Origin of the sequence: Acinetobacter sp. YH12106 (assembly GCF_013418995.1) — a bacterium.
In the GTDB taxonomy this organism is placed as follows: domain Bacteria; phylum Pseudomonadota; class Gammaproteobacteria; order Pseudomonadales; family Moraxellaceae; genus Acinetobacter; species Acinetobacter pseudolwoffii.
Map to the genome: position 1 here is coordinate 57,672 of NZ_VPAV01000004.1, position 115,343 is coordinate 173,014.

Here is a 115,343-nt window from a genome sequence, read left to right on the forward strand (position 1 = left end):
AACTTAATTTGGTCTCATCAATAATTGGCTGTTCCGGATGCAGGAACATTTGGCAATCGGTACGCCATTCCTGCTCCATCATCTTGGGAGTGCGATAAATCACCACATTTAAGAAACTACCAATGCAGAGACTAAAAAGCCCAACTGCGCTATACAGCGCTGTTGGGTTTTGAATGAAATATTGAATAAGATCTTGCATTAAACCACAGAACCCATTTGGAAGATTGGAAGGTACATGGCAATCACCAGACCACCGACAAGTACACCGAGAACAGCCATGATCAAGGGCTCCATCATGGAAGTGAGACCGTCTACGGCATTGTCGACTTCATTTTCATAATGGGTAGCAACTTTATCCAGCATGGCATCTAACGCACCGGATTCCTCACCAATGGCGACCATTTGCACGGCCATAGATGGAAACTTGTTGGTCACCCGCATGGCAAACTGTAATTGCTGACCAGTGGCAACATCTTCGCGGATTTTCATGACGGCATCTTCATACACCACGTTATTGGTTGCGCCAGCAGTGGATTCCAGTGCATCAATCAAGGGTACACCGGCTGCAAAAGTGGTGGCCAAGGTACGGCTATAACGGGCAATAATCGCTTTATACACCAGATCACCGAAAATCGGTGCTTTAAGTGCTGCTTTATCCAGAAAATCGCGGAATTTTTTACTGCGTTTTTTTGCTTCCAGAAAAGCCGTAATGATGGCCCCAATGGCAATAATGAGCAGGAACCAATATTTTTGCATCCATTCCGACATATTGACTACCATTTTGGTAAAAGCCGGTAAGTCAGCACCAAATGAAGAGAATAAATCCTGGAAAACCGGGACCACTTTTACCATTAGAATAATCGTGACAATCAGCGCGACCACGACCACCGCAGCCGGGTACTTCATGGCTTTTTTAATTTTTTGCTTGAGCAGTTCACTTTTTTCCTTGTAGATCGCGACCCGATCCAGCATGGTTTCTAGCGCACCGGATTGTTCACCCGATTCGACCAGTGAACAAAATAGTTTATCGAAGTATTGCGGGTATTTACGCAGTGCACCGGCAAAGGTATTACCACCTTCCACCTCACCTTTAATCCCCAGAACGACTTCACGCATGGCTGGATTCTCCAGACCCTCTGCAACAATTTCAAAGCCTTGTACTAAAGGTACGCCGGCTTTCATCATGGTCGCGAGCTGTCGGGTGAAAATCGTAATATCCAGTGTGCTGACACGTTTTTTCATTAAGCCTTCGAGAATGTTTTTTTTCTTTTCCCGAATGGTCTTGATACTGATGCCCTGTTTTCTGAGCGTCACTTTGGCCAGTGCCATGTTGCGCGCCGGCAATTCCCCCTTGATCTTTACCCCTTTACGATCAATTCCTTCATAGCTGAAGATCGGCATCATCTGGCCTTTCTTTACTGCTGCCATACCTTTATCCTTATTTTAGATCAGCGCACGATCATTCGCTGGTGACACGATTGACTTCCTGTAAAGAAGTCACCCCCTGCATCACCTTGATTAAACCTGATCGGCGTAAATTGTTAAAACCTGCACGGGCAGAAGCATCGGCAATTTCAAGTGCATTGCCATCTTCCATAATAATTCTAGAAATTTCAGGCGTCACTTTCATGACTTCATAAACACCTACACGACCCTTATAGCCTTCGCGACACTCATTGCAACCCACCGGCTCATAGATCTGGAACTCTGGTTGCTGGAGATCTGCTTCGGTAAAGCCCATTTCCAATAAACTCTGCTGTGGAATGTCGGCAGGTTTTTTACATTGTGAACACAGGCGACGTGCCAGTCGTTGTGCAATAACCAGATTCACTGAAGTGGCAATATTAAAAGACGGCACGCCCATATTGCGTAAACGGGTCAGGGTCTCAGGCGCACTGTTGGTATGCAGCGTTGACATCACCATATGACCGGTCTGTGCCGCTTTAATGGCAATTTCTGCAGTTTCCAGATCCCGGATCTCACCGACCATCACGATATCTGGATCTTGGCGTAAGAATGACTTCAAGGCAGCAGAGAAGGTCAGGCCGACTTTATTGTTGACGTTGACCTGGTTAATTCCTTGCAGGTTGATCTCGACCGGATCTTCCGCGGTGGAAATATTGGTATCTTCACGATTCAGGATGTTCAAACCGGTATAAAGTGAAACCGTTTTACCAGAACCCGTTGGCCCGGTAATCAGCAGCATGCCTTGCGGTTTATCCAGCGCCTGCATAAACAGTTCTTTTTGTTCCGGTTCATAACCGAGTGCATCGATCCCCAGCATCGCGCTAGATGGATCTAGAATACGCAGTACCAGTTTTTCGCCAAACAGGGTCGGTAATGAGTTGACACGGAAATCAATGGCTTTGTTCTTTGAGAGTTTCAGCTTGATACGGCCATCCTGAGGAACACGTTTTTCAGAAATGTCCATTTGCGACATGACTTTTAAACGTGAAGACAGGCGGGTTGCCAACTGCAGCGGCGGTGTTGCAATTTGGCGTAATACCCCATCGACCCGATAACGAACCCGGTAGATTTTTTCATAAGGTTCAAAATGCAGATCCGAAGCACCCATACGAATCGCATCGATTAATAATTTATTGATATATTTGACAATCGGTGCTTCTTCTTCACCTTTGTCTTTTTCATCTTCTTCTTTACTCGGATCAGATGAATCGAAATCTACATCCAGATCAAAGTCTTCATCAAACTCAAAAGTGCTTTCTTCGGTAAAATTCTGCTCGATCAGTTTTTCCAGTTTATTGTGTTCAACAATAATGGTTTCAATATTGAGCTTGGTTGAAAAGCGAACGGCATCAATCGCTTCAATATTGGTCGGATTACTGATAGCAATATATAAAATACTGGAATTTTTAAAAATTGGCAGGATGCGATGCTTGGTAATCAGCTTCTCATCAATGATATCCCGCAAAATTTGCGCAGGATCATAGGCACTGATATCAAACAGCGGCTCACCAAATTCGACTGAAATCGTTTCAGCAATAACGGTTGGGGAGAGCTGTTGCTGGTTAATCAGCTCCGCCACAATATCTATTTTTTCTTGCTTGGCATGTGCTAAAGCACTGCGCATATCTTCAGCCGAGATGACGCCTTCCTCGACCAAACGACGAATAAATCCGGTAAATCTTGGCGACCCCTGTAATGCTGTCATGCTATAAATGCCTATAAATCAAATTTTTTTAATTGCTATATTAAAATTATACGTTTGTTACGTAAAAATACCATAGCTAAGAGTGCTGCTACCTTCCTCATATCCAGTAAAACTTTGAACTGGTTAGAAGAAGTTCCCATTTTTTTAAGTGATAACAAAAAACAACCATTTTGAATAGTCTAAACCTAGAATAAGTGATAAGAAAACTATTCTTTAAATTTTCCAATTCCGTGTAGAATGTGCCCAATTCGAAATATGTAAATAAAATAGGTTAATTATGTCAGTTTCGACGATTACCCCTTGGGTAATAGGTAACTGGAAAATGAATCCGCTGCAGGCAGATGCATTAACACTGGTGCACGGTATTAAAAATTTACTGGAAACTGCACCAATCGCCGCAGATAAATGTCATATCGGTGTAGCCCCGATTGCTCTTGCCCTGACCCAGATTCAGGCGGAACTGTCATCTGCGACTCGTCCTGTTTACACTGTAGCACAAGATGTTTCACGCATTTCAGGAACGGGTGCTTATACCGGTGAAGTGAGCGCTGAATTATTGCAAGACAGCCAGATTCATTATGTACTGATTGGTCATTCTGAGCGTCGTGAAGTTTTCGCAGAAAACGCAGAAGTTCTGAATGCCAAAATCAAGCATGCATTAACTGCCGGTTTAACGGTGATTTACTGCGTGGGTGAAAGCCTGGAACAACGTGAAGCAGGGCAGGCTGAAGCGGTCGTATTGCAACAGATTTGTGATATTGCAGCGGTAGTGGACGCTGAGCAATGGAAAAATATCGTGATTGCTTATGAGCCGATCTGGGCAATTGGTACCGGTAAAACCGCCTCTCCTGAAGATGCACAAGCCATGCATGCACAAATCCGTCAAGGTTTGAGCCAGATCACCGGCTATGGTGCAACCATGGCGATTTTATATGGTGGTAGTGTCAAGCCGGAAAATGCAGTAGAGTTAGCAGCCTGCCCGGATATCAATGGAGCACTGGTCGGTGGTGCATCACTCAATGCTGAGTCGTTCCATAAAATTGCTCACGCATTTGCAAATACACAATAATTAGGAGTTCAGCATGCAAACTTTTGTGCTGGTAGTACATATTATCTTAGCTGTTTTGATGATTGTCTTGATTTTGGTTCAGCATGGTAAAGGTGCAGATGCTGGTGCCTCTTTCGGTGGCGGTGGTGCGGCGACAGTATTCGGGGCATCGGGTTCCGGCAATTTTATGACCCGTTTGACTGCTATTTTAACGGCGCTATTTTTTGTGACCAGTTTGACTCTGGCTGTTTTGGCCAAGAAAGACAGCACAAATGCCTATAGTTTGGGAACGGTTCAATCTGCGCCGACCATGCCTGTGCAATCGAATGAAACTTCACCAACTGCACCAGAAACGACCGAATAGTTTTAATTAGTCCTTTCTTTTTTCCAGTGATGCGACTAGAATGCGTCACAGCTGCGGTGGTGGTGGAATTGGTAGACACGCTACCTTGAGGTGGTAGTGCTTTCGGGCGTGGGGGTTCAAGTCCCCCCTTCCGCACCAACTTATAATCCAGAAATTTAAGTTGGTGTATGCAGCTGAAAAAACTTCTGTTGATGCGGGATGGAGCAGTCTGGTAGCTCGTCGGGCTCATAACCCGAAGGTCGTTGGTTCAAATCCAGCTCCCGCTACCAATCAATCCTTTTTAAAGACGCAAACTTTTAAGAGGCAGTTTAATAAGTTATTAAGCTGAGAAATATAATTTGCATGTTGTTGCGGGATGGAGCAGTCTGGTAGCTCGTCGGGCTCATAACCCGAAGGTCGTTGGTTCAAATCCAGCTCCCGCTACCAATCTTTTAAAGATGCAAACTTTAAAAGCAGTTTAAGTTTTTTTAAGCTGAATGTTATTTGTACGCTGATGCGGGATGGAGCAGTCTGGTAGCTCGTCGGGCTCATAACCCGAAGGTCGTTGGTTCAAATCCAGCTCCCGCTACCATTTAAATAGTTTGGTAAACGTTATTTATAGATTTAGTTGATTGCTTGTCGGGCTCAACTCTCTATAAGCTAGCGAAGGTCGTTGGTTCAAATCCAGCTCCCGCTACCATTTAAATGGTTTGGTAAACGTTATTTATAGATTTAGTTGATTGCTTGTCGGGCTCAACTCTCTATAAACTGGCGAAGGTTGTTGGTTTACATCCAGCACCCACTACCATTTTTTCAGTCACAAATGACAAATATGCAGAATGATGCAGTTTTGATTGAAAAGCTCTCATCTTTTGTATATAATTTTTGCACGTTGATGCGGGATGGAGCAGTCTGGTAGCTCGTCGGGCTCATAACCCGAAGGTCGTTGGTTCAAATCCAGCTCCCGCTACCAAGTTTCTAAAAAGAGGCTCACAACAAGGTGGGCCTTTTTGCACAGTGGGATTTGAAAAAAAATCGCTATTGTGCTTAATTGGGGCGATTTACGCCCTTTTTTATTGGCTATCGTGTAGTGTCGACATTATTTGGTCACGTCTCCATGTTTCACTACTACTATAGTTTGTATTGGTTTGTAGTGGTCAAATAGATCATAAAATCGCACCAGATGACGAGAGTAAATGAAGCTATCAAATAAAACTCAAGCACTTCAGGACTTGATTGCACCGGCAGTTGAAGCCTGTAATGTAAACCTTTGGGGGATTGAGTTCCTGCCACAGGGTAAACGTTCGTTATTACGTATCTACATCGACAAACCGGTCGATGCAAGCGCTGAACCGGCCGTTAATGAAGACGGTGAAGAGGAACAGGGGCGTGGTATTGGTGTTCAGGATTGTGTGCGTGTAACGCAGCAAGTCGGCGCCATGCTGGATGTTCATGATCCGATCTCGGGTGAATATTCACTTGAAGTGTCTTCTCCAGGCTGGGATCGTCCATTCTTCCAGCTCGAACAGATGTCAGGCTATATTGGTCATAGCGTAGCATTACGTCTGATTAGTGCAGTAGATAACCGTCGTAAATTCCAGGCCAAACTGGTTGCAGTCGACCTAGACAATGAAATGATTCAAGTTGAAGTAGAAAAGCAACAGGTATTGGAGATCGACAGTCACAATATCGATAAAGCAAATTTGGTCTTCCAAGATTAATTGAATAAATAAAAATTTAACGAATAGGTGACGTATGGCACGTGAAATTCTGACCGTCGTTGAAACGGTTAGTAACGAAAAGGGTGTACCTCGTGAAGCAATTTTCGAAGCGCTTGAGCAAGCTTTAGTTGCGGCGACCAAGAAAAAATTCTACGAAGGAACTCGCTCTGAAGAAGCACGTTTACGTGTGGAAATTGATCGCAAAACAGGTGACTACCGTACTTTTCGTCAGTGGGAAGTAGTCGCTGACGAAGATCATGAAATGCCAGCGTGTCAGGATGCGATTTCTGATCTTGATCCTGCACAATGGTCAATTGGTGATATTCGTGAACTCGAAGTAGAATCGATTGATTTCGGTCGTATTGCAGCACAAATTGCCAAGCAAGTGATTGTACAGAAGATCCGTGAAGCAGAACGCGCACTTGTGGCCGATGCTTACGAATCTAAAGTCGGCGAGCTGATCTATGGTGAAGTGAAGAAACAAACCAAAGATGGTTTTATCATTGACTTGGGTGATAATGCTGAAGCATACCTTGCACGTGAAGAAATGATTCCGAAAGAAATTCTTCGTCCGAAGCAACGTATGAATGCGATTCTGTTCAATGTGAACCGTGAAGGTCGTGGTGCGCAACTCCAGTTGTCACGTGCCAAGCCGGATATGCTGATCGCATTGATGAAGAAAGAGATCCCTGAGATTTCTGAAGAAATTATTGAAATTAAAGCAGCAGCTCGTCAACCAGGCGTGCGTGCTAAAATTGCAGTAAAAACAAATGATCACCGTATTGATCCGGTTGGTGCATGTATTGGTATGCGTGGTACACGTATCCAGGCTGTTCAACAAGAATTGAACGGTGAGCGTATCGATGTCGTGGTATGGTCTGACGACCCTGCCCAGTACATCGCCAGCGCACTGGAACCAGCAGATGTATCGAGTATTGTCATCGATGAAGATGCCCGTACTGCAGACATCATCTTTGCAACGAGTGATCAATTGGCTCGTGCGATTGGTTCACAAGGTCAGAACGTTCGTCTGGCATCAGAATTGACTGGCTACAAGCTGGACATGATGCTGGAAGAGGAATACTACGCCCGTCAACAAAACGAAGCGCAACAGTATCTGGACATGTTTGTAACACGTCTGGATATCGCGGAAGATTTGGCGATGGCACTGGTAGAAATGGGCTTCACCTCGCTTGAAGAAATTGCTTATGTCCCTGCAGAAACGTTTGATGAAATCGAACTTGATGCTGAACTGGTTGAATTATTGCAAAGCCGTGCGAAAGAAATTGCACTTGCTGATGCATTACAACAGCAAGAGAATATACAAGCGCCAAGTGAAGAACTTGTTGCAATGGAAGGCATGACAGCAGAGATCGCGCAAGCTCTAGCAGCTCGTGGTGTGGTAACAGTTGACGATTTGGCAGATCAGGCGACCGACGATATCGAAGATATTGAAGGTTTGGGTGCTGAGAAAGCCGGTCAACTCATTATGAAAGCGCGCGAATCATGGTTTAACTAGGAGGTAGTATATGACGGACAAGTCGATTAAAGAGTTAGCCCTCAGCGTGGGTCGTCCAGTTGAGAAGCTCCTAGAGCAGGTTCGTGAGGCAGGTTTACCACAGCGTAAAGCTGACGATATTATTACCACCGAACAACAAGATAGCTTGATGAGCCATGTGAAGAAATCACAAGGTTCAGAAAGCCAAGCAGGGCAAATCACGTTGAAACGTAAAACAACCAGTACTGCAAAAGTTGCGAGTACTTCAGGTAAGGCGAAAACGATTAATGTAGAAGTTCGCAAGAAGCATACATTTGTTAAGCCTGATCCAGAACAGATCAAAGCAGAAGCATTGGCGAAAGCCAAGGCTGAACAACAGGCCAAAGCTGCGCCTGAGCAGAATACAGCACAAGCTGCTTCTTCTGCTGAAGCTCCGAAAACTGGCGTAAATAACGCGAGTAAAGCTCTAGAAGCGATGCGTGCTGCTGCAAAACAAACCAGCGACAAGCAAGAAGTTTCTAAAGCGGCAGTCGTGGTAAAACGCAAATCGACCAACAAGCCGATTGTAAAACAGGTTGTTAAACAAACTGAAACGGCTGAACAGAAAAAAGCACGTGAAGCTCAGGCAGCGCAATTAAAAGCGACTGAAGAAGCAGCACGTCGTAAAGCGGCTGAAGAAGCGCAGCAACGTACGCTTGAACAAATGCGTCAGATGGCGTCTAAGTACACCGCTGAAGATACAACAGCAACGATTCGTGTCGTAGACGATTCTCCGCTTGCTGCCGGTCTGGTGGGTCAGGCATATGAAGACTCATTTGCCAAAGAAGACCGCGAGATTAAACGTGGTACCAATACCCCAGCTGCACGTGCACCGAAAAAAGGTGGACGTCGTGGTCAGGAAGAGCAGAGCTTCAGCAAACAGCCTAAACGCGGTTTGAAAACCAGCCAGGGCAACAAGCACGGCTTCGAAAAACCTGTGAAGAAACAGGTTTACGATGTTGAAATTGGTGAAACCATTGTTGTGGCTGATTTGGCTGCGAAAATGGCGATCAAGGTTCGTGAAGTTATTAAATCTCTCATGAAAATGGGTGAGCTGGTTACTCAGAACCAAGCCATTGATCAGGAAATTGCAGCATTAATCGTAGAAGAAATGGGTCATAACCCGGTATTGGTTTCTGATACGCAAGCTGAAGATAACCTGCTTGAAGCGGCTGAAGAAGCACGTGGTGCACAAACAACGCGCGCACCAGTGGTTACCATCATGGGCCATGTTGACCATGGTAAAACATCGCTTCTTGACCGTATCCGCCGTGCCAAAGTGGCGCAAGGCGAAGCAGGCGGTATTACCCAGCATATTGGTGCTTACCACGTTACAACCGACAAAGGTATTATTACCTTCCTTGATACTCCGGGACACGCAGCGTTTACTGCAATGCGTTCACGTGGTGCCAAAGCAACGGATATCGTGGTACTGGTTGTTGCAGCAGATGATGGTGTTATGCCACAAACTGCAGAAGCAATCGACCATGCACGTGCTGCAGGTACACCAATCATTGTTGCAATCAACAAGATGGATAAAGAATCTGCTGATCCAGATCGCGTATTGAACGAATTGACCACCAAACAGATCGTACCTGAACAATGGGGCGGTGATGTACCGGTTGCCATGGTTTCGGCGCATTCTGGTCAAGGTATCGATGAACTTCTAGACCTGATTTCGATCCAGGCTGAATTGCTTGAATTGAAAGCATCGGAAGAAGGTGCTGCACAAGGTGTGGTGATTGAAGCACGTGTAGACAACAGCCGTGGTGCGGTAACGTCTATTCTGGTTCAAAACGGTACATTGAAAGTAGGTGACCTGGTTCTTGCCGGTTCATCTTATGGTCGCGTTCGTGCGATGACGGATGAAAATGGTCAGCGTATTAAATCTGCAGGTCCTTCGATTCCAGTGGAAATTCTGGGTCTTCCAGAAGCGCCAATGGCTGGTGACGAAGTTCTTGTGGTGAGCGACGAGAAGAAAGCACGTGAAGTTGCCGATGCGCGTATGGATCGTGAACGTCAAAAACGTCTTGAGCGTCAATCTGCAATGCGTCTTGAAAACATCATGGCGTCTATGGGCAAGAAAGATGTACCTATCGTGAACGTGGTGCTGAAAACTGATGTACGCGGTACATTAGAAGCACTTCATGTGGCACTTGCTGAACTTGCAACTGACGAAGTGAAAGTACGTATTATTGGTTCTGGTGTCGGTGCAATCACTGAGTCAGACGTAACACTGGCTGAATCTTCAGAAGCAGTTCTTCTTGGCTTTAACGTACGTGCGGATACCGCAGCGCGCCAAAAAGCTGATGCAGACAGCATTGATATTCGTTACTACTCAATCATCTATCAATTGATTGACGATGTGAAAGCGGCAATGAGCGGTAAGCTTGAGCCAGAACATCGTGAAACAATTCTAGGTGTGGCGCAAGTACGTGAAGTCTTCCACTCAAGTAAATTCGGTGCTGCTGCAGGCTGTATGGTACTTGAAGGTGTATTGCATCGTAACAAACCGATTCGCGTACTCCGTGATGACGTGGTGGTGTTCCAAGGTGAACTTGAGTCTCTTCGTCGCTATAAAGAAGTGGTTGAAGAAGTTCGTGCCGGCATGGAATGTGGTCTTGCCGTGAAAGGTTACAAAGACATCAAAGCACTCGATAAGATCGAAGTGTACGATGTTAAACTCATTAAACGGAGTCTTTAATGGCGGGTAGTCAACGTCTAAAGCGTATGGCGGATACAGTACAACGTGAGTTGTCCGAACTGATCCGTCAAGAGCTGAAAGATCCACGCTTAGGTGGTCTGGTGACCATCTCTGCCGTGAAGGTGAGCCCGGACTTGGGATATGCGGAAGTTTATGTCACTGTTATGGGACGTGAGCTGGGCGATGAACAAAGTGAAGCGGCGAATAAAGAAACTTTAGAGGTGTTAAACAAAGCCTCTGGTTTCCTGCGTCACGAACTGAGCCGTCGTATCAAAACCCGTATTACACCTCGTCTACGTTTCCATTACGACAAGACCAATGCCTATGGTAACTATATGTTTGGTCTAATTGCTGAAGCTGTGAAGGATTTACCTGAAGCTGAAGCAAAAAAAGATGATGAATAAGTCTTAGGACAATAAAAAAGCCACCTTCGGGTGGCTTTTTTATAGCTGGCTTTATTGAAACTTTAAACATTAGAAGTGAATCGACCTATCTAAAAATAGTCCAAATCAAGTGAGATCATCATTTTTATGATTCATTTTTTTCTCATAAAAAGCACGGCGACGTGAACGTTGCCAAGGCAGGGGACGCTCCAGTGTTTCTGGAGCCTCACCACTTAGCGAGCGTAAACGTAAATGCAATGCTGCCTGCGCCATCAGATTGGCCGATACGGGTGCAGTGATAAAAGCAAACAGGGTAATCAGCACTTCAGCAAAACCGAAACGGCCGTACATGGCAGAAAAAATAATCGCGGCAATCAGAAAACTGCCCAAGCCCAAGGTACTGGATTTGGTCGGTGCATGCAGCCGCATAAACAGATCGGGCAGGCGCACCATCCCGATCCCACCGACCAGCATGAAGAAAGCACCAATCAATAAAAAAATCGAAACTAGTATTTCTAAAATTAACGGCATTTAAAAACTCCTAGTCGATGACATGGCCAGTGGTGAAATAACGCGCCAAGGCTGCTGTAGAGACAAAGCCGAGCATCGCCACCAGTAAAGCCTCTTCAAACAGAAAAGTGCTGCTCCAGTAAATTCCCAAAATGACAATCAGACAGGTGGCATTCAGGAACAGGGTATCGAGTGCCAGGAGGCGGTCAACGATAGAAGGGCCGGTAATGAGTCGGATCAGGCAGAGTAACATCGAGACAGTGACTGCACCCAGGCAAATCATTAATGCATAAGGCAGAATCGTCATATTTTTTCTCCTGTCTGTGCGCTGAAAATTTTAAGCAAGGGCTGTTCATAACGTTGTTTGATCAGCTCGATTTCAGCTGCTTCATCATCCGTGCTTAAAGCATGCACCAGAATATCACCACGATCCTGATCAATACCGGCAGTGACTGTGCCCGGTGTAGTGGTAATAATCATGGCCAGTAAGGTGTTGACTTCTTCATGCTCGGTTTCCAGAGGCACACGGAACCATTTGGGATGTAGGTTTTTGGTCGGACCCAAGACCAGTTTTGCAACTTTAAGATTGGCCACCACAATGTCCCAGACCACGACAAAGAACAGACGCAGCGCAGGCCGCCACTGGATATTCGGGGTATAGTCAATAAACGGCGCGACCATTTTGGGAATGACAATCGCAAGAAGCAGGGCCACCAGCAAGGTTCCGGCTTCTGTGCTATGTGACAGTAAAGTCCAGCTGAGCCCCACGATTACAGAAACCAACGGGTGCGGGAACCAACGTTGCAGGAATGATTCAGCCATTAAGGTCCCTCCGCCGGTTTAAGTTGATTATCATCATGTTGGGTTTGTTCAATATGCTGCTGGTCAATCTGACGTTGTTTGAATTCAGAAATATTTTCACCTTCCAAAGTGGCTTCTGAAATCATATAAGGAATCAGATGTGCATTTGGATCCACCACCTCGCCACCATATTTGGTTTCTGGCAAATAACTTGGATCAAAGGGTTGCACACTAATAAATTGACCTTCTGCATCACGTTTTAACAGGGCAGCTTCATAGACCGGATTGTTTTTAATCTGTTCTGCCGTCTGATAGTTATATTGATAGATCGGTCCAGCAAATACAACATAAGCTGTTAAGCCGGCAAGTAGCAAATAGATCGTGTGATCATTACGTGCAGGTGCCTTACTGGGTAAAGCTTCATATTTGTGGAAATCGTCAGAATTCAAATCATCTTCAGGTTTGGTCGAGCGCCAGAACAGCATAAAGCCGACTCGAGTAAAAGCCAGAATACTGAGGAAACTCACCAGCAGAATGGTCAGGATAATGATCATCTGATGCTCTGAATTGGCAGAAGCCTGCAAAATAAAGACTTTGCCAAAGAAGCCGCTGAACGGTGGCAGACCGGCCATCATCAAGGCAATGATGAAATAGATAATCGAAACCAGCTTGTTCTGTTTCATCAGCGGTGCGATTTTAAAATGATCTTTGAACTCACCGCGCTGTGAGGTAATCCAGCCAGACAGGATATAAAATGCTGCAGCAATCAGGGTACTGTGTACCATATAGTACAGGGCGCCGGCCCAGGCTGCAGTCGTATTCATGCCAATCGCCACCAGAATCGTGCCGACTGAAGACAGCACCATAAAGCCGACAAAACGGCGCAGGCGTTCTGTACCAATCGCACAAATGACACCATAAACTGAAGTAATCAGACCAATCACCAGTAGACAGTTCATTAGAATCTGATGGCTATACTCATCATCAAAAACAGTTCCATTGATTCGCAAAATCGCATAGATCCCGACTTTGGTCATGATGGTAAAGAGTGCGGCAACAGGGGTGGTGGCTACGGCATAGGTTTTGGGTAACCAGAAGCCCACCGGCAGCATTGCCGCCTTAATCCCGAAGACCACGAATAGCATGAGTCCACCGGCAACGGCCAGTTTATGCTGATCTGCTGCCAAGGTAGGCATTAAGCGCGCCACATCGGCCATGTTCAGACTGCCGACACTGCCATAAATCATGCCGAGTCCAATCAGGAACAGCGCAGAAGCCAGCAGGTTAATGGTGACGTAATGAATTCCCAGCTGGAAACGCGCCTTGCCCTGTCCATGTAATAGCAGCACATAGGATGCCATCAACAAGATTTCAAAGAATACGAACAGGTTGAATAAGTCACCGGTCAGGAAGGCGCCGGTCAGGCCCATCAGCAGGAAATGCACCATGGTATGGAAATAACGGCCACGGGTATCCCATTCTTTACTGGCATACCAGACCACCGGTACTGCCAGGGCATAGGTCAACACCAGCATCATGGCAGAGAGTTGGTCCAGCACCAGCACGATCCCAAAAGGTGCCGCCCATTCGCCCAGTGTATATACACTGACTTGACCCTGACTGCTGTCAATTAAATAACTGACCGCAATGATCAGACCCAAGATACCCGAGATATGGCTGATACCACGACGCCAAGGCTGACGCCAGTCTGTGGTCAGGGAGCCAGAACCCGGATTGCCTAAAAGTACCAGACTAAAAGCGGTAAGGGCCGGTAAAAGAATACTGAAAATTGGCGTATGTTGAGACCAGAAGTGAAGAAGATCAGTCATTAAGGCTCATCCTCACGTGGGTCAATCTGAGGTGTTTCTTCTTTTGAATCAACGTGGTCTGTTCCTGATTCATAACGGCTACGCAGTGCCAGCTGAACAATAAAGGCAGTGGTGGCAAAGCCAATCACGATGGCGGTCAGCACCAGTGCCTGCGGAAGGGGATCGGTGACTCTGGAGGCCTCGGTCAATACTGCAGGCGAATTCATCTGGATCCGCCCCATGGCAAATAAAAACAGGTTGACCGCATAACCAATCATGGCCAAGCCCAGCACCACCGGAAAAGTACGCGCACGCAGAATCAGATAGATTCCGGTGGCGGCGAGTAGACCAATGGCGGAGGCTAATAAAAACTCTAAACTCATCATTCTATTATCCTCTTGGTACTGGGCCAGTCATACTGGAGTGACGTGAATCGCCCAGCACAGAAATCATCAGCATGGTCGCACCGACTACAGTGACATAGACACCGACATCAAACAGCGCCGCCGAAGCCAGATGCATTTCTCCAATCACGGGTGGCGAGACATAGATATGCGCGCTGGTCAGGAATGGGCGTGACCAGAACCAGGCCGCAACCCCGGTCAAACCGGCAATAGTTAAACCCACGCCAATCCAGATTTCATACAAACGACCAGATTTGGCACCCAGCAACTGTTCAGTTTTATCCTGTCCCACTGCAATATATTGAATAATTAAGGCTAGTGAGGTGACTAATCCTGCAATGAATCCACCGCCCGGCAGGTTATGGCCACGCATAAAGATATACAGGCTGACTACCAGAGCTACAGGTAAAATCCATGATGCCGTGATACGTAACATCAAGGGGGAGGGATTAAATCGATAGGTCAAACCTTGGGTCATGGTGGTGCCATGCGCACGCATGCCATCCATCAGGCTAAGCACACCAATCGCGGCAATCCCGAGTACAGTAATTTCGCCGAAGGTATCGAAACCACGGAAGTCGACCAGAATCACATTGACCACATTGGTTCCGCCGCCGAGTGGAATTGACTGCTGCAGGAAGAACCATGAAATAGAATTATGATCACGGGTCATGATCAGCCAGGCGATGGTGGCAATACCGAGACCGCCGCCCAGCGCAATGATCGCATCACGCCAGCGCCGGGTTGGACTGGATTCATAAGGGGTTAGCTGCGGTAGCAGAGATAAACTCATTAATAACAAGACGGTGGTTACTACATCGACCGTAATTTGGGTCAATGCCAGGTCAGGTGCCGAGAAGCCAATAAAGACCATGGTCACCACCAGACCTACTGCACCACTGATCAGTACCGCTTTAATCCGTTCATGATGGAACCATAGCAGCATCCAGCAGGCAGAGAACAGCAACATCCACAAGACAATGGCCAGGGCAGGGGCATGGGTCAGCTCACGCGTACCGCTACCGATACCATTGGATAACAATGGGAAACCAACCAGGCCGATGGTAAAGATCACAATCCACAATAAATAGCTTTGTAATTTGCCAGTTTCAGTGGCACGGCGGAAACGACGTGAATTTAACAGCAGATTTTTCAGGAACAGGTCAAACAGGATCCGACCCTGTAAGCGGCCCAGTTTTGGATCCAGATCAATTTCACGTAAGGCACCACCTTTGGCCAGAGAAAAGTAAAACACTGCACCACCGGCCAAAGCAATCACACTCATTAATAATGGCAGATTAAACCCATGCCAGAGGGCCAGATGCGTACCTTCAAAAGCAAAATTTTGAGTCGTTGCCTGCGTGGTACTATTCACGATTTTTTCGACCAAAAGTGCGGGCAATAGACCCACTAAAATACATAGAAATGCCAGTAAAGTGGCGGGTGCGCGCATGCCAAATGGTGGCTCATGCGCATTTTTATTCGGGACTTGCTTGCCCAGTGGGCCGTCGAAAAATACCCCATGCACCAGACGAATCGAATAAGTGACTGCAAAAATTCCGGCCAATGTCGCCACAATGGCTGAACCGACCAGCACTGGCCCGCTTAAATTGGCCACCAGCTCAGTAAAGAACATCTCTTTGGAGAGGAAACCATTGGTCAATGGAACACCGGCCATAGAGGCCGCAGTGATCATGGTCAGCGTTGCAGTAAAGGGCAGCAGTTGCCATAGACCTGAAAGCTTACGTAAATCACGGGTGCCAGATTCATGATCGATAATACCGGCAATCATAAACAGGGCCGCTTTAAAGGTGGCATGGTTAATAATATGGAAAATTGCTGCTGCGACTGCCAGTGGAGAACCAATCCCGAGCAGACACATGATCAGACCCAGATGACTGATGGTTGAATAGGCCAACAGGCCTTTCAGATCTTCCTTAAAAATGGCAAAAAAGGCGGCCATGCACAGGGTAAACAGACCGACAAAGGTCACAATATTATGAAACAGTGCCGCGCCAGCAAAAATCGGGAGTAAACGTGCGACCAGAAACAGGCCGGCTTTGACCATGGTGGCCGAGTGTAAATAGGCAGAGACCGGTGTCGGTGCTGCCATGGCATTGGGTAACCAGAAATGGAAGGGGAACTGCGCACTTTTGGTAAAGGCACCGAGTAAAATCAGCAACAAAGTGGGAACAAATAGCGCATGTGACTGGATCTGTTCAGTCATCGTCAGGATTTGATCAATCTGATAAGTGCCGGTAATTTGACCCAGCAGGATGAAGCCACCAAGCATGGCCAAGCCACCCATGCCGGTAATGGTCAAGGCCATACGTGAGCCGCGCTGTGCGGCTTCGTAATTGCTCCAATAGCCCACCAGTAAAAATGATGAAATACTGGTAAGTTCCCAGAAAACCAGCAGGATCAGCAAGTTATTCGACAATGAAATTCCGAGCATGGCTGCCATAAACAGCATCAGCAAGAAATAAAGTTTGCTCAGCGAATTTTTAGGATTGAGATAATAATAGGCATAAATATAGATCAGGGTGCCTATGCCACTGATCAGCAAGGCAAACAGCAGGGCCAGAGAATCCAGACGGAAACTGAAATCGATCCCGAGCTGGGGCAGCCAGGACCAGGTCTGAATGATCACGACACCATCAAAGATGGCAGGCGCCTGACTCAATAATAATAAGAAACTGCTGAGGCTGACACCAATTGCCCCTAAAGCCGTTACCCCGCGCGAAAATTGCTTCAGCCACGAGACAAGGGTTGTGCCTAATACTAACGGTAACAATATAATAATCGGCAGCACACTCGTATCCATTGTCGTGATTTAGGTTGTGACCAACCTAGGGTGAATCTTCATCTTTCAAGGACTACAGGATTACAAGGAGCAACCCAAACTTCTCAATCTTGAAAGCCAAAAGAATATTCAAAAAGAATATAAAAACAGTTGTATTGCGCAACTTATAAACGATAGCAAATTCCGATTTTACAATGAAATTCGCAAATAAAACCGATCATATTACAGGATAACAACAACATCAACGTTTTTATGTCGAACTTATAAATTATACGCGAGCAGGCTTTTGGCGTGGGGTGGATGCTTAAACAGATCATCCAGAAGTGACCGAAAATTAAGATTAAATTGCAAGCATTGATTGTAAATATGACTAAATGCAGTTTTACAATTGCAAAAAGACAGCACTAAAATGGTCTGAATAAATCTCGATATTCATTGAAACGCTCATTACTGTTTTTCAACGTTACTTAGAGCGATTGCGGTAGCGTCGGCTGATCCTGAGCAAGTAAACGTAACAATTCCTGCTGCTGTTCAGGACTCAACTGTTGCTGAATCCGCTGTAATACAGCAAGCGGCGTAGCCGGTTCGGTGACGGCTTCTATTAGCGCTTCTTCGGCAGGAATTGCGTCTGGATCAGTATGTAGACCCATTTCGGCATAGATCTGATCAAACTGGGTTTTCATGCTTTCAAGATGAATTGGATGCAACTGTTTATTTTCGAGTCTTAAGCACTGAAAGGCCTGTGCCTGTTCCAGTAACTCAGGTCGGTTGCCGGTGGCAATAATTTGCAAGTTAGGAAATGCCTGATGCAGACGCGGCAGAATCTCTGCTGCCAGATCCTGATCCAGCTGATGATCAATGGCATCAATCAACAACACTCCTGTACCTTCCTGACATGGAAATAAACTGTTCGGATTGAGCAGACAAAGACGCCGTACAATATCGCCCACCAGCGCAATCCAGGTGCGGATGCTATTGGGAAGTTGCTGAAAAGTAAAACTCTTGTCCTGATAGGTCAGCATCAGTTGCAGCTTGGGCTGGTATTTTAACTCAATCTGGCTGATGTCAGGCAATACCTGCGACAAGGCATTTTTTAAGGCCGTTAAATGCGGGGTATGGAGCTGTGCTTGCGCTTTTTCAATCTGCCGCGCCAGTTCATCTCCCCGAATATCTTCAGGTTGCTGCAAGGCACGTGCTAAAATCTGATCCATGATCTTGGCGCTTTGCGCATTTTCAATATCACTGACTTCACGCAACCATTCAAAGAAACGGGCAAAGGTCGTAAACGGAATCGCGCTAATGTCGTAAGCATGCGCTGTATGGAAAATAGCCGGATTGTTTTTGCTGATCAGATTGACGTCATTGACAAAGCGGTCGGCAGGATAATAGGCAATCAGCGGCAAGCCGAGCAGAGGATCATTGAATCGGGCTTTCTGATAAAGGCCAAGCATGCTGTCCAGTTGCGCGGTTTCGGCTTTGCTAAAGCCGAGTCCTTGACTATTTAAAGTCTTATAGACTTGCCAGGAACAGCTCTGTTGCTGTGTAGCTTCAGTCTGGCTGGATTCTGTAAGCGCTGAAACCTCTTCGGGAAAGCCAACCCGGATATCAATTTTGGATTGCAGCCGGTGTTGCATGATGTCCTGATCTTGCATCACCAGACCGGCAGCCCGGCTATCGCGATAACGTGCTGCAAACCAGGTCAGCGCCTGATAAGCACAGCGTAACAAAGTGGTTTTGCCAGTACCCTGATTGCCCAAAATTAAGGTAAGCGGATATTGTGAATGATCAAGCTGAAGCTGAATCTCTGGAAAATGCAGGGTGTGTTTCAGTTGAAGCGCTTCGATGTGCATAGGTCACCTGTACCATGATTTTACATCCATACCTTAACCGACGGCTTGACGAAGCGACTGCGGCATCTTGATCTTCAGTTGTTGAATCAGGTCATAAATGTGATGAATATTTAAGCTTACTTTAGCACGTGTACAGGCCACGTAAAGTAAACGTAGCTCTTCATCACTAATTTTATGATCTTTTTCATTCAGCTTAAACTGATAGTCATCTTCAATATGCACCCGTTCCCACTCCAGACCTTTGGCCTTATGTGCAGTGGAAATAATATAGTCCGCCTGTCCAATCGGGGTGATTTTGGCCAAGGCTTTTTTCAATGGATCGGTGCCATGTTCATCGACTAGTTTAACCAGCGGTTTGATATCGCTGCCTTCATTGGTTTCACAGTATTCATGCACATCATGCCAAGAATTAAACCAGGCCAGTTCCGGCACATCAATCACCCGTTTGCCTTGTTTGAGCATGGCAGCCGCATCGACAAAACGATTCAGTTTGACATGATCGGCTTGCAGGCTGACTTTATCACCACGCACCAGTCCGGCAAGTAACAGTTCCATGGCCCGGGCATTGGTCCGGCACAGAATCGCATCACGCATTTTGGTATGCGGTTTATTCACGACTTTAGAATCTAACAACGGATTGCCAAGCAAAGGCACGGTTTCATTCAGTGCACCTAAAATGGCATTGGCATTTAACGCGATTTCAGGGCCAAAACGAAACGATGTGGTCAGGCGTGATTCGGGTAAAGGCAGTTGCTGCATGGCATTCACCGCACCGCGCCAAGCATAAATCTGCTGATGCGCATCACCGACATAAATCACCTGAGTATTCCGCTGTTTCAGCAAAATTCCGAGCATGAGTGGGTCGGCATCCTGCGCTTCATCAAACAGCACATAATCGGCCGGAATATTCGGTTCAGACAGCGCCCAGAGTTTCAGGTAAATATCATGGCCAATCCCGGCCTGATGATTGGGATCGATTGATTCTAGCCAGCGCCGTTCTACGGCCGGATAGAGTTTCTTTTGCAGAATTTCAATATCATCTGGATGCAACCAGCTCGGTGCCTGAATATGCCGCGGAGCAGGGTATTGCGAACTGGTCGAACAGAAATAGCCAACCGCATTGGCGACTAAACTCGCCAGACGCGAAGGCATCAAGACATATTTTTCATAACGCCCACCCATCATACGGCGCATGGTCATCGGTTCCAGATGGTATTCTTTGGCAATAAAGCTTGGGCTTAAACGGGGCAGACGCAGCTTGTCGGTGATTCCACGTGGAACACTGCGAAATGCCAGCGAGTGAAAAGTGCGGCAATCTACGCCGCGATGAAATTTGGCTTGCGCTTCACTGGCAATGGCTTTGTTGAAAGCCAGATACATGCCACGCCGTTCAGGCATGGCATCACTGATCATTTGTAGTGTGGTGGTTTTACCTGTGCCGGCATAGGCAATCACTTTAAAGGAATTACCCAGACGGGCATTATCGATGGCAGTGGCCTGCTCATAAGTGGCCTTGGGTTTTTGCAGATCAGACACAGGCATATTCATCATTTAATGCTGACGGCTGGCTTTTTCAACCAGACCGGATAAGCCCTGACGACGTGCCAGCTCATTCAAGACCAGTTGCGGTTCGATATCGAAATAACCCAGCATCACAATGGTATGGAACCACAGATCAGCAACTTCATAGATCAGATCATTTTTATTGTCTTCAGAGACCTGAGCGTTGAAATCTTTGGCAGCCAGCACAGTTTCAAAGCTTTCTTCACCGACTTTTTCTAAAATCTTGTTCAGGCCTTTGTGATAGAGCTTGGCCACATAAGAGGAATCCGGATCGGCCTGTTTGCGTTCTGCCATCATCTGGCCCAGATAGGACAAGACTTCGACCTGTTCAGACTGGGCGCTTGACGCTTCCATCGCCAGCGTATGCGGATTTGTGGATTTTTCACCATAAATTGCAGACGGGTGTTTCAGCTGTGCATCGACAATTTCCCAGCCATTTGGCGTGAGTTTACGATAGAAACATGATTCACGACCAGTATGACAAGCGATGCCGCCATGCTGTTCAATTTGCAGCACAATTACATCGGCATCACAGTCCAGACGGATTTCATGTACGGTTTGAAAATGTCCTGATTCTTCGCCCTTATGCCATAACTTGCTGCGTGAACGGGAGAAATACACGGCTTGGTTTTTCTCAGCCGTTAGTGCTAGCGCTTCACGGTTCATCCAGGCCACCATCAAGACACGACCAGTTTGATGATGCTGGGCAATGGCAGGGACTAATCCTTGTTCGTTAAATTTTACTTCATCGAGCCATCGCGCGTTGTTCATAAGGGTTTCCATCATTTCAATCAAAATATAAAAATACGGATAGGAAATATCCGCAGATAGTGTACGTGATCTCGCAGCATTTGCGGCAAAAATCTGTGTCGATAAAGACAGGCTATGTCGTGTGTGATCCAGATGAGCTTGCTTTCACCTAGAGATTTAAAACTGAGACATCAAAAAAGCCGCCCGGTCGGCGGCTCGTATTTTTAGGAAATTATCCCAGTAAAAATTACCAGTGTTCGCCCGGGAACAGCCGTGCATATGCTTTTTGCACCAAATTTAATTTTTGTGGTTGACCCACAGAGGCACTTGAACTTGGGAACAGGTTATAACCAATCGACATCAGAACATTGTTGATATCCGGAGCAATCGAATAAGTAATCGAGGCCAGACGACCCAAACCGGTCGCAACTTTCTTCGGACGTTTCACGATGGCATAGGCAATCAGGTCAGCTGCCTGTTCCGGAGAAAGTGTCGGGACGTATTTATAAATTTTGGTTGGTGCAATCATCGGAGTGCGTACCAAAGGCATATAGATCGAGGTGATGGCGATTTTATGCGAATGTACTTCTGCAGACAGGCAGCGACTAAAAGCATCCAGCGCAGCTTTTGAAGCAACATAGGCCGAAAAACGGGTGGCATTGGCCAGTACGCCAATCGAACTGATGTTAATGATATGACCCGCGCGACGAATCATCATTTGCGGCAGGATATTCATGACCAGACGCACGGCGCCGAAATAGTTCAGCTGCATGGTTCGTTCAAAATCATGGAAGCGGTCGACCGATTCATGCACGGCGCGACGAATCGAACGACCCGCATTATTGATCAGAATATCAATATGATCGACTGAGGCAATGATCTGTTTGGAGACCTCATCAATCGCCTCCATATTGTTTAAATCGCATGGAAAGATTGAGGCTTTGCCGCCTTTGGCTTCAATGTCTGCTTTTACTTGTTCTAGGGTTTCTTGAGTACGGGCCACCAGTAAAACATGCGCACCTGCATCGGCCAGTTGATGTGCCGTCGTTAACCCAATACCGCTGGATGCGCCGGTGATCAGGACGGTTTTACCTGCAACACGTTTTTCCAGTTGTTTGTGTAGTCTAGTTTTCACGTTTGTTATCCCTAATTTGAAGTCAGCGTTCAAATTATTTTTATTAAAGGTCTATGGCGCTCTAACAGAAGATGAGAGCGAAGGTGAGTCAAGATATGATAACCAATTCTTCAAGAAAATCTATAAATTAAACTATTGAAATTAAAATAAAAATTAGAGTAATTGCTCTATTTGTGTTCGCTATTTCATTTAACTTTTACCATGAAAATAAAAAGCAAAGCAAGTGGCTGTTTTAGAATATAAATAAAAAAACTCCACCAGAAAGGGTGGAGTTTTGAGTCAGATGAAACACGCCTTTAAACGGTCGCTAGTGCCTGTTCCAGATCCGCGATCAGGTCATCAATATGTTCAATCCCAATCGAGAGTCGCACCATATCTTCACTGACACCTGCTGATTTTAACTCCTCGGCATTGAGTTGGCGATGTGTGGTGGTCGCCGGATGACAAGCGAGACTTTTGGCATCGCCGATATTGACCAGACGGGTAAACAGTTGCAGCGCATCAATAAAACGTGTGCCGCCTTCAAGACCATGCTCTACGCCAAAGGTCAGAATTGCAGACGGTTTACCTTTCACATATTTTTGTGCCAAGGCATGTTGTGGATGATCTTTCAGACCAGCGTAATTGACCCATTTTACTTTAGGATGCTGCTGTAAATATTCCGCAATTTTAAGCGCATTTTCAGTATGACGCTCCATACGCAGACTTAAAGTTTCCAAACCTTGCAGGATCAGAAACACATTCTGCGGGCTGATCGCGGCCCCAGTATTGCGTAGTGGCACCACACGCGCTCGAGCGATATAAGCCGCTTCACCGAGAACTTCGACATAGTTTACGCCATGATAACTTGGATCGGGGGTATTCAGCGCGGGAAAGCGTTCAGGATATTTACCCCACGGGAATTTACCGCTATCGACAATGATGCCACCAATCGAATTGCCATGACCGCCGATATATTTGGTCAATGAATGCACGATAATGTCGGCACCAAAATCAAAAGATTTTTGTAGTACTGGCGTTGCCACCGTATTGTCAACAATCACGGGCACACCGTACTCATGCGCGATTTTTGCAATCTCTTCCAGATCAATAATATTACCCAGTGGATTACCAATGGATTCCACAAAGACCAGTTTGGTCTTGTCATCAATTAAACTACGCAAGCTTTCCGGTTTTTCATAATCAAAGAAACGCACGTCAATACCTTGCTTCGGCAGGGTGTGTGCGAATAGGTTATAGGTGCCGCCATAGAGCGTAGATACGGATGCAATATTGTCACCGGCTTCAGCAATGGTCTGAATCGCATAGGTAATTGCAGCCATACCAGACGCTAAAGCAAGTGCGCCAATCCCGCCTTCAAGTGCGGCAATACGTTGCTCTAACACCGCCGTGGTCGGGTTCATGATCCGGGTATAGATATTGCCCTGTACCTTTAAATCGAACAAATCGGCCCCATGTTGAGTATTGTCAAAGGCATAAGACGTAGTTTGGTAAATTGGCACTGCAACTGCTTTGGTGGTGGCTTCAGGGCTATAACCTGCATGAATCGCAAGGGTTTCTGCTTTATAACTCATTATGACTGATCTTCTTGTGTTTAAGTTTATGACTTGAGTGTAACATTTTCATATATAAGTAAAAGTGCAATTTTACTGAAATAGATAGATGAAATAATCATATATAAATTGGGATTCGATGCACTTATTTGACTTAAATCAGCTGTTTGAAAAATCACCATAAATAAACTTGTAACAATGCATTGAAGTTCATGGCAATGGCTTATGTTTTCGCAGCTTTCTGCGTATAATAGCCGATTATTTTTTCGCTCTTTTTTGAGCTGGGGTGGTTGTTTTAACCCCATTTGGTTTTTCAGTTGAGGAGTCCTACGTGGCCCAATATATTTATACGATGAACCGAGTGTCTAAGATGGTGCCGCCGAAACGCGAAATCCTGAAAGATATCTCCTTATCATTTTTCCCGGGCGCAAAAATTGGTGTGCTTGGTCTAAACGGTGCAGGTAAATCGACCTTGCTTCGTATTATGGCGGGCGTAGATAAAGATTTCTCTGGTGAAGCACGTGCACAACCAGGTACTAAAATCGGTTATCTCGAGCAAGAGCCGCCTTTAGATGAAACTAAAGACGTGCGTGGCAACGTTGAAGATGGTCTGCGTGAGCCGCTGGATGCTTTGGCACGTCTTGACGAAGTATTTGCAGAATATGCAGCAGAAGATGCTGACTTTGATGCACTTGCAAAAGAGCAAGAAAAGCTCGAAGCCATTATCCATGCATGGGATGCACATAACCTTGCCAATCAGATGGATCAGGCAGCTGCTGCACTGAACCTTCCAGCTTGGGATGCCGATGTTAAACTGCTTTCAGGTGGTGAACGCCGCCGTGTGGCACTGTGCCGTTTGCTCTTGTCTAAGCCAGACATGTTGCTTCTTGACGAACCGACGAACCATTTAGATGCATCATCTGTTGCCTGGTTAGAACGTTTCTTGAAAGACTTCCCGGGTACCATCGTTGCGATTACGCATGACCGTTATTTCTTGGATAACGTGGCTGAGTGGATTCTTGAGCTTGACCGTGGCATGGGCATTCCATACCAAGGTAACTACTCTTCTTGGTTAGAGCAGAAAAATGCGCGTCTAGAGCAAGAGAACAAGCAAGAAGAATCTTTTGCTAAAGCATTGAAAAAAGAACTTGAATGGGTTCGCTCAAATGCCAAAGGCCAGCAAAAGAAAAACAAAGCGCGTATGGAGCGTTTTGAAGAGCTTAACTCGCGTGAATTCCAACAGCGTAACGAAACCTCTGAAATCTACATTCCACCTGGCCCACGTCTAGGCAACAAGGTTGTAGAAGTTGAAGGCATCAGCAAATCGTTTGGTGATCGTACCCTGTATAAAGATTTATCATTCGTTGTACCGCCTGCTGCGATCGTGGGTATCGTCGGTGAGAACGGTGCAGGTAAAACCACACTGTTCCGCATGATGACCGGTGAACAACAACCGGATACCGGTTCTGTGGTACTGGGTGAGTCGGTGAAAGTGGCTTATGTGGGTCAGATTCGTGACACGCTTGATGACAACAAAACGGTTTGGGAAGAAGTTTCTGGCGGTTTAGACATCTTGAAGATTGGCGAATACGAAATTGCATCTCGTGCATATATCGGTCGTTTTAACTTTAAAGGCCAGGATCAGCAAAAACGTGTCGGTCAATTGTCAGGTGGTGAGCGTAACCGTTTACAACTGGCTAAAATCCTGCAAATGGGCGCAAACGTAATCTTGCTCGATGAACCGTCAAACGACCTGGATATCGAAACCTTACGTGCGCTTGAGGATGCCATTCTGGTGTTCCCGGGTACTGTGATGGTGATCTCGCATGACCGTTGGTTCCTGGACCGTATTGCAACGCACATTTTGTCATTTGAAGGCGAAACACCTGAATTCTTCACCGGTAACTATGCTGAGTTTGAAGAATATCGCCGTAAGCGCGATGGTGATGATCTGGTTGCGAAGCGTCAAAAATACCGTAAAATTGGTGTTTAATCCCTGATTTTAAAATAAAAAACCAGCCTTCGGGCTGGTTTTTGTGCTTATAGGGTGGTGGGTAATGACTTAGATTTCCCACTCATGATTACATTCGCGACATTTCCATTTCTTTTGGGTCTGCATGAAGGCCTGCATGGAAATTTTAAAATCAGGCAAATCTTTATAGAATATAAAGCCTGCAATCAAAGAAAGAATAAAGACGATGACGGTTGCAGTCTGTAAAGTTGTACCTGCACCATCACCAAAGATCCACATCGCGATACTGATGATCACCAGCAATAATAATAGGAACAGGGCGGGCACCAGAAACATCAGGCTTTTAGGAACCACCGGACGTGGAGCTGCTTGACCTGGCTGGGCCACCGGCATGATTTTCGGGCTTTGACACTTAGGGCAACGATATTGCATTACAACTCCAAAATTCTAAATTACTGATTATTTTATCGGAAGATGCGAAGAAACCGAAATATTGCCCAACATAAAATATACAGGCAATAAAAAACCCAAGTCATAATGCTTGGGTTTTTTAAAAGACCACTTCAAAAGTAATCTTGAATATGGCGTCCCTACGGGGATTCGAACCCCGGTTACCGCCGTGAAAGGGCGATGTCCTAGGCCTCTAGACGATAGGGACAATTGAGGCGTTACACAGCTAAAGCAAGACTTGATTTGGTGGAGTCAAGGAGGATCGAACTCCTGACCTCTACAATGCCATTGTAGCGCTCTACCAACTGAGCTATGACCCCAGTCTGTGTGAGCGCTATATTAGGGATATCGCGCTCACACGTCAACAAAAAAATTAATTAAGCTTGATCAACCGCTTCATTTTTCGGCAATTTTAAGCTTTCATTGAGTTTTTCCCAGACTTTCAGCTCTTTTTTGCTTGGGCCACCGACAATTTCCAGCGCATGACGTAAACGTGCGAAGGTCAAATCAGGGCCAATGGTGACCATAGTCTGCATCACCGGGGTAGACGCAGTTGAACCGGCAATGGCAATAAAAAAGGCCGGCATGAAGTCACGCAGTTTAATTTCCATTTGTGCTGCCAAATCCATCAAGGTTTGGCTGACCGTGTCGTTGTTCCAGGTGAACAGGCTTTCTAAACGCCAAATGGCAAACTGCAAGCTTTGACGTACCTGTTCGTCAGACAGTTTTTTGCTGACAAACTGTTCCTGAGTCAGGGCCGGGAAGTGGTTGAAGTAATGCGCAGACCAGTTCACTGCTTCAGACAGCAAGTTGATACGTGGTTGAATCGCAGCTGCAATTTCTTCTAATTTGGCACGGTCTGCTTTCCATGCCAGCAGCGTATCGAGCAATTCAGCAGGAGAAAGGGCTTTGATCCATTGACCATTGAGCCAGTTGAGTTTTTCAACATCAAAGATTGGACCACCGAGTGATACGCGTTTGATATCAAAATGTTCAATCATTTCTGCCAAAGTGAATTTTTCACTTTCATCTGGCATTGACCAGCCCATACGACCCAAGTAGTTCAACAAGGCTTCAGGCAGTACACCGATATCTTTGTAATAGTTGATTGAAGTTGGGTTTTTACGCTTAGACAATTTTGATTTGTCCGGGTTACGTAGCAGTGGCATGTGACACAGCACCGGCATCTCCCAACCGAAGTACTGGTACAGCAACTGATGCTTCGGTGCAGACGGAATCCATTCTTCACCACGAATCACATGTGTGATTTGCATTAAATGATCATCTACCACGTTGGCCAAATGATAAGTTGGCAAGCCGTCAGTTTTCAGCAGAATCTGCATGTCGACCTGCGCCCATGGAATCTCGACTTCACCACGCAGCATGTCATTAAATTTACAAATACCTTCAGTCGGTACTTTCATGCGAATCACATGTGCTTCGCCAGCAGCCAAACGACGCTCGACCTCTGCTTGAGAAAGGTTTAAGCCTCGACCGTCATAACGTGGAGATTCACCACGTGCTTGCTGTTCAGCACGCATTTGATCCAGTTCTTCGGCAGTGGCGAAACAGTAGAAGGCATGACCTTTTTCAACCAGTTCCAGCGCATAGTTTTTATAAATATCCATACGTTCTGACTGGCGGTACGGTGCATGTGGGCCACCCACATCTGGACCTTCAGACCAGTTGAGACCGAGCCAGCGCAATGAATCCAGGATCATTTTTTCAGATTCAGGTGTTGAGCGCAGTTGGTCAGTATCTTCAATACGAAGGATGAATTCACCCCCATGCTGTTTAGCAAAACATAAGTTAAACAAGGCAATATAGGCAGTACCTACATGAGGAAAACCTGTAGGAGAAGGTGCAATACGAGTACGAACAGTCATAGCCGGATATAATCTAGAATATAAATTTGGTTCTATTATAGCGAAAAAGCCACATCACTTAATGCTTTATTCAACATTCAGTGATATGGCTTTAAATCTTGGTGTTATTCGAGTTGGTTAAAACTGATTAAGAATTATCGCTAGAAAATATGCTTTGTACGAAGCGGGTAAAGCGATAATTTTGTGCTGCAAAGAAATTTTGTGAAGGTGCGACTTTCAGCGCAGTTAAGACTTTAAGATTATCGTCTGTATGCAGGGTTTTTTCGCTTTTTTGTTGTTGAATTGCTTTTTCAATCGGCGATGTCTTGCTTTCAACAGTAGTGACTGAGGCCTTCTGCAAATCTGTCTTCACAACGACGGCATGACCCAGTTGAATCGAAAACAGCATGATCAGACTTAGGATGCTAGCTGTGAATAATTTAAATTTCATATCCAAACTTCCTCCTTGCTTCTGGTTGGTTTTATTCTGTTAAAAATGTTTTTTTAATACTCCGTCTACAATTTAATCACAGTTGATTATAAAGAAGTAGAACCAAGTCACATTTTTTACAAAAAATTAATATAACATCTATGGAAAATTACTAAAAATCGTAATTCTCTCTTTTGGCGGCCTATTTTTAACAGACAACTGTGAAGAGAACGTGAAGAACTGTCTTATATTGTAGCAGGAGATTAATTTTTTAGCAGAATATGTATCCAGGTTTAATTGTTAGCAGATATCTCAAAATCAGAAATAGATCATCAATATTATTATAAACACATGATTGTTATATTTATTTTTTATTTATACAGTGTGGTTATCTCAATAATGAGTCACATAACATGAAAAAAATAATAGCAACCGCAATCTTGACAATATTTACTGCAACCACCATGCAAAATGTAATGGCCAAAGATTTCCTGAATGTCTCCTATGATCCGACCCGTGAATTTTACCAAGAATATAATCAGGAGTTTGGCCAGTTCTGGAAGCAGGAAACCGGACAGACAATCAATTTTAAACAGTCACATGGCGGTTCAGGCAAGCAGGCACGTTCGGTCGTCGATGGTTTGCAGGCCGATGTGGTGACTTTGGCTTTGGCCAATGACATTGAGGAAATCGTCAATGCCGGTTTAATCGAGAAAGGCTGGCAAAAAAAGTTTTCAAATAATTCAGCACCGTATACATCGACAATCGTTTTTTTGGTGCGTAAGGCTAATCCCAAGCAAATCAAGGACTGGAATGATCTGACCAAACCGGGTGTCGAGATTATTACGCCTAACCCGAAAACTGGTGGAGCGCCACGTTGGATCTATCTGCTTGGGGCTATGCGCTGAAACAGCCCGGTGGCAATGATGCCAAAGCCCGAGATCTGGTCAAAAAGCTTTATCAAAATGTCAAAGTGTTGGATTCCGGTGCCCGTGGTTCACTGACGACTTTTGCCGAGCGCGGTATTGGCGATGTACTATTATCTTGGGAAAATGAAGCCTTGCTGGCAACGCAAGGTCTAGGTAAGGACAAGTACGATATCATCTATCCCTCTATTTCAATTCTGGCCGAGCCATCGGTGGCGATCGTTGATAAAAATGTGAATAAAAATGGCAATGCCAATCTGGCGAAAGGCTATTTGAATTATCTGTATTCCCCGAAAGGGCAGGAGTTGGCTGCGAATATATTACTTCCGTCCACGCGATGCTAAAGTGGCTGCCAAATATTCCGCCCAATTTTCGAAAATTCAAACCTTTACCATTGATAAAGTCTTTGGTGGCTGGGAAAAAGCGCAAAAAACCCATTTTGTGAATGGGGCGATTTATGACCAGATTTATAATGAAAAGCGATAACAAGCTTGAATCTAAATTGAATGAAGAAAATGGATAAAGCGTTATCCGTTTTTTTTATATTTAATGCATAAAATTCTATATATTCGAAATAAGTGAAATGACTGGCTATATTTTGTTTTTAAAAACAGATGATTAAGAATAAAAAACCTTTGATTATATCGTGTTGTGATGTTGTAGGTTGAATTGCGATAAATGATTTTATTTCATATAGTTATATCTATACAAGATAAACTCCCGTGCGCTCATGAAAAATCAATTAAAATCCTTATTTAGCGTTGCCTTATTGGCTACAGGTCTAGGCTTGACAGCGACTGTCTCACAGGCGGCTGATCGTCAATTTCTAAACGTGTCTTATGATGCAACCCGTGAATTCTATGATGAATTCAATAAATCATTTGGTGCTTACTGGAAAAACCGGACCGGTCTGGATGTGAACTTTAAACAGTCACATGGTGGTTCGGGCAAGCAGGCACGTTCGGTGGTCGATGGCCTAAAAGGCGATGTGGTGACTTTGGCGCTGGCCAATGACATCGAAGAAATCGTGAAATCTGGTCAGATTCAACCCGGCTGGCAAAAAGAGTTTCCGCATAATTCTGCACCTTATACCTCAACCATCGTGTTTATGGTGCGCAAGGGCAATCCGAAGGGCATCAAGGACTGGAGTGATCTGACCAAGCCAGGCGTAGAAATTATTACCCCCAACCCGAAAACCGGTGGTTTGCCACGTTGGGTATACCTGTCTGCCTGGGGCTATGCCGAGAAACAGTCGGGGGGTAATAAAGCCAAAGCACAGGACTTTGTCGGCAAACTCTATAAAAATGTCAAAGTGATGGACTCAGCAGCACGTGCTTCGATGACCACGTTTGCTGAGCGTGGCATTGGTGATGTATTGCTGACTTGGGAAAATGAAGCACTGGTTACCCAAAAGACTTTGGGTAAAGACAAGTTCGATATTATTTATCCGTCAATTACGATTTTGACCGAGCCATCGGTGGCCATTGTCGATCGTACTGTGGATAAAAATGGCAATAAATGGTTGGCAACAGGTTATATCAACTACCTGTATTCTCCATTGGGTCAGGAAATGGCAGCCAAACATTTCTACCGTCCGCGCAATGAGAAAGTATTAGCCAAATATTCAGCACAATTCCCGAAAATCAAAACTTTTACCATTGATGAAGTGTTTGGCGGCTGGGCCAATGCACAGAAAACCCATTTTGTGAATGGCGCGATTTTTGATCAGATTTATAACTCAAAACGTTAATCTGCTGATTTGAAGACGAATTACAGATAAATAAGCCTCCCTCGCGGAGGCTTATTTATTGACGACACTCAAATAAAAACGGTTTTCTCTATAGAAAGTAATATTTATCTACAAAAAGTCGTTTGGAGCTTTACTGAAACAGGGTGATAATGTGCAGTTAAATTTTTCGCCCTATTGATTGAGTTTTTATGTCACATATTTCTGTATTACTTCACGAAACGATTGATGCCTTGTTGGCGGGTCGCAATACGGGAATTTATGTGGACGGTACTTTTGGTCGTGGCGGACATACCCGTTTATTGTTATCAAAATTAGATGAACATGCACGTGTATATGGCTTTGATAAAGATCCTCAGGCCCTAGAGACGGCAGCAATCTTAGAACAAGAAGATCCACGTTTTAAAATTATTCATGCCAGCTTTGCCGATCTGAAAGACGCACTGGCTGAGCTTGGGATTGAGACCGTGGATGGGGTGATGGCAGATTTAGGCGTGTCTTCGCCGCAGCTGGATCAGGCCGAACGTGGTTTCAGTTTCATGAAAGATGGCCCGCTGGACATGCGCATGGACAATTCTCAAGGTCCAACTGCAGCAGAATGGCTGCTTGAAATTGAAGAAGAAGCACTGGCCAATATCATTTTTAAATACGGTGAAGAGCGTTATAGTCGCCGGATTGCCAAAGCCATCAAGGCGGCAGGGCAGATTGAGACCACGGCTCAACTTGCGGAAATTGTGAAAGTCGCGCATCCAAAATGGGAAAAAAATAAGCATGCTGCGACGCGTACTTTCCAGGCGATTCGTATTGCTATTAATAAAGAATTAGAAGATATTGAAATCTTCTTGCCTCAAGCAGTTGAGGTTTTAAAACCTGAGGCACGTTTGGCCGTAATTAGCTTTCACTCTCTGGAAGACCGTTTGATCAAACAATTTATTCAAAAAGAATCTACATTAGACGAAGATTTTGGCTGGGGAATGCCGGGGCAGCAAAAAGATACACGACGTTTAAAGAAGGTATCCCGCATAAAAGCCAGTGACGAAGAAGTCAAAGCCAATCCTCGTTCACGTAGTGCATGGCTCCGGGTCGCAGAACGTTTAGCTTAATAGGCACATCATGAAAACTGAAGTGGTTGATAAAAAAACAGAAAAGTTGTGGCTTAAACAAGCCTGCATCTATCTCGTCTTGATACTGATGGTCTTCATCAGTGCAGTCTTTGTGGTATTTCAGGTGTTTGAATATCGTCAGGACACCAGAAAACTGAGCACTTATCTGCGTGAGCGTGATGACCTGAATGCAGATTGGGGACGTTTGTTAATTGAACAGCAAACTTTTGGTGCAACTGCGCAGATTGGTACACGTGCTGTCACCCAGCTGCGCATGTATTCTCCCCCGGTTTCACAAAGTGTTGTCATTTCTTTACCACAAACTTCAGATGAGAAAAAATAAGGCTAGCGCTCGGACATGATAGACAAAAGAAAGAAGCAAGCGGTACGTAAAAAACAATCAGTTACCGACAAAAACGCCTCAAATGTGTATATCAATCGTTTCTATATCATGTGGGCGGTGGTGTTGCTATGTTTTATTACACTGATTTGCCGTGCCTTCTATGTGCAGATTATCAATAAGGATTTTTTGCAAAATAAAGCCAATGCCAATATTTTAAGAACCAATACCATCAAGGCCATGCGTGGCGTAATTTATGACCGTAATGGGGTGCCGCTGGCGATCAGTACGCCGATCATGAAAATCGTGATTGATCCACGTGACTATTTTGACAATAAAAAACTCTATGACGAGACCATACTGGCACTAGAAAAAGAGCCAGATAGCCGCAAGCTGAAACGCCAGTTGCCGGATAAAAACCTGAATCTGGATGAACTGGCCGATGCAGTCGGTATGGATCGGGCAGAACTACGCAAAAAAATGCAAGAACGCCCGCGTTCTCGTTATCTGATCCTGAAAAAAGAAGTTCCGCCACAACAGGCTGAACTGATCATGAAGCGTAATTTTCAAGGCGTGTATACCGAGAAAAACTACAAACGTTATTATCCGCAGCCACAGCCCAATTCACAGATTATTGGTCTGACCAATAGTGAAGGCACCGGGATTGAAGGTCTGGAAATGCAGCTCAATACCCGTCTGGCAGGTGAAGATGGTGAGCAGCAGATTATCCGGGATAAAAAAGGCAACCGGGTTAAAGAGCCGGAAGTGATTAAAGAAGTCGAGCCGGGCGAGAATATCACCCTGAGTATCGACTCGCGTCTGCAATATATTATGTACCGTGAACTGACTGCGGCAGGTGTGGCCAATAATGCCCGTTCTGCGACTGCGATTGCGGTCGATGTAAAAACCGGGGAAATTCTGGCCCTGTCATCTTGGCCATCATATAACCCGAATGATAAAAATGGTCTGCTGAACAAGGATGCCATGCGTAACCGTGGTGCAGTGGATTCCTTCGAACCGGGTTCGACCATGAAGCCCTTCACTGTGGCAATGGCTCTGGAAAGTGGTAAATATACGGCCAATTCTGTGGTCAACACCACACCGGGCAGTATGCGAATTGGCAATCACACCATTCGTGATACGCATAACTATGGTCAGTTAACACTGGGCGGTATTATCCAGAAATCTTCGAACGTGGGTGTCGCCAAACTGGCCTTGTCTTTGCCGTATGAAACTCTACCCACTTTCTATAAACGCTTGGGTTTTGGCTCACGCTCAGCAGTAAGATTCCCGGGTGAAAGTGCCGGTCTGATCTTGCCACCAAGTAAATGGAATGTGTCAGAAGTGGCAACCATGTCCTATGGTTATGGCCTGAATGCTACTGTGCTGCAAATGGCGGATGCCTATGCCATGCTGGCCAATAAGGGTGTGAGAATGCCGCTGAGCCTGTACAAGCTGGAAGAACAGCCGCAGGGTGAGCAAATGATTGATGCCAATATTGCAGATCAGGTCTTGCTTATGCTGGAAGTAGCAACTCTGCCTGGCGGTACCGCCACGCGCGCGACAATTCCGGGTTATCGTGTGGCAGGGAAAACCGGTACTGCGCATAAACTGCGTGCCGATCGTAAAGGCTATTCTACCAATGAATACCGGGCTTTGTTTGCTGGCGTAGCGCCCGTGAGTGATCCGCGTATTGCCATGGTGGTGGTGGTCGAAAATCCGCAAGGCACCTATTACGGCGGTACGGTATCGGCACCGGTATTTGCACGCGTGATGCAGGAATCCTTGCGTCTGCTGAATGTCCCTCTGGACAAACCTTTAGAATCTCCCAAAGTCCAGTAAATAGGTGATCAATGTCTATTACATTTAAAGATCTCTACGCCGTTCAGGATACTGCTGAATGGATGACCCAAGCCTTTCAGGGTTTCGAACTGGATAGCCGTAAAGTTAAGGCAGGGCAAATTTTTATTGCCTTGACCAGTCTGTCACAACCAGAAAAAACGGCAGTATTTGCACAAAAAGCTTTAGAGCAGGGTGCCTTAGCGGTGATTTCTGAAATCGAATTGGATATCTCACCCAATCTGGTGGTTGCTGATGTCCGACATTTTATGGGACAGTGGCAAAAACAATACTTACAAGCCAGCCAACCTGTTCAGGCTGCAGGTATTCTTGCAGTGACCGGCACCAATGGTAAAACCACGATTTCACGTTTGGTTGCGGAACTATTCATGTTACAAAGCAAAGCTTGTGCAGTGATGGGGACGACAGGTAACGGGATTTTGCCAAATCTGGAAGCCTCGTCGCATACCACGCTCGATGCTTTGCAATTGCAAAATGCTTTGCATGTTTATGCTCAAGCCGGTGCTAAATTTGCCTCGATTGAAGCCAGTTCGCATGGTCTGGAGCAAGGTCGCTTGAATGGCTGTGATATCGAGATTGCGGGCTATAGTAATTTAAGTCGCGATCATCTGGATTATCACGGGACGCTGCAAGCCTATGCAGAAGCCAAATCTGCTTTATTTAAATTTGAAAGTTTAAAAGTGGCTGTCATCAACCTGGATGATGCGCATGCTCATATCATGATTGATGCAGCGCGCAACAATCCGTCACAGCCAGAAATTTTGACCTATTCAACCCGTCAAGCTGCGGATTATCAGGTTCAGGATATTCAATACAGCATTTCAGGTGCGGCCTTTAAGCTGAAAACGGCTTCTGCTGAATATGTTGTGAACAGTCCGCTGCTTGGACATTTTAATATTGAAAATCTGGTCGCCAGTCTGATCATGGCAGAGCAGGCCGGATTTGATTTAAGCAGCTTGATTGCGACTGTGCCACAGCTCAAAGGTGCACCAGGCCGGATGCAGGTGCTGCGTGATGGCGAGCGCCTATTTGTAGTGGATTATGCGCATACACCTGATGCCTTGACTCAGGTTCTCATCACTTTAAAACGTCATGTTTCACAAAATCTCTGGGCCGTCTTTGGCTGTGGCGGCGATCGTGACCGCGGCAAGCGTCCACTCATGACCCAAGCAGCATTAGAAGGTTCGGATATTACGGTCTTGACTTCCGATAACCCGCGAACCGAAGATCCTGCACAAATTTTTGCCGATATGAAAAATGGCATCGACTTTTTAGGCAAAAGCTACCATGAAATTCATGACCGTCGTGAAGCGATCAAGTTTGCCGTTAAACACGCGCAGGTAGGGGACATCGTGGTGATTGCAGGCAAAGGTCACGAAAATTATCAGGAAATTGATGGTGTACGTCACTGGTTTGATGATGTGGTCGAAGTGCAAGCCGCGATTGATGCCCAGCATCACAGCGCAGATTCAGCTTATCCAGCGTATTAGGATTCAGATATGCATACCTCAACAACCAGTACCGTGCCACTTGCACCTTGGACAGCAGAACAGCTTGAACAAGCGACTCAAGGCAATTGGCTCAATAATAAAAAACCGGCAGACGCCATCAAACGTATTCTGACCGATTCGCGTGATGCTGAACAAGGGGATGCTTTCCTTGCACTGCAAGGCGAGCGCTTTGATGCCCATGATTTTGTGGCACAAGTAGCAGCAAGCGGCTGTCAGATTGCGATCGTCAGTCGACCGCTCGATATTGATATCTGCCAGCTTGTCGTAGACGATACCCGTTTGGCACTAGGGCGGTTGGGCGCATACCGTCGTCAGCAGAATCCTCAGCTCAAAGTCATTGCCTTGACCGGCAGCAGTGGCAAGACCACCACCAAGGAAATGCTGGGGAGCATCTTGTCTCGTCTTGCGCCGACACTGATCACGCGTGGCAACCTGAATAATGACCTCGGCGTACCGGTGATGTTGCTCGAATTACGTCCCGAACATCAGTATGCAGTGATGGAGCTGGGTGCCAGTCATCAGGGCGAAATTGAGTACACCTCAAACATGGTACAGCCGCATGTGGCCGGGATTATTAATATCGGGACTGCGCATTTGGGTGAATTCGGCGGTCGTGATGGCATTTGTACTGCCAAATCTGAAATTTATGCGCATATTACAGAAACCTCGATTATTCCTGCCGCAGATGATTTTACTGAAACCATTCGTCAGGCGGTCAAAACTGAACAAAGCTTAAGTTTTGGTGCCGGCGGTGAGGTGTATGCCAGCGATGTCGTGCTTGATGCGCAATCTTCTACCTTTACCTTGAATACACCACAAGCTTCGAAAACAGTTCAGCTGCCCTTTGCCGGTGAGCATAATGTTGAAAATGCCACAGCAGCGGCTGCCTTTGCTTTGGCAATCGGGATTGGTCTGGATGATATTGTGACCGGTCTGGAGCAGGCTGTGGGTGCCAAAGGCCGTTTGAACTTTATTCAACACAAACAGTATTTGCTGATTGATGATACCTACAATGCCAATCCTGGTTCAATGCGTGCAGCAGCTGAAGTTTTGGCACAGCAGCAGGGTATCCGGGTCATGGTGACCGGTGATATCGGTGAACTCGGTTCATCGGCTGCGATGGAACATTATAAGCTGGGTCGAGATCTGGTCTCGGTCAAAGGCATTAACTTTGTGGTGGCTGTGGGTGAATTTGCACCTGCCGCACAGGAAGGTGCACGTAGTACCCAATATGGCAAGAAAATGCAGGCTTTCCTGAATCAGGAGCAGGCATTGCCATTTTTAATTCATTTGATTGAAACACATCAACCTCAGCCGATGTCATTTCTGTTTAAAGGGTCGCGTTATACCCATATGGAAACATTGATGGCTGCATTGATGGAGAAACTCTAAATGCTGTTATGGCTCTTTGAACATTTGGCGGGCTTTGACAGCACGTTTCAGGTGGTTCGTTATTTAACTTTACGTGCGTTGCTCAGTGTCCTGACGGCATTGACCATTGGTCTGGTGCTGGGTCCTATCATGATTCGCAAGCTTCAGGCACTCAAATATGGTCAGGCGGTCAGCTCGTATGCCCCTGAAAACCATGCCAAGAAAATGGGTACACCGACCATGGGTGGGGTACTAATCCTGCTTTCAATCGGTATTTCGACCCTGCTTTGGGCGGATCTTTCCAATCCTTATGTCTGGATTGTACTGGCGGTGATGGTCATTTTCGGTGCCGTGGGTTGGGCGGATGACTGGATTAAAATCCGTTATAAAGACAATGCCGGTCTGCCTGCGAAGAAAAAATTCTTCTGGACTTCGGTCGGTGCATTGGGAGTCGGTATTGCCCTGTATGTGATTGCACAGCAGCAGACCAATCCGGTACATACCGCGAATATGCTGGATCTTTTGATTCCATTTTTTAAAGATTTGACGATTCCGTTGTCGGCTATTCCACTGGGGATTGGCTTCATTATTTTTACTTATTTTGTGATCAATGGTGCATCCAATGCGGTAAACCTCACCGATGGTCTGGATGGTCTGGCGATTATGCCAATTGTACTGGTTGCGGCAGGTCTGGGTGTATTTGCCTATCTGGCCGGAGACGTGCGTTTTGCCAATTACCTGCATATTCCCTATGTGAAATATTCCTCTGAACTGGTGGTGATCTGTGCGGCGATGATTGGTGCCGGTCTGGCATTCCTGTGGTACAACGCCCATCCTGCGCAAGTGTTTATGGGTGATGTCGGTGCTTTATCGCTGGGTGCGATGTTGGGGACGATTGCTGTGATGGTACGTCAGGAAATCGTCTTTGCGATTATGGCGGGTGTATTCTTGGTCGAAGCGATTTCAGTATTCTTGCAGATTGGTTCATTAAGAATGCGCAATAAACGCGTGTTCCTGATGGCACCGCTGCATCATCATTATGAAAAGAAAGGCTGGCGTGAAACTCAAGTCGTCATTCGTTTCTGGATTATTACGATTATGCTGGTGGTTTTGGGTCTAATGACCTTAAAATTGCGCTAAGAGATGCATTGAAAAAAGTCGGCGCAGGCCGGCTTTTTTGTTTTGGAGAGAATGATGAATTTACTCATGTGCCCAGTCTGTCGCCAGCAGTTGAGCTTAAATGAAAGAACATGGCGATGTGAGAATCATCATAGCTACGATGTGGCCAAGCAAGGCTATGTGAACCTGCATGTGGTGCAACATAAACACAGTAAAAATCCTGGGGATACGCCTGAGTCCGTCCAGGCACGTCGTGCATTTTTGAGTGCGGGTCATTATGCGCCTTTGCAACAGGCCGTGGTGGAGAGGCTCCGAGAGCTGCGTATTGAAAATCTTTTAGATATTGGTTGTGGTGAAGGCTACTATACTGATGCCATGCAGACTGAAGTGCTGCAATGCGTCGGGGTGGATATTGCCAAAAATGCCGTTCAGGTCGCGGCCAAGCTCAATAAAAATATCACCTGGGTCGTAGGAACCGGGGCGACTTTACCAGTGCTGGATGGGTCGATTGATATGTGTACCAGCCTGTTCAGTCCGATCCCAAAACAGGAAATTTTACGGGTTTTAAAAGCTGAAGGTTATTTAATGGTGGTGACACCTGCGCCACAGCATTTATATGCGATGCGTGAGGCACTTTTTGAAGAAGTGAAACCCCACGAACCGCAAAAGTTTGTTGAGCAACTGCAAGATGAATTTGATCTGCTCAGTGAGCAGGTGATTGATGCCCCGATGACTTTGCCACAGACAGATTTAAAAAACCTGATTGCTATGACACCGTATGCTTACAAGGCCAAACCTGAACGCCGTCTGGCACTTGAACAGCAGGATCAGTTTAAATTGCTGGCGCAATATCAGATCTATCTGTTTCAGAAAAAATAAAAATTCACCGATAAAAATGCCCTCATTGTTGAGGGCTTTTTTATACTAGTTTGTCGGTTGTGGTTATTGCACTTCTTGAATCAGGTTTTCTAAAGCGTCCACTTTACTTGGTTGAAGCGGCTGTTCTGGCGGAGCAGTTGTTTCAGCAGCATCTGGCACAGCAATTTCCTGTCCTGGCAGATCTTCGAAATCCGTTTCTGTCCGTTTCGGGACGACCACAGGTGCCGGGCGGCGGTAAAGTGCAGTGGCCATTGGTGGTGAAGACGGATCATTCTGCACTTCATCACCCTGAACTACCTTGCTTCGATTCACTGGTGCCTTGGCATTACGGTCTAAACGCACCCATGCTTCTGGCTGACCTTTTAAGGCATTGCCCATAAAGTCGGTCCAGATCGGTAAGGCTGCCACACCACCATATTCACGGCGTCCCAAGGTTTTAGGCTGGTCAAAGCCGACCCAGGTGATGGTAACAAGTTTGCCATTGAACCCTGCGAACCAGGCATCTTTGGCGTCATTGGTGGTTCCGGTTTTGCCCCCAATATCATTTCGCCCGATTCTTAAGGCCGCACGGCCGGTACCGTGCTGAATCACATCACGCAGAATATTGGCCATGTCATAGGCAGAGCTGGATTTTAAAATACGCTGTGCCTGACGATAATTACTGTCTTCGGCAGAGACTTTGGGTGCAGCCTGTTTCTGTTCTAGAGTTGTATTGTTGATTGCAATCGCTTCATCATCTGCGGTCATGGTGTCGGCAGGTTGAGCAGGTTCTTCTTGGGTATTGATACATGAAATACACGCATATTCAGGCTGAGCTTCAAAAATGGTATGGCCATAGGCATCTTCAATACGGGTAATGAAATGTGGCTGGATCCGGTAACCGCCGTTGGCAAAAGTCGCATAACCTGTCGCCATCTGAATCGGCAGAACCTGAGGCGTGCCGAGTGCAATGGTATAGTTACGCGGAATCTGATTGTCCTGTAAACCAAAATCCATAAACAGCTGACGGGTACGTTCAATCCCGACAGCCTGTAATAAACGCACTGAAACGGTATTGCGCGAAAGATATAGTGCGCGGCGTAGCGGGATCATCCCCAGATAACGGCCATCTGAATTACGAGGTGTCCATTTGCCAATGGTAATTGGCGCATCATTCACCATGGTATGCGGTGTCATGCCTCGTTCTAAAGCCAGTGCATAAACAAAAGGTTTAATCGTAGAGCCGGGTTGACGCCAGCCCTGGATTGCACGGTTAAATTTCGACTGATAAAAGTTGTATCCGCCCACAATGGCTTCAATTGCACCATTATTTGGATTGATGGCAATCAACTGTCCTTGCACATTTGGAATTTGTACCAGCGACCACGAGGTTTTATTCTGATTCGGTCGTAAACGTATAATATCTTTGACTTTGACAATCTCGGAAGCTTTGCTCGGCGCACCACCTACACTGTTGACATTGCGAAAGGGGCGCGCCCAAGACATACCGGACCACGGTACAGTTACCGTGGTGCCATCCTGCATCAACGCTTCAAAACTGGAATTGCCAACCTTGGTTACTTGAGCAGGGTAGGTGTTGGCATAGGCACGGAAATTTTCCAGCGGTTGATCATGTGCTTCAGCACCACGCCAGCCATGTCGACGGTCATAAGCTTCCAGACCCTCTTGTACCGCCTGTTCTGCATAGGTCTGGCGTTCACTATGGATGGTGGTATAGACCTTGTAGCCAGAATCTACCGCCTGTTCGCCAAAGTTTTGTACCAGTTCAGAACGCACCATCTCACCGACATACGGGAATTTATTGCGGGTACTGCGGTCAGGCATATCCAGATTGATGGGTTCAGCAATCGCTTGTTGATACTGACTCTGGTTCAGATAGCCCAGTTGCAGCATACGTCCTAAAATCCAGTTGCGACGTTCGAGAGCACGTTTGGGGTTGGCCACCGGATTATATCGAGAAGGCGCTTTAGGTAAGCCCGAAATCATGGCCATCTGCGCAATCGAAAGCTCTTCTAAACTCTTGTTATAGTAAATTTTGGCTGCTGCTGCGATCCCGTAGGCATTTTTACCCAAGAAGATTTTATTCACATAGAGTGTCAGAATTTCTTCTTTGGTCAGGCTTTGCTCAATCTTACGGGCCAGAAAAATTTCAGTCAGTTTACGCTTGAGTGTTCGTTCGGGGCTGAGATAATAGTTTTTCGCCACCTGCATGGTGATAGTGGAACCACCGGTCTGCACATCCGAACCGGTGATACTTTCACTGACTGCACGGCCTAAGCTTTTAAAACTGATTCCGCTATGCTCGAAAAAGCTGGAATCTTCAGCGGCGAGGAAAGCATGAATAAACTCGGATGGAATTTGTTCATATTTCACGGGAACAGAAAGCTTGCCACCATACTCAGCAATTAATTCATTATCTGAACTAAAAACTTGTAAAGGCTTTAATAAAGGCGCCTTTTTAAGCGTGGACATTTCAGGCAAAGATGGGGCAATATAGAGATACATGCCATAGAAACCCATCGGAATTGAGATCAGGATAATGATAATGATCAAAAAAAATGGGTGGACAAGGCCTGAACAAGATAGCTTTTTCATAACAAGTAAGTTTTAATAAGAGCTAATGGCGAACTAATTACCGATCAGTATATCCTTTAGATATACATATTGTTAGATGAGTTATTGTATCTATATAAAATTATAGATCGGATCGATTGGTAAGTTAGATTTAATTGGGGATAAAAAAATAATAGGAATTATATTGTGCGCAGGTTATATCGTAAACCAAATAAGGGGTTAATAGGAGTTGATATTAGTTCGACTTCTGTTAAGGTTTTGGAGCTTTCTGTAAAAAGTAGCCGTTACTGGGTAGAGAGCTATGCTTTGGTCCCATTAATGGAAAACAGTGTTGTTGAAAAAAACGTCTTAAACCCGGAAGCAGTCGCGGATGCCCTTGGGCGTGCAATTAATTTGGCCAACACCCAGTCGAATCATGCCGCTTTTGCCATTCCAACCTCTATGGTGATTACCAAAACTATCGAGATGGATGCAGACATGTCGAATGATGAGCGTGAAGTTCAGATTCGTGAGGATGCAGAACAGTATATTCCGTTCCCACTCGATGAAGCCAGTCTGGACTTTGAAGTTCTGCCTGACCGTCTTGCCAATCCAAACCGGGTCAATGTGCTGTTGGTGGCAACCCGCATTGAAAATATTGAAGCACGTTCTGAAGTTTTGGAAATTGCCGGACTGACACCCAAGATCGCGGATGTAGAAAGTTTTGCGCTGGAAAATGCTTTTAAAGTGTTTTCGGATACTTTGCCGATGGGGGTAAATACTGTCGGTATTTTAGACATTGGACATAGTATGACGACTTTATCAGTCATGCAGAACAACAAAATTATTTATACCCGTGAGCAGGTGTTCGGTGGCAAACAGCTGACTCAGGAAATTCAGAACCGTTATGGTCTGTCTTTTGAAGAAGCCGGGCGTGCTAAAAAAACCCGTGCTTTGCCAGATGATTATGATATTGAAGTGCTAGAACCGTTTCTGGATGCTGTGGTGCAACAGGCAGCGCGGTCATTACAATTCTTCTTTTCATCGTCTCAGTTTAATGAGATTGATCATATTTTATTGGCCGGCGGGAATGCCAATATTCCAGGTCTGGCAAAATTATTACAACAAAAACTCGGTTACCGTGTCACGATCGCGAATCCATTTTTGCAAATGGGCTTTTCTCCTCAAATTGATATTAAAAAAATTGAAAATGACGCGTCATCACTCATGGTTGCATGTGGTTTGGCATTGAGGAGTTTTGATTAATGGCAAAGATTAACTTACTTCCTTGGCGTGATGAGCTAAGAATTAAAAGAAATAATGAATTCGTGGCAATCTGTGTGGGGGCGCTTTTCTTAGGACTGGCGGCGGCAGGTTCAACCTGGTTTTATTATGATCACAAGCTTCAGGATCAGGAACAGGCCAATCAGCTGATTCAAAGTACCAACCAGAATCTGGATGTGCAGTTAAAAGCGCTAGAAGGTTTGCAAGAGCAACGTAATGCCATTGTTGAGCGGATGAAGCTGATTCAGGGCTTGCAAACGCAACGTCCGATCGCGGTACATTTGATTGATGAAATTGTACGGGTGACACCAACCAATATGTACATCACCAAGTTTCAGCGTACTGGCGATAAATTTAGCATCGAAGGTCGAGCCGAGAGTCCAAATACCGTAGCAGAATTACTGCGTAATCTGGAAGCTTCCTCCTGGTACCGAAATGCCTTTATGAATGCCTTTCTGGTGTCTGAAGAATCCAAAGAAAAGACACCGAGCTCGATTATTCCACGTGTTGAAGAGTCTTATGGCAGCTTTACCGTGACTGTGGATCTGGATCAGATCGCTGAACCGGTACTGAATGAAGAACAGCAAGCAGCCAATACCACTCCGGGGGCATCATCATGAGTAATGAAAAATTCGATGAGTTCAGCCAGGATGCCGTGGCTGTACCTAAAAATAAAATGACAGTTGAGAAATTTTTTCAGCAATTCAATACCCTAGATCCTAATAATTATGGCAGCTGGCCTTTATCGGTCAAGATTAGCTGCTGGATTTTTATTGTTATCTTGGTATTTATGCTGATTTATTTTGCCCTGACCAGAAGTACGATTGAATCAATTTCACAAGCCAGTGCCCAGGAACAAAACCTGCTGAATGAGTTTCGTGAAAAGGAATCAAAATTACGTAATCTACAACAATATCAGATTCAGCTTCAGGAAATGGAAGCACGTTTTAACCAGCAATTAGAACAATTGCCGAAGGAAACTGAAATTCCGGGTCTGGTTGAGGATATTAACCTGAGCGGTGTCAATTCAGGTCTGAAGTTTAAAAATATCCGTCTGGAACCTGAAATTAAGCAAGAGTTCTTTATTGAACAGCCCATTGCGATTGAAGCGACTGGGGATTACCACGCTTTTGGTTCTTTTGTCAGCAGTATTGCAGGCTTGTCGCGTATTGTTACCTTGCATGATTTCACCATTACCGGTACTGAGAATAAAGAGAAAAAGTCTGAGATTCCGGTGATTGATTATGTGGTTAAGGCCAAAACCTATCGTTATGTGGGCAATGCCGAGGCTTCTTCAGCAGGTACGAGCACGACTCAGGGGGCGCAGTAATGAATAGGATTAAAATTACTTCAGTTTTAGCGCTTGGACTGGTATTGCTGGGATGTGATTCACGTATTGATGCAGTCAATCAGGAAATGGCCAATATTCGTAACCAGCCACCTTTGCCGATTGAACCTGCACCCGATTTTATGCCAGTTGAAACCTTCAACTATGCAGCACATCAGATCAAAAGTCCTTTCCTGCCAAGTTCTCTGGCTGCCGAGCTAAAGATTATGGCGGGGAAACGGGTTTATCCAAATTTGTCACGCCAATTGCAACCACTGGAAAGTTATCCTCTGGAAACCTTGAGCATGAAAGGCAGCATGCGTAATCAGGCCGGACAGATTCTGGCTTTAATCCAGACACCGGATGGCGAGATTGAACGGATACAGCGTGGTAGCTATATGGGGCTTAATCATGGTCGTGTGAGTGGTATTACACCAACGCAGATCGATTTGATTGAGATTATTCCAGATGGCCGTGAAGGATATGTGGAGCGTCCGCGAAGTCTGGTTCTGATTGGGCCGGCACCATAAGTTTTAGGGAATAACAATGAATAAGAGTATTAAAGAATTTATTTTTGGGGATGCTAATACAATGAATCGTGTGTTTCGTCAGTTTTCAATGGGTGCTGTTGCGATTGCGGTGATGCAAGCAGCTAGCGCACAGGTAGCCGTGACCAATATCGTAGCTATGCAGCTTCCTGGACAAGGAACTGAAATTCGGGTGATGTTCAATGGTTTGCCACCACAGCCACAAGCCTATCAATTAGAATCACCTTCGCGTCTAATTTTAGATTTTGACCAGGCCCAACAAAACTTAAAGCAAAGCAATATTTCGGTGGCAACACGTGAAGCCAGTTCGGTCGATGTGACTTCGGATGCACAACGTGCCCGTTTGACTGTTAATCTGGCAGATGCTGGTGCCTTTACCACGCGAGTTGAAGGGAATACCTTTATCCTGAAAATCAACTCAGCCACGCCAGTCGCGACAGTTCAACCGGTATTACAGCAGTCAGCTCAGGGAATTAGCAATATCAGTTTCCAGCGTGGGGCTCAAGGTGAAGGTCAGGTGGTGATTGACCTGGCAGGCAACAACACCCCGGTCGATGTACAGCAGCAGGGGACTAAAATCATTGTTCGAACCTTAGGCACGAAGATCCCGACGCATTTGACCCGTCGTCTGAATGTGAATGATTTTGCGACGCCTGTGTCGAGTGTGGATGCAGTGAATCAAAATGGATCAGGCGTGATTACGATCCAGTCCGGGGAAAGTTATGAATATATGGCTTATCAAACGGATAATAAGCTGACCATTAGTTTGAAACGTCCGGAAGCCAAGAGTCCGCTACGTCCGAAGACCGTGGCTTATAGCGGCAAGAAAATTTCACTCGATTTCCAGGATATTGAAGTACGTCGTGTACTACAGCTTTTGGCTGACTTTACCGATATCAATATGGTGGCAGCAGATAGTGTACAAGGCAATATTACCTTGCGCCTAAAAGAAGTGCCTTGGGATCAGGCACTGGATATTGTACTGAAAACCAAAAACCTGGATAAACGCCGTAATGGTAATGTGATCTGGATTGCACCAGTGACAGAACTGATTAAGGCAGAAGAGGAAGAGGCAAAAGCTTTGGCTCAAAGTGTCAAGCTTGCCCCTATTCAAACTGAATATATGCAATTAAGTTATGCTAAAGCTGCAGAGATCGAAAAACTCATTACACAAAATAAAGGTTCATCTAATTCAGGTGGATCAAGTGGTGCAAATAATAATGATAAAGAAAGTTTATTGAGTTCACGAGGTTCAATATCGATTGATGCAAGAACTAATACCATTATTGTGAATGATACCCAGCCTTTTATCGATAAAATCCGGAATATGGTGGATCTGCTCGATGTACAGGTCAAGCAAGTAATGGTTGAGGCGCGTATTGTACGTGCAACGACTGATTTTACCAAAGAAATGGGGGTGAAATGGGGGATTTTATCTCAAGGTATAACTAATAATAATCATTTACTAGTAGGCGGTAGTGATACATCCCTTTGGGATCTTAGGGAACCTGAATTTGATTCTGAAAGAGGGGGATATACTTATGAGATTCAACGTCCACAAAACCTGAATGTAGACTTGGGTGTAACAAGTCCGGGTGCAAGTCGTATTGCTTTTGGTCTAATCAGTCTTTCTGATTTTATGCTGGATCTAGAGCTTTCTGCATTGCAAGCGGATGGCTATGGTGAAGTCATTTCAACACCAAAGGTACTCACAGCAGACAAGCAAAAAGCAATGGTTGCATCTGGTACACAGATTCCTTATCAGTCATCAGAAGGTGGGGGTGTCAATGCAGTGTCGACTACAGCATTTATTGATGCGACTTTAAGTCTGGATGTCACACCAAGTATTACTCCAGATGGCAAAGTACAGATGGAACTCAATATTACCAGTGATTCACCGGGTAACCCGACACCGACAGGACAGCTCACTATTAACAAAAACCAGATCAATACCAATGTGCTGGTGGATAATGGTGAAACAGTGGTCCTGGGTGGGATTTTTGAGCAGGAAACCCGTAATGCACAAACCAAGGTGCCATTCCTGGGGGATATTCCTTATGTAGGGCGTTTATTCCGTAAAGATTTAAAATCGGATAACAAGCGTGAGTTGCTGATTTTCGTTACACCTCGAATTGTTAATGACAGTGTTTCAAGAAATCATTAATATATTTTGAATTTAACAAAACGAATAGGTGACTCCTTGCCAAGCAAAGAGTTTGAAACCCTACCAAATCTTTATTTGGTAGGGCCGATGGGGGCCGGTAAAACAACAGTAGGACGACATCTCGCAGAATTGTTAGGACGCGAATTTCTAGATAGCGATCATGAAATTGAACGTAAAACAGGTGCGACGATTCCCTGGATTTTTGAGAAAGAAGGGGAACAGGGTTTTCGTGACCGTGAAACTGCTGTAATTAATGAACTTACTTCACGCCCCCATTTAGTTTTAGCCACTGGCGGTGGTGCCATTACTCAGGTCTTGAATCGAGACTATCTGAAACAGCGTGGGATCGTCGTTTATCTCTATACGCCGGTTGAAATTCAACTGCAGCGTACCTATCGCGATAAAAACCGTCCACTCCTCCAAGTCGAAAATCCGGAACAAAAGTTACGTGATTTATTGGCAGTTCGTGACCCCTTGTATCGGGAAGTGGCACATCATATCATTGAGACCAATCAGGGTGCGGCACGAGATCTGGCGCAGCGGATTCTCAATCTCATTACTTCCAAGAACTAAGTACATTGAATAAAGTGGTTAATCAAACATGCAAACCTTATATGTAGAACTCGGAGAACGTCGTTACCCTATTTTCATCGGGAGCGATCTTGATCCACAGGCCTTATTGGCTCCCTATATTCATGGCAAGCAAGTGATGATTGTGAGCAATACCACGGTTGCGCCACTTTATTTGCAGCATTATCAAACTGCGATTGCAGCTTTAGACAAGCATGTTGCGACCTGTATTTTGCCCGATGGTGAAAAATATAAGGATAGCCAGCATCTGAATCTGATCTTTGATGCATTGCTTGAAGCTGGTTTTAACCGGGACTGTACGGTGCTTGCGCTCGGTGGTGGTGTGATTGGCGATATGGCCGGTTTTGCTTCGGCATGTTTCCAGCGTGGCGTGTATTTCATTCAGGTACCGACGACTTTACTGTCTCAAGTCGATTCCAGTGTCGGTGGAAAAACCGGAATTAATCATCCACTGGGTAAAAACATGATTGGTGCGTTCCAGCAACCGCAAGTGGTGCTGGCCGATATGTCGCAACTTTCTACTTTACCCGATCGTGAACTTGCGGCGGGTTTGGCTGAAGTGATTAAGTATGCGCTACTCGGTGATGAATCATTTCTGCTCTGGCTTGAAGAGAATATGGATGCTCTGGTCAGTCGTGATGAGAAACTACTGGCTGAGGCCGTTTATCGTTCCTGTGCGCACAAGGCCCGGATTGTCGCCAATGATGAAAAAGAGCAAGGGGAACGTGCTCTACTGAATCTGGGGCATACTTTTGGACATGCGATTGAATCTTATCTGGGGTATGGTGTCTGGCTACATGGCGAGGCTGTTGCAACAGGTATGGTCATGGCGGCAGATTTATCACAGCGTATGGGTTGGATTTCTCAGGGTGATCTGGAACGTACAAAAAAAATCATTTCTCGTGCCAAACTTCCGATCGTTTGTCCTAAAATCCCTCTTGATGATTTCCTGGCATATATGGCCCATGACAAAAAAGTCTTGAATGGACAATTGCGTCTGGTGTTGTTGCAACAATTAGGTAAAGCTGTGATTACTCGGGATTTTGATCTTGAGCGAATGCAACAGGCAATTTTAGTGAATCAGGCATAGGTTTTAGTTTTTATGACAGCATTACACACTCCTTGGCAAAAGGTTCAGCACTATTTCTGGCTGGTCTGTGGTGTATGCTGTCTATTTGCAGCCTTGATCTTTTGGGCCATTACTGATTCAGATGCTGTAATTGAAGTGGAAAAAAAGCCAGAAACTAAAGTTCAATTACAAATTCAGCCGGAAAAAGTAGCGACAATGACCCATCTTGGTGCACTTTCTGACGAGGTCAAACCCCTCGATTTGAATACCCGCACCATTGTAAATGCCAATCATGAGCCAGAATTTCGCGGCACCAAATTTGTTCATGAGGCGAAAAAACAGCATGCGATTGAATTATTTCGCGTCAGCAATGAAGCCATTCTCAAAAGCTTTCTTAAAAAACAGCCAGATCGTAAGCCTTTTATTTATCTAAGAATATCCGGTGAAAATCAGCCAGAACAATATGTGCTGCTGTATGGTCAGTATAAGACCGCCGCCGAAGCCAATCAGGCCTTATCTACATTGAATTTAAATTTGCCTGCTTCAGTGAAGCCTGAAGTGGTGCAAATCCAGCAGTATGTCGGTCTAGTGAATAATCTGGGTTCAGAGGAGTTGGCAAGCAATCAAAAGCTGTATGAGATTCGCTTGAAAAACGTACCTTTACCGAAGGTAGATGAATCTGTACGACTCAGACAGCAAACTCGGGCTGAGGTTAAACCGCGTAGTTCGGATGCGACCACCAGTACCACAATTGTGCGTCGTGATGCCGCTGGCAATGTGCTCGATGTACAGAAATCCGAAAGCGCTGTGGAAGGTGCTCCGCAACCACAAAACAATACTAATCGACCGAACCAAGGGGGGAATTCCCGTCCTCAAAACAATGAGATTAGTGATCCTTTTAACTAATCCGTTCTAAAATAGCGCACCAAAAAAATGACCTAATTAGAAATGTGCGCTTTTGGTGCAAAAAATACACATTAAAAATAACCAGTATCCCTGTAATCCTTATTAAAGCTTTGTCATCTGTATGGTTTTAATTTATGTGCTATTTATTGGCATGTAATTTGCTTTATTGGTGCATGGATTGAATTAATCTCCCTGTTTTAGCGCGAAAAATGATTCGATGACAACCTATGAATGTCATATTTATTCCTGATTTTTATGTTATTCATCAGCAAAATAAACTTTATTTTTTATGCATTCGGTCTGAAAAAGGACTAGTCTGAAGAAATAAAGATAAAAAGATTTTGCTCTAGCAAGACGGTCTTCGAAAGTCCATTACACGCAGCGCAGAGAAGAATTTAGATTGTTTAACAGCCTATAAGGCTTCGTGAAAAGAAGGGTACGCTATGCACATGCCATCGCCTAATAATGTAGCTCCCGCTCAAGGTTTATACCAACCGGATGAGTTTAAAGATAACTGTGGTTTCGGTTTAATTGCCCATATGCAGGGTGATGCAAGCCATGATCTCGTCAAGACCGCGATTCATAGTCTGAGTTGTATGACCCACCGTGGTGGTATTGCCGCGGATGGTAAGACTGGGGATGGTTGTGGCCTGCTGTTGGCGATGCCGAAAAAGTTCTTTCGTGAAGAAGCAAAACGCTTAAGTGATACAACTTTAAGTGAAGTCTTTGCTGTCGGTTCGGTGTTCCTAAATCTTGATCCTGCGCTTGCTGCACATGCCAAACAGGTTTTAAAAAAAGAAATTGAAGCTGAAGGTCTCATTGTTCTGGCTTGGCGTGTGATTCCAACCCATGTCGATGCACTGGGTGAAATTGCCTTGCAATCGATGCCGGCATTTGAACAGATTATTGTCAATTGCCCGATGGGCGTGACCGAGGTTGAATTTAACCGTAAGTTATTCCTGGCGCGTCGTCGCGCAGAACAATTGCTGCTGAATGATACCTCTTTCTATGTCACCACTTTATGTTCAACGGTCATCAGCTATAAAGGCTTGATGATGCCGGAAGCGATTGCAGACTTTTATACCGATCTGGCTGATGAACGTCTAGAATCACATATCGTGGTGTTCCATCAGCGTTTCTCGACCAATACTTTGCCACGCTGGCCGTTGGCACAGCCGTTCCGTTATCTGGCGCACAATGGTGAAATCAACACCATTACGGCCAACCGTAACTGGGCCATGGCGCGTGTGCCAAAATTTGAAAATCCCTTATTGCCGGGTTTAACTGAACTAAAACCGATTGTGAATCGTACCGGTTCGGATTCTTCAAGCCTGGACAATATGCTGGAGATTCTGGTCGGTGGTGGTATGGATCTGTTCCGTGCCTTACGTATGCTGGTTCCGCCTGCGTGGCAGAACGTGGAAACGCTTGATGCGGACTTGCGTGCTTTCTATGAATTCAACTCGAAACATATGGAAGCCTGGGATGGCCCGGCAGGTCTGGTAATTCAGGATGGCCGTCATGCGATTTGTATGCTGGATCGTAATGGTTTACGTCCGGCACGTTGGGTGATTACCAAAAATGGCTACATCACATTGGCATCGGAAATTGGGGTCTGGGGTTATCAACCTGAAGATGTGATTTCTAAAGGTCGTGTTGGCCCCGGCCAAATGCTGGTGATCGATACGCAAACCGGCAAGGTACTGGATACACAAGATGTGAATCATCATTTAAAACGTATGCGTCCATACCGTGAATGGTTACGTGAAAACTCTGTGCGTTTGCAAGGTAGCCCCGAGCTGGAAGAATATTTATGTGAGCAAGGCTTAAAAGGCGATGGCCTGAAAGCGGCCCAAAAAATGTTCATGGTGACCTTTGAAGAACGTGACCAGTTATTGCGTCCAATCGCGGAAAGTGGTCAGGAAGCTGTGGGATCCATGGGTGATGATACGCCCATGGCAGTATTGTCACGTCAGGTGCGCCATGTTTCGGATTATTTCCGTCAGCAGTTTGCGCAGGTGACCAACCCGCCAATTGATCCACTGCGTGAATCGATCGTGATGTCACTGGAAACCTGTTTAGGCCGTGAACAGAACGTGTTTGAACAGGGGCCTGAACATGCTGACCGTCTGATTATTTCCAGTCCGGTTCTTTCAAACTCGAAAATGCATCAAATTCGTACCTTGGGGCGTAAAGGTTACGAAATTGCGGACATCGACCTGAACTATACTGAAACTGAAGGTTTACAAGCCGCAATTCTGCGTATTTGCATCGAGGCTGCACAAGCGATTCGTGATGGCAAAACTTTACTGATGCTTTCAGACAAGAAAATCCGTGAAGGCCACTTGCCAGCCAATGCCTTTATGGTGACCGGTGCGGTGCATCATTACTTGATTAATACTGGTTTGCGTACCGATGCCAACCTGATTGTTGAAACCGGTTTTGCCCGTGATCCACATCAGTTCGCAGTGCTTCTCGGCTTTGGCGCAACCGCGATCTATCCGTATCTGGCTTATGACGTGATCAATGATCTGGTCGCCAAAGGCGAGCTCTTGGGTGATCCAATCTATGCACAAAACAATTTCCGTAAAGGCATTGAAAAAGGCTTACTGAAAGTTCTATCTAAAATGGGAATTTCGACGGTAGCCTCTTACCGTGGCGGTCAGTTATTTGAAGCAGTCGGTCTATCGAATGAAGTGGTTGATACATGCTTCATTGGTGTGCCGAGTCGTATTCAGGGTGCGACCTTTGTTGACCTTGAAAATGACCAGAAACAGTTGGCGGATCTTGCCTGGAAAAACCGTAAACCCATTGATCAGGGTGGTTTGCTGAAGTTTGTCTTTGGCAAGGAATATCATGCCTTTAATCCAGATGTAATCAACTCGCTGCATAAAGCAGTGCGTTCAGGTAACTACGCAGATTTTAAAGAATATGCCGAACTGGTGAATAACCGTCCGATTGCCACCATTCGTGACCTATTCAAGCTGAAAACTGATAATTCAATTGCACTGGATCAAGTGGAGTCAGTGGAAGAAATCTTGCCACGTTTTGACTCTGCGGGTATGTCGCTCGGTGCATTGTCACCTGAAGCGCATGAAGCGATTGCGATTGCCATGAATACCATTGGTGGTCGTTCAAACTCGGGTGAGGGCGGTGAAGATCCTGCACGTTATGGCACCATCCGTAACTCGAAAATCAAACAAATTGCATCGGGCCGATTTGGTGTGACGCCTGCGTATTTAACATCGGCAGAAGTCCTGCAAATTAAAGTCGCGCAAGGTGCAAAACCAGGTGAAGGTGGTCAGTTGCCGGGTGGTAAAGTGAATGGTCTGATTGCCCGTTTACGTTACTCTGTACCGGGTGTCACGCTTATTTCGCCACCTCCGCATCATGACATCTATTCAATCGAAGATTTATCACAGTTGATCTTTGATTTAAAACAGGTTAACCCACAGGCGATGGTGTCAGTTAAGCTGGTTTCTGAACCGGGTGTCGGTACGATTGCGGCAGGTGTAGCAAAAGCCTATGCTGACTTCATTACCATTTCTGGTTATGATGGCGGTACAGCGGCTTCTCCACTTTCTTCAATTCATCATGCAGGTTCACCGTGGGAGCTGGGTCTTTCTGAGGCGCATCAGGCTCTTCGTGTCAACGACCTGCGTGGAAAGGTTCGCGTACAAACCGATGGTGGTTTAAAAACCGGTCTGGATGTGGTCAAAGCCGCGATTTTAGGGGCTGAAAGCTTTGGTTTTGGTTCAACGCCAATGATTGCACTCGGTTGTAAATACCTGCGTATCTGTCACCTGAACAACTGTGCAACCGGTGTGGCAACCCAGCAAGACCATTTGCGTCAAGAGCATTATATTGGCGAGCCACAAATGCTGATCAACTTCTTCACCTTTATTGCTGAAGAAACCCGTGAATGGTTGGCAGCTCTGGGGGTATCGCGTCTAAAAGACCTGATTGGCCGGACAGATTTATTAGAAGTCTTGCCGGGTGAGACCGCCAAACATGCGCATCTGGATTTGAGTAAATTACTGGAATCCCATCCTGCTGCGGAAGGTAAAGCGCAGTATTGCCAAGTTCAAGGCAATGCGCCATTTGATAAAGGGATTCTGGCAGAGAAAATGGTGGCGGAAATCCTGCCTGCGATTGAAGCCGGAACAGGCGGTGAGTATCACTTCTCGATTGGTAACTGTGACCGTTCGATTGGTGCGCGTTTATCCGGTGAAATTGCCCGCCGTTATGGCAACCTGAGCATGGAAAATCATCCGGTGAAAGTACACCTGAACGGTACTGCAGGTCAGTCGCTCGGTGTCTGGAACGCCGGTGGTCTGCACATCAGCCTTGAAGGCGATGCCAATGACTATGTCGGTAAAGGCATGGCCGGTGGTCGCATTTCGATCTTCCCGCCAAAAGGTTCACCATTCCAGACCCAAAATACCGCGATCATTGGTAACACCTGTCTCTATGGTGCCACTGGCGGTAAGTTATATGCCGCGGGTACGGCAGGCGAGCGTTTCGCGGTGCGTAACTCGGGCGCATTCGCGGTCATCGAAGGTGCTGGCGATCACTGCTGTGAATATATGACCGGTGGGATCGTGACCGTGCTGGGTAAAGTCGGGCATAACTTCGGGGCGGGTATGACCGGTGGTTTTGCTTATGTACTTGATCTGGATAATGACTTCGTTGATCATTATAACCACGAACTGATTGAGCTGAATCGTATTTCCACCGAAGCGATGGAGGAGCATAAAGCCTTCCTGGGTCGCATTTTGGATGAACATATTAAAGAAACCGGTAGTGCTTGGGCGTACAAGATCCGCCATGAGTTTGATTTCTATAGCCGTAAGTTCTGGTTGGTAAAACCAAAAGCAGCCAACTTGCAAACGCTGTTAAAAACAACTCAAGCTGATCCACAATAATTCCACGACCAACAGATATATAGGCAGAGGTAAGGCAACTGTGAAGTCCTTACCTCTAGCCACGGAGAGAGACATGGCTGAACGCCTACATAATGACTTTCAATTTCTGGATGTCGCACGCCAAGATCCAGAGAAAAAAGAGCTTGATGTCCGCAAAGCAGAATTTGTAGAAATTTATAAACCGTTTACTGCGGAAATTGCTGCGAACCAGACCCATCGTTGTTTAGGTTGTGGTAACCCCTATTGTGAATGGAAATGTCCGGTACATAACTATATTCCCAACTGGTTGAAACTGGTGGCTGAAGGGCGTTTGTTTCAGGCGGCTGAACTGTGTCACCAGACCAATACCTTGCCGGAAGTCTGTGGTCGTGTCTGTCCGCAAGACCGTCTCTGTGAAGGGGCCTGTACCCTGAACGATGGTTTCGGCGCGGTCACCATTGGCAATGCTGAAAAATATATCAACGATACCGCCTTTGCTTTGGGCTGGCGTCCAGACATGTCCAATGTAAAATGGACAGATAAAAAAGTTGCGATTATTGGTGCAGGTCCTGCGGGTCTTGGCTGTGCGGATATTTTGGTTCGTGCAGGGGTAAAACCTATCGTGTTTGATAAACGTCCGGAAATTGGTGGTTTGCTGACTTTTGGTATTCCAGAATTCAAGATGGAAAAAGATGTGATGAAACGCCGCCGTGAAATTTTCACCGGTATGGGCGTGGAATTCCGTCTGAATACTGAAATTGGCACCGATATCACCATCGACCAGTTACTTGCCGATTATGATGCCGTGTTTATGGGCATGGGCACCTATACCTATATGAAAGGTGGCTTTGCCGGTGAAGATCTGGAGGGGGTGTATGACGCGCTAGATTTCCTGATTGCCAACGTCAACCGCACCCAAGGCTGGGAAAAAGAGCCAGCTGAATACATCAGTGTACAAGGCAAAAAAGTCATTGTGTTGGGCGGTGGTGATACAGCGATGGACTGTAACCGGACTTCGATTCGTCAAGGTGCTGAGACAGTAACTTGTGCTTATCGTCGTGATGAAGAAAACATGCCGGGTTCACGCCGTGAAGTACAAAATGCACGTGAAGAAGGGGTGGAATTTCAATTCAACCGTCAGCCAATCGAGATTGTTGGTGAAAATGGCAAAGTGACTGGCGTGAAATTTATTACTACTCAGCTAGGTGAGCCAGATAGCCGTGGTCGCCGTAGCCCAGAGCCGATTCCGGGTTCAGAAGAAATTCTTCCGGCGGATGCAGTCCTGCTTGCTTTCGGTTTCCGTACTAGTCCAGCAGATTGGTTCACCGATGTCGAGATTAATCTGGATGGTTCAGGTCGTGTCGTTGCTGCTGAACAGCAGCAATACAAGTTCCAGACCTCAAATCCGAAAATCTTTGCCGGTGGTGACATGGTTCGTGGATCTGACTTGGTCGTGACAGCCATCTGGGAAGGTCGTCAGGCCGCAGAAGGGATTCTGGATTATCTGGATATCTAATAGTTAAAGATCAACGGATATTATTCAAGAACACCCGCTACGGCGGGTTTTTTCATCTTCGATAATTTTTAATTTTAAAGTGTGAAGCATTAAAAAGATTATAAAAAGTAACAAAACTTTAGAAAATACTGTTTAAAATCAAATTAATTAAATCAATATCAATAAATAATTGAGGATAAACATCATGCGTCTATTAAAACAATCTTTAATAACCCTGATGCTGGCCAGTACTTTGACCCTCACAGGATGTGGCTATAACACTTTGCAGGTAAAAGATGAAGCGGTCACCGCGTCATGGTCTGAAGTGCAAAACCAGTATCAGCGCCGTGCCGACCTGGTGCCGAATCTGGTCAATGTGGTCAAAGGCTATGCCGCGCATGAAGAGCAGGTATTAACTGAGGTGACCCAAGCGCGTGCCAATGTTGCCGGTCTGAAAGTAGATCGTGAAGTACTGGAAGATCCTGAATTATTCCAACGCTATCAGGACGCGCAGTCGCAAATGACCAGTGCCTTATCGCGTCTTTTGGCGGTGACTGAAAATTATCCAGACCTGAAAGCCAATCAGCAGTTCCGTGATTTGCAGGTACAGCTGGAAGGCACTGAAAATAGAATTGCCGTAGCACGTAACCGTTATATCACTACGGTTCAGGACTTTAACTCTTATGCACGTCAATTCCCGCAAGTGATGACCGCCAAAGTAATTGGTATGGATACCAAACCAAACTTTAGTGCCGAGCAAAGTGCCCAAAAAGCTCCAACGGTTTCCTTTGAATAATGACTGACTTGTAAATAAGCGAGAAATCAGATGTCTGAGATGCTGCTGAAATACTGTGCCGGGTTGCTCCTCATGTTGGGCATGGGGATGGTAGTGCCTGTGTCAGCAGAAACAGCCACAGCTACGGATACTGAAGACGTCATTGTAGCCCGTGAAATATTGCAAAATCCGGCTGCGACTAATTCTCAAACAGCTCAAACGGCTACTGAAACAGCCTCAGCCCAACAGCCACAAATTGCCAATGATATGGCTGAAGGCCAGATTCAGCGTGATTTACCCAGTCTGAATGAACCGGTGATTGATCAGGCCAATATACTCAGTCCAGCTGAAAAGCAGCAACTTAGTCAGCGTATTTTAAACTTGCATAATGCTGGTAAAGGCCAGGTTGGTGTCGTCATTGTTCCCACCACGGGACAGGAAGACATTTTTGATTATTCCATGCGGATAGCCGACGCCTGGCAGCTCGGTTCGGCCAAACGGGATAATGGCTTATTGATGACCATTGCCATCAATGATCGTCGCATTCAGATCTTGACTGGTTATGGGCTGGAAGGGGTGCTGCCCGATATCGTGGCAGGCCGTATTATTCATGACACCATCACGCCGTATTTTAAACAGGGTCAGTATGCTCAAGGGATTGCTGCAGGTCTGACTGAAATAGAACGGATTTTAAATCTGGATCCTGAAATTGCAGCACAGGCGGCAGATGAGCTGAAAGAGCGTCAGGAACAGGCTTATCAGGCACAAAAAGCCAGCAAGGCGACGTTCAGTAGTGTGCTGTTTATTATTGTCGCAGGTGTCGTGGGATCTATGATTTTCGGCAGAAAACTGAGCGCTGCGACTGCCGCAGTTGCAGGGACTGCTGCCGGTCTGGTAAATGGCATGGGGTTGCTTGCAAGTTTAATGATTGGTGCAGGTATATTCTTTTTATTGATCACCTCGCTTGCGCAACTGATTTTACATGCCTTTATGGCAGGTGGTGGCCGCGGCGGTAGTGGTCGTGGTGGTTTTGGGGGCGGCGGCTTCGGCGGTGGCGGTGGTGGATTTGGTGGGGGAGGAGCATCAGGCTCATGGTAACAACAACAGATACGACAGAAATTGTCACGCGGCCGAAGCTGGAAGAGCATGCGCAGCCGAGCTTTAAGCGCTGGCTCAAGCATTTCTTTTATATGCCGGCCACCAAGCGTTCTTTTTCCAAGCAGGATCAGCATGCGATTGCAGTGGCGGTGGAAGAAGCTGAGCATGGACATGTAGGGGAAATTCAAGTCGTGATTGAGGGCTGTCTACCTTCACGATCTGCCTATTATCAGGATACTTTATGTCGTGCCCGACAGTTATTTGCTGAAATTGGGGTTTGGGATACCGAATATAATAGTGGTGTACTACTTTATCTGAACCTCTGCGAGCACAAGGTTGAAATTGTGATTGATCGTGGAATTAAGAATGCCACGACCCAACAAGTCTGGGATGAAATCTGCCAAAATATTATTCAGCATTTAGTCCAGCAGAAGTTTAAAGAAGGTGTAATTGAAGGCGTGAAACAAATTGGGAAAGTTTTAGATCAGTACTATGATCGTAAAATAGATGATTTAGAAAATGAATTAGGGAATAAACCGATTATATTGGGGTGAACTATGTCAACTAATTGACAATTTTTGTCAGTTAGTTACACAAAATAAAACACAAGAATTACAAAAATAAAAATATTTTTTTAAAGTGCTGTTTTTTCTCTCAATTTTATTATAATAAAACTTGGCACAGTTAGTGCTAAATATAAAATAAGCTAAATGAGCTTTTTCTTTAGGCTTATAAATAAACAAAAAACATTTGTGGAGAATGTTATGAATACAGTACAAAAGGGTTTTACCCTTATTGAATTAATGATTGTTGTAGCGATCATTGGTATTTTGGCTGCAATTGCGATTCCGCAATACCAAAACTATATTGCTAAATCACAAGTTAGCCGTGTGATGGGCGAGTTGAGTTCTATTAAGACGACTGTGGAAGCTTGTATTCTTGAAGGTAAAACAATTCCTGTGGCTACTAACAATGATGTTACAGATGCTGATACAGATTGTGTGCTTGGTGTTACCGCTTCAAATCTTTTAGGTGACGCAGTAGAAATTTATTCTGGTTTAGAAGTTGAAATGCCAGCAGATGCAGCAGGTGAAGGTAATATCATTGGTACATTTAATAATTCTGCAGCAACAGCTATTAAAACTCAAACATTAACATGGAACCGTGATGTCGAAGGTTCTTGGACTTGTTCTACCAGTGTTGAAGCAAAATTTGCTCCAGCGGGTTGTCCTTCTACAGCTGAATAATATAAAAGTGGAAGGTTGAAATTTTCAGCCTTCCATCTATCTTATGTGGTTTTATGAATACCCAGCAGTTCTTTGTTAAGACTATAATAATTGTTTTATTGTTCTCAGTTACTTTTATTGCAGTTCATTTTATTCTTATAGACCGTTTGAAGTTTTGGAGACTGATTTATCCACTACAAGGACAGCTTGCAATATGGAATATTCATTGTAGTAGCAATGCACCAGTATGGATGAAAGACAGTTTAAAATATATTATAAAAAAACAAAAAAACCTATCCAATCAAATCGCCTATATAGATACTAAAAATCAAGTATATACTTGTCAGAGTGGCTGGCAAGGTACAACTTTTTTTTCTAGTAACTTAAACGAAAATACACGCTTTCGGTATGCAAGCTTAACTAAACTTATTACTAGTGATGCGGTGGTAGATCAAGTGAATCAAGGTAAAATACATTTAAATACACCTATGATTAACTTATTTCCTGAATTAGAAAAACAAAAGTTTGAAGACCCTCGTATACAAAAGATTACTCTTGCAAATTTATTGGAACATCGTTCGGGTTTTAACCGTATGCGTAGTGAAGATGTCGTATTTTCGCTCAAAAAAAAATCGTGGTGTCCGTATAATTTAACAGAACTTAGCAAGCTAAAATTAGATTTTGAACCAGATCAGCGTTATGCCTATGATAATCGTAATTATTGTTTATTAGGGGCAGTACTGGAGCGTGTTGGGAAACAAGATTATAGGTCATATATTCAACAACATTATTTAATTAGTGAAAAAAATATAAAATTTGTTGATGGCTATTATTATCCAGATGAGGTGAAATACGATTTTAGAAATAATGATTTTTGGATGGAGTCTGAAGACAACAGATTTGACTTTGTAGCGCTTTCATCTTCTGCTGGACTGTCTGGTAGTGCTAAACAATTGGCTCTGCTAATGAATAAAATGCTAAGCTCTGAACCGTACAATATCTTGTCTATTCAGCCTGATACTTTAAAGCATTGCAATATTGAAGAGTTCAAATCATGTAATGGTTATGCGATGTGGCAATATCGTACAAGTTCTGATCAGCCTGTAATGTATTTTAGAAATGGCGGTTTACCAGCAGTAACCTCTTTGGCGATGGTGACTGCAAAGAATGAAATTGTTGTATGGTTGGGGAATGGGGCATCTTTATATAATGAAGGATATGATGAAAATCTTTTAGAAAAATATTTTTATAAGGTTTTGAATGACTGAGAGGTCTTGTTTGTGAGGGTAATACTACTAACTTAAGTAATCTATGATTTTAGAATACAAAATATTGTCTAACTTTTTATTTAGTAGATCTTAATTAATTTCATCTAATATCGAGCCTTAATTCATGTCAATATATAAGATTTCAGTAAATTGAATATTGCTAAAAGATGAGCTTACATCATGTCTAAACGCCAGAATTTTTTTCTAGGTCACTTACTTATTTCTGTATTAATTGCTCTGGCTGCATTGGCTTTAGTATTTTTTGTTTGGTATCCATCTCCGCTTGCAACAGCAGCAGGTGTGACCTGTATTTTTTTAATGTTGTTGGTTATAGATGTAATTTTAGGGCCTTTGCTTGGTTTGCTGGTCTATAAAGAAGGTAAAAAAACCTTAAAAATGGATTTGATGGTTATTATTTTAATTCAAATCGCGGCATTAAGTTATGGCCTGTATAGCATTGCACAAGCGCGCCCTGTATGGATTGCATTCAATCATGACCGTTTTGAACTGGTGCGTAATAATGAATTAAAAACTGAAAATATTATGCATGCACAAGCACAATATCAACAACCAACATGGTTGCAGCCACAATATGTTGCTGTAAAGCCGGCTGATGATCCGCAAGAACGGCAAATTGAGCAAATGAGTGCAATGTTGAATGGCATATCATTAGCTCAATACCCAGAACGATATATCGCAATTGATCAGGCTAAAACGCAAATTCAAAGTCAAGTACGTGATTTATCACAATTGAAGCAATGGAATGATGAAAAAAAGATCCAAGCGGTTTTTGGTCAGCATCCACAGGCAAATAGTTGGTTACCACTTGAAACTTATGGCTTGGCTATGGTCGTTTTAATCAATAAAGAAAAAGCTGAAGTGGTCAAAATCGTTGACCTGCGTCCGTGGGAATAAAGCAGCTTTTTGCTATGCAAAGCAGATTACCTCAAATCTACTTTTTTGTTTATTATGTGCCAGACTTCCACTGCTTGATATTTCCATGAAATTCACGCTTGCCCTTATCGCAGCAATTCTGATCTCCCTGGCATGGCTCATGCCTATTCATTACCGCCCGTGGGTGACGTACACAGGTGAGCTGTACGCATTTTTTGCCTTATTTGCTTTGGCTGCAATTTTTCTCAAAGAAAAACTCAAAATTCCAGCAATCAGTTTGCCATTGCTGTTACTGGCCTGTATTCCTTTAGCCCAATTTCTTCTGGGACAAGTATTTTTCTTCAGTACCGCCATGATGGCAGCGATTTATGTGTTTAGTTTCTGGCTAGCGAGCGTCTTGGGCTATAACTTGTCTATAGGGAAAAATAACAGGGAAAAAACCTTTACCCATTTAAGCTATGTATTCTTGGTGTCAGGCACCATTACAGGCTTAATTGCCTTGTGTCAGTGGACGAATCTGGATTCAGTCTTACCGGGTATGGTCAATATCAGTGGCAATCAGCGGCCTTATGCCAACTTTGCTCAACCCAATAATATGGCAACTTTTTTGGTCATGGCATTGATGAGTTGTCTTTACTTATATGAAAAGAAAAAAATCCAGAGCAAATGGCTATTTACCTGCGCTGCTGTGATTGTCATGGGAGTGGCGTTAAGTCAGTCACGTACTGCCTGGGTCGCTGCCATCGCGATTATGCTATATCTGGCATTTTATCAATATAAAGGTATTATCCGCCTAAAATGGTATTACAGCACAGCGTGGTTCATTTTTTTTATTTCCTGTATTGTGGCTTTTCCATTACTCAGTCAGCTCGCTGCACAAGTAATGGATACGGACGTCGTACAAAGCAGGGATGTGGTATCTCGTGCTACCGGAGATATGTCGCGTATTGCGATCTGGCAGCAAATGCTGGCAGCGATTCAGGCACAACCTTGGTTTGGCTATGGTTGGTATCAAACTAGCGCAGCGTTCGTTTCAGTTAGCGATACTGTACAAGGCCCGGTGTGGATCCGTAGTGCGCATAATTTTATTATTGATTTCCTGATCTGGAATGGACTGATCATCGGTCTGCCTTTCTTGGCATATTTTGGTTATTTAGGCTTTCAGTTACAGCGCTGGGTGAATACTCCAGAGTCTGTGATTGGGATTCTGATGATCGGGGCATTTGTTACGCATGCCATGTTTGAGTTTCCACAACATTATGCCTATTTCCTGTTACCAGCCGGTTTCATTCTAGGTACGGTCTTGGCGCAGAATCCAAAAATTAAAACGGTTACGTTGCCTTCGATATGGATGAAACTGACTTTCAGCCTTGGATTGATCTTATTGCTCGTGATTTACCGTGATTATGATGTTGCGGTGCCAAAACTCGGACAAAGTATTCGCTATGAAATGCAGCCAGAAAAGATCACTAATGAAAAGCCGATCTATCTATTGACTGAGTTTAACCACCGGATTGCCTGGATTCAGGTCAATCCTTATCGCAAGATGAGCGAAGATGAAATCCATCAATATGAAAAGCTGGTGGTGAGCTATCCAACCAAATACAACTTTTTAAAATATATTCGTTTATTGGCTTACAACGGCTATGTAGATGAAGCACAGCATCAACTTCAGCGTTTAAATACGATTCAGAAAACTGAACTCAGCTATGCAGAAGTGACGCGGGATATGCCTCGCCAATAAGTACAAAAAAAGCCAGCAGATGCTGGCTTTTTGATTTTGAATCAAATCTTAGAGCTGACTTTGAATATAGTTTTCGATACCCACACTTTCAATCAGGTCGATTTGCGTGGTCGTCCAGTCCAGATAGTTTTCTTCTTTTTCCAGAATTTCCTGTAGCAGATCGCGGGTCACATAATCCATTTCCGTTTCAGCCAGTGCCACAGCTTTCTGAATGGTTTCGATATTTTCTTTGACTTTGCGCACATCACAATGCAGTACTTCTTGAGTGTGCTGGCCGATATACAGTTTGCCCAGATGTTGCAGATTTGGCAGACCTTCTAAAAATAAAATCCGTTCAATAATCTTGTCGGCATGCTTCATCTGAACAATGGATTCTTTATATTCTGCCGAGCCCAGTTTCTCAATGCCCCAGTCATTAAACATGCGCGAATGCAGGAAATACTGGTTAATCGCAGTTAGGTGGTGATATAACACCTGATTGAGCTGATTAATCACATCACGATTGCCTTTCATCACATAACTCCATTTGAACCTGATTTATCTTTCTAAGAAAGCGCTCTGACTCATGATAGTAAAGCAAGTCAGGGGGCAATGGCGAGTAATTTATAGAACAGCAAATGAAAATCGCAATCAAATCGATCCAGCTCCAGATCGATGACAATAAAAACCCGCCAGAGTCAGAGGCGGGGGAGGAAGAATGATCTTAGACCATTGGCGTTATCATTATCTTTATTCGGTTTAGGCGGCCACAGCCAGACGGGCCGCAATTTGTGAAACTTCATCACTGATGATCATACGGGCTTCTGGTGCACAGCGGCCACAGCAGGTTCCCAAGTCCAAGATATCGCGCACATCACGATACGTTTCAGCGCCATTTGCAATAGCATCTTTAATGTCTTGATCTGTAATGCCACGGCATAAACAAACGTACATAGGACACAACCACAGTGTTTAAATAAGATAAGTAATATTATTGATAATTGTTATCGTTTGTCAATAAAAATCATTTGAAATAGCTTTTATTGTGATTGGTGATTTAGATAAAAAAATATCACTCAAGCAAAAATCCGATTATTGCTCGGGTTTTTGCTTGAGTGATTTATGATTGCAAACGAAATATAGAAGCTTAGGTGTTACATAAATTTTAAAAATTATTGCTGAATGATGACAACGCCATCCATCTCGACCAGAGCATCTTTCGGCAGGCTGGCAACACCGAGTGCTGCACGTGCTGGATAAGGCTGGGCAAAATATTCACCCATAATCTGGTTCACCAGCTGGAAGTGCGATAAATCAGTCAGATAAATATTCAGTTTGGCGATGTCTGCCAGAGAGCCACCGGCCGCTTCGCAGACGGCTTTTAAATTATCGAATACACGGCGAATCTGTGCCTCAATGCCTTCAACCAGTTCCATGCTGTATGGATCTAAACCTATTTGACCAGATAGATACAGGGTATCGCCCACAAGAATGGCTTGCGAATAGGTGCCAATGGCAGCAGGGGCATTTTCAGTATGGATTACTTGGCGGAACATTAATTTCTCCTTTTATCAAATGGAGCGTAAAACTCTGTCCTTCAGGGCAGAGATATAAGCGATACGACATAAAATGTCGTTGAATTTTTTAAAATCAACACCTTTAATTTAACATGATCTAAAATAAGCTCATGAAAACACTTAAATTACGCATAAAAGACAAACATTGCAAGGTGCTAGACCAATTAGCATCTGAGGTGAACTTTGTTTGGAATTATGTGAATGATTTGAGTTTCAAACACCTGAAAAGAACAGGTGACTTTTTCTCAGCATTTGATATGACTCAATACACAAAAGGAACTTCAAAATTGTGTGGTTTGCATAGTCAAACAGTGCAAGGGATAACAGAAGAATATGTTGATAAAAGAAGACAACACAAGAAAGCAAAGCTGAAATGGCGTGTGAGTAACAAGAAGTCAGCAAGACGTTCGCTTGGTTGGATACCATTTAAAAAAGTAGCGATTAAATATGCTGATGGATATGTGCAATACGGCAAGCAGAAATTTAAGCTATGGGATAGCTACGGCATAAGTAAATACAGCGTGAGAACAGGCTCATTCGTTGAGGATAGTCGTGGGCGCTGGTATGTGTGTCTTGTTGTGGACTCACCTAAACAAGACAAACCAACGGCAACTAAAGCGATTGGTATTGATCTTGGTCTAAAAGACGTTGCCACCTGCTCAGATGGTACTGTAATTTCAAATCCTAAGTTCTACCGTAATTACGAGCAGAAATTAGGGATTGCTCAAAGAGCAAGAAATAAAAAACGTGTACGTGCATTACACGCTAAAATTGCCAATTGTCGTAAAGACCATTTGCATAAAGCAAGCACTCTGCTTGTGAAAGAAAATGCACTGATTGTTGTAGGTGACTTAAGTGCGAGCAAACTTGTAAAAACCAAGATGGCGAAATCTGTTTTGGACACAGGATTTTCAGCACTGAAAACAATGCTCAAGTATAAATGCGAGAACGCAGGGGTATGGTTTGAAGAAGTCAATGAAGCCTATACCACCCAGATCTGCTCGTACTGTAAGAAAATATCAAGCAGTAGTCCGAAAGGTAGGGTTGATCTCGGAATAAGAGAATGGACATGCCAGAGCTGCGGTACAGTCTGGCAGCGGGATTTGAATTCCGCCCTGAACATACTCGCGCTTGGGCATGAGCGTCTAGCAGTAGGAATCCGCTTGCTTTAGCTGGAGGATGTCAACATCAACATACATCATATTCGATCAATTCGGCCGATCAAAGCACTATCGTTTTAAATGATTAACTCGCTTTAGAAGCTTCACTGAAAATGACGGGCTGAGCCAGACGGATAATTCGTGGGAAACCGAAATACATGCGTAAATCCCGGATAATCTTTGCAATCTGTTTACGGTTATGCACCACGATATTGACATAGGTTTTGTCATCCTGAGTACGCACCATTTCCACCCCAGAATGTGCTTTACGGCATTGGTAAATCAGGTCGGAAATCTGCTCGTCATTCATGTTCAGATCAATGCTGAGATAGGCAGTAAAGCTGATATCTTCCAGATCATCAGAAGTCCACTGCAACAACATAATATTTTCTGGATGCTGATGCTGTTCATGCAGCAGGTTGTGGCAGCGCGCACGATGCACAATCAGACCACGACGAGTCAAATGCCCCTGAATTGGATCACCCAGCACAGGATTGCAGCAATGGGCATATTTGACATCGACACCGTCTGTTCCCTGAATCAGACGGTCTGAACTGGCAATATTCTGATGCTGATCTTGGGCAAATAAATGGTTGGCCACCAGTTGCGGTAATAAATCACCGACTGCAATCTGTTCAAACAGCTGCTCTTTAGTCGCAATATGGCGCCATTCCAGCAGGTTTTTCCAGTCTGCTTCAGTCAGATCACGAATGGAGCGATGGAAAAGTTTCAAGGCACGATTCAGTGCTTGCTGACCGACCAGACGCTGTTCGTCCAGATCCTGATCGCGCAAGATATTCTGAATGGCACGGCGGGCTTTCTGGGTGTTGATAAAGCTGAGCCAGTCCGGGTTGGGGGTTGCCAGGACATCAGTAATGATTTCGACCACCTGGCCGCTGACTAGCGGGGTAGAGAGCGGTTTGGTCTCATTGTTAATTTTCGCCCCGATGGCATGGTTGCCCAGGAACAGGCTGGCCGCATAAGCAAAATCAACCGCTGTTGCACCTTGTGGCAATTCGTGTAAATGCCCATGCGGGGTATACACCCAGATCTTTTCCTGATGCAGATAATCCAGTAATTCACTAAAGGTGGTTTTGGCACATTCACCATCGACCAACACGTTCAGATTTTGCATCGAGGCCTGAATTGCAGAACGACAGGCTTGCGGGGCATTTTCACCCAGTACCACACCAAAACGTGCGGCTTTACGCATCAGTTCGGTTTGAATGGTGAGCGATAACGTGGTTTTTTCACCTTTTAAACGCATCATCAAGGACTGGTTGCCACCGGGTAATGGACGGCGAATATGATCTTCATAGCTTTGAATTTTAAAGCTCTGAGTCAGAATTTCTGCCAGACGGTCACAATCTGCAATGCTTTGTAAAATAATTTCAAAGGCATGACTATGGGTCAGCTCTTGCAGGTCAATATCATTTTTAACAAAGTGGCGTAACAGCTCAATATTGTTATTTTTCTTTTTGATTCGACCTTCAATTTTATAGTCTTCTAAGAGGTCATTCAGCTTTTGTTCCCAGATCGCCTGATATTCACAACGTTTTGGCTTGGTTTCTAATAGCGCTGCCTGAACGTTGTTGTACATGTCCAGATCAAGATTCTGATAACACAGATGTTCCAGATTGTCGGCCATTTCATTCATGCCGACAATACGTGCCATCGGCACAAAAATTTCAAAGGTTTCGCGGGCGATACGCGCACGTTTGTCCGGGCGCAGCGCCTCCAAAGTGGTCATGTTGTGATAGCGGTCAGCCAGTTTCACAATAATGACACGTGGGTCCTGTAAGGTGGCTTGCAGGATTTTTCGGAATGACGCGGCTTTATTATATTCTTTATCGCTGGAATGGCTGAGTTTGGTCACGCCATCGACCAGCTCGGCCACGGTAAAACCAAAAGTCTCGCTAATATCATCTTTGTTAAAGTCAGTATCTTCAATAACATCATGCAGCAGGGCGGCCATTAGGGTTTCAGTATCCAGCCGCATATGAGCCAAAATACAGCTTACCGCAATCGGGTGCAGAATATAGGGTTCGCCGCTTTTACGGGTAATACCTTCATGGGCCAGATCTGCATAATCACAAGCCGCAAGCACACGCTCGACTTCGCTTTCATTTAAATACGCGTCGATAATGATATGTAATTGTTGCTTGGCTTGACTGACCTGTGGCCCTGGCATAAAACACCTTTTAAACTGGATTTTCTTACAAACAAAAAACTGAAAGCTCTAATGAAATCGAAATCATAAAGCTTGTCAATTTTTTTCATGCTTAAAAGCAGAAAACCGGGACAAACTCGGGAGCTAACTGTTAAGTTATAACCGTTCTAGCATAAATATAAAAGCCAGAAAACAAAAAAAGCCTAGTTTTAAACTAGGCTTTTTTTCAGGAGGAGGGCTTATTGGAAAGAAAAGCCATCCAGATTAAGGTTGTTTGCAGAAAGTGCAAGGTCCAGACTTGATGTTTGATAGTCCTGATCACGTTGTTTCAAAATATCTTTAGATACATGACCTGCAGCGATTTCACGTAAAGCAACAACAGTCGGTTTGTCATTGTCCCATTCTACAGTTGGTTCAATACCTTGACGTGCCAATTGACGCGCGCGCTTGCTTGCCACTAGTACAAGCTCAAAGCGGTTGTCTACATGGTCTAAACAATCTTCAACGGTGACGCGTGCCATAAGAATTCTCGTTTGAATAATAAATTTTAACAGACTGCACAGTATAAAAGGCTTTGCCTATAGACTCAAGTTTTAATCACTGTTCAGTGGGTGTGATCAGTTGCTGAATCAGTTTTTCATGACGGTTGGCTTGCTGCGACAAGGTTAAACGGTTGGCGATAATGACCGCTTCAAGGTCATGCAGCGCTTTATTAAAGTCGTCATTAATAATGATATAGTCAAAGTTGCTATATTGTTGCATATCTTCTACCGCGCAGCTTAGACGATGTTCAATCACATCCACTGCGTCAGTACCACGGTTAGACAGACGTTCACGCAAGTCGAACTGACTTGGTGGCAAGATAAAAATTTGTTTAGATTCAGGAAAAAGTCGACGGACTTGTTGTGCACCTTGCCAGTCAATTTCCAGCAGCACATCATGGCCTTTGGCCAGTTGTTCTTTAACGGTCGCCTGTGCAGTGCCGTAGTAATTACCGAACACTTCTGCGTATTCAATAAAACCACCTTCATTGACCAGATTTAAAAAATCGTCTTTCTGGGAGAAGTGATAGTGTACGCCATCGAGTTCGCCAGGTCGTTGACCGCGTGTGGTATGTGACACAGAAACGTGAAGGTTGTTGACACGCTCAAGTAGGGCTTTAACAAGGGATGTTTTGCCTGTTCCAGACGCTGCAGAAACGACAAACAAGAGACCCGACATGATATTTTTCCTGATATGATAAAATATCTTCTCTATTTTAGAGTAGACCGGCTTTAAACTAAATAGTTACCAGTCGATTGTTTTACATTTATTTCAATTGAACCGCTAAAAATGGTGTGAGTATTGAGGATTCTATGGAAATTGTTTTAGCCAACCCACGTGGTTTTTGTGCTGGTGTAGATCGTGCTATTGCGATCGTGAACCGTGCCCTAGAATGCTTTAACCCGCCAATTTATGTACGGCATGAAGTGGTACATAACAAGTTTGTCGTCGATGACCTACGTCAGCGCGGTGCAATCTTTGTCGATGAACTGGATGAAGTGCCTGATGACAATATTGTGATTTTTAGCGCACATGGGGTTTCCAAGGCGGTACAGCTTGAAGCCGAACGCCGTGGTTTAAAAGTTTTCGATGCGACCTGTCCGTTGGTGACCAAGGTGCATATCGAAGTGACCAAATATGCCCGTGAAGGCGTAGACGCGATTCTGATTGGTCATGAAGGTCACCCTGAAGTCGAAGGCACCATGGGACAATATGACAAGAAAAATGGTGGTGAAATTTATCTGGTCGAAGATGAAGAAGATGTTGCTGCCTTAACTGTGCATCATCCTGAAAAAGTGGCTTTTGTCACGCAAACGACTTTATCGATTGATGATACGGCGAAAGTGATTGATGCTTTACGCCAAAAGTTCCCGCTGATTCAAGGGCCGCGTAAAGATGATATCTGCTACGCCACACAGAACCGTCAAGATGCAGTACGAGATCTAGCCGAGCGTTGTGATGTTGTACTTGTGGTGGGTTCGCCAAATTCATCGAACTCCAACCGTCTACGTGAGTTGGCAGAGCGTATGGGTAAAGCGGCTTATCTGGTCGATAATGCCGATGAACTCAAACAGGAATGGTTTGAAGAAAATGCTCAGATTGGCGTAACCGCCGGAGCCTCTGCACCAGAAATTCTGATTAAACAAGTCATTCAGCGTTTACAGGATTGGGGTGCCCAAGCACCTAAAGAGCTGGATGGTCGTGAAGAAAATATTACATTTAGTTTGCCAAAAGAGTTACGTATTCCTGTAACTCAGGCATAAAGTGTTAATGACTTAACATTCTGAATTTTTTTAATAATTGACAGATAAATGCTTTTTGGCAATTATCTGTTTTTTTATGCCTTTTATCCTTATTTGTGTTGGTTTTGTAATTTAATTATATATTATTTTTAATAGGGTAAAGTTTGGCGTGCCTTGGGGGGGAGTATGCAGAAAAATAAAGGATTCACATTGATTGAGTTGATTGTGACTTTGGCAATTATCGCAATTATTGCAACGATAGCTGCTCCAAATTTATCCAATTCGATTGAGAAAAGACAAATTGAGCGAACAACTACGGATTTCGAAAAAGCGCTTACACAAGCGCGGTCCGATGCGGTGTTAAGTCGTAAGCAAATAACAATTCATTTAAATGCGACAGGGGAAGATTCTCCAACTGACCGATATTGGACAATTCCAGAAGATGTAACATTAACATTTAATACGGCTAGTTGTGTTGGTAGGAGCTGGAATGTCTCTACAATCTCAGCCTTAACAACGATTGTCTTTTTACCCCAAGGTAATGTAGCAACGTTGCCTACAAATTTAGAAATTAAGTTAGCTCGAGATAGTGTTGAGCGTTTTATTTATTTAACTAATTTTGGACGTGTTGCATCCAATGCAAAATCAGCTTTTGAAGGGAGCTGCACATAATGAAAAAAATGAATCAAACGGGTATCGGCTTAGTTGAAGTTATTGTGGCTCTTTTGCTTCTGTCAATTGGTGTATTAGGCTTTTCGATGTTGCAAATTCGTGCGATGGAAGCGTCCTTGGATGCTTCGAAACGTATACAAGCAATGAATTTAGCACGTGATTTATCTGAACGAATGAGGGCAAATAAACAAGGTTTGTCTAAGTTCACAGTTGGTGAAGATGATAATGAAAAGATCGTTGATGCTTATACTAATGCATTAGACGGTAAATATTATTTAACAAGCTATTCAGCACAATGTGCAAATACATCTAAATGTACTAGTGCTGAATTTGCCGAAGAAGATGTTAATCAAATTTTATTTAGGGCGAATACTTTAGGGATGAAAGTAGCTGTAAATGATTGTCCTGGTGCAGATACTAATAGGAATTGTGTATTTGTCGCATGGGGGGAAACTAATCCTGTTGATGGCAGTTCCGATACAAGTTGTACAAACGAAGGTAGCTTTTTGTCTAGTTCAAAATGTATTGTTTTGGAGGCCTATTAATGAAATATTCCAAAGGTTTTACATTAATTGAATTAATGGTGTCCTTAGTTATCGGGTTAATTGTTATTGGGGCAGCCATGCAGCTGTTTTTAACTGGAAGTATTAATTATAGTTTGCAAAAAAACTTGGGTGAGCTCCAAGATAATGGGAACTTTGGTCTAAATTTTATTATTAAAGACATAAAATTAGCTAATTTAGATGCTGATTTATCGGTAATTAATGATCGGAATAAATATAGCGGTATCGTTTTTACAAGTGTAAAAAGCTATGCGTCTTTAACACCAGAAGAAAAAGAAGTCCAGTCAGCAAACATCCCTTTAACTTTAACGAATTCGACGGTGAATATTGCCAATCTGTCATTAGCCAATGTTGGCCCTAGTAATGTTGGTGATGGTAGTGATCAATTAGTAATTCAATATAAAGTGTTTGATCCAAATAGTTTTGATTGTGAGGGTGGTAGTTTTACTCAAGACGAAATTGATGAAGGTACTTTTGTTGTTCAGCGTTATTACTTACGTCCAGATGGGAAGTCAACTGATTTAGCTTTGGTATGTGATGCAGGGCGTTATAAGACCTTGGTGGCAACAGATAATTTACCTATTGGAATTACTGGCCTAGGTGAAAATAGTCAAATCATCATGCGTCGTGTGGATTATTTTCATGTACTGCTAGGTGTAAAACAAAATAATTCGGATGAGTTTAGTTATATGACTATTGATCAATATATGGGAGTGAATAATGTCTTAACGAAAGATGGTACGCCACGCCCTCGGATTATGTCTATACAGTTAGGTGCTCTGGTACGTGGGTATGACTCAATATCTGGCAATGATGTATTACCAACAGAATTTAGCATTTTAAATAAAAAAGTAACTTTAAGTAATGCAAGTTCAGCAGAAAAATATGCGCGTGAAGTGGTTAGTCAAACTGTAGCTTTAAGAAATGGCTATGGTCTCATGGAGGACCTGTAAATGAAGCAATATCAAAAAGGGGCAACGCTGATTGTTGTGCTGTTTGTGCTTATTTTTATGGTTTTAATAGGGACACTCGCTGTTAAACAGAGCTTAGTGGGTCTAAATGTTGCAACAAATAGTCAAGTGCAAAGTTTAATGCGGCAAACAGCAGATGCCGTTTTTTTCTCACTTGAAAGAGATAATCAAAATTCTGCAATTTTCCAAAAGAACTTAAGTTCATTAGGTTTATTTGGAATGGTCAAATCGGATGCTTTTTTAAATAAAGAATTGGTGTTTTGCTATCGTCCAAAGACGCAGAATCAGGTTTTTAATATTCAAAACGCTAGTATTATTTATCCGACAGGAACTGACGATATTAATAATTCTGAATTAGGTACTACAGGTTTTTGTAAATACACATCAAATGATTACAGTAGTGGTCGTGATTTTATGATTTCACAAGTGGCTGTGAAAAAAAGCAGTTTATCAACAGATGTTCCTTTTAAGTTTTACCCGCTAGGAACCGATGCTTCTACAGTACAACTTGATCAAGTCCAACCAGTACAAATTATCGTAACAACGATTATTCCGGGGGCAGCGAGTGGCTCAGGAACGGGTTGGGCAAGTTTTGATACACAAATAAATAACTGTTTTAAAAATCATATTAATGACAAGTCGACTAAATATCCAGATCAAACGACGGTAGCGGAGTGTTTTAGTGATCTTGGTGTGCCTTATAGCCAACAGGTCATGGATTATGCCGTCATTAGTTATGCGTCGAAAAATTAAGGAATTGGGTGATTGAAATGAATATGAAATATAAAAAACTGGTTATCGCTATCCAATCTGCAATGATAACATCGCTCATTTGTTCGGCGCTTCCAAGTTATGCAAGCGATATTGAGTTGTACAAAGGGCCTCAAACCTCACAAACCACATTGATGTTTATGATGGATGTGTCGGGAAGTATGGGTGATGAAGATCGTATTGGTAATTTAAAGCGAGGCATGATTAAATTGCTTCAAGGTGATGTGGCGAATGGAATAGAGCCTCTACCAGATAGACTTGTCACAGGGCTCTCTGAGTTTAGTTCACCTGACCGGAATGGGCCATTTGGACGTATCAAGTTGGAAGCACGTCCTTTAGGAGAAGAGACAACTTTATTGGGAAATAGACCAGTATTTCAGACTCAGCAAACATTCTCTCGTCCAGCTACTAGAACAATTACAGAATCGAGAAAATGGACTGCAACAAATCAATCTCGCACACAGTCCGGTACAAGAGTAAGAGACTGTGGGTTTTTGGGTAGTAGTTGGTGTAATCCCAGTAATTGGTCGCCAACGGGGGTGAATGATGGATGGACACCGACTACAATAAATAGTAGTAGTGGAGGAAGTTGGGGGGTAACAAATTCTCCAGACTGGACACTTATTGGTACAGCTAATGCTACAAGTGGTGTCATTAATCCTAAAGAATGTATTTCATGGAATGAATCGAGTTATAATTGTACATCTTGGGAAAGCTCAGTAAAAACAGTTGCTGATTTTAGTAATTTAACTTCAAATTCGGAAAACTCTGCTGTCGGTGTGGGGGGGGTCACTGACTCAGCTAAATCAACACCAATTGCTGGATCTCCAGAGTTTGGAAGTATAACTTCGGGGAGTGCAAATTGCTCAAGTACAAATTGTACACGGACACAATCTAGATCTGCACAAATTACAAGTACTAGAACATATACTCAAACAGGTATGGGTACATATACCGTTACAACAACGTACTATAGTACCTCTGCAAAAGAAACGCACCGAAAGAAAATGATACGGGCTGTAAATGCGTTAAATGCTAATGGTGGTACTCCAACAGGATATGCCTATGCTGAAGTGGCTGCTTATTTGATGGGGCAAACAACATCAGGAGTATTAACTGCAGGGTCTGCTTCAGGTTTCTCTGCAAGTGTGACTAATATAAGTGATCCAACAAATTACATTCGCCCATCAGCCATTAATTCAAAAACAAACACAAGAGAATATACAATTGATTCTTCAAAGCAGTGTAATACGCAAGGTATTTATTTTTTAACTGATGGTGCTCCGACTTATTATAACTCCAATGGTAATAATGTTCGAGATCAATATAAACGAAGCGTACTTGAAGATTTTATGAAGAAATCTTTAGGTGCAAAAGGGGCTAGTTTTTCTTGTAACAATGAAAGCACTTTGGGAAAATATTCATCTGGATATAGTAGTGGTTCTAATATGTCTAAACCTAATGGGTGGGATTGTATAGGGGCATATACAAATGCATTGCTTGATCCAAATTCAAATCCAGCAGGAGTGACAATTAAAACAGCTGTAGTGGGATTTGGTAGCGATTTCAGTAATAAAGCAACTTCTGATGAGAAAGATGCAGATAAGTGGGGAGAGCTTGGTTTAGGTGGAAGTTACTTGGGTAATAATGATCAAGATATTGTCACTAGTGTGATGGCATTTCTAAAAAAACTTCAAAAATACATTCCACCAGTGACTACCGGTTCCGTCACAATTCCTGTAGATAACTTAGACACGCAAAATATTCAACCATGGGGTTATTTCCCGCAGTTTGATCCACAACCAGATTCGAAAGTAAATACTTGGATTGGTAACCTAAAAAAATACGAAGTAAAAAATAGTGTTTTGTTAGATCGTGATGGTAAAAATATTATTGACTCTACAACGCAAATTAGTGTTGATGACCCGAATGATTTCTGGTCAGATAATTCAATTAAAAAAACCATTACTAAAATTAAAAGAGTGGGTACGGCAGATATTGAGGAAGATATTGAAGTTCGGGTTGGCGGCGCACTGAGTCAATTTAAATTGGGTGTGGTGGATAGTAAAGAGCGAAAAATTTTTACTGACCGCAAAATTGATGCTCAAGGTGTGGGTTCGACTATTTCTGACGATTCTAATTTAGTTCAAGTGAAGACGACTGATTTAAAAACGTTAAATGCTTCCAATAATTTTTCTAAAGATCCACAACGTGGCTATATCGCAGCGTTATTTGGTTACGATGTTGGTGCTACGATGGCAAAAACGTTGGAAACTGATACTAGTACAGCAACGCAAACCAACTTTTCAAATTATTTAACTCAAAGTAATGCAACCTTACGCCAAATGGGTGCGGTTATGCATTCAAAACCAGTGCTAATTACTCAGTCGGGTACGACAGCTTACAATGATGAAACTGGTGATTTAACCTATACAGATCGTGATGACCTAATTGTTTTTGGCACTACGCAGGGTCTACTACATATTGTCCGTGCAGGGAAAACCAGAAGTGATTCTGATGCTGGTAAAGAAGTGTTTACCTTTATGCCAAATGAGATGGTTGAAAACCAATCACAAGGATTCTTAAATCAAACTCAGCAAGGTGGTATTTTAAATTACGGCATAGATGGTCAATGGACGGCTTATACAGAATATGTCACAAAAAGTACGAGTACTGCCTATGCGCCAGAAGTTACTGTAAAAGGCGGTAAACAGTGGTTGTATGGTGGCTTAAGAATGGGAGGAAGCAGTTATTACGCTCTTGATTTATCAGATGTTACATCGAGCGGTGGCACACCTAAATTAAAGTTTAAAATTGATCCTGCAAATTCAACTAATTCTGCAATACGATACATGGGGCAAAGTTGGTCTAAACCAACATTAACTTGGGTAAATTGGCAGGGTGAGCGTAAACTTGTCATGCTTGTTGGTGGTGGTTATGACAATGTGGCTTATGAAAGTAGTATTAATTACAGCCCATCATCAAGTATTGATAAAGGCGCAGGCGTGTATATGTTTGATGCTGATGACGGTTCATTACTTTGGTGGTCTAGTGCGAATGTTGGATCAAATTCAACACAGAATAATGCAACCTATGCAGAAAACATGAAACGTAGTGTTGTTAGTCAAATTAAAGCGATTGATCGTAATAACGATGGTTTAGCAGATCATTTATATTTTGGAGATTTAGGCGGTCAAGTATGGCGTGTTGATTTGAATGCTTCTAGTAAGGCAGGTGACACAGAGAATTTTGCTAATCGAGCAGTACGTATTTTAGATATGTCAGCAGCCACTAAAGTTCCACGTTTTTATTCAACTCCAACATTTACAATTCACAACTCTGTTAATGGTTATTTTGGTGTTTTGACTATTGGGTCGGGTAATTTAAGTTACCCTATGTCTGCCGAAAATCAGAATGATGCTTTATATGTTGTTTATGATAAAGATGTGACCAAACGGAACTTATCTGTTTTAAAAGATAGTGAATTAAGCACAATCGATGTGTCACCATCAGGGCAAGCTGGTAAACAACTGGTTGCAAATGCAAATGGTAATACTGGCGTGTCACTATCAAATGGTGGATGGTATTACACGTTACCTTCAAAAAATCGTATTTTGAATGATAACGTTGCTATCGATAATGATTTGTATATTAGCGTTTTTGATTCAACTGTTGATATATCTGATGTCGATTGTGTGGGTGGCGTGCGAGGAAAAAGTATTGCGCAACAATATTGTCTTCCATTTGGTCAGTGTCTGAAAAAAGATGCGTCAGGTAATAATGTTTCAGAAAACCGTCCGGATGATATTGAATTAGGTCGAGGAAATATTGGTATTAGTTTTGGTGGTATTGACAAAAAACGTGGATTAGTACTTAACTTGCCGACAGATAAGCCATTAAAGTCGTATCAAGGTAAAACGAAGTTCATTTCACAACGTTGGTACGAACGTTAATTAGGGGGATTCAATGAATAAAGAAAATGGATTCACTCTGATTGAGCTTATGGTTGTGGTGGTAATCCTTGCGATTATTGCTGCAATCGCTTTACCAAGTTACCAAAGTTATGTGCGGAAAAGTACCGAAAGTAAAGTGCAGCAAGAAATTCTTAAAGTTGCAGAACAACTTGAAAATTATCGTGCTCGAAATTTTAACTACCGAAATTTTGCTGCCAACTCTGTGCAAATGCCTGATGGATATAGTTTAGATATCTATGATATTGATGACACTTCAAAAACTTTGACTTCGGGCGTGCAGGGGCGAGGTTGGTATATTAAAGTCACACCCCCAGGTGATCCCAAGGATTATTACTTCTTAATGGGAAGTAATGGCTTAAAATGTAAGTCGCATTTAGCAAGTGATGTTGATTTTAAATGTGAGCCATGGGATGAAACAGGACCGAGTGGAAGTCAATCATGGTAAAAAATAAAAATGGTTTTACTTTAATTGAGTTGCTTATTGTTGTGGCAATTATTGGTATTTTAGCTGCAATAGCCTATCCAGCTTATACACAGTATGTAATCAAATCCAACCGGATTGATGTGCAAACAGAATTGGCGAGAGTCGCTTCAGTGTTGCAGCGTTATAAAATGTTGAATTCAACCTATTTAAAAGCTGGGCAACCCTTAACGTTATCGGATTTGGGAATTTCACCAGATTATCCAAATTCAGCAAAAAAGTTATATGAGTTAGAAATTTCAAATGTCTCTGCTGGTACTTGGACCTTAACGGCAACACCTGAAGGAGCACAAGTGGGGAATGGAGAAGTAGTGTTGAATCATAATAATCAAAAGTGCTGGACAAAAGGTTCCTCATGTACTCCTTCTGCCACTTCTAACTGGGACGGCAAATAATCCAAATTCAAAACTGTGGATAAACAAAAAATGATCTTTCATTCAGGGCAAATATCACGTAAAATATTGCCCTCTATGAAAGGGGTTTGAGCTGTATCGATGGTCGGTGCAGGGATAATCCGTAAAAACTATAAGGTTCTATCATGGTTGTTATTCGTCTTACTCGCGGTGGTGCTAAAAAACGTCCGTTCTATCAAATCGTTGTAACTGATAGCCGTAATGCACGTGACGGTCGTTTCATCGAACGTATCGGTTTCTTCAACCCGACAGCTCAAGGTAAAGCAGAAAAACTTCGTTTAGATGCTGACCGTTTTGCTCACTGGGTTTCTCAAGGTGCTCAACCTTCAGATCGCGTTGCTTCTTTAGCTGCTCAAGCTAAAAAAGCTGCAGCTGCTGTTTAATATGGTAGTAGATTGCCCATGACACCAACACAGAATGTTCCCGAAGATCGTATTCAGATTGGACAGCTACGTTCAGCATATGGATTAAATGGGTGGCTCTGGGTCTATTCCAATACAGAACCCATGAGCAACATATTTGACTATCTGCCTTGGTACATTGAGACCAAAGCAGGTTGGCAAATTGTCGATGTAAAACGTTGGAAACCACATGGTAAAGGCCTGGTTGTTTCGCTTAAAGGTGTGAGTGATCGCACTGGGGCAGACCAACTGGTTGGCACCAATGTCTGGATTGCTAAATCGCAACTACCTCAAGCGGGTGTAGATGAATATTATTGGTCTGATTTAAAGGGTCTAACAGTGTTAGGTCTGAATGATGAGGATCAAGAAATTAATCTCGGTCAAATTTTTGAACTGTTTGAAACAGGTGCCAATGATGTGATGGTGGTTCGCGCAACTGCCGACAGTATCGATGGCGAAGAGCGCATGATTCCATGGCATAAAGATGTGGTACAACGCGTTGATCTTGAAGCTGGTCGTATTTACGTCAATTGGGGCGTAGACTACTAACACTTTTTGGAAATAAGGGAGTCTGCGATGTTTTTTGCAGTCATTACGCTTTTTCCTGAAATGTTTGAAGCGATTACAGCCTACGGTATTAGCGGGCGCGCAGCAAAACGTGATTTGATGCAAATTCATTGCATTAATCCTCGCGATTTTGCGACGGGCAACTACAAACGGGTGGATGAACGTCCATTCGGTGGTGGTCCGGGTATGGTGATGATGGCGGAGCCTTTGGCACAAGCAATCCACCGTGCCAAAGAGCTTGCAAATGAAGCAGGCGCAGTTCAGGTTCCTGTGGTGTATATGTCACCGCAAGGAAAAACCTTAAACGAAACTGCAGTACAAGACTTCGTTCAATATGACGGATTGATTGTACTGTGTGGGCGTTATGAGGGGGTCGATGAACGTTTGATCCAGCAATATGTTGATCAGGAATGGTCAATTGGTGATTATGTTTTGTCGGGTGGTGAACTGCCAGCGATGGTTTTATTAGACAGTATTATCCGGAGGCTTCCGGGGGCGATGTCTGATGAACAATCCCATGTGCAAGACTCCTTTGTGGATGGTCTGTTAGACTGCCCACAATATACCAAGCCTGACCAGTTTGAAGGTTTGGATGTGCCTGAGGTACTTAAATCAGGTCATCATGCAAACATTGAAAAATGGCGGTTTTTGCAGCGTTATCAGCGAACACTTGAACGTCGACCTGAACTGGTCGAACAAGTAGAATTGACCAAGCAGCAAAAAAAATGGCTGAAAGATTTGTAAGACATTGCTGAGAAATTGGTGCTGTCTTCGAAAACGGTACTTAAATTGAGTTTAAGTATTCTTTAATAGGCTCTTTAAAGTTGAGATGGTCAACTTTAAAGGGAAAGATAATCGGGTCTATGCGCTTTAGCCTCTAGCCCCCGCGATGATCAGACCTCTTCTGACTCGCATTATTGGAGATACCCCATGAGCGGTAAGCATCCTTTAGTTCAAGTAATTGAAAATGCACAATTGAAACAAGACATCCCTGCTTTCGCACCAGGTGATACAGTGATTGTTTCTGTAAAAGTTAAAGAGGGCGACCGTGAGCGTCTTCAGGCTTTTGAAGGTGTTGTAATTGCGAAGAAAAACCGTGGTTTGAACTCTGCGTTCACAGTACGTAAAATTTCTAGCGGTGTTGGTGTTGAGCGTGTATTCCAAACTCACTCTCCAATCGTAGCTAAAGTTGAAGTGAAACGTCGTGGTGATGTTCGTCGCGCTAAACTTTACTACCTACGCGAATTGTCTGGTAAAGCTGCACGTATCCGTGAAAAATTACCAGCTCGTAAAGTTAAAGCTTCTTAAGTTTAGGCTCAAGTTAAGTTTTATCTCGAGTTTAAAAATGCGCCTTTGGGCGCATTTTTTATATCCTAATATTGATATAAGAACTATAAGCCTTGCAGTTTCAATCGATTGGCATGTTGGCGATACACATCGACCGGGTCAGGGGCAAAGATGCTTTTCAGGCCCAAGACCATATTGACTTCATCTAAGTGATTCCAGTTGTAGTTATCACGAATGGTTTTACCAAATTTGGCACTACAGCGAGAGACCAGACCATCATTGTCCTTGCCACCATCAATCAGCAGGCTGGTGACTTTCAAAGCAGAGTCAGGATCGAGAATATTGGTGACTGTGCCGGTGCCGGTAAATGAATAGTTATAAATATTATTCTGTTTATAGGCACCTTCGCCACAGGTCGTGCTTGACATTCCCAGCGGATATTTCTGATTAAATTGTGCCGATCCTGCCAGTGTCAGACTGCGACCACCTGCAAGAGAATCATGCGGGAAGCTGTTTGGATCCAGTCCTTGGGCCCAGGTGATGGCTTTAGACACCAGATTAATCCCACCGACCAAAGGGCCTTGTAGTGGCGTATCTTCTGCCTGAAGAATCAGATCTGCAACTGGTGAGCCTTTATGCGGCGCACCGACCGTAGTCAGAGAGGCAACCAGTTGAGGTGCTACACCAGCGACATAACGAATCGTGGGACCACCATGAGAATGACCAATCAGATTGACTTTAGATGCGCCTGTAATCGCCCGAATTTCCTTCACTTGTTCTAAGAGTTGTTCACCGCGAATTTCTGATGAGTTAAACGGCGATACTCGGGTTGCCCAGACATTGCCACCATTGCGGGCCAGATCCGGTAAAATCTGATACCAGTAATCCAGACCAAACTGATCTGTTCCGACCCGGATAAAGCCTGCCATCCCGTGTGCAAACACGATGGGATATTGGGTCTTGGCATAGTGTGAGCTGGCTTTCGCTGTGACCTGACTGGCTTGAGTGGATGCCTGAGCCGTGACACATGTGCCAGCCAGCAGCAGACTGGTGATGAATAAGCCGTATTTCATATATTTTCCTCATTTTTGTTGTTTTGACAGGATGATTCTTATCCTGCTTTGTCAAATGACCCACCCGAAACGGGCGAGTTAGGTTTTAAGTTGCTGTATTTAAAAATTATGATTGATGGATAACATTGAATGATTTATAAGCCTTGCAGTTTGAGCCGGTTGGCATGTTGGCGATAGAGTGCAATCGGGTCTTGGGCAAAAGGCCCTAAAATGCCGAAGAACTGGTTCACTTCATCGAAATGATTGTGGGCATAGTCTTGACGAATGATCTGACCATAACGTCCACTACATAAAGGTAGAGCGCCATCATTGGCTTCACCTTTCAAGAAAGTCCCGCCTAAACTGACAATAGTCGATTCAATGATATCCAGAGGATTGGTGGCTTGCCGGTTGCCCATCCAAGAGTAATGATGAATGCCATTGGCTGTGATCTTCATGCCTTGGGTCTGACAGTCTTCAGGAATCGCAGCAGAACCGTATTTTATATTGAAGGCTCGAATGTCTTCAGGATGCATGGCACTTAAGGCGGCTGTGATATTTACGGGATATTGATTTGCTGTTACCAGATTCATACTGTAGCCCAGAATTGTTCCAATGGCATGAATCAGCGGTTCTAGTAAAGGTGTCTGGCTGGCATTGACAAAAACAGGTGTGCCTCTCATCGCACCTGCAATTGCGGTCAGTGAAGCCACTTTGGCAGGTGCAACAGCTTCAATATATTGAATGGTTGGTCCACCTTGACTATGTCCAATCAGATTGACTTTAGCTTTACCCGTCAGTGCAAGAACTTCGTCAATTTGTAGTAACAGCTGTTCACCACGTAGTTCATTGGATGCAACCGCAGATAATTCCGTGGAAAATACACGCGCACCATGACGGGCTAAATCTTGCGGGATCTGATACCAATAATCTAAACCGATGTTATCGGTTCCAATGCGGTTAAAGCCCAGACCGAAGCCATGGACAAAGATGAGCGGATAATGGGTTTTGGCGTAGCTGGATATAGCGAATTTGGGTGTATATTCAATCAATGGACTCTGCTTGGCATAAGCCAAGGAACAACTGAATCCAATAAATAGACTGAATACCAGGCTTATTATTTTCATTATTCTATCTCTGCTTCATCCGGGGAAATGATGACCGCTTATATAGCAAAGCCTTTATCAATCCCGATAAAGGCGAGCAGCTTACAAACCTTGCAGCTTTAAGCGATTGGCATGCTGACGGTATAAAGTCACCGGATCTGGGGCGAATAGACCTTTCAAGCCAAACATCATGTTGGCAAGATCGGTATGGTTGAGTTTGTAATTGTCATTAATCACTTTGCCCATATAAGCACTACAACGTGCGACCATACCATCATTGTTTTTATTGCCATAAGACAGTGGGCCCAGTTGCATTAAAATCGTATCAATGTCTAAGGCATTGGTGGCTTGTGCCACACCTGTCCATGAATAGTAATAAATACCTTTAGAATCTTTAGGTTTGAGGTTTTTATTACAGTTCTCAGTTGCTGCTAAAACGCCGTCTTTGACTGCTTCTTTTGCAACAGTTGCATTAAAGTTTTTTGATTCTGTTTGGGTTAATGATTTCATCGATGCATCAAAATCGATTTCTAATTCAGGTTTAAGCTGAGCGAGTGCAATTAAAGGTCCCACAATATAGTCACCTAAAATATTAAACGCGGTGCGGCTTAAACTATTGCTTTGAATATCGTCAGCAACTTTAGAACCATGATAGGTACCAGCAACGCCTGTAATCGATGCCAGATATTCTGGTTTAGTGGCAGCGACATAGAGCACGGTTGGCCCGCCATGAGAGTGACCAATCAGGTTGACTTTGTGTTTGCCGGTGATTGCTATTACATCTTCAACCTGGCTGATCAGCTGTTCACCGCGATGTGCTGTCTTATTTGCCGGAGACAACTGTGCAGCAAAGACGGTAGAACCATTGCGTGCCATATCCGGTAGAATCTGATACCAGTAATCCAGCCCGATGCTGTCGGTGCCAATGCGTGACCAGCCTAGCCAGCCATGTACCATCAGAATAGGATATTTGGTTTTGGCATAATCAGATCTGGCCTTTTCAGTGACCTGTGTCGCACTTGCCGCAGCATGGGCCTGTGCAGAAAAGCTTAATCCCAGAGTTGTTGCTAAAGTCACAGTCAGTAACTGTGCTGTCTTGCTGAAAGTACGCATAAGCATCCCTTTTTAATTTTATCGTTATTAAAGCAATCATTGCTTTTCTAGAGTGTTATAAGCCACAAAAGCAGACTTTGGACCATACAGTTTTGGCCTTCTATGGCTGAGCAATTTTTCTTTTGAGTAGCGGTATTTTTTCACTTCAACGCGCTAAAACCATGTCATTTTAGGACACGACAGAGAGAAGAGATTTACATTGTAAGAATATGTTTTATTTACGGCTGTATTTAAATTTTAAGTTGTTGAAATACAAAACACTCATTACGGTTATTTTGTGTAAACAAGAAATATTTAGAAACAAAGTTAGGGCGGGAGATATGAAGGTATAAAGCTTTCGATATGAGGATCATAAAAAAAGCCATCAACAGGTGATGGCTTTTAGGCTTAATTCGCAAAGGGCAACTTGCCGCCTTGATCATGAATCTGTTCAAAGGTTTCGACCCGCAGCTGGTCATTCGGCTGTTGAAAACGTTGCTGGCGCAGCTTCTCGACGGCTTGCTGTTTGGCGCTGTCACTCATGCCACTTTGCATGATGCTATCCCGTTCATTGAGATACGTCGTGACACTGGATTTCCAGCTAGCACGTTCGCCATCCAGTTGCTCCAGACGTTGCGTGGCTTCAGGGCCGACCAGGTTTAATCGCATTTGACGAATCTCTACATTTGAGCCACCACGCGCTTTAATGTCTGCGCTGAGTTTGCGTAAATCTTCGAGTTTATTCAGTTGTTCCAGATTTTCCTGCCAGTCTTGTGGTAATTGTTCAAACAGATTTTTGAGCTTCTGGGCTTTTTCAGACTCGCTTAAGCTGTTGTCTGCCAGCACGGCCATACGGTCAAGCGTATATTCATGATAGGTGTCTTCGGTACCAAATAAACCTTCAATTTCATAATTAGAAAAATATTGTTTACGCAAATTCTGGGTGCTGCTATAGATGCTGCGGTAATAGGCCGGATCTTCCTGATCGAGGCCTGTCGGTGCAGTCAGTTGGCCTAAACCTTGACGATACTGAATATAGCGATCCCATAAATCCAGAATTTGTGAGAGAGCGGGTTCTTTATGATTCTGGCGAATGTAAGTTTTAAAATCCTGTTGAATCTGCGCCAGATTTTTTTCACCAAACTGGGTAATAAAATATTCAAAACAGTTTCGAGTCTGTTCATTGACAGTCAGACGGTTACTCGCATCCAGCTGCATCTGGCAATTGATTTCGGTATCTTGCTGGCTGGCACTGGAAAATGCTGCATTGGCAGGGTTGGTCATACTTAATGCGGCAGGTTCGCCGCGGCGTTCACTAAGAGATGATTGGCCAATAGTCTCTGTCTGTGATTCATTCTGAGGAGATAACCAGAGCATCAGGGTGATAAAGCACAGCACCACCAGAGCCAGAATGATCCATATCTTGTATTTCTGCATATCCTATGCACCTGTTTTTTCGGTTTCATTATTTTTAGAGTTTTGATTCGGCTCAATATGCCATAAAAATCATCAGATACCATAGAAAAGTTGTAAATCATCGCACAGGGTTTTACCATGGCGCCAATTTATAAAATGTCTGATTTTTTGCCATGAAAGCATCATCTCCTAAAATTCAGCGTCGTCATCTTAGTGGTGTCTTCCTTTTGAATAAACCCTTGGGCATTAGTTCCAATGCTGCATTGCAAAAAGTTCGCTGGTTGTATCGTGCGCAAAAAGCAGGCCATACCGGGGCACTGGATCCTCTGGCATCCGGCTTGTTGCCGATATGTTTAGGTGAGGCGACCAAGTTTTCGCATTATTTATTAGATTCAGTCAAGCGTTATCAAACGACGGTCTTTCTTGGACATAGCACCACCACCGGCGATGTCGAAGGCGAAGTCTTATTAGAAAAAGCGGTTCCTGAACTTTCGGAAGCGTTGATTCAAGAAATCTTGACACAGTTTATCGGTGATATCCAGCAAGTGCCACCGATGTATTCGGCGCTGAAAAAAGAAGGCCGTCCTTTATACGAACTGGCACGTAAGGGCATCGAGATTGAACGTGAAGCGCGCCCGATTAGCATTCTGGCCATTGAGTTTTTATCCTTTACTGAAAATAGCATCACGCTGGATATTACCTGCTCTAAAGGGACTTATATCCGGGTACTCGGTGAAGATATTGCCAAAGCCTTGGGTACTTACGGCCATCTGACCTATTTACACCGCATTAAAACCGGTCATTTTGATTTGATCCCGAGTTATACCATTGAATATCTGGAAAGCCTGAGTGAAGACGAGCGTGATAGGTTGTTATTGCCGGCTTATGCGCCGGTGCAACATTTCCCGCAAGTCCAAGTGCCAGAAGGGCGGGCAGAATATTTTAGCCGTGGCATGGAAAGTAATATCGAGCACGATGCAGCTGAACAGGTCTTGGTTTTTGATGGTGAAAAATGTTTAGGCCTGGCGGAAATTAGTGATAAAAAACGCCTGGTGCCAAAACGCGTCTTAAACCTCTAAGCAAGGTCTGAAATATGGATATTGAGATCATCATCAGTCTGATTGTCTTTGCATTTTTTGCAGGGGCAATTGATGCTGCCGTAGGCGGTGGTGGTCTGATCCAGATTCCGGCAATTATGGGCAGTCTGCCGCATTTACAGCCGGCTACCGTATTTGGTACCAACAAACTGGCCTCGATTTTTGGTACTGGCTCTGCGGCATTTTCCTATTTGCGTCAGGTAAAACTGCCGTGGTTGCTCTTGGGCGTGATTGCAGCTTGCAGTTTCATCAGCTCGTTTATGGGTGCGGCCAGTGTCACCTTGATTCCGGTCGAAATCCTCAAACCTTTTGTATTGATCATGCTGATTGTCATCGCGATTTATACCGTGATGAAAAAGCAGTTTGGTCAGGTGCATGTTCAGCAAAAGCTCACCAAGAAAATGTTGGCATTGGCAGTTTTGGGCAGTCTGGCCATCGGATTTTATGACGGAATTTTCGGGCCGGGCACGGGCAGTTTCTTTATTTTCTTTTTCATTCGTTATTTAAGTGTCGATTTTTTACATGCTTCAGCTTTATCTAAAATTGCCAATTTCACCACCAATCTGGCAGCGTTAACTTTCTTTATTCCCAGCGGCAATGTGCTATTTATGGTCGGGGCGATGATGGCGGTGGCCAATATCTGTGGTTCCTTGCTGGGTGTCAAATTAGCCTTTAAATATGGCAGTGGCTTTATCCGGATTTTATTCCTGATTCTGGTCAGTTTACTGATTTGCCGGATGGCCTATCAGATGTTTTTTATATAAGAATAGATGTAAACCATTCTCAATATTAAAGTTTTTTATACAATTTGTACTTATAAAACCTCCTGAACCCATGCCATTTTCTTTCTATGATGTAAAAAGGCAGGGCGAAAACAGGAGAAAAATTAGATGACCACCATTTTTGAAGCATTAAGAGAAAGTCATGAAATTCAGCGTGATCTTGCAGAAAAATTACTACAAACTTCAGGGGATACAGCAGAACGTCGTGAGCTGTTCAAACAACTCAAGAATGAATTATTTGCCCATGAAGCGGCTGAAGACCGTTATTTCTATATCCCCCTGATGATGACTGATTCGGGCTTGAATATTACTCGGCATGCCTTGGCCGAACATCATGAAATGGACGAGATGATTGAAGAGCTGACTGCAACAGAATTGAGTAATCCGGGCTGGATTGCAATTGCCAAAAAGCTTTCCGAAAAAGTGCATCACCACTTAAAAGAAGAGGAACATGGTTTCTTCCAGCAAGCAGGAAAAATTCTCGGTGAAGAGCAAAAGACCGCTTTAGCAGCGCAGTACAAGACTGAATATCAACGTTATAAAGACATGAAAAAAGATATGCTGGTACAAAGCTAAATTTTAACTTCAAATCAAATAAATAAAAAAGATGGCGATACAGCCGTCTTTTTTATCCGGATTCATTTCTCCGAGGTATTTCTCCCAAAGGAAGCAAGCACAAGAATGAATGAAAACCTTGAGTCAGTTGTCCTGATTCCAACCAAGCTTTATGCATTCCGTTCTGCAGCTCCTTGACGCGCGGCACCTACTGTCACACCGACAGAGGCCAGCATAATACACACCAGAGCGACCGCTTGCAGTACCGTGATTTTCTCACCCAATAACAGAAAACCGGTCAAAGCTGCTAAAGCCGGAGAGAGGCTGGACAGGGTGCCATAGCTCATTTTGTTTAAATGCTGTAAGGCTTTTAAATCGAGGGCATAAGGAATCGCGGTGGCCAGAATTGCAATCACAATGGCCTTGCCCCAATGTTGTGTATCAATCAATGCGGGCGCGTTGTTGTAGAGACCGATCGGCAGCAGACACAATGCTGAAATACTGATGGCAATGGTCAGTGCATGCATGCCGATATTCTGCTGAACCACACGTTGGCCAAAGAAAATATACAGCGCCCAGCAGAAACCTGCCCCCAAGGCACAAGCTGCGCCCAACAGGTCAAAATTACTGCTATTGGCCTGTCCCCATGGCACCATCAGCGCGATGCCCAAAATGGCCATCAATACCCAGATATAATCACTACGGTGTTTAATCGACAGTAGAGCCAGGCCCAAAGGGCCAATAAACTCCAGACCTACCGCAATGCCCTGCGGTAAACGACCAAGTGACAGATAGAATAAAATATTCATGACCCCTAAAGCCGCACTATAGCAGAGTAAATCCCGCCATTTTAAAAAAGGCAAACGTGAAATTATTTTCCAAGAGCGGAACATGACGCAGACAATGATTGCAGCAAAACAGAGTCTTAAAATGGTGACAGTAATCGGATCCAGTACACTAAACAGCTGTTTGGCAAAAGATGCACTGATCTGGTACGAAGTCATGGACAAGACCATGAAGAATACGGCAAGAAGTTGGGCGTTTGGCATGGAAGCAGCTTCTACCCAGAGCGGGTGAAAATGAGAAATAGAAAGAAATGAAATTATAGCAAACTGGTTGATTTTTGCTGAGTAGGCCAGAGCAATATTTTGTGAATGCAACTTAAGTTTGGAGATAATCAATTTACATTTTAGCTCAATCAAATATGTGAAGTTTTAAATTCAAAATTAAACTTACCTCAGGTGTGGTTACAAATTAATCAATTTTTAATTTGATCTTATTTTTATATTTATTAAAATATCTTAGATCCCAATTCGGGGCAGCATTAAAATAACAATGAAAATAATAAGGTAGATAATAATGAAATTACGAATACTTTCTTGCGCCATTTTGGGCTGTATGCTTGCAGCATGTGGTAGCTCTGATAATTCGGATAATAATACACCAGTCCCTAGCCAACCGGCTCCGACCAATCCTGGTAATCCGAACAATCCTGGAACCCCGGGTGATGGAGCATCAGACACAGTGTCGGAATTCTACAACTATCAGTTCAACTTGCCGAATGCTGATGCAGCAGACATGGAGTCGAAAAAACTTCTATTGGCCAGTCATAAAAATAAAATTACTGACGGCATATAGAGTGGTACGACCTGTCAGGAAAAGCATTAACTGAACGTACCAATATTGCTGTGGTGAAAATGTATGAGGATGCTGCAACCAGAGTGTTATTTAATAGTGATAATACGACAGCCGCTGACCGTAAATATTATAATGAGTTTGCAGCCAATTTTATTGATTTGCAGAAGGCGCGCACATTCCCGAATGGATCTAAATGTTTCCGTCTTCAGGCTGAACATCCGGAAGAAGAATATATTGAATTTGATCCGGAAACAAAAACTGACTATCGCACGCTGGCTGATTGGCAGGCACAAACGTCTGTCCAGGAGCTGGCAAAAACTATTCGAGATGGCACCATGGCTGGCTTGAAATATAAAAAGGCAGAATATAAAGATGCTGCTATGCAATATTACAAATATTTTGGTGCGATCGAATATCAAGGAGGAATTTATAACAGTGCGTTCTCGGAACATGGAGAACATATTGATCACAACGATTATGTTGCCCAATCACGAAAAGTGGCTTTAGACAAATTAAAGGAAAATGATGCCAGTCCTTTAATGATCAAATGGACAGAATACACTTATGATCAGCTTGCTTTTGCATGTGATGGCTATAGTGTGACAGCAGCCACTGTATTAAATACGGCGATTAAAGACGCAACACCACGTTAAAATGATTCTAATAAAGGTATTTTAAATAAAGGCGCTTAAGCGCCTTTATTTTTATTCAATGTTTTCGTCTTTGACTGGTCACCGTACAGCCAATTGAAGCACTAATAATCGTGGTCAGTGCCAGCCATTGTGTCCACAATAAAGTTTCACCCAAGAAGATAAAACCAGAGAGTGCTGCGATTGCAGGTTCCAGACTCATCAAAGTACCAAAACTCAAGGCGGTTAAATTTCGCAGGGCAATCATTTCCAGGGTAAAAGGCAGGGCGCTGGCCAGCACAGCCAGAGCCATGAAATATAACAGGCTGATGGGTTCAAAGGTATGCGCAGGAATGCCAGCAAAAAGTGCAATTGGCATCAGTACCAGCATCCCGACCAACATGCCCAAGCACACGGTATGGTTGCCGGAAACCCCGGAAGGCTTTTGCCCAGCGACGATGTATAGCGCCCAACAGGCACCCGCACTTAGGGCAAATAGAATCCCGACCGGATCAAGTGGCTGTGCAGCCTGATCAAAGGGAAACAGCAGAATCAGGCCTAAAATCGCCAATCCGACCCAGACAAAATCAAATTTTTGCCGCGCATAAAACAGCGCCACACTTAAAGGGCCAATGAATTCAAAAGCAACCGCAATGCCCAGCGGCAAGCGATCAATAGACAGATAAAACAGCAGGTTCATACCTGCCAGGGCCAGACCATAACTGAGAATGGCCGGCCACTTGATCTGTCTGAAATGAATTTGCCAAATTTTAAAAATCAATGCCAAAATTACAGCACCCAAAAGCAGACGCATGGCTGAAACGGTCAGAATGGGAAACTGACCGAACAGATATTTGGCAAAGGAGCCACTGCTTTGCATACTGATCATCGCGATCAGGAGAATCAGTGGCGCTTGTACAATAGGTGCAATTTTAAAATTCAGCATAACTTAATAGGTTTCGATTTCTCGAAGAGCGGAAGAACAGTAAAGGCTGAAAAATAAAAACCTTAAAAAACAAAAAACCACAGCCCGAAAGCTGTGGTTTTTGCATATCGTTAAATTAGAACAGTACGCGTACGCGGATTGTTCCTTCAACTTCATGTAGGGTATCGAGTGCTTCTTTAGATGCAGTCGCGTCTACATCCATCACTAGGTAGCCGACATCACCTTTGGTCATTAAAGACTGGCCAGAGATGTTAATACCGTGTTCAGCAAACAGGTTGTTGATCTTAGAAAGAACGCCCGGCATGTTTTTATGAATGTGCAGTAAACGGTGTTTACCTTCAGTCAATGGCAGTGCGATTTCTGGGAAGTTCACTGCAGATAAAGTCATACCTTTATCTGAATAAGCAACGAATTTCTCAGCAACTTCCAGACCGATGTTGGCTTGTGCCTCCATGGTCGAACCACCCACGTGCGGAGTCAGGATCACGTTTGGAAGGTTACGCAGTGGAGAAACGAATTCTTCACCATTGGCTTTCGGCTCTTTCGGGAATACGTCTACTGCAGCACCAGCAATGTGACCAGACTTGATCGCATCTGCCAGATCTTCAATCACAACACATGTACCACGTGCTGCGTTCAGGAAGATTGCACCTTCTTTCATTTGCGCAAACTGTTCTTTGCCAAAGAAATTACGGGTAGATGGCAGATCCGGAACATGTAGAGTAACCACATCTGCATTGGCAAGTAATTCGCCCATAGAGCCGACTTGACGTGCATTACCTAAAGGTAGTTTTGTGACTGCATCATAGTAGGTTACTTTCATGCCTAGGCTTTCAGCCAGTACAGAAAGTTGTGAACCGATTGAACCGTAACCTACGATACCTAAAGTTTTACCACGTGTTTCGAATGAACCGACAGCCGATTTGTTCCAGCCACCTGCATGTGTATCTGTTGATTTTTCAGGTACACGGCGCAGAAGAAGAATAGTTTCTGCCAATACCAGTTCAGCAACCGAACGGGTATTTGAGTAAGGGGCGTTAAATACCGGAATACCGCGACGCATCGCAGCATCAAGGTTCACCTGGTTGGTCCCGATACAGAAACAACCTACTGCAATCAGTTTGTTCGCAGCTTCAAATACTTCTTCAGTCAGTTGAGTACGGGAACGAATACCGACGAAGTGAGCATCTTTAATCGCTTCTTTCAACGCTTCGCCTTCGAGCGCTGTTTTACGATAGTCGATGTTGGTGTATCCAGCTGCATTCAATGTATCGATTGCGTTCTGGTGAACGCCTTCTAACAATAGAAAACGGATTTTATCTTTAGGTAGAGATAGATGTTGGCTCATTACGGCTCCGCTACAAAGGCCAAATTTAGTCGCGGTATAATAGCACAGGAAAAGGGCGGTTATACATTTCCTTGATGACAGTCACCTCAGGTATTTTGAGCAGATATATGATCAATGCTTATAATTCTGGTTGAATTAAATCTGTATTTTCAAAGGTATATTATCAAAATTGTCATTTTTCGCGGGAAACCCCAAAAAATAGCTTATAATATTGCGCCATGCTGTTTAAGCTCCCATTTTTGGTGCTTTAATCATCATGTTTCGCCTGATTTGTATACAGGCTTTTATGCCTAAAAAATATGCAAATAAACCAGCGAAGTCTCTCTTGTTTAAATCATGCTAGGTCTGCAAACGATGAATGCTCCAGTCGCTTTAACCCCTGAGTTATTGACCCAATTGACGGCAATTTTGGGTGAAAACCGTATTAAAACCGATACGGACAGCCTCCAGAATTGGGGTCGTGATCATACGAAACACTTTGATCCAAACCCATCGGTCATCGTTTTTCCTTCGACGACTGAACAGGTTCAAGACATCGTAAAATTGGCAAACCAGTTTAATGTTGCAGTCACCCCATCAGGCGGTCGTACGGGTCTGTCTGCAGGTGCAGTTGCAGCCAATGGCGAGATTGTGGTGAGCATGGACAAGATGAACCAGATTCTGGAATTCTTCCCGGCAGACCGGATGGTTCGCGTGCAGGCAGGCGTGGTGACTGAACAGTTGCAAAACTATGCTTCCGATCAGGGTATGTATTATCCTGTTGACTTTGCTTCTGCGGGCTCAAGCCAGATTGGCGGGAACATCGGCACCAATGCCGGTGGTATTAAAGTCATTAAATACGGCATGACCCGTAACTGGATACTTGGCCTGACGGTGGTGACCGGTAAAGGTGATGTATTGCGTCTGAACAAAGGCATGATCAAGAATGCCACCGGTTATGCGCTGCAACACTTGTTCATCGGTGGTGAGGGTACGCTGGGTCTGGTGACTGAAGCAGAAATCAAGCTTGAACGTCAACCGCAAGACCTGCAAGTGATGGTACTGGGTGTACCTGATTTTGATGCAATCATGCCGTTATTGCATGCTTTCCAGGCGAAAATTGATTTAACAGCATTTGAGTTCTTTGGTGAACTGGCAATGCAAAAAGTATTGGCCAATGGTCATGTACAACGTCCATTTGAAACTGAATGTCCATTCTATGTTTTGCTTGAGTTTGAAGCGCCGTTTGAGCCGATTATGGACAAGGCGATGGAAATTTTTGAGCATTGTATGGAACAAGGTTGGGTACTGGACGGCGTTCTGAGCCAAAGTCTGGACCAAGTCGAAAGCTTATGGCGTTTACGCGAAGACATCTCTGAGTCAATCGCACCGTTTATTCCATACAAAAATGATATTTCAGTATTGATCACGCACGTTCCTGCATTTATTAAAGAAATTGATGCAATTGTTGCAGAGAACTACCCAGACTTTGAAATTTGCTGGTTCGGTCATATTGGTGACGGTAACTTGCATTTGAACATCTTAAAACCAGCGGATTTAAGCAAGGATGAATTCTTCGCTAAATGTCAGGTAGTAAACAAGTATGTCTTTGACACCGTGAAAAAATATGATGGTTCAATTTCAGCCGAACATGGCGTAGGGATGACCAAGAAGCCATACCTTGAATATTCACGTTCTGCGGAAGAAATCGAATATATGAAAGCCCTGAAACAAGTGTTCGATCCAAATGGTATTATGAACCCGGGTAAATTATTTGATCTTTAATCTGATCGGATTTTAAAAGTTTACAAAAGCGCATCGCAAGTTGCGCTTTTTTTATTGCTGTGTAAATGGGGTTACATAGTCTAAATAGCGTTAAGCTGAAAAGCGCGGCATGATAAATTTGTATAATAAGGATAATCTGGGTTAAACGATATGTTACGGTTATTGGCGGTTACAGCTTTAGGTCTGGGTATGATGATGTCGGGTTGTACCACTACCCAGCAGGTGATTGCAAAAGTGCAGTCTTCTTCGGATACACCTTTGGATCAGGTACTTAAAATGAGGCCTGATTTACGTAATGAACTGGCAACAGTCGAGATTCGTCAGTTTTTTAATAATGTGGAGTCACCCACCGTTGGGCAGGTGAAAGTGACTGAAACAGGTTTGTTGGATGATTCGGTCAAATCAGTTCAGACCATTTATCATTTCAAAAAAGAACAGAAAAGCTGGAAAATGCAGAATGCTGAAAAGTTATATCAGTGTGCACGTGGTTCAAATACCAGAAACTTCCAGAAAGCAGCCTGCCCATAATAGTGTTTGATCTTTAGTCAGAATTTGGTTAAAAGCGTATCTTAGTGATGCGCTTTTTGCTTTTGGGAAGAGGGGGGAGTTGATGGACTCAAATATATCAGCCGCTACAATTGGCGTGATTGGAGGATTTTTAGCTTCACTCTTATTATTCTATCTAAATAGGTTTTACACCAATTACGATAAAAGAAAATCAGAAAAAATCCTACGAGAAAAATTATTGTATCGTGAGAAAGATAGTGAATTAGAGGCAGATCAAAATTTTATTTTTTCTTTACCTGACTTGAAAAGAGAAGTGTATTTAAACTGTCATATCAATTGGGATAGCGAAATTGCTCTTAATATGATGAAAGGTAATGAAGACTTAATCTGGTTTTTAAGATTCTGTTGGCTGAGCTTAGTAAAATTTTTTCCTCAAGACCATTTTTCAACAGAAGGATATGTTAATTATATTGATAAATTTATCATGGATAGGGCTAACTATCATTACTCTAGATTAGACTGTAGTGACCCATTAAAAAGTGGAAGTATTTCAAAAATAAAGTTAGGATCTTCGATAGCAAAAGATATTGATCAACTAATTATAGACTTAGTAGAACAAATTCTTCATTTTGAAAATCCTAGAAAAGAAAAATGGTTTCAAGAGTGGAACTCAGTAGAGTCTATTTGATTTTTATAAATTATTAGAATATAGATGAATAATGTATCCTCCATTGATTTGTTTTGAGTAGGTCATTAAAAAAGAGAACGGACTTAAAAACAGGACTCTGCTAAAATTTCCTCTTTCTATTTTAGACAAAGTTTAGCCTGCTTAAACGAGCAGGGTGACAATAAAAACTCCCATGCAAAACATCCAAACCCAAAAACTGACCCGTGCCACACTCATGTTCCCGCTGGCACTGGTTCTGTTTGAATTTTCCGTCTATATCTGTAATGACCTGATCCAACCAGCCATGCTATCGATTACCCGTGATTTTGGGGTAAGCAGTTCATGGGCGCCATCCTCCATGTCCTTTTTCCTGTTGGGTGGGGCATTTGTTGCAGCGATTTTGGGGCCATTGTCCGATCGTCTTGGACGTAAAACCGTACTCTTGGGCGGCGTGGCATTTTTCACAATTAGCTGTCTGGCAATTTTACTAACACCCAATATCGAAAGCTTTTTATTCCTGCGTTTCTTACAAGGCTTTGGACTGTCCTTTATTACCGCCGTAGGTTATGCCGCCATTCAGGAAAGCTTCGAAGAGCGCGATGCCATCAAAGTCATGGCACTCATGGCCAATGTTTCTTTACTGGCGCCATTGCTCGGGCCGGTACTGGGTGCCTTTATGATTGATCATATTTCCTGGCATTGGGGCTTTATCGGCATTGCATTTCTGTCATTTTTAAGCTGGTTTGGCCTGAAAGCCAAAATGCCAAACCTGAAAGTCAGTGTTCCGAAGCAGCCGTTTAGCTATATTCTGGATGACTTTAAACAGGTTTTAAAAAATAAACGCTTTGTGATTATGACCGCGGCACTACCTTTGGTCAGCCTGCCGTTGATGTTATGGATTGCCTTATCGCCTGTAATTCTGGTCGAGCAGTTTGGATTCAGCAGCGTGCAATATGGTCTGGCGCAGTTTCCGGTTTTGGGCGGCTTGATTATCGGTAATCTGGTTTTGCTAAAAATCATCGACAAAATGCCGCTGGGGAAAACTGTACTCTTGGGTGTGCCATTGATGCTGTTTGGTACAGGCTTATTAATACTCGGTCTGTTTATTCCAGATTATTTTGTGCATTGCCTGATTATCGGCACCACCTGTATCAGCCTTGGTGAAGGCGTAAGTTTCTCGGTGCTGTACCGTTTTGCACTGATGTCTTCTGAAGTGTCCAAAGGTACGGTGGCTGCTACGGTTTCGATTATCCTGATGCTTAGCTTTTTCGTGGTGATTGAAGCAGTTCGAATGGCTTATGAAGCCTATGATATTTGGGCCTATTGCATCGCATCTTTTATTTTGATTGCATTGTGGTTTACTTTGCCGCGTCTGAGCTTAAAGCAGATTATTTCTGAGCGGAAGGTGAGAGGGGAGTTTTAAAGCTCCTCCTTTTATAAAGTAAGGCTATACCCTCTCTCTAACTCTCTCTCAGAGGGAGAGAGGATTTTAATATCTATTGAAGCTCAGCGACTGGCTGCTCTAGTTTCTTTAATTTCAGATCAAACAAAAATGGCCCAAATGGCAAAATTGAAGCGATCAGGCCCATCAAAAACATGCTGAGCGACCATTTTTGCTTTTCACAGACCGCAAATAACACCACTAAAAACAGCACAAATAGTACGCCATGCCCCATACCAACATATTTCACTAAGATCGGATTATCCATCATGTATTTCACGGGCATCGCGATAAATAAAAGTAGCAGAAATGAAATCCCTTCAAACAAACCGACCAGACGTAAAGTTTTGATGTTCATAAGACATACTGATTTAATTAAATTAACCCTGAGTGTACCCAATATAAATTGAAGATTAAATCTTAAAAATAAAAATATATTCAATATTTATAATGAGTTATAACCGAGTAAAGCAGTTGGTTATTGAGTTTCGCGATATTGTTATTGATGGCATAACTGCAAAAAAAAACTTTAAGTTTTCCGGCAATAAACTGATCTATAGTAAAAAAGTTATTTAGATGCCAACTCTAAAGAAAATTTCATGAAAAAAGACGAGCAGATTGCCCGTCTTTTTCTTTTTATATCTACATTAATCTGTTTAGATCACACCACATGCAATGCGGTCGCCACCACCACCTAATGGTAAGGGGGTGTCAGAATAGTTGTCGCCGCCGGCATGAACCATAATGGCACGACCCTGAAGATCCGCCAGTTTCAAACGTGGTGCAAGCAGGGTGACACGGGCAGTACCGTCAGTATTGACTTTTAATGCAGGCAAATCACCGAGGTGACCGGTCACCGGCGTACCATGATTGGGTGACTGGTTCGGATTGTAATGACTACCGGCAGCCAGTGCTGCACCCATCTTGCCATCTTTCATGGCGGGTGCACATGAACCATTTTCGTGAATATGGAAACCTCGCTCACCGGCAGGGAGCTGTTTCAGGTTGGTACGTATCACCAGACCGGCTGGACTGTCACTGAGTAATACGGTGCCAATCTCTTGACCTATCCCCTCAGCGGTTACTGCATTTACAGTCACGGCTCTGACCAGTTCATTCGATGGAGAAGTCGAGGCGCAACCTGTGAAAAGTGCAGCACTGAGCGCACAAAGTGTCGTAATTTTAAACAATGAAGACATGGTATTGGCATCCTGATCTTTATTCTGTTTTGTAAATCTATTGAAACAGAGCAAGATCAGAAGCTCTATATAGAATCAGTACTTAAATGTTTTGTTTTGTTTAAGTCGACTCAATTTGTGCTTTAAGGTGCTTTGGGCGGTGTGTCTTCGGTCTGCGGATCGATGTCATGTGCCATGGTGGCTTTAGGCATCATTAAGGGTTCATTCAAATTACTTTCATGTAACCATTCACGCCAAATTGCCAGCAAGACTGCAAGAATCACTGGACCAATGAAGACGCCGACCAGACCAAAACTGGCAATACCGCCCAGAACACCAAACATAATCAACAGGAATGGAATTTGTGTTGCGCCAGAAATCACCAGTGGACGAATTACGTTGTCGGCCGTACTGACAATACAGACACCCCAAGCCATCACCCCAATCGCCTCAATCGTCTGTCCCTGTGAAAAGAGCCACAGTGATACTGCGCTATAAGCCACCGGTGGGCCAAAAGGAATCAGAGCGAAAATAAAGGTCACAATGGTCAAGACCATCGGATTTGGCACACCCGCGACAAAATAACTCAGACCTGCCAATAAAGACTGGGCAATTGCAGTCAAACCAACGCCATAGACCACCGCACGTGTAGTGGCAGAAATGGTAGAAAAATAATGATGCACACGTGGCCCGACCACCATCTCAAAAGCTTTACGCACCTGATTTAAAATGGTCTGACCATCACGGTAGAAAAAGAACAGCGAAAGTATCGCAAAACACAATTTAAAGATATTTTTACTGACTTCATTCAATACCACTTTGCCGTAATTCAGATGACCTTGAATCCAGCTCGAGATCGATAGCGCGATACTGTTTGGATCGGTATTGATTTCATTTAAAGTTCGGCTAATTTCCTTGCCGATAATCGGAAGGCCACGAATAAAATCCGGTACATCCAGATGACCGGAAAAGACCTGTCGCTGCAATTCAAAATACAGATTACGACCTTCATGCTGCAACATAAAAATGGCGAAGATAAATGGCAGACCAAACACCAGAATCACGGCCAGAATCATCATGGTGGCACTCAGCGTTGGCCGATTGCCGCATAGGCGTAACACCGACTGATACAAGGGCCAAGTCATATAGGCGATAATCGCTGCCCAAACTACAGGGATGATGAAATATTTGAGTATATGAAAACTCAAAAAAATCAGGATAAAGAACAATCCAAATAATAAGACTTTTTGTAATGTAGGCGCGTACTGTTGCACTGAATTTAATGGCTCATTTTTTAGGTCGTGTTCAGGCATATTAACTGAAAAAAAAGCGATCGAAAATGACGGCTTGGTAAGTAGCGTGATTATTTTCCCAAAGCAGTGTTAGGATTCAGCGGACTGGCTTAAAACCACTGACTGGGATCATCGATAATGGCATTCAGCACCGGTTGCCATTGATCCTGTAATTCCCGATAGATTTTTTGAGGTTTATCAAAGACTGACAGACCTTCCATAGCCAGACGGCTATAAGGTGCACGTTCTGAAATCCAGGCCACCGGCTGCTGGTCGATCTTGTCAAAAAACTGCTGTATGTCCTGATTACTGGCTGCATTCGGTTTGGTACGGTTGGCCAACAGTAAAATTTCAACCTTGCCTTTACGAATCCGCTTAATATCCTGCAAATGCTTGAGAAAACGGCGGGTCGAATCAATATCAAAAAATGAAGGCTGGATCGGAATAATAATCGCATGCGCTTCACTGATCAGCTGCTCGGCATGATCTTCAGTCAACGCTCCCGGTGCATCAATGATCAGATACTCAATCTGCTTCGGTGCATCACCAATGGATTTGTGATTGCGCCAGTCCAGACTTTGGATCTGTGCTGCCTGTTCCGGACGTTGCTTGAGCCATTGCAATGCCGATTTCTGGTTATCGGCATCGGCCAGCGCCACCTTATAACCTTTTTGTGCGAGTGCTGACGCTAAACTAATAGCTGTCATGGTTTTGCCACAACCGCCTTTCTGATTCGCAACTAAAATTGTTTTCATGACTCAAGGTGATTTTATTCTGTTCCTGCCTAGCATATCATTCTTTTCAAGCGTACCAATGGCTGATGTTTTCAACTTCAGTCGAATGTTGCGCTGAAAAAATAAAGTAAATTAGGAAGATTGAATGTCCATATGGATGGCCATGCTGATTGGCACATGTATCGGGGTGGTGCTGACCACCATTATTTTAAGTCAGACACGCAATGGACGCATCAAGGCTGAATATGAGCAGTATATTGCCGAGCTGGAACTAGAACATCAGCAGGCATTGATCGCCGCGCAAAAACGCAGTGTCAATACCAGCAGGGCAGTCCTGAAAGGCAAAATGGCGGAACAGCTCGCACCGATCATGCCGGAATTTCAATATCTGCCCAGTGATGCCAAGTTTCTGGGCGATCCTGTCGATTATGTGGTCTTTGATGGCTACAGCGATTTCAGAGACGGCGAAGGCGAAGCAGAGGATATTGAAGTGGTATTGATTGATATCAAAAGTGGCGGAGCGCGTCTGACTAAAGGCCAGCAAGCCATTGCCCGTGCAGTTCAGGAAGGGCGGGTGCGTTTTGAAACCATCCGGATTGATTTCGATGATTGAGCACAACCAAGGAAAGAATAAGAAATTATGCAGAAATTACTGATCACTGCGCTGCTGTTTATGCTGGGACTGTGGGTCTGGAATGAGTTTTTTCGTGCGATCCCACATCTGGAAGAACGAGGTGTCTTGAAAAACTTTTCGGTAGAGCCGATTCAGCCCATTTCAGCTACATTTACTGTGCATGATAAACGTTTTGTTAAACCGAATCGTCGTGTCTTGCATCAGGCCAGCCCTATGGTCGGACATTTTAATGATCTGGCCTATGTCAGTAATATTGATGTGCTGTTGCTCAGTCAGTCACTGCCAGTCATGCAGGCAACATTAGCATTTGATAAAGCAAAACGCTGTTATCAAATCGAGGAGCAAATCAGCCAGGCTGAAGCTGAATTTCTCAGCACGCATGTCCAGCATTTTAGTCTGATCGCTGCCAACGAGAAAATTGCCAATCAGATTCGCAGGCTAAAATCAGGGCAGAAGATTACACTCAGCGGTGATCTGGTCACAGTACATTCAGGAAGCACGGGACAGGAATTTCAGGTGGGTACAGGCTCGGAATATCATGCCCATTGTCAGTTGCTGCGTGTGACTCAGTTGCAGCAACATTAACGGCAAAACGAAAATAAATTAGCCTTGCGGTTTACGCAGTCGAGCCAGCAGCATACGCTGGCCAATCTTCGGAATCCCTGTGGCATTGATATAATTCAATTCTTCAATTTCAAAACCAGTTTCCAGTAAGGCAGTTTCAATATCTCGGTTTAAATGACAGCCATCTGCGACTTTCTTCTGAATCGGGGTGAGTAAATGCTGCAGGCGCTGGATATTTAAATTTTGTCGATTCAGCACATGTTCGACCACATGCAAGTGACCGCCCGGTTGTAGCACACGATAAATCTCACGCAGACTTTGGCTGAGGTCAGCAATACTACACAGCGTCCAGGTCGAGATCACATGTTCTAGACTATGTTCAACCTGAAAAGCAGCCTGCTGGATGCGCGGTTCTGCCAGCTTGAAAATGGCCGGATTGGGTTCTACGGCATAGACCAGATCTACTTCTTGATAGAAAGGCAGATTCAGCCCTGTACCAAAACCAATTTCCAGTACTTCACCAGAAATGTTCAAAAGCAATTCACGGCGTAAATCCATCAAGGACGGCGTTTGCATCACCTGATTTAAAAGGTGCGGAAAGATGTGTTGTTGATAAAGTTGATACAGCATTTGGGTTGTTTTAATTTAATCTGAATGTATTTTAGCTTAACTGAAAAATACAATATTCGGGAATGCCCAAGCTGACTAAATACACCCAGTTTGTTACCAAGTTCAACTGTTTATTCATTAAAAAATACGTAAGATCAAGGAAGATATCCTTAAAACGTTTGATCAACTCGATTAGGATTAGATTAAAAATGATGTTCAAACACTTTAAACATTATGCTTTGTTGGCCGGTTTGTTGCTGCCTATTTCCAGCTATAGCTCGGTCGATCACAATATTGCCAAAGGTTTGCCACCTGTGGTCAAAGGACAGTCGATTTCCGTCTTGCAGCCTTTTAAAGGTGATTTCCGTATTTTGGGTTCCAAAGTCTATAGCGCTGATCCGCAGGCCAAATTCTCTCCGATTGATTATGCGGTGAGTTGGGGCCTGTTTGCTGAACCTGAAATTGCCCGACATATTAGTGTCAATCAATATGACCGTTATCTGAACTGGAAAATGGATCGGGTGCCCGTGCCGGTAGAACAAGCCAAGCAGATGGTGTCCAATATGCATATCATTCCGGCCAATCCTGAAATTGCCAAGGCCATTAAAAAGGTGAAACGTGGTGATCTGGTGCGTATGCAGGGTGAGCTGGTTGAAGTGCGTGATAAAGATCTGGTCTGGACTTCTTCATTGACCCCGACGGATACCGGTGATGGCGCCTGTGAGGTATTCCGTGTCAGTTCAATTCAGTGGATTGAACAGGTTGGGAAAAGCTAAATTAAAATTTGCTATTTAGATGCCTATATAAAACCGCTCTTATGAGCGGTTTTATATATTGATAAACTTTATTTAGCAGTTAAAACCTGACCTTCAAATGCAATGCCATCCCAGCCATTTTGCATAAACTGGCGGATATTCTGATGATCGCTGGCTTGAGGCGTCGCTTGTACAGCTGCATAGTGCTCGGCAAACAGGCTTAAGGTTTGGGCCTGATCCAGCCCATTGAGTCGTGCAAAGGCAAAAACTTTGGCGCTGCCTTGGTTTTCAGTGGTTGCATTGCTCTGCTGGCCATTTTTAAATGCAGTCGGGGTATGGGTATAACGCGCTTCGATATAGGCAATCACATCTGCAAATTTTGCCTCACCTGCGGCCAATTGTGCCAATAAATCTTGTGCCATGCTGTTTTCCCTTTGCAATCAATAAAAATTTCGATGCGATGAATATAGCAATTTTCTTGCGAAGTTCCATGGTATTTAATAGGTTTTCAGTTCAAGATAATCATGAAAATGATTCATAATTAATTTGAAATTTCGGATCAAATCAACTGGATCAATAAATAGAATAGGAACGTATATGGGCTGGCTTTGGGTGGCAATCGGTGGGGCAGTGGGTGCCAGTTTACGGTATGCAGCAGGGCTCTGGTTGCTAAAACCACAGATGCAATTTCCTTGGCCGACTTGGTGGGTCAATATTCTGGGCTGCTTATGTGCAGGGATCTTTTTTGCCTGTAGCCAAAAATATCCAATGCTGCAACAGGAAGCACGTCTGTTTTTAATGGTGGGGATACTGGGCGGATTTACCACATTTTCCAGTTTTGGTCTGGAAAGCTTTCAGCTTTTGAAACATGGCGCCGTAGGTTTAGCTCTATTGTATGCGCTGTCGAGTGTAATTGTTGGAATTATCGTTCTGGCGCTGGGTTTTTACTTGACTTCACTGGCTTTGGCTCAAAGCTGAAACAGACATAAAAAAGTCAGGAAACTGGAGGTTATTTCCTGACATAAACCACGATTTGAAGATCAAGATAATCGACGGTTTTTAGTTTTAGCCACGTTTAAAGCGGCCAAAACGTTTATTAAAGCTTGCCACGCGACCTTCATTGCTGGTTTGACGCTGCTCGCCAGTATAGAAGGGATGAGAAGCACTTGAAATATCAAGCGTGACATAAGGATATGTTTTACCTTCATATTCTTTAGTCTGGCTAGAGTTCATTGTGCTGCCAATCACAAAATAAGTATCGGCATTGGTGTCATGAAATAACACTTCACGATACGCTGGATGAATATCTGGACGCATATATAATTCCCTCATGATTCTTAATGAAATGTTATAATATAACATTTGATATTTCAAGTTATCTAGAGTTACAGCGTGTAAGCCTTTAGGGTCAAAATTAACTTCGACTCGGCACCAGTTCTTCAAATACATCACTCAGATCATCATGAACTTTTAAATGAATCAGGTTCCAGTATTGTCCTGAAATTGTCCGGTTCACCATGAGCGTATCTGGAGATGGCTTAAACACATCCCAATATTTTAGAGAAGGTTTGAGCAACTCCATGCCATCATGATGGGCCGAGTTTTCAGCAAAATCATAATGGGTGACCAGTGGACGCATCAGAACTTCCAGCCATTGTTCATACAATTCAGTCGGGAATTTTCCGGTTTCAGTCAAGGAATGCAGCGCATCTAACTGTTGCTCAATCACGGGAATATTCTTCTCGCGTGCGGCATGAATAAGTTCCCGGAAATGCCCAATCACTTCAGTCGAAAGAGTCTTAACGCCACCATAATCATAAACAATCACAGAGCCATCTTCACGAAAGGCAAAGTTGCCCGGATGCGGGTCACAGTGAAAGCGTTTCAGATAAAAAATTTCCTGACCAATCGCACGCAGCAGACGGCGCCCTAAGGCATTGCGGGTTTCCTGTGGCCAGGTGCTGGCGGTTTCAATACTTTCTCCCATTTCCTGACTCAAGGTTAGAATATGCCGTGAAGAATATTCATGAAAAACCTGTGGAATCACAATTTTATGATCCAGGGATTCATGGAAGGCGCGGGCAACTTCTAGGTTCTGAGCTTCAATTTCATAGTTGAGCTCATTGTCCAGACTATGCTGGATTTCTTTAAATAACTGATCCTGAAGTTTACGGTCAATCTTTAAAACGCCCATCATGCGTAGCGCCAGACGTACCTGTTTCAGGTCACTTTCACAGGCTTCATCGACCCCCGGATACTGCACCTTGACCACCACTTGCTGGCCATTGGGTAAAGTGGCTTTATGTACCTGACCAATCGATGCTGCGGCAAAAGGTTGTTCATCAAACTGTTGAAATAATTGCTGTAAAGGTTTACCGAGTTCCTTTTCAATTTGCGCCTGAATGTCCTTAAATGGCATGGGCGGTGCCTGACGTTGCAATTTGGCAATGGCTTTGGCAACTTCGGGTGGAAAAATATCTTTATATTGCGAGGCGATCTGACCAACTTTCATGACCGCGCCTTTCATTTCTCCCAAGGTATCCGCGATTTGTATACCAATATCCTGAAATAATTTGCTGCGCGCAGTATTTTTTTGCTCTTCGTCGGCAGTTAAATTTTTAATTGAATTGGATAGGGTTTTACCTGCAATACTTGCGGTCATTCCGGCAAGTTTCATAAAGCGACGACCGGGTGTGCTAGCCGTTTTTGCCATGCGAGATTCCTTGAAACCAACAATTATTTGATGTATTTGATCATAGGTGACAAAGATTCAATTGCCTAGATTTAATTGTAGAGGTTGTGTTGTGATTTTCTTTAACTTCTCCATCTTTGGTGCATGATCTTTGATTTATCAGAAGATTTTCCTTCATCTCCTGTACTTAAACCCAAACAAGATTCCTGAATACATCATTGTTTTAGGTCAGGCTGCATAATCATACTAAAGGTTGTTTTAGTCCCAAAAGTATAAATAAAACAACTCGCAGTAATGAAGAAAATTCAATGAAAGTCTATCGATATTTTACTGCTCAAGATGATGTGTATTTTTGTGTGCGTATCACTTAAACCTTAAATACAGGACCTAAGTTAGATGATTCACCCACCATGCGCTTTAATGGCACGGAGGTGGTTGTAGAGCCGCTGCTGATCAAAGATGTGATAGACGAATCAGAGATTTCCAAAGCATTAAAAAATGCGCTGGATCCTGAATCGCAGCGCATTTTCCAGCTTGAATTAATCGGCTGAACGCATTGAGTGGTCGAGACTTAAACGTTTATTGTTGCCATATAAACGAGCTAATAAAAGTACACAGGCCACACTCAGACCCACAATCAGGCCAACCCAGACACCGGCTGCGCCCATGTCGGTAAAGCGGGACAGATACACCCCGACCGGGAAGGCAATCACCCAGTAAGCCAGCATGGTGATCCACATAGGGCCTTTGGTGTCCTGCATCCCACGCAGACAACCTGCTGCACTGATCTGCCAGCCATCCATCAGTTGATAAGCAATCGCAAACAGAATCAGATAGACCGCGATTTGGGTCACGATCATATCCGAGGTGTAGAGCGCCACGATTTCATTACGGAACACCCAAAGCAAAATCATGGTCAGGATTGCCAGAATAGTGGCAGTGATCAGGCCGAGATATTGCACTTTACGCATTGCCTGCCAGTTCTGTTCGCCATAATAGGTGCCGACCCGAATGGTCAGGGCAATCGCCAGTGACATTGGAATCATAAACAGCTGTGAGGTCACTGAAATGGCAATCTGATGCGCAGCAACAATGGTTTCTCCCAAAGGGCTGAGCACGATCGCCGCAGTACTAAAAATACTGACCTCAAAGAAAATCGCCAGTCCGATCGGCAGACCAAGCTGCAAGATGCGTTTCATCCATTCCGGGTTGATTTTTTCCCAATGAGTAAACGGCTGGGTGTGTTGATAGGCTTTATTCTTAAAAATATACAGTGCCAGAGTAATGACCATTAACCACTGTAAAATTGCCGTAGCAAAACCACAGCCGGCACTACCCAAGGCTGGAACAGGGCCAATTCCATACATAAATACATAGTTCAGTGGAACCAGCAATACCAGTGCCAATAGGCTGATGACGGTCACCGGGCGTGGATGACCAATCGCTTCTGAATAGCCACGTAAGGCGGCATACATAGTCACTGCCGGCATACCAAAACCAATTGCATGCAGGAATAAACCGGCTTTAGGCTGCAAGCTTTCCGGTACACCTAAGATTGGTAAAGTCGCTGGCAACAGCTGCAAAATCAGGCCAGCAATAATCCCCAGAATCAGGGCCACCCAAAGTGACTGACGGGCAATGGTGGCAATTTTTTCAGGGGTACGTGCGCCATTCGCTTCAGCCACCAAGGGTGTCGTGGCAATCATGATGCCGCTAAACAGCAGCATCACCGGAATCCACAGACCCACCCCGACTGCAATTGCTGCAAGATCGGTCGCAGACAGATGACCTGCCATAATGGTATCAATCAGGCCCAAACCTGCCTGGGAAAATTGGGTCACCAGAATAGGTAACATCAGATGAAACAGTTTTTTTAATTCAAAACCAAAGGTCGTAACCGGTGTAACATTCGACACAAAAATTACTCATCGTGATCATGTGCTTAAATAGAGGGGTTTAGCGTTGTAAAGTGAGAAGCACACCAATAAAAATTACTCCGCCGCCTAAAAGACGTTGCCAGTTAATCGGCATTTTTTCGTTGCCCAATAAACCCAGATGATCGACCAGCATCGACATGGCCATCTGACCAAATATAATCAGGCCGCTAAGCACCAGAAAGCCAAGTTTTGGGGCTGCATAAATGCTCATGCTAATCGCGTAGACACCCACGATGCCCCCAAGCCATAAATACCAGGGAACATTCATTAATTCCTGTACACCGGGTTTGGGGTTGGACTGAAAAAGTACAATCACAGCGAGCACTATTGTACCAATCAAAAAGGAAAAAAATGCAGCTTGCATAGGAGAATATAAATATTCTTTCAGTTGTGTGTTAATTGCGGTTTGAAGCGTCAGCAAAACACCAATTGCAAAGACTAAAGGAAGTAAAATAATCAATTGAGAAGATATTTTCATAATTTTAACTGTCTAATTCTATTTGAGTTTTTAGATATAACCCGGTGATCATTTTAATTTTAGCAGTGTTGCTGTCGAGTCATGTTAAAATTCAGCTATATCTTGTAGTCGTTTTTGAGTAGTTCTTTGGCTGAATTGAATCCTGCTGTTATCCCATTGTCTTTATATATTCATATGCCATGGTGCGTGCGCAAATGTCCGTATTGTGACTTTAATTCGCATGCTGTTCCTGATGGTGAATTATCACTGGAACTAGAACAGGAATATTTACATGCCTTGGTTGAGGATTTTAAAACGCAGGTCGATTTTGCCCAAGGCCGTCAGATTCATAGTGTATTTATTGGTGGCGGTACGCCGTCGCTGATTTCTGCTCAAGGTTATCAATGGCTATTTGATCAGTTGCAAGCCATTATTCCCTTTGCAGAAGGCTGTGAAATTACGCTGGAAGCAAATCCTGGTACGGTAGAGCATGACCCATTTGCAGGTTATTTGCAGGCCGGCATTAACCGTTTGTCGATTGGGGTGCAGAGTTTTAATACTGACCATCTTAAACGCTTGGGTCGGATTCACAGCAATGAAGATGCGATTTCTGCGATTGGATTGGCGCGTGAAGCAGGCTTTCGACGAATTAATGTCGATTTAATGCATGGCTTGCCTGAACAGACTTTAGATCAGGCCTTGCATGATTTAAAACTTGCGGTAGAAAATGGCGCGACACATATTTCCTGGTATCAGCTGACGATTGAACCGAATACGGTATTTTTCCGTACCCAACCTATTCTACCGGTAGATGATGTACTTGAAGAGATTCAGGAGCAGGGCGAAATTTATCTCAAAGCTCAAGGCTTTATCAATTATGAAGTTTCTGCCTGGCGTAAAGAATTACCTTCAGCGCATAACCTGAATTATTGGCAATTCGGCGATTATCTGGCGATTGGTGCGGGTGCACATGGCAAAGTGACTCAACCTGATGGCGTATATCGTTTCCAGAAAACCCGCTTACCTAAGGATTACTTAGCCAAAGTACCTGCTGAACATTTGCAGTTTAAGCGTATTGAAGCTGAAGAGATGCTATTTGAGTTTATGATGAATGCGCTACGCTTAAATCAGGGCGTAGAGGCTAAATTTTATATCGAGCGTACTGGTCAAAGTTTGGATACTTTACAAGATTTATTAAGCTCTTTACGTAAAAGAAAATTAATGATCGATGACCAAAACCGGCTTGCATGTACCGAGCAGGGGCATATCTTCTTAAATTCGGTACTGGAAGAATTTCTTTAACTGATTTTTATTTTCTGAACATTTTTCAAAGACCTTCATAAATCTATATGAGGGTTTTTTATTGTGCAGATTTTACCAGATCAGGAATTTTTAGCTTGGCATAGAGCACACCGGTTTTTAGATCAAACAAATAATCTTTAAAAGCTAGAGCTGAATAAGAGAAATTACAAGCACAAAAAAAGCACTCTAAGAGTGCTTTTTTTCAATATCTTGCTTCTAAATTATAGAGCAACGATATTTACAGCTGTAGGGCCTTTTTGACCTTGAGCTACGCTGAAAGAAACCTTTTGGCCTTCAACTAAAGTTTTGAAACCTGAACCAGTGATTTCGCTGAAATGAGCAAAAACGTCTGGACCTGATTCTTGTTGAATGAAACCGAAACCTTTAGTTTCGTTGAACCATTTTACTGTACCGTTAACTGTATTAGACATAATGTAACCTATTGAATCGTATGAATTTATAGCCAAAATTTCAGATGACTAACTGTAACTTTGAAAAATAAAAAGGATGGAGCTTTTTGATCTGTAATACGAAGGTTTATGACTAAAACTGCGATACTTAAAAGAAACTAACCAAAACAAGAATTTTTCTAGTTGGGACTATCATACCGCTTATTTTGAGATATACAAGCGTTTTATTTATCTAATTTATTAGGCTATTGAAAAATATAAAATTAAACCTGTATATTTTGTATTCAGATCAGTGTTTTTAGGGTTTTGAAAGGGTAGCTCTCAATACAAAGAGCGCCGAAGCGCTCTTTGTAATTCAATTTACAGCTTAGTAATCAAAACTAAAGTGCTCTGGCGCCAGTGCGGTCATGGTTTTGGATGGATTCACCATCGCTTCAGCATGACCTTGGGTACGAGGCAGAATACGTTCGAAATAGAAATCAGCGGTTTTGATTTTTGCTTTATAGAACTCAGGTACTTCTGCGCCATCGCCAGAAGCCAGTTTGGCTGAGGCAACTGCAGCTTGCTGCGCCCAGAAGTATGCCATCATCACATAGCCCGAGAACATCAGGAAATCGACTGAAGCAGAAGAGACGATGTCGCGGTCTTTACGGGCTGCCAGCATGATTCGAACAGTTAATGCATTCCACTGGGCACATAGCTTGGTGAGATCCCAGGCAAAGCGGCGCATATATTTATTACGCGCATGCTGACCACAAAATTTCAGGATTTCAGCGGTATAATCACGAATCACTTTGCCTTTCGAGGTTAACAGTACTTTACGACCGATCAGATCGAGTGCCTGTACACCTGTCGTTCCTTCGTACAAGGTAGAGATACGTGAGTCACGTACAATCTGTTCTATGCCCCATTCTTTGATATAGCCATGACCACCAAAGACTTGCATACCATGATTCGATGCTTCATAGCCCATTTCAGTCAGGAAGCCTTTTAGAATCGGGGTATAGAAACCTAAGTGATCATCATGCTGTTCAAAGGCAGCGGTATCGCCGCGCAATAAAGCATCATTCATGTTGTCGGCAATTTGCGCAGCATGATAAATCATGGCACGGCCACCTTCGGCAATGGCTTTTTGCGTCAACAGCATACGGCGTACATCGGCATGATGAATGATGGCATCCGCCACTTTTTCCGGATCTTTTTTGCCAGACAGGGCGCGCATCGACATACGTTCTTTGGCATACGGCAGAGCACCTTGGAAGGATAACTCCGCATGACAGATGCCTTGAATCGCAGTACCAATACGCGCAGTGTTCATGAAGGTGAACATGGCATGCAAGCCTTTATTTGGTTCACCAATCAAGTAACCCGTGGCCTTGTCAAAATTCAGCACGGCTGTTGCTGAGGCGCGAATCCCCATTTTATGTTCAATCGAACCGCAATTGACTGGATTGCGTTCACCGATGCCACCATCGGCAGCAGCAATAAATTTCGGTACGATAAACAGTGAAATGCCTTTAGTACCTTGCGGTGCATCCGGAAGGCGCGCCAGCACGATATGTACGATATTTTCAGTGAGATCGTGCTCGCCTGCGGAAATAAAGATTTTGGTTCCTGAAATGGCATACGTACCATCTTCTTGCGGCTCGGCTTTGGTTTTAACCTGACCCAAGTCGGTACCACATTGCGGTTCAGTCAGACACATGGTGCCAGCCCAAGTACCCGCAACCAGATGTGGCAGATAGGTATTCTTCTGCTCATCGGTGCCGTACTGGATAATGGTATTGATACAGCCCACGCTTAAACCCGGATACATCTGGAATGACCAGTTTGCAGTTCCCATCATTTCCGATTTGATCAGGTTTAAAGACATTGGCAGGTTTTGACCACCAAACTCTTCAGGATAAGACAGACCTTGCCAGCCACCTTGGACGAACTGATCATAAGCGTCTTTAAAGCCTTTAGGCGTTTTCACTTCGCCATTTTCAAAATGACAGCCTTCAGCATCACCGCTTTCATTCAGAGGTGAAAGTACGTTTTCACAGAAATCTGCTGCACCTTCCAAGATCATGTCTACCGTGTCGGTATCGGCATATTCACCATTCGACAAATTCTGGTAGTGCGCAGGGTAATCGAGCACTTCATTCATAAGGAAGCGAATGTCGTGTAAAGGGGCTTTATATGCTGGCATGCGTTTAATCCTGATTAAAATAGTTTTGGATTATCTGTATCGATTCTTTGATTATTCATATTTGAGATAAAAAAACATTGATAAGGCAAGCAAATAAAAATGTCAGAAAAGCGAATCGAGTCTTAGAGCCAACCAATAAAATCGGATGATTTCATCTTCTGGCTGTCAGCGTACAGAAAGGTTGAAAACTTCTTATCTGATTGGACTTTAATGAATTGAACACCAGATTGTCTAGTGCTACTTTTGTATGAATTGTACTCAATTGTTATCAATAAAAAATTCAAGTTAAAAATGTCATTAAATCCAGTAGCTGAATTTTTAGTCTTTAATAATGGAGTTAAGATCAATTCGGATTGTTGTTACAACCCGAATTCTCTGGTCAAAATAACTGGATATTTATAGAAAATCTTTTAAATCTGGTTTGATGCCATTCCAGATAGAAAAAGATTCCAGTGCCTGACCGACCAGCATGCCAAAGCCTTCAGATGTTGGCACAGCACGTGCTTTGGCCTGATCAAGGAAGGAGGAAGGCTTGCCATAGGCCATTTCATAGGCATAGTTAAACTGTAAGGCTTCTGGAAGCAGCAAAGCATCACCGCTGAGACTGGCTGAAGTGGCATTGATCACCAGATCAAACTCACCTGCAAGATGTTCTAGTGAAATAGCCTGTAATTCGAGCTGCGCTACAGCATCCTGCAGATCCGCAACCAGTTGTTCAGCGCGTGCCAAGGTGCGATTGGCAATCACAATTTTTTTTGCGCCTGCCTGGGCGAGAGGATAGATCACGCCACGGGTTGCGCCGCCTGCACCGATAATCAGGATGTTGGTATTTTCCAGCGGCCAGTTGAGTGCACGAATCGCATCGACCAGACCTTGACCATCAGTATTATCGCCATGCAAAATACCATTTTTCATCCACAGGGTATTCACTGCCTTGGCAATTTTGGCTCGCTCACTGAGCACCTGACACTGGGCAAAAGCCTGCTCTTTAAACGGCACGGTGACATTCATCCCGATTCCGCCATGGGCAAAAAACTCCTGAATATTGGCCTCAAAGCCATCCAGTGGCGCCAGACGTTTGCTGTAATTTAGATCAATTCCGGTTTTTGCTGCAAAAGCATGATGCAATTCTGGAGAGCGTGACTGTTCAATCGGATTACCAATCACGGCAAATTGTTTGCTCATTTCACAATGTCCATGTGCTGAAATGAGCATCAATATACGTGAAAAAGCGCAGGGACTAAAGCCTGCGCTGTTTTAAATAAGGGGGCTGGAAGTGCGGTTTAGGAACTGCAGATGTCCATAATATGTTCTGCAAATACCAGCGCCATACTAAGCACAGCTCCGACCACAGTCAGGATACTCACCAGAATAGCCGCGCCATCCAGAAGCAGATTATGACTCAAAACGGCGGTACTCATCGCACTGATGGCGAGAGCCAGAAAAAGCCAAAAGGCAAAAACAGGAAGATTTAATTGAAGATGATGCATTGTTATTCTCACTAGACATCTAATAGATTGTGATCGATGTAGCGATAGGATGCCGCGACCAAATCAGGGATTACTCTGCAGCAGTATAGAGGAATAATGGATTAAAACAGCCCTCTATTTGAGGGCTGTTTGTATCATTTCATTGCAGTTGATTTTAATTCTGTGAGCCAGTCATGGGGTTTCAGATAGTAATCGGTCAAACGCTTTTCCGGCGAGCCTTCATCCCATTCAGGACGATAGGACCAGCCGGTCAGCGGAGGCAAGCTCACCAAGATTGATTCAATTCGGCCGCCGGTCTGCAAACCAAATAGCGTACCGCGGTCATAAACCAGATTGTATTCGACATAACGGCCACGACGATACAACTGGAACTCGCGTTGTGCTTCGGTATAAGGCTTATCCTGATTACGCTGGAAAATCGGCAGAATCGCCTCTAGATAACCATTGCCTACGGCCTGTATATACTGGAAACAGGTATCAAAATCCCACTGATTCAGATCATCAAAGAATAACCCGCCGACACCACGCTGTTCATCACGATGTTTTAAATAGAAATAATCATCACACCATTGTTTATGTTCAGGATAAATCTCTTCACCAAATGGCGCACACAGATCATGCGCCGTCTGATGCCACGAAAGGACATCTTTATCATTTGGATAGAAGGGCGTCAGGTCGAAACCGCCACCAAACCACCAGATTGGATCTTGCCCTTCTTTTTCTGCAACAAATAAACGCACGTTGGCATGTGAGGTCGGTACATTCGGATTTTTCGGATGGATGACCAGCGATACACCCATCGCTTGCGCCTTGGCACCGGCAATATTGGGATGGCGTTCAGTGGCTGAAGCGGGCAGTTTGGAAATATTGATATGGGAGAACATCACCCCGCCTTTCTCAATCACGGTACCATTTTGCAAGACACGCGAACGGCCACCACCACCTTCAGGACGTTCCCAGTCATCAATGATAAATTCGGCCGTACCGCCGCCAGCACGCTCCTGTTGTTCCAGTGCTGCACAAATCCGTGCCTGCAAGTCGAGGAGAAATTCACGAACGCGTTGAATATCCGCAGATGTAGGATGCTGCATCAGAGCCTCGTAGGGAAATAAAAAACTAGCTACATCAAAGCATAAAATCAGTCAAAGATTAAGGTCTATTTAGCAATGTAGTGGATTGAACCAGGCTTTAAATTTGAGTATTGATGGACAGAATGGGGTATTAAATCCGACCAAATGGCTAGGTTGAATTCTTTTTTCAAGCTCCGCACAATAACTTGCAAGCGCTCATGGGTTTGAGCATTTCTCGATGGTAATAGGTGGGTGTCATGTCGGTACAGGTCAATTCCCTGATTCAAAAATATAATGTTCCCGGTCCCCGCTATACCAGTTATCCGACCGTTCCATATTGGGAAGAGCAGAATTTCTCACTGGAACAATGGAAGCAAACGCTGAAAAAATCCTTTACTGAATCCAATCAAAGTGAAGGCATCAGCCTGTATATCCATCTGCCATTTTGCGAAAGTCTGTGTACTTTTTGCGGGTGTCATAAGCGAGTCACGAAAAAACATGAAATGGAACAGCCCTATATTCAGGCAGTGCTGAAAGAATGGGATTTGTATTGTGAGTTGCTGAAAGATAAGCCGGTCATTAAAGAAATTCATTTGGGTGGGGGAACACCGACTTTCTTTTCTGTTGAGCATTTGACTCAACTGATTCAAGGTATTTTGGCCAAAGCAGACATAGCGCCTGTGCATGAATTCAGTTTTGAAGGGCATCCGAACAATACCACGCGTGAGCATTTGCAAGGCTTGTATGATCTGGGCTTTCGCCGGGTCAGTTATGGGGTGCAGGATTATAATGAAACCGTGCAAAAAGCCATTCACCGGATTCAGCCCTATGAACATGTCAAACAGGTAACCGAATGGGCGCGTGAAATTGGCTATGAGTCGATTTCGCATGATTTGGTGTTTGGCTTGCCTTTTCAGCATCTGGACGATGTCTTAAACACCATTGAGCAAACCAATTCACTTCTGCCGGATCGTTTGGCTTTATATAGCTATGCACATGTGCCTTGGATTAAAGGCAATGGCCAGCGCGGTTTTAAAGATGCTGATGTACCCAAAGATGCAATCAAACGTGAATGTTATGAAGCGGCCAAAAAGAAACTGCTGGCGCATGGCTATCATGAAATTGGCATGGATCATTTTGCTTTAGATACAGATGGCATGTACCAGTCCTTTCAAGCTGGAACATTACACCGCAATTTTATGGGATACACCGC

107 protein-coding genes, 7 tRNA genes and 1 pseudogene (2 of these 115 cut by a window edge) are annotated in these 115,343 nt (G+C 44.0%); 67 read left to right on the forward strand and 48 right to left on the reverse strand.

The features are described from left to right. The 3 genes in view from FTU45_RS05475 to pilB are tightly spaced (at most 31 nt apart) and all read right to left on the reverse strand, a layout consistent with a single transcriptional unit that may run on beyond the window. Window positions 1-199, reverse strand: the 5' end (the start) of a protein-coding gene (locus tag FTU45_RS05475; RefSeq protein WP_180076078.1) for an A24 family peptidase. The gene continues 662 nt to the left of window position 1, outside the view; only the first 199 of its 861 coding nucleotides appear in the window; its start codon is at window positions 197-199; its stop codon lies off the left edge, out of view. Further along, window positions 199-1,428: a type II secretion system F family protein gene (locus FTU45_RS05480; protein ID WP_159138537.1), complete on the reverse strand. Its 1,230-nt coding sequence runs from the start codon at window positions 1,426-1,428 to the stop codon at window positions 199-201. The genes FTU45_RS05475 and FTU45_RS05480 overlap by 1 nt, the downstream gene beginning before the upstream one ends. Window positions 1,429-1,459: 31 nt before the next feature. Beyond that, a complete protein-coding gene (gene pilB / locus FTU45_RS05485) occupies window positions 1,460-3,172 on the reverse strand; it encodes a type IV-A pilus assembly ATPase PilB (protein ID WP_005094394.1) in 1,713 nt (570 codons plus the stop codon). A 277-nt stretch (window positions 3,173-3,449) separates the two neighbouring features. Here pilB and tpiA point away from each other — a divergent pair, with 277 nt between their 5' ends. The 11 genes from tpiA to FTU45_RS05540 all read left to right on the forward strand — a co-directional run bounded on the left by tpiA (window position 3,450) and on the right by FTU45_RS05540 (window position 10,929). Then, window positions 3,450-4,241: a triose-phosphate isomerase gene (gene tpiA, locus FTU45_RS05490; protein ID WP_005094392.1), complete on the forward strand. Its 792-nt coding sequence runs from the start codon at window positions 3,450-3,452 to the stop codon at window positions 4,239-4,241. A gap of 13 nt (window positions 4,242-4,254) precedes the next feature. Next, a complete protein-coding gene (gene secG / locus FTU45_RS05495; RefSeq protein WP_005094388.1) occupies window positions 4,255-4,584 on the forward strand; it encodes a preprotein translocase subunit SecG in 330 nt (109 codons plus the stop codon). 53 nt (window positions 4,585-4,637) lie between these two features. Continuing rightward, window positions 4,638-4,722 (forward strand) — tRNA-Leu (locus FTU45_RS05500). 54 nt (window positions 4,723-4,776) lie between these two features. After that, a tRNA-Met gene (locus tag FTU45_RS05505) sits at window positions 4,777-4,853 on the forward strand. 80 nt (window positions 4,854-4,933) lie between these two features. After that, window positions 4,934-5,010, forward strand: a tRNA-Met gene (locus tag FTU45_RS05510). A 68-nt stretch (window positions 5,011-5,078) separates the two neighbouring features. Then, window positions 5,079-5,155 (forward strand) — tRNA-Met (locus FTU45_RS05515). 304 nt (window positions 5,156-5,459) lie between these two features. After that, window positions 5,460-5,536 (forward strand) — tRNA-Met (locus FTU45_RS05520). Window positions 5,537-5,759: 223 nt separating this feature from the next. Further along, a complete protein-coding gene (gene rimP, locus FTU45_RS05525; protein ID WP_005094386.1) occupies window positions 5,760-6,284 on the forward strand; it encodes a ribosome maturation factor RimP in 525 nt (174 codons plus the stop codon). Window positions 6,285-6,318: 34 nt separating this feature from the next. Next, a complete protein-coding gene (nusA, locus tag FTU45_RS05530; protein ID WP_005094384.1) occupies window positions 6,319-7,803 on the forward strand; it encodes a transcription termination factor NusA in 1,485 nt (494 codons plus the stop codon). Window positions 7,804-7,813: 10 nt separating this feature from the next. Further along, the gene (gene infB, locus FTU45_RS05535) at window positions 7,814-10,525 is read left to right on the forward strand and encodes a translation initiation factor IF-2 (protein ID WP_180076079.1); all 2,712 of its coding nucleotides are present in this window, start codon (window positions 7,814-7,816) and stop codon (window positions 10,523-10,525) included. Beyond that, on the forward strand, window positions 10,525-10,929 hold the full coding sequence (locus FTU45_RS05540; protein ID WP_005094380.1) for a ribosome-binding factor A: 405 nt from the start codon (window positions 10,525-10,527) through the stop codon (window positions 10,927-10,929). The genes infB and FTU45_RS05540 overlap by 1 nt, the downstream gene beginning before the upstream one ends. Before the next feature lie 105 nt (window positions 10,930-11,034). Here FTU45_RS05540 and FTU45_RS05545 read toward each other — a convergent pair whose 3' ends face one another. The 11 genes from FTU45_RS05545 to FTU45_RS05595 all read right to left on the reverse strand — a co-directional run bounded on the left by FTU45_RS05545 (window position 11,035) and on the right by FTU45_RS05595 (window position 24,106). Further along, window positions 11,035-11,439, reverse strand: a complete 405-nt coding sequence (locus FTU45_RS05545; RefSeq protein WP_100329411.1) for a Na+/H+ antiporter subunit G — start codon at window positions 11,437-11,439, stop codon at window positions 11,035-11,037. Between the two features lie 10 nt (window positions 11,440-11,449). Further along, window positions 11,450-11,725 (reverse strand): monovalent cation/H+ antiporter subunit F, encoded by a 276-nt coding sequence (locus FTU45_RS05550; protein WP_005094376.1) that lies wholly within the window; start codon window positions 11,723-11,725, stop codon window positions 11,450-11,452. Further along, window positions 11,722-12,240 carry a Na+/H+ antiporter subunit E gene (locus FTU45_RS05555; protein WP_005094373.1) on the reverse strand — a complete coding sequence of 173 codons (519 nt, stop codon included), beginning with the start codon at window positions 12,238-12,240 and terminating at the stop codon, window positions 11,722-11,724. The genes FTU45_RS05550 and FTU45_RS05555 overlap by 4 nt, the downstream gene beginning before the upstream one ends. Then, entirely contained in the window at window positions 12,240-14,048 is a 1,809-nt protein-coding gene (locus FTU45_RS05560; RefSeq protein WP_180076080.1) for a monovalent cation/H+ antiporter subunit D, read from the reverse strand. The genes FTU45_RS05555 and FTU45_RS05560 overlap by 1 nt, the downstream gene beginning before the upstream one ends. Next, the gene (locus FTU45_RS05565; RefSeq protein ID WP_005168933.1) at window positions 14,048-14,413 is read right to left on the reverse strand and encodes a Na+/H+ antiporter subunit C; all 366 of its coding nucleotides are present in this window, start codon (window positions 14,411-14,413) and stop codon (window positions 14,048-14,050) included. Before FTU45_RS05565 ends, FTU45_RS05560 begins: the two co-directional genes overlap by 1 nt. Before the next feature lie 4 nt (window positions 14,414-14,417). After that, on the reverse strand, window positions 14,418-17,255 hold the full coding sequence (locus FTU45_RS05570) for a monovalent cation/H+ antiporter subunit A (protein ID WP_100355185.1): 2,838 nt from the start codon (window positions 17,253-17,255) through the stop codon (window positions 14,418-14,420). 446 nt (window positions 17,256-17,701) lie between these two features. Next, a complete protein-coding gene (locus FTU45_RS05575) occupies window positions 17,702-19,084 on the reverse strand; it encodes an AAA family ATPase (protein WP_180076081.1) in 1,383 nt (460 codons plus the stop codon). A 33-nt stretch (window positions 19,085-19,117) separates the two neighbouring features. Beyond that, window positions 19,118-20,620, reverse strand: a complete 1,503-nt coding sequence (locus FTU45_RS05580) for a UvrD-helicase domain-containing protein (protein ID WP_180076127.1) — start codon at window positions 20,618-20,620, stop codon at window positions 19,118-19,120. A gap of 15 nt (window positions 20,621-20,635) precedes the next feature. After that, window positions 20,636-21,418 (reverse strand): bifunctional phosphoribosyl-AMP cyclohydrolase/phosphoribosyl-ATP diphosphatase HisIE, encoded by a 783-nt coding sequence (gene hisIE, locus FTU45_RS05585; protein ID WP_100535249.1) that lies wholly within the window; start codon window positions 21,416-21,418, stop codon window positions 20,636-20,638. 226 nt (window positions 21,419-21,644) lie between these two features. Then, on the reverse strand, window positions 21,645-22,532 hold the full coding sequence (locus FTU45_RS05590; RefSeq protein WP_005265513.1) for an SDR family NAD(P)-dependent oxidoreductase: 888 nt from the start codon (window positions 22,530-22,532) through the stop codon (window positions 21,645-21,647). A 296-nt stretch (window positions 22,533-22,828) separates the two neighbouring features. Then, a complete protein-coding gene (locus FTU45_RS05595) occupies window positions 22,829-24,106 on the reverse strand; it encodes an O-acetylhomoserine aminocarboxypropyltransferase/cysteine synthase family protein (RefSeq protein ID WP_074383639.1) in 1,278 nt (425 codons plus the stop codon). A 310-nt stretch (window positions 24,107-24,416) separates the two neighbouring features. Here FTU45_RS05595 and ettA point away from each other — a divergent pair, with 310 nt between their 5' ends. After that, window positions 24,417-26,078 (forward strand): energy-dependent translational throttle protein EttA, encoded by a 1,662-nt coding sequence (ettA, locus tag FTU45_RS05600; protein ID WP_005168915.1) that lies wholly within the window; start codon window positions 24,417-24,419, stop codon window positions 26,076-26,078. 69 nt (window positions 26,079-26,147) lie between these two features. On the opposite strand, the gene FTU45_RS05605 is transcribed toward ettA, so the two are convergent. The 5 genes from FTU45_RS05605 to FTU45_RS05625 all read right to left on the reverse strand — a co-directional run bounded on the left by FTU45_RS05605 (window position 26,148) and on the right by FTU45_RS05625 (window position 28,823). Continuing rightward, window positions 26,148-26,489 carry a hypothetical protein gene (locus tag FTU45_RS05605; RefSeq protein WP_074383638.1) on the reverse strand — a complete coding sequence of 114 codons (342 nt, stop codon included), beginning with the start codon at window positions 26,487-26,489 and terminating at the stop codon, window positions 26,148-26,150. 150 nt (window positions 26,490-26,639) lie between these two features. After that, window positions 26,640-26,715, reverse strand: a tRNA-Glu gene (locus FTU45_RS05610). Between the two features lie 36 nt (window positions 26,716-26,751). Continuing rightward, window positions 26,752-26,827, reverse strand: a tRNA-Ala gene (locus FTU45_RS05615). A gap of 57 nt (window positions 26,828-26,884) precedes the next feature. Next, window positions 26,885-28,393 (reverse strand): glutamate--tRNA ligase, encoded by a 1,509-nt coding sequence (gene gltX / locus FTU45_RS05620; protein ID WP_005094353.1) that lies wholly within the window; start codon window positions 28,391-28,393, stop codon window positions 26,885-26,887. A 127-nt stretch (window positions 28,394-28,520) separates the two neighbouring features. Beyond that, window positions 28,521-28,823: a hypothetical protein gene (locus FTU45_RS05625; protein ID WP_100355182.1), complete on the reverse strand. Its 303-nt coding sequence runs from the start codon at window positions 28,821-28,823 to the stop codon at window positions 28,521-28,523. 392 nt (window positions 28,824-29,215) lie between these two features. Here FTU45_RS05625 and FTU45_RS05630 point away from each other — a divergent pair. The 9 genes and pseudogenes from FTU45_RS05630 to FTU45_RS05670 all read left to right on the forward strand — a co-directional run bounded on the left by FTU45_RS05630 (window position 29,216) and on the right by FTU45_RS05670 (window position 39,658). Beyond that, window positions 29,216-30,214 (forward strand): annotated as a pseudogene (locus tag FTU45_RS05630) (sulfate ABC transporter substrate-binding protein). Window positions 30,215-30,458: 244 nt separating this feature from the next. Continuing rightward, on the forward strand, window positions 30,459-31,478 hold the full coding sequence (locus FTU45_RS05635) for a sulfate ABC transporter substrate-binding protein (protein ID WP_180076082.1): 1,020 nt from the start codon (window positions 30,459-30,461) through the stop codon (window positions 31,476-31,478). A gap of 188 nt (window positions 31,479-31,666) precedes the next feature. Beyond that, window positions 31,667-32,578 (forward strand): 16S rRNA (cytosine(1402)-N(4))-methyltransferase RsmH, encoded by a 912-nt coding sequence (rsmH, locus tag FTU45_RS05640; protein ID WP_180076083.1) that lies wholly within the window; start codon window positions 31,667-31,669, stop codon window positions 32,576-32,578. 10 nt (window positions 32,579-32,588) lie between these two features. Next, window positions 32,589-32,921 (forward strand): cell division protein FtsL, encoded by a 333-nt coding sequence (gene ftsL / locus FTU45_RS05645; protein ID WP_005094344.1) that lies wholly within the window; start codon window positions 32,589-32,591, stop codon window positions 32,919-32,921. Window positions 32,922-32,936: 15 nt separating this feature from the next. Further along, window positions 32,937-34,760 (forward strand): penicillin-binding protein PBP3, encoded by a 1,824-nt coding sequence (ftsI, locus tag FTU45_RS05650; protein WP_074383637.1) that lies wholly within the window; start codon window positions 32,937-32,939, stop codon window positions 34,758-34,760. Window positions 34,761-34,771: 11 nt separating this feature from the next. Beyond that, window positions 34,772-36,268 (forward strand): UDP-N-acetylmuramoyl-L-alanyl-D-glutamate--2,6-diaminopimelate ligase, encoded by a 1,497-nt coding sequence (locus FTU45_RS05655; protein WP_180076084.1) that lies wholly within the window; start codon window positions 34,772-34,774, stop codon window positions 36,266-36,268. A gap of 9 nt (window positions 36,269-36,277) precedes the next feature. Then, window positions 36,278-37,681, forward strand: a complete 1,404-nt coding sequence (gene murF / locus FTU45_RS05660; RefSeq protein ID WP_159516327.1) for a UDP-N-acetylmuramoyl-tripeptide--D-alanyl-D-alanine ligase — start codon at window positions 36,278-36,280, stop codon at window positions 37,679-37,681. Next, window positions 37,682-38,800 carry a phospho-N-acetylmuramoyl-pentapeptide-transferase gene (gene mraY / locus FTU45_RS05665; protein ID WP_005094334.1) on the forward strand — a complete coding sequence of 373 codons (1,119 nt, stop codon included), beginning with the start codon at window positions 37,682-37,684 and terminating at the stop codon, window positions 38,798-38,800. Window positions 38,801-38,854: 54 nt separating this feature from the next. Further along, on the forward strand, window positions 38,855-39,658 hold the full coding sequence (locus FTU45_RS05670; protein ID WP_180076128.1) for a putative RNA methyltransferase: 804 nt from the start codon (window positions 38,855-38,857) through the stop codon (window positions 39,656-39,658). Window positions 39,659-39,721: 63 nt separating this feature from the next. Here the strand turns inward: FTU45_RS05670 and ponA are convergent, their stop codons facing one another. After that, window positions 39,722-42,253 (reverse strand): penicillin-binding protein PBP1a, encoded by a 2,532-nt coding sequence (gene ponA, locus FTU45_RS05675; protein ID WP_180076085.1) that lies wholly within the window; start codon window positions 42,251-42,253, stop codon window positions 39,722-39,724. Window positions 42,254-42,418: 165 nt separating this feature from the next. Between ponA and FTU45_RS05680 the strand changes: the two genes are divergently transcribed. The 17 genes from FTU45_RS05680 to FTU45_RS05760 all read left to right on the forward strand — a co-directional run bounded on the left by FTU45_RS05680 (window position 42,419) and on the right by FTU45_RS05760 (window position 63,504). Continuing rightward, a complete protein-coding gene (locus tag FTU45_RS05680; protein ID WP_005168888.1) occupies window positions 42,419-43,477 on the forward strand; it encodes a pilus assembly protein PilM in 1,059 nt (352 codons plus the stop codon). Then, on the forward strand, window positions 43,477-44,115 hold the full coding sequence (locus FTU45_RS05685; RefSeq protein ID WP_180076086.1) for a PilN domain-containing protein: 639 nt from the start codon (window positions 43,477-43,479) through the stop codon (window positions 44,113-44,115). Before FTU45_RS05680 ends, FTU45_RS05685 begins: the two co-directional genes overlap by 1 nt. Continuing rightward, window positions 44,112-44,825, forward strand: a complete 714-nt coding sequence (locus FTU45_RS05690; protein WP_005094323.1) for a type 4a pilus biogenesis protein PilO — start codon at window positions 44,112-44,114, stop codon at window positions 44,823-44,825. Before FTU45_RS05685 ends, FTU45_RS05690 begins: the two co-directional genes overlap by 4 nt. Further along, the gene (locus tag FTU45_RS05695) at window positions 44,825-45,352 is read left to right on the forward strand and encodes a pilus assembly protein PilP (protein WP_005094322.1); all 528 of its coding nucleotides are present in this window, start codon (window positions 44,825-44,827) and stop codon (window positions 45,350-45,352) included. Before FTU45_RS05690 ends, FTU45_RS05695 begins: the two co-directional genes overlap by 1 nt. A gap of 16 nt (window positions 45,353-45,368) precedes the next feature. Next, window positions 45,369-47,534: a type IV pilus secretin PilQ family protein gene (gene pilQ / locus FTU45_RS05700; protein ID WP_180076087.1), complete on the forward strand. Its 2,166-nt coding sequence runs from the start codon at window positions 45,369-45,371 to the stop codon at window positions 47,532-47,534. Between the two features lie 36 nt (window positions 47,535-47,570). Then, window positions 47,571-48,107, forward strand: a complete 537-nt coding sequence (gene aroK, locus FTU45_RS05705) for a shikimate kinase AroK (protein ID WP_005094320.1) — start codon at window positions 47,571-47,573, stop codon at window positions 48,105-48,107. A gap of 28 nt (window positions 48,108-48,135) precedes the next feature. Further along, complete coding sequence (gene aroB / locus FTU45_RS05710; RefSeq protein WP_180076088.1) at window positions 48,136-49,215, forward strand: 3-dehydroquinate synthase; 1,080 nt, start codon at window positions 48,136-48,138, stop codon at window positions 49,213-49,215. 12 nt (window positions 49,216-49,227) lie between these two features. Further along, window positions 49,228-50,100 carry a hypothetical protein gene (locus tag FTU45_RS05715; protein WP_180076089.1) on the forward strand — a complete coding sequence of 291 codons (873 nt, stop codon included), beginning with the start codon at window positions 49,228-49,230 and terminating at the stop codon, window positions 50,098-50,100. A gap of 449 nt (window positions 50,101-50,549) precedes the next feature. Then, window positions 50,550-55,025, forward strand: a complete 4,476-nt coding sequence (gene gltB, locus FTU45_RS05720; RefSeq protein ID WP_180076090.1) for a glutamate synthase large subunit — start codon at window positions 50,550-50,552, stop codon at window positions 55,023-55,025. A gap of 73 nt (window positions 55,026-55,098) precedes the next feature. After that, window positions 55,099-56,520 (forward strand): FAD-dependent oxidoreductase, encoded by a 1,422-nt coding sequence (locus tag FTU45_RS05725; protein ID WP_180076091.1) that lies wholly within the window; start codon window positions 55,099-55,101, stop codon window positions 56,518-56,520. A 184-nt stretch (window positions 56,521-56,704) separates the two neighbouring features. Next, window positions 56,705-57,295, forward strand: a complete 591-nt coding sequence (locus FTU45_RS05730; RefSeq protein WP_180076092.1) for a LemA family protein — start codon at window positions 56,705-56,707, stop codon at window positions 57,293-57,295. 30 nt (window positions 57,296-57,325) lie between these two features. Beyond that, window positions 57,326-58,372, forward strand: a complete 1,047-nt coding sequence (locus tag FTU45_RS05735; protein ID WP_180076093.1) for a YgcG family protein — start codon at window positions 57,326-57,328, stop codon at window positions 58,370-58,372. Next, window positions 58,366-58,926 (forward strand): TPM domain-containing protein, encoded by a 561-nt coding sequence (locus FTU45_RS05740; protein WP_180076094.1) that lies wholly within the window; start codon window positions 58,366-58,368, stop codon window positions 58,924-58,926. The genes FTU45_RS05735 and FTU45_RS05740 overlap by 7 nt, the downstream gene beginning before the upstream one ends. 210 nt (window positions 58,927-59,136) lie before the next feature. Beyond that, window positions 59,137-59,619, forward strand: a complete 483-nt coding sequence (locus FTU45_RS05745; protein WP_180076095.1) for a pilin — start codon at window positions 59,137-59,139, stop codon at window positions 59,617-59,619. A 53-nt stretch (window positions 59,620-59,672) separates the two neighbouring features. Further along, window positions 59,673-60,866 (forward strand): serine hydrolase, encoded by a 1,194-nt coding sequence (locus FTU45_RS05750; RefSeq protein WP_180076096.1) that lies wholly within the window; start codon window positions 59,673-59,675, stop codon window positions 60,864-60,866. Between the two features lie 180 nt (window positions 60,867-61,046). Further along, the gene (gene tfpZ, locus FTU45_RS05755) at window positions 61,047-61,781 is read left to right on the forward strand and encodes a TfpX/TfpZ family type IV pilin accessory protein (RefSeq protein WP_180076097.1); all 735 of its coding nucleotides are present in this window, start codon (window positions 61,047-61,049) and stop codon (window positions 61,779-61,781) included. An 85-nt stretch (window positions 61,782-61,866) separates the two neighbouring features. Further along, a complete protein-coding gene (locus tag FTU45_RS05760; RefSeq protein ID WP_180076098.1) occupies window positions 61,867-63,504 on the forward strand; it encodes a PglL family O-oligosaccharyltransferase in 1,638 nt (545 codons plus the stop codon). A gap of 48 nt (window positions 63,505-63,552) precedes the next feature. On the opposite strand, the gene bfr is transcribed toward FTU45_RS05760, so the two are convergent. From bfr to FTU45_RS05775, 3 genes are all read right to left on the reverse strand, one after another. Further along, a complete protein-coding gene (gene bfr / locus FTU45_RS05765; protein WP_180049914.1) occupies window positions 63,553-64,017 on the reverse strand; it encodes a bacterioferritin in 465 nt (154 codons plus the stop codon). Between the two features lie 225 nt (window positions 64,018-64,242). Further along, window positions 64,243-64,437: a bacterioferritin-associated ferredoxin gene (locus FTU45_RS05770; RefSeq protein WP_004732422.1), complete on the reverse strand. Its 195-nt coding sequence runs from the start codon at window positions 64,435-64,437 to the stop codon at window positions 64,243-64,245. A 218-nt stretch (window positions 64,438-64,655) separates the two neighbouring features. Further along, window positions 64,656-65,039 (reverse strand): RidA family protein, encoded by a 384-nt coding sequence (locus tag FTU45_RS05775; protein ID WP_004787096.1) that lies wholly within the window; start codon window positions 65,037-65,039, stop codon window positions 64,656-64,658. A gap of 131 nt (window positions 65,040-65,170) precedes the next feature. Here FTU45_RS05775 and FTU45_RS05780 point away from each other — a divergent pair, with 131 nt between their 5' ends. Further along, a complete protein-coding gene (locus tag FTU45_RS05780) occupies window positions 65,171-66,232 on the forward strand; it encodes an RNA-guided endonuclease TnpB family protein (protein ID WP_180076099.1) in 1,062 nt (353 codons plus the stop codon). Window positions 66,233-66,305: 73 nt separating this feature from the next. Here FTU45_RS05780 and FTU45_RS05785 read toward each other — a convergent pair whose 3' ends face one another. From FTU45_RS05785 to gmk, 3 genes are all read right to left on the reverse strand, one after another. Further along, a complete protein-coding gene (locus FTU45_RS05785) occupies window positions 66,306-68,411 on the reverse strand; it encodes a bifunctional (p)ppGpp synthetase/guanosine-3',5'-bis(diphosphate) 3'-pyrophosphohydrolase (RefSeq protein WP_180076100.1) in 2,106 nt (701 codons plus the stop codon). Between the two features lie 218 nt (window positions 68,412-68,629). Beyond that, complete coding sequence (gene rpoZ / locus FTU45_RS05790) at window positions 68,630-68,911, reverse strand: DNA-directed RNA polymerase subunit omega (protein ID WP_004650579.1); 282 nt, start codon at window positions 68,909-68,911, stop codon at window positions 68,630-68,632. A gap of 76 nt (window positions 68,912-68,987) precedes the next feature. After that, entirely contained in the window at window positions 68,988-69,611 is a 624-nt protein-coding gene (gene gmk / locus FTU45_RS05795) for a guanylate kinase (protein ID WP_180076101.1), read from the reverse strand. 134 nt (window positions 69,612-69,745) lie between these two features. Here gmk and ispH point away from each other — a divergent pair, with 134 nt between their 5' ends. The 12 genes from ispH (at window position 69,746) to rplS (ending at window position 80,796) form a co-directional block, all read left to right on the forward strand. Beyond that, complete coding sequence (ispH, locus tag FTU45_RS05800; protein WP_180076102.1) at window positions 69,746-70,696, forward strand: 4-hydroxy-3-methylbut-2-enyl diphosphate reductase; 951 nt, start codon at window positions 69,746-69,748, stop codon at window positions 70,694-70,696. Window positions 70,697-70,861: 165 nt separating this feature from the next. Beyond that, on the forward strand, window positions 70,862-71,347 hold the full coding sequence (locus tag FTU45_RS05805; RefSeq protein ID WP_180076103.1) for a GspH/FimT family pseudopilin: 486 nt from the start codon (window positions 70,862-70,864) through the stop codon (window positions 71,345-71,347). Beyond that, window positions 71,347-71,892, forward strand: coding sequence for a type IV pilus modification protein PilV (gene pilV / locus FTU45_RS05810; protein WP_180076104.1), 546 nt, complete (start codon window positions 71,347-71,349; stop codon window positions 71,890-71,892). The genes FTU45_RS05805 and pilV overlap by 1 nt, the downstream gene beginning before the upstream one ends. Continuing rightward, entirely contained in the window at window positions 71,892-72,863 is a 972-nt protein-coding gene (locus FTU45_RS05815; RefSeq protein WP_180076105.1) for a PilW family protein, read from the forward strand. The genes pilV and FTU45_RS05815 overlap by 1 nt, the downstream gene beginning before the upstream one ends. Then, entirely contained in the window at window positions 72,864-73,634 is a 771-nt protein-coding gene (locus FTU45_RS05820; protein ID WP_180076106.1) for a pilus assembly protein, read from the forward strand. It abuts the gene before it with no gap. 17 nt (window positions 73,635-73,651) lie between these two features. Continuing rightward, window positions 73,652-77,605 (forward strand): pilus assembly protein, encoded by a 3,954-nt coding sequence (locus FTU45_RS05825; RefSeq protein ID WP_180076107.1) that lies wholly within the window; start codon window positions 73,652-73,654, stop codon window positions 77,603-77,605. Window positions 77,606-77,618: 13 nt separating this feature from the next. Continuing rightward, window positions 77,619-78,071, forward strand: coding sequence for a type IV pilin protein (locus tag FTU45_RS05830; RefSeq protein WP_179994089.1), 453 nt, complete (start codon window positions 77,619-77,621; stop codon window positions 78,069-78,071). Further along, entirely contained in the window at window positions 78,065-78,502 is a 438-nt protein-coding gene (locus FTU45_RS05835; protein WP_180076108.1) for a type IV pilin protein, read from the forward strand. The genes FTU45_RS05830 and FTU45_RS05835 overlap by 7 nt, the downstream gene beginning before the upstream one ends. 143 nt (window positions 78,503-78,645) lie before the next feature. Next, entirely contained in the window at window positions 78,646-78,903 is a 258-nt protein-coding gene (gene rpsP, locus FTU45_RS05840; RefSeq protein WP_180076109.1) for a 30S ribosomal protein S16, read from the forward strand. Between the two features lie 18 nt (window positions 78,904-78,921). Next, a complete protein-coding gene (rimM, locus tag FTU45_RS05845) occupies window positions 78,922-79,470 on the forward strand; it encodes a ribosome maturation factor RimM (protein ID WP_074383613.1) in 549 nt (182 codons plus the stop codon). Window positions 79,471-79,497: 27 nt separating this feature from the next. Beyond that, window positions 79,498-80,232, forward strand: coding sequence for a tRNA (guanosine(37)-N1)-methyltransferase TrmD (trmD, locus tag FTU45_RS05850; protein ID WP_004644986.1), 735 nt, complete (start codon window positions 79,498-79,500; stop codon window positions 80,230-80,232). Window positions 80,233-80,418: 186 nt separating this feature from the next. Continuing rightward, window positions 80,419-80,796 carry a 50S ribosomal protein L19 gene (gene rplS / locus FTU45_RS05855; protein WP_005094271.1) on the forward strand — a complete coding sequence of 126 codons (378 nt, stop codon included), beginning with the start codon at window positions 80,419-80,421 and terminating at the stop codon, window positions 80,794-80,796. An 83-nt stretch (window positions 80,797-80,879) separates the two neighbouring features. On the opposite strand, the gene FTU45_RS05860 is transcribed toward rplS, so the two are convergent. From FTU45_RS05860 to FTU45_RS05875, 4 genes are all read right to left on the reverse strand, one after another. Beyond that, complete coding sequence (locus FTU45_RS05860; protein ID WP_180076110.1) at window positions 80,880-81,848, reverse strand: triacylglycerol lipase; 969 nt, start codon at window positions 81,846-81,848, stop codon at window positions 80,880-80,882. A gap of 134 nt (window positions 81,849-81,982) precedes the next feature. Then, window positions 81,983-82,954: a triacylglycerol lipase gene (locus FTU45_RS05865; RefSeq protein WP_180076111.1), complete on the reverse strand. Its 972-nt coding sequence runs from the start codon at window positions 82,952-82,954 to the stop codon at window positions 81,983-81,985. Between the two features lie 81 nt (window positions 82,955-83,035). After that, window positions 83,036-84,046 (reverse strand): triacylglycerol lipase, encoded by a 1,011-nt coding sequence (locus FTU45_RS05870; protein WP_005094261.1) that lies wholly within the window; start codon window positions 84,044-84,046, stop codon window positions 83,036-83,038. A 387-nt stretch (window positions 84,047-84,433) separates the two neighbouring features. Further along, window positions 84,434-85,462, reverse strand: coding sequence for a lipase secretion chaperone (locus FTU45_RS05875; protein ID WP_180076112.1), 1,029 nt, complete (start codon window positions 85,460-85,462; stop codon window positions 84,434-84,436). Window positions 85,463-85,614: 152 nt separating this feature from the next. Between FTU45_RS05875 and truB the strand changes: the two genes are divergently transcribed. The 3 genes from truB to FTU45_RS05890 all read left to right on the forward strand — a co-directional run bounded on the left by truB (window position 85,615) and on the right by FTU45_RS05890 (window position 87,896). Continuing rightward, complete coding sequence (gene truB, locus FTU45_RS05880; protein WP_180076113.1) at window positions 85,615-86,520, forward strand: tRNA pseudouridine(55) synthase TruB; 906 nt, start codon at window positions 85,615-85,617, stop codon at window positions 86,518-86,520. Between the two features lie 14 nt (window positions 86,521-86,534). After that, window positions 86,535-87,302, forward strand: coding sequence for a TSUP family transporter (locus FTU45_RS05885; RefSeq protein ID WP_074383607.1), 768 nt, complete (start codon window positions 86,535-86,537; stop codon window positions 87,300-87,302). 126 nt (window positions 87,303-87,428) lie between these two features. Beyond that, complete coding sequence (locus FTU45_RS05890) at window positions 87,429-87,896, forward strand: hemerythrin domain-containing protein (RefSeq protein WP_074383606.1); 468 nt, start codon at window positions 87,429-87,431, stop codon at window positions 87,894-87,896. 149 nt (window positions 87,897-88,045) lie between these two features. Here the strand turns inward: FTU45_RS05890 and FTU45_RS05895 are convergent, their stop codons facing one another. After that, the gene (locus FTU45_RS05895) at window positions 88,046-88,924 is read right to left on the reverse strand and encodes a DMT family transporter (protein ID WP_180076114.1); all 879 of its coding nucleotides are present in this window, start codon (window positions 88,922-88,924) and stop codon (window positions 88,046-88,048) included. A 310-nt stretch (window positions 88,925-89,234) separates the two neighbouring features. Between FTU45_RS05895 and FTU45_RS05900 the strand changes: the two genes are divergently transcribed. Continuing rightward, window positions 89,235-89,513, forward strand: coding sequence for a hypothetical protein (locus tag FTU45_RS05900; protein WP_180001101.1), 279 nt, complete (start codon window positions 89,235-89,237; stop codon window positions 89,511-89,513). A gap of 83 nt (window positions 89,514-89,596) precedes the next feature. Next, window positions 89,597-90,166 carry a hypothetical protein gene (locus FTU45_RS05905; RefSeq protein WP_180076115.1) on the forward strand — a complete coding sequence of 190 codons (570 nt, stop codon included), beginning with the start codon at window positions 89,597-89,599 and terminating at the stop codon, window positions 90,164-90,166. Window positions 90,167-90,221: 55 nt separating this feature from the next. Here FTU45_RS05905 and FTU45_RS05910 read toward each other — a convergent pair whose 3' ends face one another. After that, the gene (locus tag FTU45_RS05910) at window positions 90,222-91,088 is read right to left on the reverse strand and encodes an EamA family transporter (RefSeq protein ID WP_005168793.1); all 867 of its coding nucleotides are present in this window, start codon (window positions 91,086-91,088) and stop codon (window positions 90,222-90,224) included. A 115-nt stretch (window positions 91,089-91,203) separates the two neighbouring features. Beyond that, the gene (gene serA / locus FTU45_RS05915; protein WP_005094251.1) at window positions 91,204-92,436 is read right to left on the reverse strand and encodes a phosphoglycerate dehydrogenase; all 1,233 of its coding nucleotides are present in this window, start codon (window positions 92,434-92,436) and stop codon (window positions 91,204-91,206) included. Window positions 92,437-92,790: 354 nt separating this feature from the next. Here serA and FTU45_RS05920 point away from each other — a divergent pair, with 354 nt between their 5' ends. From FTU45_RS05920 to FTU45_RS05935, 4 genes are all read left to right on the forward strand, one after another. Then, complete coding sequence (locus FTU45_RS05920; protein ID WP_179999178.1) at window positions 92,791-94,200, forward strand: FAD-binding oxidoreductase; 1,410 nt, start codon at window positions 92,791-92,793, stop codon at window positions 94,198-94,200. A gap of 150 nt (window positions 94,201-94,350) precedes the next feature. Then, window positions 94,351-94,728: a hypothetical protein gene (locus FTU45_RS05925; RefSeq protein WP_005094245.1), complete on the forward strand. Its 378-nt coding sequence runs from the start codon at window positions 94,351-94,353 to the stop codon at window positions 94,726-94,728. 82 nt (window positions 94,729-94,810) lie between these two features. Next, on the forward strand, window positions 94,811-95,395 hold the full coding sequence (locus tag FTU45_RS05930) for a hypothetical protein (protein ID WP_180076116.1): 585 nt from the start codon (window positions 94,811-94,813) through the stop codon (window positions 95,393-95,395). 172 nt (window positions 95,396-95,567) lie between these two features. After that, on the forward strand, window positions 95,568-96,797 hold the full coding sequence (locus FTU45_RS05935) for an MFS transporter (RefSeq protein WP_005168783.1): 1,230 nt from the start codon (window positions 95,568-95,570) through the stop codon (window positions 96,795-96,797). Between the two features lie 73 nt (window positions 96,798-96,870). Here the strand turns inward: FTU45_RS05935 and FTU45_RS05940 are convergent, their stop codons facing one another. The 4 genes from FTU45_RS05940 to FTU45_RS05955 all read right to left on the reverse strand — a co-directional run bounded on the left by FTU45_RS05940 (window position 96,871) and on the right by FTU45_RS05955 (window position 100,040). After that, window positions 96,871-97,173 carry a DUF3817 domain-containing protein gene (locus FTU45_RS05940; protein WP_005094233.1) on the reverse strand — a complete coding sequence of 101 codons (303 nt, stop codon included), beginning with the start codon at window positions 97,171-97,173 and terminating at the stop codon, window positions 96,871-96,873. 298 nt (window positions 97,174-97,471) lie between these two features. After that, window positions 97,472-98,014, reverse strand: a complete 543-nt coding sequence (gene sodC, locus FTU45_RS05945; protein WP_180076117.1) for a superoxide dismutase family protein — start codon at window positions 98,012-98,014, stop codon at window positions 97,472-97,474. 122 nt (window positions 98,015-98,136) lie between these two features. Further along, entirely contained in the window at window positions 98,137-99,267 is a 1,131-nt protein-coding gene (locus tag FTU45_RS05950; RefSeq protein WP_373685740.1) for an AI-2E family transporter, read from the reverse strand. A gap of 128 nt (window positions 99,268-99,395) precedes the next feature. Beyond that, a complete protein-coding gene (locus FTU45_RS05955; protein WP_180076119.1) occupies window positions 99,396-100,040 on the reverse strand; it encodes a ParA family protein in 645 nt (214 codons plus the stop codon). Window positions 100,041-100,164: 124 nt separating this feature from the next. Between FTU45_RS05955 and FTU45_RS05960 the strand changes: the two genes are divergently transcribed. Both FTU45_RS05960 and FTU45_RS05965 read left to right on the forward strand, forming a co-directional pair. After that, window positions 100,165-100,632: a Holliday junction resolvase-like protein gene (locus FTU45_RS05960; RefSeq protein ID WP_180076120.1), complete on the forward strand. Its 468-nt coding sequence runs from the start codon at window positions 100,165-100,167 to the stop codon at window positions 100,630-100,632. 27 nt (window positions 100,633-100,659) lie between these two features. Continuing rightward, the gene (locus tag FTU45_RS05965) at window positions 100,660-101,238 is read left to right on the forward strand and encodes a hypothetical protein (RefSeq protein ID WP_074383599.1); all 579 of its coding nucleotides are present in this window, start codon (window positions 100,660-100,662) and stop codon (window positions 101,236-101,238) included. 18 nt (window positions 101,239-101,256) lie between these two features. Here the strand turns inward: FTU45_RS05965 and FTU45_RS05970 are convergent, their stop codons facing one another. Further along, window positions 101,257-101,847 (reverse strand): class I SAM-dependent methyltransferase, encoded by a 591-nt coding sequence (locus FTU45_RS05970; RefSeq protein WP_180076121.1) that lies wholly within the window; start codon window positions 101,845-101,847, stop codon window positions 101,257-101,259. Between the two features lie 191 nt (window positions 101,848-102,038). Between FTU45_RS05970 and FTU45_RS05975 the strand changes: the two genes are divergently transcribed. Further along, window positions 102,039-102,602, forward strand: coding sequence for a hypothetical protein (locus FTU45_RS05975; RefSeq protein ID WP_034608360.1), 564 nt, complete (start codon window positions 102,039-102,041; stop codon window positions 102,600-102,602). Window positions 102,603-102,670: 68 nt separating this feature from the next. Here FTU45_RS05975 and FTU45_RS05980 read toward each other — a convergent pair whose 3' ends face one another. Next, on the reverse strand, window positions 102,671-103,003 hold the full coding sequence (locus tag FTU45_RS05980) for a HopJ type III effector protein (protein ID WP_159138641.1): 333 nt from the start codon (window positions 103,001-103,003) through the stop codon (window positions 102,671-102,673). A gap of 175 nt (window positions 103,004-103,178) precedes the next feature. Here FTU45_RS05980 and crcB point away from each other — a divergent pair, with 175 nt between their 5' ends. Further along, a complete protein-coding gene (gene crcB, locus FTU45_RS05985) occupies window positions 103,179-103,559 on the forward strand; it encodes a fluoride efflux transporter CrcB (RefSeq protein WP_004281556.1) in 381 nt (126 codons plus the stop codon). Between the two features lie 87 nt (window positions 103,560-103,646). Here the strand turns inward: crcB and FTU45_RS05990 are convergent, their stop codons facing one another. Together FTU45_RS05990 and FTU45_RS05995 are read right to left on the reverse strand one after the other, a co-directional pair. Next, window positions 103,647-103,898, reverse strand: coding sequence for a type B 50S ribosomal protein L31 (locus FTU45_RS05990; RefSeq protein ID WP_005094222.1), 252 nt, complete (start codon window positions 103,896-103,898; stop codon window positions 103,647-103,649). Between the two features lie 97 nt (window positions 103,899-103,995). Next, the gene (locus tag FTU45_RS05995) at window positions 103,996-105,294 is read right to left on the reverse strand and encodes an AarF/ABC1/UbiB kinase family protein (protein ID WP_180076122.1); all 1,299 of its coding nucleotides are present in this window, start codon (window positions 105,292-105,294) and stop codon (window positions 103,996-103,998) included. A 389-nt stretch (window positions 105,295-105,683) separates the two neighbouring features. Here FTU45_RS05995 and FTU45_RS15615 point away from each other — a divergent pair, with 389 nt between their 5' ends. Beyond that, window positions 105,684-105,824 carry a hypothetical protein gene (locus FTU45_RS15615; protein ID WP_005094217.1) on the forward strand — a complete coding sequence of 47 codons (141 nt, stop codon included), beginning with the start codon at window positions 105,684-105,686 and terminating at the stop codon, window positions 105,822-105,824. Here FTU45_RS15615 and FTU45_RS06005 read toward each other — a convergent pair. Further along, window positions 105,813-107,189, reverse strand: coding sequence for an MATE family efflux transporter (locus FTU45_RS06005; RefSeq protein ID WP_373685741.1), 1,377 nt, complete (start codon window positions 107,187-107,189; stop codon window positions 105,813-105,815). The two genes, FTU45_RS15615 and FTU45_RS06005, sit on opposite strands and share 12 nt — an antisense overlap. A 40-nt stretch (window positions 107,190-107,229) precedes the next feature. Further along, window positions 107,230-107,688: a DMT family transporter gene (locus tag FTU45_RS06010; protein ID WP_005094208.1), complete on the reverse strand. Its 459-nt coding sequence runs from the start codon at window positions 107,686-107,688 to the stop codon at window positions 107,230-107,232. Window positions 107,689-107,814: 126 nt separating this feature from the next. Between FTU45_RS06010 and hemW the strand changes: the two genes are divergently transcribed. Next, window positions 107,815-108,969, forward strand: coding sequence for a radical SAM family heme chaperone HemW (hemW, locus tag FTU45_RS06015; RefSeq protein ID WP_180076123.1), 1,155 nt, complete (start codon window positions 107,815-107,817; stop codon window positions 108,967-108,969). Window positions 108,970-109,190: 221 nt separating this feature from the next. On the opposite strand, the gene FTU45_RS06020 is transcribed toward hemW, so the two are convergent. The 5 genes from FTU45_RS06020 to hemF all read right to left on the reverse strand — a co-directional run bounded on the left by FTU45_RS06020 (window position 109,191) and on the right by hemF (window position 114,151). Continuing rightward, a complete protein-coding gene (locus FTU45_RS06020; RefSeq protein ID WP_004281542.1) occupies window positions 109,191-109,400 on the reverse strand; it encodes a cold-shock protein in 210 nt (69 codons plus the stop codon). A gap of 346 nt (window positions 109,401-109,746) precedes the next feature. Beyond that, window positions 109,747-111,570 (reverse strand): acyl-CoA dehydrogenase C-terminal domain-containing protein, encoded by a 1,824-nt coding sequence (locus FTU45_RS06025; RefSeq protein ID WP_180076124.1) that lies wholly within the window; start codon window positions 111,568-111,570, stop codon window positions 109,747-109,749. Between the two features lie 396 nt (window positions 111,571-111,966). Beyond that, on the reverse strand, window positions 111,967-112,755 hold the full coding sequence (gene aroE / locus FTU45_RS06030; RefSeq protein WP_005094203.1) for a shikimate dehydrogenase: 789 nt from the start codon (window positions 112,753-112,755) through the stop codon (window positions 111,967-111,969). Window positions 112,756-112,853: 98 nt separating this feature from the next. Then, window positions 112,854-113,060 (reverse strand): hypothetical protein, encoded by a 207-nt coding sequence (locus FTU45_RS06035; protein ID WP_005094202.1) that lies wholly within the window; start codon window positions 113,058-113,060, stop codon window positions 112,854-112,856. Between the two features lie 134 nt (window positions 113,061-113,194). After that, complete coding sequence (gene hemF, locus FTU45_RS06040) at window positions 113,195-114,151, reverse strand: oxygen-dependent coproporphyrinogen oxidase (protein WP_100357829.1); 957 nt, start codon at window positions 114,149-114,151, stop codon at window positions 113,195-113,197. Window positions 114,152-114,387: 236 nt separating this feature from the next. Between hemF and hemN the strand changes: the two genes are divergently transcribed. Continuing rightward, window positions 114,388-115,343, forward strand: the 5' portion of a protein-coding gene (gene hemN / locus FTU45_RS06045) for an oxygen-independent coproporphyrinogen III oxidase (RefSeq protein WP_180076125.1). It continues 418 nt past the right edge of the window; 956 of the gene's 1,374 nt are visible here — the first part of the coding sequence; its start codon is at window positions 114,388-114,390; its stop codon lies off the right edge, out of view.

Coding starts and splice junctions, on each gene's coding strand:
- FTU45_RS05480 (WP_159138537.1), bottom strand. CDS start 1,428: ATGGCAGCAGTAAAGAAAGGCCAGATGATGCCGATCTTCAGCTATGAA.
- pilB (WP_005094394.1), bottom strand. CDS start 3,172: ATGACAGCATTACAGGGGTCGCCAAGATTTACCGGATTTATTCGTCGT.
- tpiA (WP_005094392.1), top strand. CDS start 3,450: ATGTCAGTTTCGACGATTACCCCTTGGGTAATAGGTAACTGGAAAATG.
- secG (WP_005094388.1), top strand. CDS start 4,255: ATGCAAACTTTTGTGCTGGTAGTACATATTATCTTAGCTGTTTTGATG.
- rimP (WP_005094386.1), top strand. CDS start 5,760: ATGAAGCTATCAAATAAAACTCAAGCACTTCAGGACTTGATTGCACCG.
- nusA (WP_005094384.1), top strand. CDS start 6,319: ATGGCACGTGAAATTCTGACCGTCGTTGAAACGGTTAGTAACGAAAAG.
- infB (WP_180076079.1), top strand. CDS start 7,814: ATGACGGACAAGTCGATTAAAGAGTTAGCCCTCAGCGTGGGTCGTCCA.
- FTU45_RS05540 (WP_005094380.1), top strand. CDS start 10,525: ATGGCGGGTAGTCAACGTCTAAAGCGTATGGCGGATACAGTACAACGT.
- FTU45_RS05545 (WP_100329411.1), bottom strand. CDS start 11,439: ATGCCGTTAATTTTAGAAATACTAGTTTCGATTTTTTTATTGATTGGT.
- FTU45_RS05550 (WP_005094376.1), bottom strand. CDS start 11,725: ATGACGATTCTGCCTTATGCATTAATGATTTGCCTGGGTGCAGTCACT.
- FTU45_RS05555 (WP_005094373.1), bottom strand. CDS start 12,240: ATGGCTGAATCATTCCTGCAACGTTGGTTCCCGCACCCGTTGGTTTCT.
- FTU45_RS05560 (WP_180076080.1), bottom strand. CDS start 14,048: ATGACTGATCTTCTTCACTTCTGGTCTCAACATACGCCAATTTTCAGT.
- FTU45_RS05565 (WP_005168933.1), bottom strand. CDS start 14,413: ATGATGAGTTTAGAGTTTTTATTAGCCTCCGCCATTGGTCTACTCGCC.
- FTU45_RS05570 (WP_100355185.1), bottom strand. CDS start 17,255: ATGGATACGAGTGTGCTGCCGATTATTATATTGTTACCGTTAGTATTA.
- FTU45_RS05575 (WP_180076081.1), bottom strand. CDS start 19,084: ATGCACATCGAAGCGCTTCAACTGAAACACACCCTGCATTTTCCAGAG.
- hisIE (WP_100535249.1), bottom strand. CDS start 21,418: ATGAACAACGCGCGATGGCTCGATGAAGTAAAATTTAACGAACAAGGA.
- FTU45_RS05595 (WP_074383639.1), bottom strand. CDS start 24,106: ATGAGTTATAAAGCAGAAACCCTTGCGATTCATGCAGGTTATAGCCCT.
- FTU45_RS05605 (WP_074383638.1), bottom strand. CDS start 26,489: ATGCAATATCGTTGCCCTAAGTGTCAAAGCCCGAAAATCATGCCGGTG.
- gltX (WP_005094353.1), bottom strand. CDS start 28,393: ATGACTGTTCGTACTCGTATTGCACCTTCTCCTACAGGTTTTCCTCAT.
- FTU45_RS05625 (WP_100355182.1), bottom strand. CDS start 28,823: ATGAAATTTAAATTATTCACAGCTAGCATCCTAAGTCTGATCATGCTG.
- FTU45_RS05635 (WP_180076082.1), top strand. CDS start 30,459: ATGAAAAATCAATTAAAATCCTTATTTAGCGTTGCCTTATTGGCTACA.
- rsmH (WP_180076083.1), top strand. CDS start 31,667: ATGTCACATATTTCTGTATTACTTCACGAAACGATTGATGCCTTGTTG.
- ftsL (WP_005094344.1), top strand. CDS start 32,589: ATGAAAACTGAAGTGGTTGATAAAAAAACAGAAAAGTTGTGGCTTAAA.
- ftsI (WP_074383637.1), top strand. CDS start 32,937: ATGATAGACAAAAGAAAGAAGCAAGCGGTACGTAAAAAACAATCAGTT.
- FTU45_RS05655 (WP_180076084.1), top strand. CDS start 34,772: ATGTCTATTACATTTAAAGATCTCTACGCCGTTCAGGATACTGCTGAA.
- murF (WP_159516327.1), top strand. CDS start 36,278: ATGCATACCTCAACAACCAGTACCGTGCCACTTGCACCTTGGACAGCA.
- mraY (WP_005094334.1), top strand. CDS start 37,682: ATGCTGTTATGGCTCTTTGAACATTTGGCGGGCTTTGACAGCACGTTT.
- FTU45_RS05670 (WP_180076128.1), top strand. CDS start 38,855: ATGAATTTACTCATGTGCCCAGTCTGTCGCCAGCAGTTGAGCTTAAAT.
- ponA (WP_180076085.1), bottom strand. CDS start 42,253: ATGAAAAAGCTATCTTGTTCAGGCCTTGTCCACCCATTTTTTTTGATC.
- FTU45_RS05685 (WP_180076086.1), top strand. CDS start 43,477: ATGGCAAAGATTAACTTACTTCCTTGGCGTGATGAGCTAAGAATTAAA.
- FTU45_RS05690 (WP_005094323.1), top strand. CDS start 44,112: ATGAGTAATGAAAAATTCGATGAGTTCAGCCAGGATGCCGTGGCTGTA.
- FTU45_RS05695 (WP_005094322.1), top strand. CDS start 44,825: ATGAATAGGATTAAAATTACTTCAGTTTTAGCGCTTGGACTGGTATTG.
- pilQ (WP_180076087.1), top strand. CDS start 45,369: ATGAATAAGAGTATTAAAGAATTTATTTTTGGGGATGCTAATACAATG.
- aroB (WP_180076088.1), top strand. CDS start 48,136: ATGCAAACCTTATATGTAGAACTCGGAGAACGTCGTTACCCTATTTTC.
- FTU45_RS05715 (WP_180076089.1), top strand. CDS start 49,228: ATGACAGCATTACACACTCCTTGGCAAAAGGTTCAGCACTATTTCTGG.
- gltB (WP_180076090.1), top strand. CDS start 50,550: ATGCCATCGCCTAATAATGTAGCTCCCGCTCAAGGTTTATACCAACCG.
- FTU45_RS05725 (WP_180076091.1), top strand. CDS start 55,099: ATGGCTGAACGCCTACATAATGACTTTCAATTTCTGGATGTCGCACGC.
- FTU45_RS05730 (WP_180076092.1), top strand. CDS start 56,705: ATGCGTCTATTAAAACAATCTTTAATAACCCTGATGCTGGCCAGTACT.
- FTU45_RS05735 (WP_180076093.1), top strand. CDS start 57,326: ATGTCTGAGATGCTGCTGAAATACTGTGCCGGGTTGCTCCTCATGTTG.
- FTU45_RS05740 (WP_180076094.1), top strand. CDS start 58,366: ATGGTAACAACAACAGATACGACAGAAATTGTCACGCGGCCGAAGCTG.
- FTU45_RS05745 (WP_180076095.1), top strand. CDS start 59,137: ATGAATACAGTACAAAAGGGTTTTACCCTTATTGAATTAATGATTGTT.
- FTU45_RS05750 (WP_180076096.1), top strand. CDS start 59,673: ATGAATACCCAGCAGTTCTTTGTTAAGACTATAATAATTGTTTTATTG.
- tfpZ (WP_180076097.1), top strand. CDS start 61,047: ATGTCTAAACGCCAGAATTTTTTTCTAGGTCACTTACTTATTTCTGTA.
- FTU45_RS05760 (WP_180076098.1), top strand. CDS start 61,867: ATGAAATTCACGCTTGCCCTTATCGCAGCAATTCTGATCTCCCTGGCA.
- bfr (WP_180049914.1), bottom strand. CDS start 64,017: ATGAAAGGCAATCGTGATGTGATTAATCAGCTCAATCAGGTGTTATAT.
- FTU45_RS05770 (WP_004732422.1), bottom strand. CDS start 64,437: ATGTACGTTTGTTTATGCCGTGGCATTACAGATCAAGACATTAAAGAT.
- FTU45_RS05775 (WP_004787096.1), bottom strand. CDS start 65,039: ATGTTCCGCCAAGTAATCCATACTGAAAATGCCCCTGCTGCCATTGGC.
- FTU45_RS05780 (WP_180076099.1), top strand. CDS start 65,171: ATGAAAACACTTAAATTACGCATAAAAGACAAACATTGCAAGGTGCTA.
- FTU45_RS05785 (WP_180076100.1), bottom strand. CDS start 68,411: ATGCCAGGGCCACAGGTCAGTCAAGCCAAGCAACAATTACATATCATT.
- rpoZ (WP_004650579.1), bottom strand. CDS start 68,911: ATGGCACGCGTCACCGTTGAAGATTGTTTAGACCATGTAGACAACCGC.
- gmk (WP_180076101.1), bottom strand. CDS start 69,611: ATGTCGGGTCTCTTGTTTGTCGTTTCTGCAGCGTCTGGAACAGGCAAA.
- ispH (WP_180076102.1), top strand. CDS start 69,746: ATGGAAATTGTTTTAGCCAACCCACGTGGTTTTTGTGCTGGTGTAGAT.
- FTU45_RS05805 (WP_180076103.1), top strand. CDS start 70,862: ATGCAGAAAAATAAAGGATTCACATTGATTGAGTTGATTGTGACTTTG.
- pilV (WP_180076104.1), top strand. CDS start 71,347: ATGAAAAAAATGAATCAAACGGGTATCGGCTTAGTTGAAGTTATTGTG.
- FTU45_RS05815 (WP_180076105.1), top strand. CDS start 71,892: ATGAAATATTCCAAAGGTTTTACATTAATTGAATTAATGGTGTCCTTA.
- FTU45_RS05820 (WP_180076106.1), top strand. CDS start 72,864: ATGAAGCAATATCAAAAAGGGGCAACGCTGATTGTTGTGCTGTTTGTG.
- FTU45_RS05825 (WP_180076107.1), top strand. CDS start 73,652: ATGAATATGAAATATAAAAAACTGGTTATCGCTATCCAATCTGCAATG.
- FTU45_RS05830 (WP_179994089.1), top strand. CDS start 77,619: ATGAATAAAGAAAATGGATTCACTCTGATTGAGCTTATGGTTGTGGTG.
- FTU45_RS05835 (WP_180076108.1), top strand. CDS start 78,065: ATGGTAAAAAATAAAAATGGTTTTACTTTAATTGAGTTGCTTATTGTT.
- rpsP (WP_180076109.1), top strand. CDS start 78,646: ATGGTTGTTATTCGTCTTACTCGCGGTGGTGCTAAAAAACGTCCGTTC.
- rimM (WP_074383613.1), top strand. CDS start 78,922: ATGACACCAACACAGAATGTTCCCGAAGATCGTATTCAGATTGGACAG.
- trmD (WP_004644986.1), top strand. CDS start 79,498: ATGTTTTTTGCAGTCATTACGCTTTTTCCTGAAATGTTTGAAGCGATT.
- rplS (WP_005094271.1), top strand. CDS start 80,419: ATGAGCGGTAAGCATCCTTTAGTTCAAGTAATTGAAAATGCACAATTG.
- FTU45_RS05860 (WP_180076110.1), bottom strand. CDS start 81,848: ATGAAATACGGCTTATTCATCACCAGTCTGCTGCTGGCTGGCACATGT.
- FTU45_RS05865 (WP_180076111.1), bottom strand. CDS start 82,954: ATGAAAATAATAAGCCTGGTATTCAGTCTATTTATTGGATTCAGTTGT.
- FTU45_RS05870 (WP_005094261.1), bottom strand. CDS start 84,046: ATGCGTACTTTCAGCAAGACAGCACAGTTACTGACTGTGACTTTAGCA.
- FTU45_RS05875 (WP_180076112.1), bottom strand. CDS start 85,462: ATGCAGAAATACAAGATATGGATCATTCTGGCTCTGGTGGTGCTGTGC.
- truB (WP_180076113.1), top strand. CDS start 85,615: ATGAAAGCATCATCTCCTAAAATTCAGCGTCGTCATCTTAGTGGTGTC.
- FTU45_RS05885 (WP_074383607.1), top strand. CDS start 86,535: ATGGATATTGAGATCATCATCAGTCTGATTGTCTTTGCATTTTTTGCA.
- FTU45_RS05890 (WP_074383606.1), top strand. CDS start 87,429: ATGACCACCATTTTTGAAGCATTAAGAGAAAGTCATGAAATTCAGCGT.
- FTU45_RS05895 (WP_180076114.1), bottom strand. CDS start 88,924: ATGCCAAACGCCCAACTTCTTGCCGTATTCTTCATGGTCTTGTCCATG.
- FTU45_RS05900 (WP_180001101.1), top strand. CDS start 89,235: ATGAAATTACGAATACTTTCTTGCGCCATTTTGGGCTGTATGCTTGCA.
- FTU45_RS05910 (WP_005168793.1), bottom strand. CDS start 91,088: ATGCTGAATTTTAAAATTGCACCTATTGTACAAGCGCCACTGATTCTC.
- serA (WP_005094251.1), bottom strand. CDS start 92,436: ATGAGCCAACATCTATCTCTACCTAAAGATAAAATCCGTTTTCTATTG.
- FTU45_RS05920 (WP_179999178.1), top strand. CDS start 92,791: ATGAATGCTCCAGTCGCTTTAACCCCTGAGTTATTGACCCAATTGACG.
- FTU45_RS05925 (WP_005094245.1), top strand. CDS start 94,351: ATGTTACGGTTATTGGCGGTTACAGCTTTAGGTCTGGGTATGATGATG.
- FTU45_RS05930 (WP_180076116.1), top strand. CDS start 94,811: ATGGACTCAAATATATCAGCCGCTACAATTGGCGTGATTGGAGGATTT.
- FTU45_RS05935 (WP_005168783.1), top strand. CDS start 95,568: ATGCAAAACATCCAAACCCAAAAACTGACCCGTGCCACACTCATGTTC.
- FTU45_RS05940 (WP_005094233.1), bottom strand. CDS start 97,173: ATGAACATCAAAACTTTACGTCTGGTCGGTTTGTTTGAAGGGATTTCA.
- sodC (WP_180076117.1), bottom strand. CDS start 98,014: ATGTCTTCATTGTTTAAAATTACGACACTTTGTGCGCTCAGTGCTGCA.
- FTU45_RS05955 (WP_180076119.1), bottom strand. CDS start 100,040: ATGAAAACAATTTTAGTTGCGAATCAGAAAGGCGGTTGTGGCAAAACC.
- FTU45_RS05960 (WP_180076120.1), top strand. CDS start 100,165: ATGTCCATATGGATGGCCATGCTGATTGGCACATGTATCGGGGTGGTG.
- FTU45_RS05965 (WP_074383599.1), top strand. CDS start 100,660: ATGCAGAAATTACTGATCACTGCGCTGCTGTTTATGCTGGGACTGTGG.
- FTU45_RS05970 (WP_180076121.1), bottom strand. CDS start 101,847: ATGCTGTATCAACTTTATCAACAACACATCTTTCCGCACCTTTTAAAT.
- FTU45_RS05975 (WP_034608360.1), top strand. CDS start 102,039: ATGTTCAAACACTTTAAACATTATGCTTTGTTGGCCGGTTTGTTGCTG.
- FTU45_RS05980 (WP_159138641.1), bottom strand. CDS start 103,003: ATGGCACAAGATTTATTGGCACAATTGGCCGCAGGTGAGGCAAAATTT.
- crcB (WP_004281556.1), top strand. CDS start 103,179: ATGGGCTGGCTTTGGGTGGCAATCGGTGGGGCAGTGGGTGCCAGTTTA.
- FTU45_RS05990 (WP_005094222.1), bottom strand. CDS start 103,898: ATGCGTCCAGATATTCATCCAGCGTATCGTGAAGTGTTATTTCATGAC.
- FTU45_RS05995 (WP_180076122.1), bottom strand. CDS start 105,294: ATGGCAAAAACGGCTAGCACACCCGGTCGTCGCTTTATGAAACTTGCC.
- FTU45_RS15615 (WP_005094217.1), top strand. CDS start 105,684: ATGCGCTTTAATGGCACGGAGGTGGTTGTAGAGCCGCTGCTGATCAAA.
- FTU45_RS06010 (WP_005094208.1), bottom strand. CDS start 107,688: ATGAAAATATCTTCTCAATTGATTATTTTACTTCCTTTAGTCTTTGCA.
- FTU45_RS06020 (WP_004281542.1), bottom strand. CDS start 109,400: ATGTCTAATACAGTTAACGGTACAGTAAAATGGTTCAACGAAACTAAA.
- FTU45_RS06025 (WP_180076124.1), bottom strand. CDS start 111,570: ATGCCAGCATATAAAGCCCCTTTACACGACATTCGCTTCCTTATGAAT.
- aroE (WP_005094203.1), bottom strand. CDS start 112,755: ATGAGCAAACAATTTGCCGTGATTGGTAATCCGATTGAACAGTCACGC.
- FTU45_RS06035 (WP_005094202.1), bottom strand. CDS start 113,060: ATGCATCATCTTCAATTAAATCTTCCTGTTTTTGCCTTTTGGCTTTTT.
- hemF (WP_100357829.1), bottom strand. CDS start 114,151: ATGCAGCATCCTACATCTGCGGATATTCAACGCGTTCGTGAATTTCTC.